The organism is Thermogutta terrifontis, from assembly GCF_002277955.1.
GTDB lineage: Bacteria > Planctomycetota > Planctomycetia > Pirellulales > Thermoguttaceae > Thermogutta > Thermogutta terrifontis.
The window spans coordinates 4,210,021-4,325,363 of record NZ_CP018477.1; the positions used below are offsets into that span (position 1 = coordinate 4,210,021).

The 115,343-nt window shown below is 57.4% G+C and carries 90 protein-coding genes, 1 tRNA gene and 1 riboswitch (2 of these 92 only partly in view); of the genes, 44 read left to right on the forward strand and 47 right to left on the reverse strand.

Annotated elements, in window-relative coordinates; all coding sequences use genetic code 11:
- The 3 genes from THTE_RS15510 to THTE_RS15520 all read right to left on the reverse strand — a co-directional run.
- A protein-coding gene (locus tag THTE_RS15510) for a DUF1501 domain-containing protein (RefSeq protein ID WP_095416289.1) crosses the window boundary here: on the reverse strand, positions 1-221 show its start. 1,144 nt of this gene lie to the left of the window's left edge; 221 of the gene's 1,365 nt are visible here — the first part of the coding sequence; it begins with the start codon at positions 219-221; the stop codon falls past the left edge of the window.
- Positions 222-273: 52 nt separating this feature from the next.
- Positions 274-2,007, reverse strand: coding sequence for a DUF1553 domain-containing protein (locus THTE_RS15515; RefSeq protein ID WP_095416290.1), 1,734 nt, complete (start codon positions 2,005-2,007; stop codon positions 274-276).
- Positions 2,008-2,425: 418 nt separating this feature from the next.
- Positions 2,426-4,414, reverse strand: coding sequence for an SHD1 domain-containing protein (locus tag THTE_RS15520; protein ID WP_157732157.1), 1,989 nt, complete (start codon positions 4,412-4,414; stop codon positions 2,426-2,428).
- Positions 4,415-5,292: 878 nt separating this feature from the next.
- Between THTE_RS15520 and tmk the strand changes: the two genes are divergently transcribed.
- Both tmk and THTE_RS15535 read left to right on the forward strand, forming a co-directional pair.
- Complete coding sequence (tmk, locus tag THTE_RS15530; protein WP_095416293.1) at positions 5,293-5,916, forward strand: dTMP kinase; 624 nt, start codon at positions 5,293-5,295, stop codon at positions 5,914-5,916.
- Between the two features lie 77 nt (positions 5,917-5,993).
- On the forward strand, positions 5,994-7,061 hold the full coding sequence (locus tag THTE_RS15535) for a DNA polymerase III subunit (RefSeq protein WP_095416294.1): 1,068 nt from the start codon (positions 5,994-5,996) through the stop codon (positions 7,059-7,061).
- 16 nt (positions 7,062-7,077) lie between these two features.
- On the opposite strand, the gene THTE_RS15540 is transcribed toward THTE_RS15535, so the two are convergent.
- Complete coding sequence (locus THTE_RS15540) at positions 7,078-7,575, reverse strand: hypothetical protein (protein WP_095416295.1); 498 nt, start codon at positions 7,573-7,575, stop codon at positions 7,078-7,080.
- 412 nt (positions 7,576-7,987) lie between these two features.
- Positions 7,988-9,835 (reverse strand): hypothetical protein, encoded by a 1,848-nt coding sequence (locus THTE_RS15550; protein WP_095416297.1) that lies wholly within the window; start codon positions 9,833-9,835, stop codon positions 7,988-7,990.
- A 400-nt stretch (positions 9,836-10,235) separates the two neighbouring features.
- On the opposite strand from THTE_RS15550, the gene THTE_RS15555 reads away from it, so the two are divergent.
- The gene (locus tag THTE_RS15555) at positions 10,236-11,825 is read left to right on the forward strand and encodes a CAP domain-containing protein (protein WP_157732158.1); all 1,590 of its coding nucleotides are present in this window, start codon (positions 10,236-10,238) and stop codon (positions 11,823-11,825) included.
- Between the two features lie 35 nt (positions 11,826-11,860).
- Here the strand turns inward: THTE_RS15555 and THTE_RS15560 are convergent, their stop codons facing one another.
- Positions 11,861-13,000, reverse strand: a complete 1,140-nt coding sequence (locus tag THTE_RS15560) for a hypothetical protein (RefSeq protein WP_157732159.1) — start codon at positions 12,998-13,000, stop codon at positions 11,861-11,863.
- A 1,135-nt stretch (positions 13,001-14,135) separates the two neighbouring features.
- Between THTE_RS15560 and THTE_RS15575 the strand changes: the two genes are divergently transcribed.
- The 5 genes from THTE_RS15575 (at position 14,136) to THTE_RS15595 (ending at position 22,103) form a co-directional block, all read left to right on the forward strand.
- On the forward strand, positions 14,136-15,842 hold the full coding sequence (locus THTE_RS15575; protein ID WP_095416302.1) for a sigma-70 family RNA polymerase sigma factor: 1,707 nt from the start codon (positions 14,136-14,138) through the stop codon (positions 15,840-15,842).
- 521 nt (positions 15,843-16,363) lie between these two features.
- On the forward strand, positions 16,364-17,575 hold the full coding sequence (locus THTE_RS15580) for a trans-sulfuration enzyme family protein (RefSeq protein WP_095416303.1): 1,212 nt from the start codon (positions 16,364-16,366) through the stop codon (positions 17,573-17,575).
- Between the two features lie 138 nt (positions 17,576-17,713).
- Positions 17,714-18,862 (forward strand): trans-sulfuration enzyme family protein, encoded by a 1,149-nt coding sequence (locus THTE_RS15585; RefSeq protein WP_095416304.1) that lies wholly within the window; start codon positions 17,714-17,716, stop codon positions 18,860-18,862.
- A 199-nt stretch (positions 18,863-19,061) separates the two neighbouring features.
- Positions 19,062-20,336, forward strand: coding sequence for a DUF6666 family protein (locus THTE_RS15590; RefSeq protein WP_095416305.1), 1,275 nt, complete (start codon positions 19,062-19,064; stop codon positions 20,334-20,336).
- Positions 20,337-20,786: 450 nt separating this feature from the next.
- Positions 20,787-22,103, forward strand: coding sequence for a Gfo/Idh/MocA family protein (locus THTE_RS15595; protein ID WP_095416306.1), 1,317 nt, complete (start codon positions 20,787-20,789; stop codon positions 22,101-22,103).
- A 138-nt stretch (positions 22,104-22,241) separates the two neighbouring features.
- On the opposite strand, the gene trxA is transcribed toward THTE_RS15595, so the two are convergent.
- Positions 22,242-22,568, reverse strand: a complete 327-nt coding sequence (trxA, locus tag THTE_RS15600; RefSeq protein WP_095416307.1) for a thioredoxin — start codon at positions 22,566-22,568, stop codon at positions 22,242-22,244.
- Positions 22,569-23,006: 438 nt separating this feature from the next.
- On the opposite strand from trxA, the gene THTE_RS15605 reads away from it, so the two are divergent.
- Entirely contained in the window at positions 23,007-24,650 is a 1,644-nt protein-coding gene (locus THTE_RS15605) for an MFS transporter (protein ID WP_157732160.1), read from the forward strand.
- Positions 24,651-24,754: 104 nt separating this feature from the next.
- On the opposite strand, the gene THTE_RS15610 is transcribed toward THTE_RS15605, so the two are convergent.
- From THTE_RS15610 to groL (THTE_RS15640), 7 genes are all read right to left on the reverse strand, one after another.
- Complete coding sequence (locus THTE_RS15610; protein ID WP_095416309.1) at positions 24,755-25,768, reverse strand: hypothetical protein; 1,014 nt, start codon at positions 25,766-25,768, stop codon at positions 24,755-24,757.
- Between the two features lie 464 nt (positions 25,769-26,232).
- The gene (locus tag THTE_RS15615; protein WP_095416310.1) at positions 26,233-26,520 is read right to left on the reverse strand and encodes an FmdB family zinc ribbon protein; all 288 of its coding nucleotides are present in this window, start codon (positions 26,518-26,520) and stop codon (positions 26,233-26,235) included.
- Between the two features lie 175 nt (positions 26,521-26,695).
- Positions 26,696-27,475 (reverse strand): nucleotide exchange factor GrpE, encoded by a 780-nt coding sequence (gene grpE / locus THTE_RS15620; protein WP_095416311.1) that lies wholly within the window; start codon positions 27,473-27,475, stop codon positions 26,696-26,698.
- Positions 27,476-27,568: 93 nt separating this feature from the next.
- Complete coding sequence (gene dnaJ, locus THTE_RS15625) at positions 27,569-28,696, reverse strand: molecular chaperone DnaJ (protein ID WP_095416921.1); 1,128 nt, start codon at positions 28,694-28,696, stop codon at positions 27,569-27,571.
- Positions 28,697-28,993: 297 nt separating this feature from the next.
- Complete coding sequence (gene groL, locus THTE_RS15630) at positions 28,994-30,613, reverse strand: chaperonin GroEL (protein ID WP_095416312.1); 1,620 nt, start codon at positions 30,611-30,613, stop codon at positions 28,994-28,996.
- A 53-nt stretch (positions 30,614-30,666) separates the two neighbouring features.
- The gene (gene groES / locus THTE_RS15635; RefSeq protein WP_095416313.1) at positions 30,667-30,966 is read right to left on the reverse strand and encodes a co-chaperone GroES; all 300 of its coding nucleotides are present in this window, start codon (positions 30,964-30,966) and stop codon (positions 30,667-30,669) included.
- A gap of 291 nt (positions 30,967-31,257) precedes the next feature.
- Positions 31,258-32,886 (reverse strand): chaperonin GroEL, encoded by a 1,629-nt coding sequence (gene groL / locus THTE_RS15640; RefSeq protein WP_095416314.1) that lies wholly within the window; start codon positions 32,884-32,886, stop codon positions 31,258-31,260.
- 756 nt (positions 32,887-33,642) lie between these two features.
- Between groL (THTE_RS15640) and THTE_RS15645 the strand changes: the two genes are divergently transcribed.
- Both THTE_RS15645 and THTE_RS15650 read left to right on the forward strand, forming a co-directional pair.
- The gene (locus tag THTE_RS15645; RefSeq protein ID WP_095416315.1) at positions 33,643-34,371 is read left to right on the forward strand and encodes an N-acyl amino acid synthase FeeM domain-containing protein; all 729 of its coding nucleotides are present in this window, start codon (positions 33,643-33,645) and stop codon (positions 34,369-34,371) included.
- A gap of 444 nt (positions 34,372-34,815) precedes the next feature.
- The gene (locus THTE_RS15650) at positions 34,816-35,025 is read left to right on the forward strand and encodes a hypothetical protein (protein WP_095416316.1); all 210 of its coding nucleotides are present in this window, start codon (positions 34,816-34,818) and stop codon (positions 35,023-35,025) included.
- Positions 35,026-35,401: 376 nt separating this feature from the next.
- On the opposite strand, the gene THTE_RS15655 is transcribed toward THTE_RS15650, so the two are convergent.
- Positions 35,402-35,474 (reverse strand) — tRNA-Asn (locus tag THTE_RS15655).
- A 591-nt stretch (positions 35,475-36,065) separates the two neighbouring features.
- Here THTE_RS15655 and THTE_RS15665 point away from each other — a divergent pair.
- The gene (locus tag THTE_RS15665) at positions 36,066-36,758 is read left to right on the forward strand and encodes a lysophospholipid acyltransferase family protein (RefSeq protein WP_095416318.1); all 693 of its coding nucleotides are present in this window, start codon (positions 36,066-36,068) and stop codon (positions 36,756-36,758) included.
- 44 nt (positions 36,759-36,802) lie between these two features.
- Here THTE_RS15665 and THTE_RS15670 read toward each other — a convergent pair whose 3' ends face one another.
- Positions 36,803-39,373: a redoxin domain-containing protein gene (locus THTE_RS15670; protein WP_157732161.1), complete on the reverse strand. Its 2,571-nt coding sequence runs from the start codon at positions 39,371-39,373 to the stop codon at positions 36,803-36,805.
- 506 nt (positions 39,374-39,879) lie between these two features.
- On the opposite strand from THTE_RS15670, the gene THTE_RS15675 reads away from it, so the two are divergent.
- From THTE_RS15675 to THTE_RS15695, 5 genes are all read left to right on the forward strand, one after another.
- Positions 39,880-41,187: a lactate racemase domain-containing protein gene (locus tag THTE_RS15675; RefSeq protein WP_095416320.1), complete on the forward strand. Its 1,308-nt coding sequence runs from the start codon at positions 39,880-39,882 to the stop codon at positions 41,185-41,187.
- Positions 41,188-41,327: 140 nt separating this feature from the next.
- Entirely contained in the window at positions 41,328-42,041 is a 714-nt protein-coding gene (locus THTE_RS15680; RefSeq protein ID WP_095416321.1) for a YggS family pyridoxal phosphate-dependent enzyme, read from the forward strand.
- Positions 42,042-42,170: 129 nt separating this feature from the next.
- The gene (locus THTE_RS15685; protein WP_095416922.1) at positions 42,171-42,485 is read left to right on the forward strand and encodes a DUF167 domain-containing protein; all 315 of its coding nucleotides are present in this window, start codon (positions 42,171-42,173) and stop codon (positions 42,483-42,485) included.
- A gap of 123 nt (positions 42,486-42,608) precedes the next feature.
- Positions 42,609-43,316, forward strand: a complete 708-nt coding sequence (locus THTE_RS15690; RefSeq protein ID WP_095416322.1) for an HAD family hydrolase — start codon at positions 42,609-42,611, stop codon at positions 43,314-43,316.
- Between the two features lie 94 nt (positions 43,317-43,410).
- Positions 43,411-44,763 (forward strand): endo-1,4-beta-xylanase, encoded by a 1,353-nt coding sequence (locus tag THTE_RS15695; protein WP_095416323.1) that lies wholly within the window; start codon positions 43,411-43,413, stop codon positions 44,761-44,763.
- A 65-nt stretch (positions 44,764-44,828) separates the two neighbouring features.
- On the opposite strand, the gene THTE_RS15700 is transcribed toward THTE_RS15695, so the two are convergent.
- A complete protein-coding gene (locus THTE_RS15700; protein ID WP_157732162.1) occupies positions 44,829-45,155 on the reverse strand; it encodes an Hpt domain-containing protein in 327 nt (108 codons plus the stop codon).
- Between the two features lie 456 nt (positions 45,156-45,611).
- On the opposite strand from THTE_RS15700, the gene THTE_RS15705 reads away from it, so the two are divergent.
- Positions 45,612-46,187 carry a hypothetical protein gene (locus THTE_RS15705; RefSeq protein ID WP_095416325.1) on the forward strand — a complete coding sequence of 192 codons (576 nt, stop codon included), beginning with the start codon at positions 45,612-45,614 and terminating at the stop codon, positions 46,185-46,187.
- A 175-nt stretch (positions 46,188-46,362) separates the two neighbouring features.
- Here the strand turns inward: THTE_RS15705 and cysK are convergent, their stop codons facing one another.
- The 3 genes from cysK to THTE_RS15725 all read right to left on the reverse strand — a co-directional run bounded on the left by cysK (position 46,363) and on the right by THTE_RS15725 (position 50,373).
- On the reverse strand, positions 46,363-47,322 hold the full coding sequence (cysK, locus tag THTE_RS15710; protein ID WP_095416326.1) for a cysteine synthase A: 960 nt from the start codon (positions 47,320-47,322) through the stop codon (positions 46,363-46,365).
- Between the two features lie 244 nt (positions 47,323-47,566).
- Entirely contained in the window at positions 47,567-48,955 is a 1,389-nt protein-coding gene (locus tag THTE_RS15720; protein WP_095416328.1) for an alkaline phosphatase family protein, read from the reverse strand.
- Positions 48,956-49,629: 674 nt separating this feature from the next.
- Positions 49,630-50,373: a hypothetical protein gene (locus tag THTE_RS15725; protein ID WP_095416329.1), complete on the reverse strand. Its 744-nt coding sequence runs from the start codon at positions 50,371-50,373 to the stop codon at positions 49,630-49,632.
- Between the two features lie 605 nt (positions 50,374-50,978).
- On the opposite strand from THTE_RS15725, the gene THTE_RS18100 reads away from it, so the two are divergent.
- Both THTE_RS18100 and THTE_RS15740 read left to right on the forward strand, forming a co-directional pair.
- Positions 50,979-51,341 (forward strand): methylated-DNA--[protein]-cysteine S-methyltransferase, encoded by a 363-nt coding sequence (locus tag THTE_RS18100; protein ID WP_157732163.1) that lies wholly within the window; start codon positions 50,979-50,981, stop codon positions 51,339-51,341.
- 245 nt (positions 51,342-51,586) lie between these two features.
- A complete protein-coding gene (locus tag THTE_RS15740) occupies positions 51,587-52,000 on the forward strand; it encodes a GlcG/HbpS family heme-binding protein (protein ID WP_095416332.1) in 414 nt (137 codons plus the stop codon).
- 131 nt (positions 52,001-52,131) lie between these two features.
- Here the strand turns inward: THTE_RS15740 and purN are convergent, their stop codons facing one another.
- Positions 52,132-52,791: a phosphoribosylglycinamide formyltransferase gene (purN, locus tag THTE_RS15745; protein ID WP_095416333.1), complete on the reverse strand. Its 660-nt coding sequence runs from the start codon at positions 52,789-52,791 to the stop codon at positions 52,132-52,134.
- A 403-nt stretch (positions 52,792-53,194) separates the two neighbouring features.
- On the opposite strand from purN, the gene THTE_RS15750 reads away from it, so the two are divergent.
- From THTE_RS15750 to THTE_RS15760, 3 genes are all read left to right on the forward strand, one after another.
- Complete coding sequence (locus tag THTE_RS15750) at positions 53,195-53,743, forward strand: sigma-70 family RNA polymerase sigma factor (RefSeq protein ID WP_095416334.1); 549 nt, start codon at positions 53,195-53,197, stop codon at positions 53,741-53,743.
- Between the two features lie 39 nt (positions 53,744-53,782).
- Complete coding sequence (locus THTE_RS15755) at positions 53,783-55,489, forward strand: FecR domain-containing protein (RefSeq protein WP_157732164.1); 1,707 nt, start codon at positions 53,783-53,785, stop codon at positions 55,487-55,489.
- Between the two features lie 140 nt (positions 55,490-55,629).
- Positions 55,630-57,186 (forward strand): DUF4159 domain-containing protein, encoded by a 1,557-nt coding sequence (locus THTE_RS15760; protein WP_095416336.1) that lies wholly within the window; start codon positions 55,630-55,632, stop codon positions 57,184-57,186.
- A gap of 57 nt (positions 57,187-57,243) precedes the next feature.
- Here the strand turns inward: THTE_RS15760 and THTE_RS15765 are convergent, their stop codons facing one another.
- Positions 57,244-58,272 carry a zinc-dependent alcohol dehydrogenase gene (locus tag THTE_RS15765; protein WP_095416337.1) on the reverse strand — a complete coding sequence of 343 codons (1,029 nt, stop codon included), beginning with the start codon at positions 58,270-58,272 and terminating at the stop codon, positions 57,244-57,246.
- 950 nt (positions 58,273-59,222) lie between these two features.
- Here THTE_RS15765 and THTE_RS15775 point away from each other — a divergent pair.
- Positions 59,223-60,998, forward strand: coding sequence for a prenyltransferase/squalene oxidase repeat-containing protein (locus tag THTE_RS15775; protein WP_095416339.1), 1,776 nt, complete (start codon positions 59,223-59,225; stop codon positions 60,996-60,998).
- An 81-nt stretch (positions 60,999-61,079) separates the two neighbouring features.
- Here THTE_RS15775 and ispH read toward each other — a convergent pair whose 3' ends face one another.
- On the reverse strand, positions 61,080-62,015 hold the full coding sequence (gene ispH, locus THTE_RS15780; protein WP_095416923.1) for a 4-hydroxy-3-methylbut-2-enyl diphosphate reductase: 936 nt from the start codon (positions 62,013-62,015) through the stop codon (positions 61,080-61,082).
- A gap of 171 nt (positions 62,016-62,186) precedes the next feature.
- Between ispH and hpnC the strand changes: the two genes are divergently transcribed.
- The 3 genes from hpnC to hpnE are packed head-to-tail and all read left to right on the forward strand — an operon-like array spanning position 62,187 to position 65,614.
- Positions 62,187-63,176 carry a squalene synthase HpnC gene (gene hpnC, locus THTE_RS15785; RefSeq protein WP_095416340.1) on the forward strand — a complete coding sequence of 330 codons (990 nt, stop codon included), beginning with the start codon at positions 62,187-62,189 and terminating at the stop codon, positions 63,174-63,176.
- Positions 63,149-64,177 carry a phytoene/squalene synthase family protein gene (locus THTE_RS15790; protein WP_157732165.1) on the forward strand — a complete coding sequence of 343 codons (1,029 nt, stop codon included), beginning with the start codon at positions 63,149-63,151 and terminating at the stop codon, positions 64,175-64,177. The genes hpnC and THTE_RS15790 overlap by 28 nt, the downstream gene beginning before the upstream one ends.
- Positions 64,178-64,186: 9 nt before the next feature.
- Complete coding sequence (gene hpnE, locus THTE_RS15795; protein WP_095416342.1) at positions 64,187-65,614, forward strand: hydroxysqualene dehydroxylase HpnE; 1,428 nt, start codon at positions 64,187-64,189, stop codon at positions 65,612-65,614.
- A gap of 93 nt (positions 65,615-65,707) precedes the next feature.
- Here hpnE and THTE_RS15800 read toward each other — a convergent pair whose 3' ends face one another.
- Positions 65,708-67,330 (reverse strand): hypothetical protein, encoded by a 1,623-nt coding sequence (locus tag THTE_RS15800; protein WP_095416343.1) that lies wholly within the window; start codon positions 67,328-67,330, stop codon positions 65,708-65,710.
- An 812-nt stretch (positions 67,331-68,142) separates the two neighbouring features.
- Between THTE_RS15800 and THTE_RS15805 the strand changes: the two genes are divergently transcribed.
- Positions 68,143-69,096: a leucine-rich repeat domain-containing protein gene (locus tag THTE_RS15805; RefSeq protein WP_157732166.1), complete on the forward strand. Its 954-nt coding sequence runs from the start codon at positions 68,143-68,145 to the stop codon at positions 69,094-69,096.
- Positions 69,097-69,158: 62 nt separating this feature from the next.
- Here THTE_RS15805 and THTE_RS15810 read toward each other — a convergent pair whose 3' ends face one another.
- Together THTE_RS15810 and THTE_RS15815 are read right to left on the reverse strand one after the other, a co-directional pair.
- On the reverse strand, positions 69,159-70,715 hold the full coding sequence (locus THTE_RS15810) for an anthranilate synthase component I family protein (protein WP_237260159.1): 1,557 nt from the start codon (positions 70,713-70,715) through the stop codon (positions 69,159-69,161).
- Positions 70,712-72,175, reverse strand: a complete 1,464-nt coding sequence (locus tag THTE_RS15815; RefSeq protein ID WP_095416345.1) for a DUF6513 domain-containing protein — start codon at positions 72,173-72,175, stop codon at positions 70,712-70,714. Before THTE_RS15815 ends, THTE_RS15810 begins: the two co-directional genes overlap by 4 nt.
- A 717-nt stretch (positions 72,176-72,892) precedes the next feature.
- On the opposite strand from THTE_RS15815, the gene recR reads away from it, so the two are divergent.
- The 4 genes from recR (at position 72,893) to THTE_RS15835 (ending at position 77,420) form a co-directional block, all read left to right on the forward strand.
- Entirely contained in the window at positions 72,893-73,492 is a 600-nt protein-coding gene (recR, locus tag THTE_RS15820) for a recombination mediator RecR (protein WP_095416925.1), read from the forward strand.
- A 215-nt stretch (positions 73,493-73,707) separates the two neighbouring features.
- Complete coding sequence (rpoN, locus tag THTE_RS15825; protein ID WP_338064590.1) at positions 73,708-75,258, forward strand: RNA polymerase factor sigma-54; 1,551 nt, start codon at positions 73,708-73,710, stop codon at positions 75,256-75,258.
- Positions 75,259-75,461: 203 nt separating this feature from the next.
- Positions 75,462-76,520 (forward strand): M42 family metallopeptidase, encoded by a 1,059-nt coding sequence (locus THTE_RS15830; protein WP_095416926.1) that lies wholly within the window; start codon positions 75,462-75,464, stop codon positions 76,518-76,520.
- Between the two features lie 132 nt (positions 76,521-76,652).
- Positions 76,653-77,420, forward strand: coding sequence for a metallophosphoesterase family protein (locus THTE_RS15835; RefSeq protein WP_095416347.1), 768 nt, complete (start codon positions 76,653-76,655; stop codon positions 77,418-77,420).
- A 37-nt stretch (positions 77,421-77,457) separates the two neighbouring features.
- On the opposite strand, the gene THTE_RS15840 is transcribed toward THTE_RS15835, so the two are convergent.
- A complete protein-coding gene (locus THTE_RS15840; protein ID WP_157732167.1) occupies positions 77,458-77,835 on the reverse strand; it encodes a hypothetical protein in 378 nt (125 codons plus the stop codon).
- Positions 77,836-78,220: 385 nt separating this feature from the next.
- Here THTE_RS15840 and THTE_RS15845 point away from each other — a divergent pair, with 385 nt between their 5' ends.
- Positions 78,221-79,207, forward strand: coding sequence for a DUF1559 domain-containing protein (locus THTE_RS15845; RefSeq protein WP_095416349.1), 987 nt, complete (start codon positions 78,221-78,223; stop codon positions 79,205-79,207).
- Between the two features lie 201 nt (positions 79,208-79,408).
- On the opposite strand, the gene THTE_RS15850 is transcribed toward THTE_RS15845, so the two are convergent.
- The 7 genes from THTE_RS15850 to THTE_RS15880 form a co-directional block, all read right to left on the reverse strand.
- Positions 79,409-80,605 (reverse strand): CpaE/TadZ family protein, encoded by a 1,197-nt coding sequence (locus tag THTE_RS15850; RefSeq protein WP_095416350.1) that lies wholly within the window; start codon positions 80,603-80,605, stop codon positions 79,409-79,411.
- A 364-nt stretch (positions 80,606-80,969) separates the two neighbouring features.
- Positions 80,970-82,715: a type II and III secretion system protein family protein gene (locus THTE_RS15855; protein ID WP_095416351.1), complete on the reverse strand. Its 1,746-nt coding sequence runs from the start codon at positions 82,713-82,715 to the stop codon at positions 80,970-80,972.
- 168 nt (positions 82,716-82,883) lie between these two features.
- Positions 82,884-84,005 carry a Flp pilus assembly protein CpaB gene (cpaB, locus tag THTE_RS15860; protein WP_095416352.1) on the reverse strand — a complete coding sequence of 374 codons (1,122 nt, stop codon included), beginning with the start codon at positions 84,003-84,005 and terminating at the stop codon, positions 82,884-82,886.
- 54 nt (positions 84,006-84,059) lie between these two features.
- Complete coding sequence (locus THTE_RS15865) at positions 84,060-84,599, reverse strand: TadE family protein (RefSeq protein WP_095416353.1); 540 nt, start codon at positions 84,597-84,599, stop codon at positions 84,060-84,062.
- 16 nt (positions 84,600-84,615) lie between these two features.
- On the reverse strand, positions 84,616-85,194 hold the full coding sequence (locus tag THTE_RS15870; protein WP_095416354.1) for an A24 family peptidase: 579 nt from the start codon (positions 85,192-85,194) through the stop codon (positions 84,616-84,618).
- A gap of 522 nt (positions 85,195-85,716) precedes the next feature.
- Positions 85,717-85,905, reverse strand: a complete 189-nt coding sequence (locus tag THTE_RS15875) for a Flp family type IVb pilin (protein ID WP_095416355.1) — start codon at positions 85,903-85,905, stop codon at positions 85,717-85,719.
- A gap of 273 nt (positions 85,906-86,178) precedes the next feature.
- Positions 86,179-86,260: riboswitch (cyclic di-GMP riboswitch) on the reverse strand.
- A 307-nt stretch (positions 86,261-86,567) separates the two neighbouring features.
- Positions 86,568-87,698, reverse strand: coding sequence for a fatty acid desaturase family protein (locus tag THTE_RS15880; RefSeq protein ID WP_157732168.1), 1,131 nt, complete (start codon positions 87,696-87,698; stop codon positions 86,568-86,570).
- Between the two features lie 460 nt (positions 87,699-88,158).
- On the opposite strand from THTE_RS15880, the gene THTE_RS15885 reads away from it, so the two are divergent.
- The 3 genes from THTE_RS15885 to THTE_RS15895 all read left to right on the forward strand — a co-directional run bounded on the left by THTE_RS15885 (position 88,159) and on the right by THTE_RS15895 (position 90,986).
- Positions 88,159-89,199 (forward strand): metal ABC transporter solute-binding protein, Zn/Mn family, encoded by a 1,041-nt coding sequence (locus THTE_RS15885; RefSeq protein WP_095416357.1) that lies wholly within the window; start codon positions 88,159-88,161, stop codon positions 89,197-89,199.
- Between the two features lie 66 nt (positions 89,200-89,265).
- Positions 89,266-90,144 carry a metal ABC transporter ATP-binding protein gene (locus THTE_RS15890; protein WP_157732169.1) on the forward strand — a complete coding sequence of 293 codons (879 nt, stop codon included), beginning with the start codon at positions 89,266-89,268 and terminating at the stop codon, positions 90,142-90,144.
- Positions 90,141-90,986: a metal ABC transporter permease gene (locus tag THTE_RS15895; protein WP_095416359.1), complete on the forward strand. Its 846-nt coding sequence runs from the start codon at positions 90,141-90,143 to the stop codon at positions 90,984-90,986. Before THTE_RS15890 ends, THTE_RS15895 begins: the two co-directional genes overlap by 4 nt.
- Positions 90,987-91,022: 36 nt before the next feature.
- Here THTE_RS15895 and THTE_RS15900 read toward each other — a convergent pair whose 3' ends face one another.
- The 7 genes from THTE_RS15900 to THTE_RS15935 form a co-directional block, all read right to left on the reverse strand.
- Entirely contained in the window at positions 91,023-92,252 is a 1,230-nt protein-coding gene (locus THTE_RS15900) for a serine hydrolase domain-containing protein (RefSeq protein ID WP_095416360.1), read from the reverse strand.
- A gap of 227 nt (positions 92,253-92,479) precedes the next feature.
- Entirely contained in the window at positions 92,480-93,028 is a 549-nt protein-coding gene (rplI, locus tag THTE_RS15905) for a 50S ribosomal protein L9 (RefSeq protein WP_095416361.1), read from the reverse strand.
- 162 nt (positions 93,029-93,190) lie between these two features.
- A complete protein-coding gene (locus THTE_RS15910) occupies positions 93,191-93,640 on the reverse strand; it encodes a single-stranded DNA-binding protein (protein WP_095416362.1) in 450 nt (149 codons plus the stop codon).
- Positions 93,641-93,735: 95 nt separating this feature from the next.
- Positions 93,736-94,173, reverse strand: a complete 438-nt coding sequence (gene rpsF / locus THTE_RS15915) for a 30S ribosomal protein S6 (RefSeq protein ID WP_157732170.1) — start codon at positions 94,171-94,173, stop codon at positions 93,736-93,738.
- A 92-nt stretch (positions 94,174-94,265) separates the two neighbouring features.
- The gene (pth, locus tag THTE_RS15920) at positions 94,266-94,838 is read right to left on the reverse strand and encodes an aminoacyl-tRNA hydrolase (RefSeq protein WP_095416364.1); all 573 of its coding nucleotides are present in this window, start codon (positions 94,836-94,838) and stop codon (positions 94,266-94,268) included.
- Positions 94,839-94,942: 104 nt separating this feature from the next.
- The gene (locus tag THTE_RS15925; RefSeq protein WP_095416365.1) at positions 94,943-95,581 is read right to left on the reverse strand and encodes a 50S ribosomal protein L25; all 639 of its coding nucleotides are present in this window, start codon (positions 95,579-95,581) and stop codon (positions 94,943-94,945) included.
- A gap of 465 nt (positions 95,582-96,046) precedes the next feature.
- Positions 96,047-97,006 carry a ribose-phosphate diphosphokinase gene (locus THTE_RS15935; RefSeq protein ID WP_241389408.1) on the reverse strand — a complete coding sequence of 320 codons (960 nt, stop codon included), beginning with the start codon at positions 97,004-97,006 and terminating at the stop codon, positions 96,047-96,049.
- Between the two features lie 463 nt (positions 97,007-97,469).
- On the opposite strand from THTE_RS15935, the gene THTE_RS15940 reads away from it, so the two are divergent.
- From THTE_RS15940 to THTE_RS15970, 7 genes are all read left to right on the forward strand, one after another.
- The gene (locus THTE_RS15940; RefSeq protein WP_095416367.1) at positions 97,470-98,822 is read left to right on the forward strand and encodes a leucine-rich repeat domain-containing protein; all 1,353 of its coding nucleotides are present in this window, start codon (positions 97,470-97,472) and stop codon (positions 98,820-98,822) included.
- Between the two features lie 191 nt (positions 98,823-99,013).
- On the forward strand, positions 99,014-100,099 hold the full coding sequence (locus tag THTE_RS15945) for a DUF1559 domain-containing protein (protein WP_095416928.1): 1,086 nt from the start codon (positions 99,014-99,016) through the stop codon (positions 100,097-100,099).
- 176 nt (positions 100,100-100,275) lie between these two features.
- A complete protein-coding gene (locus THTE_RS15950; protein ID WP_095416368.1) occupies positions 100,276-100,638 on the forward strand; it encodes a hypothetical protein in 363 nt (120 codons plus the stop codon).
- Positions 100,639-100,903: 265 nt separating this feature from the next.
- Positions 100,904-102,328 carry a tetratricopeptide repeat protein gene (locus THTE_RS15955; protein ID WP_095416369.1) on the forward strand — a complete coding sequence of 475 codons (1,425 nt, stop codon included), beginning with the start codon at positions 100,904-100,906 and terminating at the stop codon, positions 102,326-102,328.
- Positions 102,325-104,073, forward strand: a complete 1,749-nt coding sequence (locus THTE_RS15960; protein ID WP_207651729.1) for a CRTAC1 family protein — start codon at positions 102,325-102,327, stop codon at positions 104,071-104,073. The genes THTE_RS15955 and THTE_RS15960 overlap by 4 nt, the downstream gene beginning before the upstream one ends.
- A gap of 17 nt (positions 104,074-104,090) precedes the next feature.
- Entirely contained in the window at positions 104,091-105,848 is a 1,758-nt protein-coding gene (locus tag THTE_RS15965; protein WP_095416370.1) for a CRTAC1 family protein, read from the forward strand.
- A gap of 223 nt (positions 105,849-106,071) precedes the next feature.
- Positions 106,072-106,983: a tetratricopeptide repeat protein gene (locus THTE_RS15970; RefSeq protein ID WP_168175875.1), complete on the forward strand. Its 912-nt coding sequence runs from the start codon at positions 106,072-106,074 to the stop codon at positions 106,981-106,983.
- Between the two features lie 183 nt (positions 106,984-107,166).
- Here THTE_RS15970 and THTE_RS18320 read toward each other — a convergent pair whose 3' ends face one another.
- Positions 107,167-107,352, reverse strand: coding sequence for a hypothetical protein (locus THTE_RS18320; RefSeq protein ID WP_207651730.1), 186 nt, complete (start codon positions 107,350-107,352; stop codon positions 107,167-107,169).
- Between THTE_RS18320 and THTE_RS15975 the strand changes: the two genes are divergently transcribed.
- A complete protein-coding gene (locus tag THTE_RS15975; RefSeq protein WP_207651731.1) occupies positions 107,351-108,892 on the forward strand; it encodes a CRTAC1 family protein in 1,542 nt (513 codons plus the stop codon). The two genes, THTE_RS18320 and THTE_RS15975, sit on opposite strands and share 2 nt — an antisense overlap.
- A gap of 105 nt (positions 108,893-108,997) precedes the next feature.
- Here THTE_RS15975 and THTE_RS15980 read toward each other — a convergent pair whose 3' ends face one another.
- The 5 genes from THTE_RS15980 to THTE_RS16005 all read right to left on the reverse strand — a co-directional run.
- The gene (locus THTE_RS15980; RefSeq protein WP_095416373.1) at positions 108,998-109,417 is read right to left on the reverse strand and encodes a DUF3467 domain-containing protein; all 420 of its coding nucleotides are present in this window, start codon (positions 109,415-109,417) and stop codon (positions 108,998-109,000) included.
- 301 nt (positions 109,418-109,718) lie between these two features.
- Complete coding sequence (locus tag THTE_RS15990; protein WP_095416375.1) at positions 109,719-111,449, reverse strand: HD family phosphohydrolase; 1,731 nt, start codon at positions 111,447-111,449, stop codon at positions 109,719-109,721.
- A gap of 78 nt (positions 111,450-111,527) precedes the next feature.
- Positions 111,528-112,556: a PhoH family protein gene (locus THTE_RS15995; RefSeq protein ID WP_095416376.1), complete on the reverse strand. Its 1,029-nt coding sequence runs from the start codon at positions 112,554-112,556 to the stop codon at positions 111,528-111,530.
- A 387-nt stretch (positions 112,557-112,943) separates the two neighbouring features.
- The gene (locus tag THTE_RS16000) at positions 112,944-113,285 is read right to left on the reverse strand and encodes a zinc ribbon domain-containing protein (protein ID WP_095416377.1); all 342 of its coding nucleotides are present in this window, start codon (positions 113,283-113,285) and stop codon (positions 112,944-112,946) included.
- Positions 113,286-113,952: 667 nt separating this feature from the next.
- On the reverse strand, positions 113,953-115,343 hold the 3' portion of the coding sequence (locus THTE_RS16005) for a hypothetical protein (protein ID WP_095416378.1). Its footprint extends 145 nt past the window's final position; only the last 1,391 of its 1,536 coding nucleotides appear in the window; the start codon falls outside the window, past its right edge; the stop codon is at positions 113,953-113,955.

Genomic DNA, 115,343 nt, shown 5'->3' on the forward strand with positions numbered 1-115,343 from the left:
TCCCATGTGTCGTTATGGGACATTCCACCCCAGAGGAAAATCTGGATGATGGACTTCGCCTTGGGCTCGATCTTGGGTGCGGTCGGTGATGCGGCCTCCAGAGCACCGATGGATTTTGCCAGGGTGCTGCCCAGAAGCATTCCACCTGCACCGTACACCCCATGTCGGAGGACCTCCCGGCGAGACACACGCGTTTCTGTGAGACGTTCATCCTTCACCATGGTCGGGCCTCCCTCTCATGCATCACACTTTTTGTACAGGTGATTTCCATGCTCAATGCCGATACAAAAACTCCGGTGAATTGATAAGGGCCCATGCCACGTCAACCATCGCCTCTGTACGGGCCCGCGATTTTTCAATGTACTCCCTGCAGGCTTGCAGTTCCTCAGGAGACGGACTGCGGGAGAGGATGGTGAGATAAAGTTCCTCCACAATCTCGGGTATCGGACGACCTGAGCGGAAAAGCGCTGTGAGCTTCGGCCCGCTTACCAGTTTACTGTAAATCGCGCTGGAATTGAGCATGTGCAGCCATTGGGAGGGCGTGGGCTTGTTGGATCGCTCATTGAATGCGCCTGTGGCGCGGGCCGATCGTCCGAAGAGGGTGAGGAAGGGACTGATGATGCTCCCATCTGCCAGCGACACTGCAGAGACATCGCGCGGCATGTAAGTGAACGGCTCGGGGATGGCACTCGTATACAAATCGCTTGTTCCGGTGATGTCGTTGATGGCGTCGATCAGCACTTCGGCTTCCAGCCGCCGCGGGAGATAGCTCGCGAAATTGGCCATGGCTTCCGGGGACGAATTACGGGGAATGGAGGAGAACTGGTACGTCTGGGATGTGAGAATGATCCGATAGAGATGCCGCAGATTGTAACCGCTCTGGATCATTTCCTTTTCCAGGTAGGCGAGGAGTTCCGGATTGCTCGGCGGGTTGTCGTCGCGGATGTCGTCCGGTTCGTGGATGATGCCCCGCCCCATAATCCACGCCCAGACGCGATTGACGATGCATTTGGTAAACCACGGATTTTCCGGCCTGATGAGCCAATCGGCGAGAACTTCCCGGGGATCCTTGTCAGGAGGAATTGTCACTTTTGTGCCATCGGGAAAGACACCCACCAGGGGTTCAGACGAAATGGGAGGGGGAACGGGCGATATGACCTCATCCGCTGGTTTGGGACGTACTGTGCCGGGTGTGTCACGTCCCGGGACGAAGTTGCTGGGCACCAGTCGCAACCCCCACGGATCCCAGAACACCACTTCCTCTTTCCATTCGCTCGTGGGTTTGTAAGCGATCTGGGAGAAAAACACCGCCAAGCCGTCCAGACGCTCTTTGGGCCAGTGATCCGTTCGCACACCCATGAATGTGAGAGCCACCACCGAGGCGATTCCCGTGGGGCTCCTGTCCTGCACAGCGCGATAGAAGTTGACCGCGCCCACGCGGAAGTTACTTCCACTCGCCGTCAGCATTTCCCGGACGAACTGGTCATATGGCTTATTGGCTGCCAGCGACGCCCAGACAAATCGATGGAAGGCTCTCGCCCCGTTGGGCCACAAGTTGACGGGAATTTCCGCCTTAATCCGCAGGGTGTCAGCCCATTTCATGGCCCAGTAATCCACGAACTCACGGCGCTCCATGAGACGATCCACGAGTCGCGTTCGCTTGTCCGGGGACTGGTCGGCGAGAAACTCCCGGACCTCGGCGGAAGTGGGCAATTTCCCAAGCATGTCCAGATAGACGCGACGTACGAATACGGCGTCCGAACACAGGACTGGCTTGATCCCAAGCTGCTCCAGCTTGGCGAAAACAATGCGATCCAACTCTCCTGCGGGTTGGGGTGGCGTGGGACTCTCAAAGATGTTCGTTGCTTCTTCCCCCCGCACGAATCCCTGGCAGACAAGGAGCGCACATAATAAAACACCGAGTACGGTAAAGTTCCTCATGAGCGGGCACCTTTCCGCGAGAGAGTGCAATCGCTGCACAATCGCCGACAGAAAACGAAGTTGCATGGATGATCTCGGTTTGGCGGGAGTGTTACGAAACTTGCGAAGCTACGCCCACCAGTGGTTAGCCGCAGGCCAATCCGCTCGCTGCGCGCTGGCAGTCGCTTTCAAGTTCTAATCGGGGACAATTGTGGTCTGGGGGAGAATCGCCGGGGATGCTCTGAAGCTCTATCAAACCATTGATCCGTTGAGTAGGTTAACCGCGGTTTGTCAATATGTCAACTATCGCACCAACAAAATTATTACTGTCTATTCTGATAGACATTAATGTGCAAATAAATTGTCACTGCCAACTCGCAGTCACCGAATGAATCGCGTCTCAAGTTCTGGCTGGCCGAGTGCCTGCCTGCAAAACACGATTGTGCTGACCGCATGCCATGGGCATGAAGCATTGCCCGCTCCGCGACTCTGCAAGCCGGAAAGATCAGTTAGTTATTGGAAGAGGGCCGCGGCCCAGAGCGACGGTACCTCTCACAGGAACGTCCGGCAGGTATTGCGGCAGTGCCACCAACTTGAACCACTCATAATTGGGTTTGGACGTTAATTCCTTGAGTTTCTGTCCCACGTTCTCGCCCGGTCGTAAAAACAGAATGAAGGGAACGCCCCCCGCGGATGTTTCCCAAAGCACCTGCGTGCCGACCACAATTTTTAGCGATAATATGTATTCCTTCACCTTGTAGTCGCCGGAGTGGATGTATGACACCGTGCGTTCTTTGGGACCGGTGACTGCCGCAACAATCGCGACCCGGGCGTCAGGCTCGATGTTGCAATCCATGCTCCGCAGCCGCTCGGTGAGAATTTCTCGAACCTTTTCTCGACCGTCTTCAGGAACAGCCGAAACGTCAATTTTTACAGGGATGCCTCTTCGGAAGGCGAAGGTTTCCGGGTTATGGAGAGCCCGATCGATCGCCTGAAACGCCGCGGCATGAGGCACGTGCGTCAGCACGAGAGCCCTCACCCCAGTCTCGCTCCCTGCTCGGGGGTCCACCGCTGCACAAACGAGATCGCCCACTGTCGCCGTGGGCCCAAGATCGTCATATTCCCAGACTAGAAGTTGCGACCTCCAGTGAAACAGATAGCGATTTCCGATCAAAACAAAATCGTCGTGAGGAAAGACGAGGGTGTCCTTTTGAACGGCGAGGCCGGTGGGCAGTGAAAAGCTCGCTTCGAGCTTGCCCGTCGCTACATCCCAAACGTGGATAGACGATCGATTTGCCAGAGACGCCAGTTGCCGCCCCGAAGGACTAAACGCGAGCACAGGGAAATTTAGCTGTTGCGGAGCCTGTTGCACCGCGATCACTTGCCGTCTTTTCAAATCCAGGATGCCGACTTCGTTCCGGGTGGCAAACGCCAGCCATTGACGATGCGGACTGAGCGCGGGAACATGTCCGAATCCCGTGGGGAGACTTGCCTCAGGCTGCATCGTTTCCAGGTTCCAGATGGCGATGAGTCCATCGCCGCTGCACGTGACCAGCGTCCGCTCATCGGGGAAATCAGCCCATTTCACATCCCGTCCAACACCCTTTTTCGTGTCATACGGAACCCATGTCGCGAGCGTGGTGAGCGAAACCGGAGAGTCGAGTTTTCCCTCCTCGCTTCCCGAAGCGGGAATGAGGCTGTGAATAAACAACGTGTCCTGGTTTCCAAAGCCGAACTCGTCCCGGCGGAACAGAAAATAGCGGCGGGAAGAAGTGCCCTCGCAGTAAATTGCCAGCGGGGTCTGCGCGGGTCCAGAACGTGAGGCTACCGCCGTCCGCCCCGACGTGAGATCGCAAATGACAATCCGTTCCGATGTTCTGGGCATCCCTGGCCGACGATTCGTCAATTTGACAACCGCCCATTTCGCCTGGGGATGAACGACCATCGCGCTGATTTCATCGAAGAAGTCCGTTTTGGGTGGCAGTGCGATGGTTTTGGGCTGGGGGCTGGGCAGCGCGACTTCCGGGACCATGACTTGCCAGCCCACTCCCGGATTAACCGAAATCGGTTTGACGGCTGTCCAGTTGACGGCCACCGGCCCACCATGGGCGAGAAAATATGGTTGGAAAGATTCTTTGCCGGATGGTGCCTTTGGCAGTGGCGACTTCGGTTCGGGTGGGGCTGGTGGCTCTTCTGACGGCCGGGCGACTTCCGGTTGCTTTGCCGAATCCTCCCGTAATGGCTTAAATGGGTTCTCGGCCATCAGGCTATCCAAATAGGAGCGGTCCTGGGGACTCAGTTTTTCGATCTCCACGGCCACTTTCGTGCCATCCTTCTGCTCCAGGATAGCGAGATTGCCGTCCACCGTGATGAGTCGTGCCTGGATAGTGAAACGGCCGGTCACGTCGGACCAGCGGCGGAATTCCTCGCCGCTTGCCCAGGCCATGCTTACAAGGAAAAGCGTCACCGCCGGAATGAACTTGCGAAGAGTCATGAGCCACCTCCCTTTTTCGGACTGAAGAAAAGCACCCGGAGTCTTGTCATCGCGAGTGACAATGACTCCTCCAAAAACGGCGCATGCATTGTACCCGATAAAGCCGCCCCCCTCAAATGATAGGTTCAACGGACGCCGTGGCAGGCGTCCCGCCAATGGACACGGATTCCGCGCCGTCGGGATCATTAGAGGGGATCGAGGGTTGGTTGCATTGCAGGACCCGGTCCCAACCGGGCCATGGCACTTCGGACGGAGGTGCTTGTCAGGTGTGCATTCGGAGGGACCCGCTTGTCGGGTCCGATAAACGCCCATCGATAATCCAATCTTTTTTCGCGGGCACGACGAGCGTGCCCCTCCGACCTTTCGGAATCCGCATTCGGAGGGACCTGCTTGTCAGGTCCGCCAAACTTGTCCCGGAACTACGACAGGTGTTCAATAGTAGGGGCAATTCATGAATTGCCCCTACAACGCCGGAGGGACCTGCCCGTCACGCTTACCTGTCAAGGTTGGACGATCGATTGTCTTTTCGTGGGCACGACAAGCGTGCCCCTCCGACCTTTCGGAATCCGCATTCGGAGGGACCTGCTTGTCAGGTCCGCATATCAACGTTCGATTATCCACTCGCCTTCAATGGGCACGACAAGCGTGCCCCTCCGCAGTTCAACGAACGCCGTGGCAGGCGTCCCGCCAATGCCCACGCGCCCCACGCCGGTGCTTTCGGGGATTCGGTCGTGCCCAGTGTTTCCAGAACCTCCAGTCCCTGGTAGGCTTGAAAGTTCAGGCCATCATTTCCGCGTGCGGCTTGCTGATCAGTCGGGCGAGCCATTCCTGCATTTGCTGTGGCCAAGGACCGGTACATTGAGTTGGTGTCTTCTAAGATGTTCATTGCAATTGAAGGTGGAGACGGAACCGGAAAAACGACGCAGGTCGAGTTGCTCTGCCGATGGTTGGAGGAGCAGGGCCACGTCGTGACGCGCTGTCGCGATCCCGGGGGCACCGTACTGGGAGAATCCATCCGTTCGATTCTCCTTCATCGCGATGACATCCCCATGTGCCTCGAAGCGGAGACACTCCTTTACATGGCTGCCCGGGCGCAACTTGTTCGCGAGACCATTCGACCGGCTTTGGCGGCCGGAAAAATTGTGGTTTCCGACCGGTACCTGCTTTCCAATATCGCTTACCAGGGGTACGGTGGTGGCCTTCCCGTGGAAGAAGTTCGGAAGATCGGTCTCTTTGCCACCGGCGGATTGTTACCGGACCTGACGGTTGTGCTCGATATGCCTGTCGAGGAAGCATTAGCCAGGATCGATCGCACGCTCGATCGTCTGGAATCGCGCGGACGGGAGTTTCTGGAGAGAGTCCGCGACGGGTTTCTGCAGGAGGCCGTGCGTGCTGCGGACCGAATAGCCGTAGTCCGGGCGGACCGACCTGTGGAAGAAGTTCATGCAGCCATTCGGCGGATTGTCGAGTCGATGCTGGTTTCCCGGAGATCCGCGACGTAGTTCGATGGAGCACGGCGAGGGCAGAGCTTTCTCATCCCAAGGCAAAGGTGTGGTTTGGGGATACACAGGGCAAGGCCATGAGTTGGCAGGGAATTGAAGGACACGACGCGATTGCGGAGCGGTTTCGGCGGGCGTTTGTCCGCGGTCGGATTGGCGGAACCTATCTCTTTGTGGGCCCGCCGGGGATCGGGAAACGGACCTTTGCCCATAAACTGGCCCAGGTGCTGCTTTGCGAAAAGCCATCCAAAGAGGCCTTTGCTCCGTGCAATGCATGCTCAGCCTGCGTGCAGGTGATTTCGGGCACGCATCCCGATCTTCTGCTCATCAGCAAGCCGCCAGATAGATCTTTCATTCCGCTGGAAATGCTCATCGGTGACCGGTCCGAGCGGGGGACAGAGCGCGCTGGCTTGGTGGGGCATCTCGCTTTGACGCCATTTTCCGGTCGTTACCGGGTTGCCATCATCGACGACGCAGACTACTTAAATCTCGAAGGGGCTAACGCCCTCCTCAAGACGCTGGAAGAACCGCCCGCAACGGCGGTGCTCATTCTTATCAGCAACTCTCCGGCAAAGCAACTCCCTACAATCCGGTCCCGCAGCCAAATGATACGCTTCCGGCCCCTTCCCGAAGAAATCGCCGCCCGATTGTTGATCGAACAGGGCATCGTGGACAATCCTGATTGGGCGCGGGAACTCATTCGACTTGCCGACGGAAGTCTTGCCCGGGCTGCTGAGCTTGCCTCGCAGGAGCTGTGGGAGCTTGCCGCAAAATGGAGAAAGGCCCTGTCCACACGGCGCTTTGATGTGACCGCCTGGAGCGATGAAGTGCGGGGTTATCTGGAGTCCGCCGGGAAAGAGGCGGCCGTGCGACGCCGGGCGCTCCAGCAGTTGATTGGGCTGACTCTGGAGTTTTTCCGTCAGGCCCTGCGCGCGGTGGTATCCCACAGTGTGAAAACCGCGGCAACCTCTGTCGGCGAAGAGGTGATCGCCCTCCTCCAAAGTACCCCACCTCTCACCGAGGACGTGCTCCATGAATGTCTCGAATCCTGTCTGGCGGCCTACCAGGACGTCGAGCGGAACATTAATCAGGCCTTGCTTATTGACGACTGGCTGCTTCAGCTTTGGCAGCTTTTGAATGCAGCCTGATGGATTGCAGCCACGTTTATAGTCCGAAACCCACATAGCCGCCCTTGGAGGCCGTTTCGGCCTCCAGCTTTTGGAGACGCTCCACGGTCTTGGCCAGATCACCTGCCGCGATGTAGCGATCGAACTCGGCCATCACGGCGTGCCTCACCGTCTCCGAGAACCATCGAATGATCGGCTCAGTCGCCCAGTCGCATGTATCCCCTCGCAGTTCCACGTCCAGGTCGCAGGCAACGGTTTTCCTGTCTTCCGGGTCGGTGATGGCGCAGCCTTCGAAACTGAATTCAAGCAGCCCCCGGTTGGGGTCATTGGTAAGGTGAAAGCGGCAGTGGGCATTGAACAGGTAATACGTATTGTGGCGTCCGTGCTTACGGATGGCTTTTTGGACCCGTTCCCATAAAGCGAGAAACTTCGGCGATGCGTCCAGAGGTGGATCGTTTCTCGTGACGGTCCGCAGGGGAACGCAATCGAAACTGATTTCCACCCAGGTCTTACCTTGAGCAGCCGCGTCGCTCATCAGCAGACTCCCGTTTCTTGATTTCCCGTTGGCTGTGCTGTTTCCACCAAAAAGCGACGATGTTTCAGTACACCCTCGTCCCGGCGGCAGGCGAACCCTGAGGCATCCGGGCCAGTGACTCGCTGCGCAAACTGCGACCGCCCGGATTCACCACACCGGTCACACGGCCGGATGAGGCCTTCCATTTATCATACAGCCAAAAGAAAGATACACCTGGCGAAAAAGACAGAAAATAGCGCCTGGCGGACGCGGTGTGGCGCATTTCACTCCCAAATCATCGCGGGGGGCAGTCATCGATTGACGAATCGATCGGCTTTTCCAGTCGGGAGCACCAACCAGCAAGCCACGCCGTCGCAGGGTTGCGATTGACCTCGTGGGAGGCGCTCTGGCGGCCGCAGTTTTCGAACACGGTTCACCGGACGCGGTCGAGCACCGCTTTCAGCCATCCCCCGGTGCTTTCCAAATGCGTGACGACGAGCGGCCCGGCCTTGGCCCATTGGCCCTCCAATTTGATCGGTTCGATCGTGATTGTTTCCCGGAAGATTTTTTCGAATCGTCGTTCCAGCAAACTGCGAATGGTCTGTTGCCGGACCGACAGGCGATCCCGCTCCGGGTCAAAATTCGGTGGCAAAACACTCAGCGGTCCTTCACGGACAAGGCGAATCTCGGGGCCTTTGTCTTCGGTGCTGGATTCAATGCGATACGTGGCGCGGACGTCCATGCCGGGGTAGGATCGGTCGCCGCGCCAGTAAGTCTCGCCGCGGAATTCCACCACCAGTCGTCCGTCAGAGAACGTCACCGCGATCGGACGGCGAGCGGCAAAGCGTACGGTCCAGGGTTCTTCTCCTTCGTCTCGCTTGAGTTCCTCGGGGACTCGTCCCAGCAGATCCTGGGCAAGCTGCTGAAGGCGTTCTTCCTTGAGAATCATTCCGCCCAGAAAACCTTCCAGCAGATTGTTAAACCACGTGTGGTGAACCTGGAGTCGTATGGCTCCCTCTTCCGTCATCTCAGGGGGCGTCCCGGCAGCCCCCAAGCCGCCATGCCCGAGCTGAAGAACCGTCATACTCAACTCGTCGTCGGACGTGCTCAAATGCCATTGCGGGAAAAGGCCACGGTCGAGAAGGGGTTGCCGAACACGGTTCTGGTAGCGCTCGGCCGCTTTTTCCAACTGAGGGTTGGCCTCCTTGTCGACACGGCGTTCCACACGGCGTTCTGCTTTCCGAGCGGCTTCCCATTCGGCAGCACTTTTCTGCTTGAATGTCCGCCGCCAGGCAATGCGTTCCACACACGCGCTGTTGCATGTTACGTCCACGTCCTGGATGTCACTGTGGGTTGTGGCGGAGCAGGTTGCAGGTTCGAAGGACACACCGTCCGGCGTAAACGACACCAGCTTGCGAGCGGTGAAAGGGGTCTCCGATCGTGAATAAATGCGTGCCGGTCCGTTGAATCCGACGGTGTCCGAATGAATGGTTCCCTGAACCACGATCGACAGCAGGGCCCGATCGACAGAAGGCACGAGCTCCAACGAGCGCTGTCCGACAATGTGCCCTTTGCCACGGACGTCGGTTCCCAGAATAATCTCGCGAACGTCTTCTGTGACATCGACCGGTTCGGCGAATGCGGAAGCGAGAAAATCCTCTCTCACTCGGACAAAGACATTCGGTTGGGTGAAAGCTTCCCGAACAGCCGCACGCAGCCGCGGAGCCTGCCCAGCCAATTCCAACCAGTCCAGCATGTCCTGAACGGTGGATGCCAGGCGTGGATCTTGTGACTGTTGATACTCGGCAAGCGCTTTCTGAAGGTTGTCCAACACGGTTCGGTAGCGGATTTCGATACTCGCATCGCCAAAAGCTCGAGACAGGGCCACGTAGCGCTGGAGTGCCCGGCGAACGTCCGCAAAACAGGTCAATTGCAATCCCTCATGACCGGCAGACAGTCGCGAATATACTTCTTCGAGTACTCTCAGATCGGGGGAATCTTTTCCAAGCTCCGATTTGAGAGCAGTCCACTGGAGGTATTTTTTCCAGCCTTCCACCTCGGGGCCGGCCCTTTCAAAGCGAGCCTCCAGGCGTGAGACGGCTGCCAGCAAATCCTGTCGGGCTGTTTTGACATCTTCTTCCGTGATCGGCCGAAATTGCTTGGCCGCTTCCGCACAAAGAGCGGTCCAATCGGGAACCTGGGCTATCGAGGAGCCAGTCCGTCCTAACACGGCCCCCAGAATCAGCAATACCACAGTCCAGGCAATTTTTTTTCGTCTCACCGTCAGAAACTCCTCGTGGAATAGTGTGGGTTATCTACCGGATCACCAACAAGCCGCCCAGTCACGTGCCCTAGCCAGTGTGATCTCCAGGGAAATGAAGAGCGGCTATCAAAACATGTCTCAAAATGCGCGACGCGGCCCATCAACCGAAGGCCGACGAGGCTCACACGTTACTCTCCCAGTGCCCCCAGGTTCGCTCTTGTTTTATCTTCGCTGACCGAAAAAGTCAACTTGTGTTGGCTATTCTTCGCTTTCCGGTGATTGGTTGCAATTTGATGATTTTGTGTGTTTAATCTAGTGTTTCATGTTTAACAACTGGAGTTGATGCGCAGAGTGGGACGAATAGGTCACCAGGGACGGTTGTAGGACGCTTTTGGTAACCAGCAGCGGAGTCCCTGTTATGCCAACCGCGTTGTGTGTGCGCAGCCGAAGAATGCTTTTCGCCCCCATGAACGTCTTCGCCCCTGTGGCTTTCGTTTTGGGGCTGGGTGTCCTGATGTTAGCCCAAACCGGGGTCAGGAGGGAACAACCCGGTCCGTCTCCGGAAAATTCCGCCTCCTCGCATCGATCGTCTCCTTCCGGGCAGGACCACAACCTTCCTCCTAATTCGTTGCAAAAGAGTGACGGCTCCGCGCAAGAGGCACAACATGCAATAAATACATCGGAAGAGACAGTCCATACTCGCTACGCTCTGGCATACCCCCTAGCAAGGGATCACCGCAAGTTGCTGCTTGTTTTCTTCGCGGAGCGAAGTTCCTCGGAAACGGCTGTTAAGACGCTCTCGGAATTGCGGGCGCCATTCCGTACGGCATGCGAAGCGGTGATCGTGCAGCCGGACGAAAAGATTCGCACCGCCAGCGGCGAAATACTCCTCCGCAACGATCCAGCCTTCGCTGAGCTTGGCAATCATCCGGGGTTGGCGATTATCAGCTTCCTGAAAAGTCCTAAGGAAAACGAAGATTTTGGGAAAGTGGTGGCCACCTTTGCATGCGATGAGCAGGACGGTTTTAGTCCTGCGCGGCGGCAAGCCATTGTGGAGGCTCTCGCCTCTTTAATCGGTTCTGGCCCAGCGTCCACGCCGAAGCCCATGCAGGGGACTGCCGATGCCCCAGCGGGAAGCGGTCCACAATCGGCCTCTCAATCACCTCGTCCTGGGAACTCCGACGTAGCCCTGGCGACCCATTTGGCTCCCATCCAGGAAGCTGACATGTGGCTTTCCAGCTACGCGCAGGGGGTGGCTCAGGCTCGCCGCGAAAAAAAGATGCTCCTTGTTTATCTGTATCCGGAGAAAAACGTTTCGTTGCGCGAGAAGTTCGAGGGCACGGCACTTCGCGATTCCCGTGTGCTCCAGGAGCTCGTGCATTATGTGCGCGTTCGCTTGCCGGAATCAGTTACCGTGGATCGCGACGGGAAGACGGTTCGCCTGCTCGATGCCCCATCGCTGTCCGAAATGGAAGGCCAGCCAGGGCTGTTCATCGTGGACTATGCTTCCGAAGGGGAAAAATATTACGGCGAAGTGGTCAGCGTGTTTCCGTTCCTCGACGGACGACCCTATACTGCCGACGAGATGCTGGCCATTTTGACGCTCCCACCGGGCACACTCACGCAGCGGACGATGGTCTATGCGGTGCGGGTCCACCCGGAGCGCCCGCGCAGCATTTTAGGACGCCCTGACCCCTACCTCTTTTCCGAAGCAGAACAACATTCCCAGTATCAGGCGAGAATCCGCCTCCAGGGGCACCATTTTTGGGAGTCACGTTTTGCCCGCATTATCAGGGCCATGCGTGGACAAAACACAGCTAGCGAGGTGTGCGCGGAGAGTTGGCCCGGCCAGGGATTGCTCCGAGCGGCCCTGGAATGTGTCCGGTGTTGGCGGTTGTCTCCAGGTCACTGGCGCGCGGTTTCCTCCCGTGCAGACGCCTACGGATATGACATTAAACGGGGAAGTAACGGTGTCTGGTATGCCACCGGAATTTTTGTCAATCGGTGACCAGAAAGGCTGATATTCCTTGCAGAGAGCAGCAACTATCTGGACATGGCCGAGGAACTCCCGGTGGCGGTTGCCGCTGTGGGTTCCAGGAAATGGAAACCCTCCATGAACTTGCGGTCGGCTTCCTCGAAAAGCGGCCATGACAGGTCGTCCACGGTAAACACCGCGGCATAATAGCCGCCCCGAGGCGACCCCAGGAGGTAGTATATCCAGTGAATTTTGAGGTCATCTGTGCGACCCAGAGCATGAATTCGCAGCAGGCGATGTCCGGTTGGACTTTCCATCTCATCTGCGCCCAGAAATTGCCCGAAACTGTTGCCCAGCGTCTGACGCACGTTGTTCTGAAAGGCTGCTAAAGTCAATTGGGCAGTGCCCTGAAAATCGCTGCGTGCTAGATTACATTGCCCCAATAGCCCGCGTTGATCGACCAAACGAAACACCACCATGTCGGGAGCGTCTGTGACGACGTACCATCTTCGATCGTGGACAATTTGAAACCCGCCGCTACTGGACCGGAAGACAAGGCGTGTTTGCTCCTCGGGGGGTGGAAAAGTCAGCGTCGGTATTTTGCCTGGCGTTAAAAGCTGTGGCTCCGGGCGCCGCTGGCGCGTCAACTGAAGCCGGACCGTTCCCTGAAACGGGCTGTCCACATAGCCCGCCGTACGATTGTCACGAAGCGCGAGGGCCAGCGCGGTCACGCGGCGATCCATCAGCGACCATTGAAACCGCATGGCCACCTGCATTTGACTTGTAGCCCCCATAACCCGGCCCTGCACTTTTCCAGAGACCTCGGCTTCGGCAAACCCCTGTGTGATCTGGGTGATGCGCCCCTGAAGTGTGTTCTCGGTGATGGATTCGAGCCCCAGCAGGCCGGGGAGTGCCTCGTCGGGAATCTCCCATGAAAAACCCATGCTAACCAGCTGTGCCGGGAGTAACTGATCCAGGAGGATACTGTTGGCGATTACGTCCAGAAGGTCCAGCTCATCGCGCGTCAACGGGTTCTCCGGCGAAAAGATCGTGAACTGCCCCTCCGCCATGAAGAATGCGAGCCGCGTAACTTCCGGCCGGAGCTGAACCTGGAATGACTTATCCCCGACCTGGAATTGTGCCGCAGCGGTTCGGTATGCGCGGAGCCCCTGGATGGGGGTTGTCCGTCCATTCCCTGATTGCAGCACCTGCTCTTCATATGCGAGGTGCCCGTCCATCTTTATGGCAGTGGAACGTCCTCCGCTCTGGCCGGGGAATTGGCCCTCGGCGGATATGCGGAGCTCAATCCAATCGACTTTGTCTGACGCTACCGGCGACACCACAGTAGGCGCGGCTGGGGCTGGTTGTGCCTGTACCCTAGATGGGGGAGTCACCATGGGTGGCGGAGCGACCGTTGGTCGGGTTGCGGGACTTCCGGGCGAAGTTGGGGGTCGAATCTCTTGCGGGAGCGCCGGTGTACGCTGGCCCGAGCTTTTCGTGCTCGGAAGGTCTTGAATTCTGGGCGGAAGGGGAGGGGTTCGGACGGCAGAGGGGCGTTGCGCACTTGGGGACTGACCTTCGTTCTGGCCTAAAACGGGTGAAACAAACAGTCCTCCACAGGCAACAAAGGTACTGGCCAGCAACCAGACGCGAAGGCCCGATCGGAGTGGGCTTCCGGTGAGTTTTGTAAAGATGGACATTCCGGCCATCCTTGGAGTTAACGGCAGACTCTTTCGCCCTGTGAAGTTGGGCATATCGGTTCGCGGGTAATTGGCAGGGCAAAACTGTAACCGGTCGCACGTCACGGCGTCAATATCAAGGACAAGAAGTTTCTGTGTGGCGTTACTCGGCCGGGTAGGGCCTGCCGTGAAGGATTCTCTGCACAGTTTTGGCGCAAGTTGTTCGATTTGTTCGATTTTGCAAAGGAACCGGTCCACATACTGCTTCCGCATGATGGGCCATTATTCAGCAATTTGCGGGCTGGCGTTTTTTGCGTTTTCGGTCACTGATTGGAACGATTCTTGCACCAAATGGGGCTTTCGGCGTGCCTGCCGACAAACTTGGCAGAACCGACAGAAAGGGACTAATCGATACCACCTGAAAGAATGGTCCGACCTGAATTACCGACAAGATTTTTGTCGATTTTGAAATTTTGCGAAGACTCAGTTGCAAAAAATTGCAGGTATGGTACACTGGCCTCTTGAGGCGGAGGCCAATAAGTGCTGGCAAATTTAACAAATAGTTCTCGAACCTTTCTGTCGGGCAATGCGTCGATTAACTGGCAGCGGACGGCTAGCAGGTTCTCAACGACCGGCTGGTCTTCGCGCAACAAGGGGTGTTGCCATGAGCGAGGTCGCAAAAGTCAGTACCGATTATCGTATCCCGGCCATGAAGGAGCTTTGCCTCCAGGTGGTCCGGTTTACACCCCGAGCCAAAAAGATTGAGCAGATGGCACGGGCGGAAGCCCTTTTGAGCGAAATCAAGCCCGACAAGTTTTATCCTTATAGCACCATTTGTTACAAAATCACCCGTTTTCGGCCAGACAAAAATATCGGCGAGTTTCTCGGCGAAGATCTGCGTCACGACCTGATTCTGTTCATCGAGGATGTCGCCGAATCCGTGCCGCTTAAGCCCGAAGAAGTGAATGAGAAATACTACACCCTCCAGGAGTTGGCGGAGAAATTCAATGTCTCCACGAAGACGATTACCAGGTGGCGGCGAGCGGGCCTCGTCAGTCGCCGGTTCCTGGTGGACGGGCGGGTTCGACTGGGCTTTCTGGAAAGCACCGTCGATCGCTTTGCCAAAGAGGAGGAAAAGCGAATCAAACGGGCGTCCCAGTTCAGCCAACTTAGTCCTCAGGAACGCGATGCCATCATCGAGCGGGCAAGGCGACTGGCCCAGGCCGGTGCTTGTCGTCCGGAAGTGACACGGCGGTTAGCCCTTCGCACAGGAAGAAGCATGGAAACCATTCGATACATATTGCAACAATTCGATCAGGCCAATCCCGAAATGGCGATCTTCCCGGAAACGCGGGGGCCGCTCAGCGAAGAAACCAAGGAGCGGATCTACCGCGATTACCGGGCGGGGGAGTCTCTGGATGTGATCGCCAAGCGGTACTGTCTCACCCGCGCCCGCGTTACGCGGATCATCGACGAAATGCGGGCCAAGCGGATTATGGAGTTGCCGCTGGATTACATTCCCAACGAAATGTTCGAGAAGGTGACTCCCGAGCAGGAGAAGGAGATTCTCGGACCTCCTCCGCCTGCGGAGCGCCCGCAGCGCGCGGCAAAGCTACCGCAGGGATTGCCGCCCTATCTTGCCAGTCTGTACGAGGTCCCGCTCCTCACGCAGGAGCAGGAAGTTCATCTCTTCCGGAAGATGAACTACCTCAAGTACAAAGCGTCCAAGCTCCGCGAACAATTGCGCCAAGAGATGGACGCCAGAAAGCGTCCCAACCGGGCCCTCATGGACGAGATCGAACGACTCTATGAGGAGTCGGTTAAGACCAAGAACGAGATCATATCGGCAAACCTCCGCCTGGTGGTGTCGATTGCCAAGCGACACGTGGGACCGGCTGAAAACTTCTTCGAGCTGGTCAGCGATGGCAATATGTCGCTCATTCGGGCGGTGGAGAAATTCGACTACTCCCGCGGCAATAAATTCAGCACCTACGCGAGCTGGGCAATCATGAAGAATTTCGCCCGAACCATCCCGGACGAACACCGTTATCGGGAGCGGTTCCGGACCAGCCAGAACGAACTCTTCACTCTGACCCAGGACGAGCGGTCGGACCAGGTGGAGCAGGAGGCCAACCAACTCCAGCGGGAAATTCAAATCCAGAATATTCTCCAGCGGTTGGACGAGCGCGAGCGGCAGATCATCATCCGACGGTTCGGCCTCGATCGGCAACAGGAACCGCTGACCCTCAAGGAGGTGGGGGCTGAGTTGGGCGTAACGAAGGAACGTGTTCGGCAGCTTGAAGCCCGGGCGATTAGCAAGCTCCGCAAGCTGGCAGAGGAAGAGAAGATCGATCTCTCCGATCTCGAATAATGCCACGCGGATAATCCCCCAAGGAGAGATCCTCGGGGGGCTCTTTCGTCACCGGATGGGGACGTCTTTTGCCGTTGCTCCGGACCGAGACCAGGCAGGACGGGCAAGCCACGGCCGCGTTTTCTAACTTTGGATGAACCCTGCCGTTTTATTCGGCCCTTTTCCGTAGGGGCAATTCATGAATTGTCGCTGCACCGCGTGGAGGCTCGCCCAGATCCTCACAAAATGAGGGTGGGCGAGACTTCTGCGGAACTTGCCGATAGCACTCGGTGGGAGTAAAATGGCATCTCATGGGATTTGCGGCCGCTTGCAGCCATATCTGCTAAAGTGCCATCGTCGTCCCTGGGTCGGCCGGTGGGCGGCGATTAAAACTGAAAACAGCTTGCCGCGACGGCCCGGTTGTGCGTCGCGGTTTTTATTTAGGCACGAAAGTAGAGAGCAGCGAGCTGGTTCGGAGGAAGACCTGACTACGTCTTCCGTCATTCATTCCAAAGTTCCTCATTGAAAGAAACGGTGTCACTATGTCGAACAAGCCGACTGCTCAGCCTGAGACCAATCGCCCTCAAGGTTTCTCCACCCTCTGTGTGCACGGTGGTGAAGATCGCATCAAACCCTGCTATTCCATTACTGATCCAATTTTCTGTACGGCCACGTATACCTTTGAGAATACCCAGGCCGTCATCGAGTACGTTACCAAGAAGCTACCACGGGAAGAATACGGCCGATATGGCAATCCTACAGAGAAAGTGCTGGAAAGGAAGCTCGCCGCTCTCGAGGGTGGTGAAAGCTGTGTGACCTTCGCCACGGGGATGGCTGCCGTCGCGTGTTATTTGATGGCCAAAGTCCGCCCCGGCGATGAAATCGTGATGTTCGATGAGTGCTATCATCGCACGCGGGAATTCTGTACCAAGGTGCTTGGCCAGTTCGGCGTGGTCACGCACCAGATTCCCGCCTGTGATTATGAAAAGATGGAGGCCGCCATCAACAAGCGGACCAGGCTCCTTATCAGTGAATCACCGACCAATCCGCATTTGAGTGTCGTGGATCTCGAGCGCTTCGCAGCGCTGGGCAAAAAATACGGGGTGGAAACCCTCATCGATGCGACACTCGCCACACCCTACAACGTGCGACCGCTGGAATATGGGGTCGATTGCGTCCTGCATTCTTGTACGAAGTATTTAGGGGGGCACAACGACTTACTCGCAGGTGCCATTATCGGCCGGGAAGAGTTGCTTGAACCCGTCCGCAAGTTGCGGGGTGTGATGGGCATGGGAAATTCGCCACACGCCATCTATCTGTTGCTTCGCGGGCTGAAGACCTTCGAACTTCGCATGGAACGGCATAATCAGAACGGCCTGGCCCTGGCCCGATTTCTCGAAAAGCATCCGCGGGTGGAAAAAGTTTATTATCCCGGTCTGGAAAGCCATCGCGATTACGAGGTGGCCCGCCGCACCATGCGAGGATTCGGCGGACTGGTCACGTTTTTGGTGAAAGATGCCGATGCCCAAACCACCGCCCGCGTGGTGGATGCGGTGCGGATTCCTCGCATCGGTCCAAGCCTCGGGGGCGTGGAGTCGCTCATCGAGCAGCCCATGTACATGAGTTATCACGACTTCACTCCTGAACAGCGATTGGCGGTCGGTATTCCGGACAACATGATCCGGGTGTCCTGCGGGATTGAAAATACCGAGGACCTGATCGCCGATTTTGCTCAGGCGCTGGAAAAGATCTGATGCCGTGGCGACGATCCCGGGCCAGTCGAACAACTGGGTCCGTTTCGTTCTTGGTTGACGACGAAAGCACCGGCTCTGAATCCCCAGTACGGGGTTGTCCTACTGCTGGTGAAAGCGTCACACACGGGGGCCGTTTCGATGAAGTTTCGCACCAGGGCCATCCATCTCGGGTTTGATCCTGATCCTCAAACCGGAGCGGTCGTTCCACCCATCCATCTGGCAACGACGTTTGCTCAGCCGGCAGCGGGAGAGTGGCGCGAATTCGATTACTCCCGCAGCGGAAACCCCACTCGGAAGGCCTTCGAAAACGCGATAGCGGCCCTCGAGTCCGGCGTGGGTGGGCTGGCGTTTGCTTCTGGAATGGCCGCCATTCACTGCGTCACTCAGCTTCTGCAGGCGGGTGATCACATCGTCACGGGCCAGGATATTTATGGTGGGACGTTCCGGCTTTTTCACAAGATCATCAACCGGGCTGGGATCTCGGTGACGATGGTTCCCACGAACGACCTGGACGCGGTGGAAAAGGCCTTTCAGCCGAACACCAGACTGCTGTGGTTGGAAAGCCCCGGCAACCCACTTCTGACGATCACCGATATTGTCGCCTGTGCAGAGATCGCCCATCGGCACGGAGTATTGGTGGGGGTGGATAGCACGTTTGCAACGCCGGCCTTAACTCGTCCCCTCGAACTGGGTGCGGACATCGTCATGCACTCAGCGACGAAGTACCTGGGCGGACACAGTGACGTGCTGGGGGGTGTCCTCGTGGTGCGGGATCCGGAGCTTTACCAACGGCTTTACTTCATCCAGAATGCCACAGGCGCGGTGATGGGGCCCTGGGAGTCATATCTCTGTCACCGCGGGTTGCGAACTCTGGAACTGAGAATCCGCGAACAGTGCCGGTCGGCCATGGCTATCGCTCAGTTTCTGGCAGGGCATCCGGCCGTCAGGCGAGTGTACTACCCGGGCCTGCCGGATCACCCGGGCCACGAAATTGCAGCTCGACAGATGTCGGGCTACTTCGGCGCGATGGTGAGTTTTGAGGTACACGGGGATATCGGGACGGCGAGGAAAGTTGTCAATTCTACCCGTCTTTTCCATCTTGCCGTCAGCTTGGGAGCAGTCGAGTCGCTTATCGAACAGCCTGCGTTGATGTCTCATGCGAGTTACGATCCCGAGGCTCGTCGGGCCCACGGTATCAGCGACACGCTCATTCGCCTTTCCATTGGGTTGGAAGATCCCGAGGACCTGATCGCCGATCTTCAGCAGGCGTTAGCCCAGGTGGCATGACCGCGGAAGCTCCAAGCCTCACGCGGCAACCTAACTTTTCAGTCAGGCATGGTTCCTCGCTGGCAAAATTTGTCGGTTGCGCAAGCTTTTCCGAAAGATTCGACTCTTCCGAATCCGATAACTTTATCGACGGACGGGCGCTGAGTTTGCCCTTTCCGCCCTTCGCGTTATCACTGCTGCCGAGAACAGGAGTTGCCTTATGTCCCGGCGAACGATTTTCGCTTGGTCCTGCGTCATCGCGTCGGCTTTGTCTGCCCTCGGTTGGGCTTGCCACGGGGAGGCCGCTGAAACGGAATATGTTGAACGGGCAACGGGTTCTCCCGTGGCGTATTGGAGCTCCCAGGTTGTACGACGGCAACCTCCAACAATTGAGCAGGTGGCACGCAGTCCAGCCCGAACCGCTTCCCGAACACGCCCTGTTATGAGAACATCATCGCCGGACGACATCACCTACCAGACAGTGATGACAACCCAGGAGACTGATGAGGAATCCACGGCTGAGGTCATTCCACCGGGTCAGCCGGTCGTCACAAGCGGAACGGTGGACGAAGAAGGCATGGAAACTGGCATTATGGAGGACAATGGTGTCGTCTATGAGCCGGGAGGATTCATCCAGCCGGATGTGTACTATGGCGGTGGTTTGCTCTTCGGGCCGTGGATCCAGCATCTCAGCGTGTTCGCCGGCGCTCACGGTTTTAAAGGTCCGGCGGACCTCGGGCGGAATGGGAATTTTGGACTTCACGAAGGACTCAACTATTCCGCTCCTATCGGCGGTCCATGGAACATCGGATACCAGGTCGGAGTGCAGGTTGTGCACAGCGACTTTGCCGGGCACGAGGCGCTCACGTGGTACGGGGATAATCTCGTTTCCCGGGGCAGTCGGGCCCAGATGTTCCTCACCGCCGGGTTGTTCCATCGACCTGACTGCGGTCGATGGCAGTGGAGCGTCCTCTTCGACTGGATGCACGATGACTTCTGGGTAGATTCGGACTTACTCCAGATTCGCCATGAGATCTCGTTTTTCCTCGATGACGCTCGGGAAATTGGCTACATGGGCATGTACGGCGTCAAGGACGACATGCTCCTTCTGCCGAACGATCCCCAAAATCCCGATCGGCGGCAGTACCTCGACCTTTCCGTCCTCGATCGCTACGTGGTGTTCTATCGGCGCCACTTCTGCCAGGGTGGCGAGGGCCGATTCTGGGCCGGGGTCTCCGGCTACGGGGATGGCCTGATTGGGGCGGACATAACTCTGCCGCTCGATGGCAGTTGGGCATTCGAGGCCAGTTTCGCCTATCTGGCTCCCAACACCGGGCGGGGCGTGGATGGCCAGTTTGATGAAAACTGGAGCCTGTCCATGGGCCTGATCTGGTACCCGGGACGGCACGTCAGCGAGGCCCTCAACGATCTGTTCCGCTCGGTTCAGGGCGTGGCAGACAACACGAGCATGATGTTCCATGGTCGAGTCCGCTGAGTACGTTCAGCGAAACACACGCGATCAGATACCCTGCGTGTGTCCCCAGCACGCGCAGGGCTTCTTTTTTTATTCCTTAACGAAAGACATCCTCCATGGTTGCGAAGCGGACCTGACAAGCAGGTCCCTCCAAAAGCGGACCTGACAAGCAGGTCCCTCCGAAAGGTCGGAGGGGCACGCTTGTCGTGCCCGAGAAAGCGCAACGCGGGGCTCAACATTACAAAGCGGACGTGACAAGCTCATCCCGCCGAAAGTGGACCTGACAAGCAGGTCCCTCCGGGTTGACGCAAACCCGTGTGGCCCTCCGCCTTTTCATCGCCAGTGGAAAACTGGCGATGTGTCAGGCTGCGTCACTTCTTGACATAGCGAATTCAGTTGATTGCAATGAGGCGAGCATGAAAACCACTGTCAGATACAGTACGGTGTCTTTTTTCCAGAAAGGCCAGACCTATGTCGCAGAAAACTCACCGACGTGATTTCCTGAAATGGGGTGCCTTGGGCACATCCATCCTGGGAATCCCCCAATTCCTGCCAGCGACCGCGCTGGGATTGGAAAAGGCCGTTCCGCCCAGTGAAAAAATCACCCTGGGCGTGATCGGGATCGGTCCGCGGGCGACCTACGACCTCAATGCCATTCTCAAATTGCCAGACGTCAAATGCCTGGCCATCGCCGATGTGCAGGCACGTCGCCGGGAGGCGGGAAAGCGTCTGGTGGACGAATTCTACGGGAACCAGGACTGTGCTGTGTATCGCGATTTTAGGGAACTACTGGGGCGTCCCGATATTGACACCGTTCTTATCGCGACCGGAGACCGCTGGCACGCGCCTGCCTCAATCATGGCGGCGGAAGCGGGCAAAGACGTTTACAGTGAGAAACCATGTGGCATCACAATTGCCAAGTGCCAACAACTCGCGGAAACCTTTCAACGCACCAAGCGTATTTTTCAGGCGGGAACCCAGCGTCGCAGTGTGCCCAATTTTCAGTATGCCGTCGCACTGGCGCAAAGCGGGAAGCTTGGGAAAATTCATACCGTCTATGCGTCGGTGTATGAGCCGCAGCTCGAAAACGGTTGGCTGCCGCGAGAACAGACGCCACCTCGCGACGTGGTGGACTGGAACCTGTGGTTGGGACCTGCCCCGTGGCGCCCCTACAACCATACCTATGTGGACGGCGGCTGGCGGGGCTATTTTGATTTTGACTCCGGTGCGCGACTCCTGGATTGGGGAGCCCATACCGTTGATCTGTGCCAGTGGGCCCTGAAGGCCGACAATACAGTGCCCGTGCGTTATGTTCCCGAGAAAGACCGGATCGTATGCCACTACGCCGACGGAGTGAAGCTGATTCTGGATTTTTTGAAAACCCCGTTTGGCGATCGTTCTCCAAAATTCATTACCCGGTTGGGAACCTGTCCAGTTCGCTTTGTGGGCGACGAGGGTTGGGTAGAAACCGGTGATGAGGGGGGCATTGAGGTTCAGCCAGAGTCACTCAAGAAGGAACTTCCCGAAGCAGTCACTCGCGTCAAGGGTCTGGATGTTTCAGCCCACGCTCGCAACTTCTTCGACTGCGTTCGCTCGCGTGAAAAAACGGTCACCAATGAAATGATCATGCGGCGGTCGCACGTGGCCTGTCATGCGGCAGCCATCGCATGGATCCTCAACCGCGAGCTTCGCTTCGATCCAGAAAAAGAACGGTTTCCGGACGACGAGGAAGCCAATCTCCTTTGTGCACGTCCGGAAAGAAATCCCTGGTCGGAGACGGGTGTCTGATACCGCCATACCGACCCGGCGAGTGGTGGATTCTCGCGAGTTTTTAAAAAGCGGTAGGGAGTTACTCATCGGCCTCCCTACCGCTTGCGTCATTTGTATGAAGCTTTACGGGCGGGTATGAGCGGGCTATTGCAGGCGTCACGAAGCGGCCTGGACGAGGGCATCCTTGAGCCGATCCTTGGATTGAACACCGGTGAACTTCTGCACCACTTGGCCGCCCTTGAAGATCATCAGGGCGGGAATGGCGGTCACGTGATACCGCACAGCCAGGTTCTGGTTTTCATCCACGTTGACCTTGCACACTTTTGCCTGACCGGCCAATTCTGTGGCCAGTTGCTCGACAGTCGGTGCAATCATCCGACACGGGCCGCACCAGGGAGCCCAAAAGTCGACGAGCACTGGCACATTGGCCTGCAGAACTTCTTTATCGAAATTGGTTTCGTTGACTTCAATCGCTTGACCCATCGCACACAATCCCCGTCGGTTCTCGTACGTTGACACGAATATCAATTTTGCTACACCAGTGTGCAATCCTGGAAAATGTGACCAAAAGGCTTATTGCCGATTATACGGAAATAGTTTCTGTCGTCAATTGCGTAAATATTTGACCTTCACTCAGTGTGCCCGCAGATTGGATCGCAGAGAGTTTTCTCGGGCACGACACGTTGTCGCGGGCACGACAGGCGTGCCCCTCCTTTTTTTGCGGAGGGACCTGCTTGTCAGGTCCGTTTGGCTTTGTCCTCGGGACGCCTCATGGGTTTTGCAAAAGTGGGGATGACTCAGTGCCTCCCCTGGTTGCACAACCACAGAGTTGCCGATTAGAATTTCCCTCGACTCATAAGCTTGTCCCGTTAAAAAACACGGCTGTGGCACCGGTTCCCTATGCATGCGAGGGTTGCGCCGATGTTGAATGAAAAACTGCTTCTGCGGATTCGACTGTGCATTCTGATGTTCTTCCAGTTTTTCGTGTGGGCCTGCTGGATGGTGCCCATCGGCACGTTCGGCCCTTCGGTGCGGGGATTCACGGGATCGGAGATGGGGTGGGTGTTTTCCACCACGGCGATCGCCGCCATCGTGTCACCCCTTTTTGTGGGCTTTGTGGCGGACCGCCTCTTTGACACCGAAAAGATCCTCGCGGTGCTGCATCTTATTGGCGGAATTTGCCTCATTCTGACGGGCGTGCAAACCAGTTTCTGGCTGTTTTTCATCTTTCTACTTGTAAACACGCTCGCCTTCATGCCCACGCTGGCGCTGGCGAATTCACTCACGTTTCGTAACCTGGACGATCCAGCCACTTTTCCCCGAATTGCCATGTTCGGGACAATCGGGTGGATCATCTCCGGCTGGATTGTGGGGCTGTTCATCGGCGAGCGGAGCCCTGCTTTCTTTTATCTCGGCGGGGCTGTGGAAATCCTTCTGGCCGCGTATGTCCTGACCCTTCCCCATACTCCGCCCCAGGCCAAGGAGGCGGGAATCGCGGATCTGCTTGGTCTGGGCGCCGTCAAACTTCTAAAGGATCCGGAATTCCTCCTGTTTACTCTGTGCGCGTTTTTGATCGGCATTCCGGCTGTGTATTACTTCGTCAGCGCCAACCTCTACCTGACGCAGATCGGGGCGCCGGCGCCCACCGCCTTGATGACCATGGGCCAGGTCTGCGAAATCGTAGCGATGGCCATCATGCCGATCTTTATCGCCCAGTTGGGCCTGAACAAAGTACTGGCCCTGGGAATGGCCGTCTGGGCCCTGCGCTACCTTCTGTTTGCCTCCGAGGTGTATCCGCTGGTCCTCTTGGGAATCCTCGTCCATGGTTTTTGCTACGTCTTTGTGTATGTCGGTTCCTATATCTTCGTTGATACCAAGGCTCCGCGGGAATTGCGTGCCAGTGGGCAAAGCTTCATTGCTTTCCTCATGCTGGGAGTGGCCTGGCTCATCGGGGCCAACCTCGCCGGCCGAACGAACGACGCCTATCCCGCTAAAGTGAGCACCTTGATGACCGCGCGGATCATTCCTGAGGGCGTCACGCTTCCCTCCTGGAACGAACTGGCGCAGGATTTTGACCAAAACAAAGACGGAATTATCACGTCGGATGAGATCCAACAGGCTCTCAACAATGTTCCGCAAGGGCAAAAACAGGAAGATCGGCGAAAGCAGTTCGAGGCACTCAAGGCCGTGATGCCCCTTGTGCCCGCTTCCTCCTTCGGTCATGTTCAGGCTGCCGTGGCAGGGAAGTCGGTCTACATAACGAAGGGAGACTACCTGGCGGTGAATCGTCTGGGATGGCGGGATATCTGGCTCTGGCCAGCCATTATGGCTTTGGTGGTCTTCGCGCTGTTTACGCTGGGAATGCCAAGGAAGAAAGAATCCGGCGCGGAAACCACCGGTGGAGAGACTTCCCCGCCTCCGGCGGCCCCGGCCGAAACAGCGGCGTCTACGCCCGAGTCGGAACCTGCCACGAGCGGAGAGGCAGCGGCCTCTCAGTCTGAGCCTACACCGGAAACACCATCCGAGGGCGCCTCAACGCCGAGCGATTCCGGCACGTCCGGCTAGGCAAGCGCTGCTACACGGGCTCCAGCGACGGTGCGCGAGTGTCCCTGTCGACCGCGTCGGTGGCTAACTCGCGGAGGAGATGCCCTGTCCAGGTGAGGGGATTTTTACGCGCACCAGGGGCGCTCGCGTTTCCCAAGCTTGCGATACGAGTCGAGGAAGATGGCCACGTCTTCCGCAATTTGAAAATCGAACATCCCGACGATGAGAAAGTCCGCACCATTGCGGAGGGCGTACGGAAATCCCTGCCGGGGATGAATGGCCCCTGCTGCGAGTACCTTGAAGGCAAACCACGGCTTGGAGACCGTCTTCATAAACTCGATTGTCTCTTCGGGATTGAGACACCACATATTGTCGTTAAAGGCAAACGGCTCGTTCCGCCGCGGTTTGTGCCAGCAGAAATCTTCTCGCAGTTCTTTGGGAGTCGCGGACCAGTACTGGTCGCTGTGGAGCGTCTTGACGTAAAAGTCCGCGCCGATCCCGTTTTTCTCGCACTCCATGGTGACGGTCAGGGAATGGCTTCCGATGCCGGCAGGAACCCCGGCCTCCTTGATGCATTCCACCGTGTTGGCCAGCACATCTAATCGGCCGGCCATGACAGGAGGTTCGCTGCGGCCGCCATGCGTGTAGAGCATCGTTGCCCCGCGGCTGAGAACCTCTTCGATCTCCCGACGAACCGCGTCTTTGTTGGCATCGGGGGTGATACAGACAATTGCCTGAAGTTTTCCCCCGCGTTCCCGGTTGTACTTTTCCACAAGCGGCAGGCAGGTGGGGTTGCACTGGATCGTGTTGATTCCGTGGGCCTCGGCCAGGGCGAGTGTCTCGAACACTTTCTCTTCGGTGTTGTATGCTTTCAAAAGCCGCGAAATATAGACGAGGTCCCGACTGTGAGCGAAGCCCCCGATAAGATTGCCGCCGATAACCAGTCGGCTTATCGAGATGTCGCGCACTTTGCCATGGGGCATCTGAAGGGCGATCTCGCTGGCTGTTGTCTTTTCTTCAGATGGCGCACCTTGCTGGGCAGCCAGAAGGATTTGCTCTTCACGGCTGACAGCCGCACCCATGGCAGCAACAAATGCTGCCGTACTCAAAAAGCACCGCCGGGAGGTTTGGTGACGCATACTTCGCGATCTCCTGTTCCCCTACATCGGCCACACCCAGTGAGGGAACATCCCCCTCCAATGTGGAGCTGCCCTCTATTTTAAACGTTGCTTGGCCGTTATCGAAGAGGACACAAGCGACGGGCGGTTGTGCCCGTGAGAATCGCAGCGCCGCCCGTTGGATTTTGCTTTCTTCCGACCGGCAACCTCCTGCCGGTGCGAGTAGTCTTGCAATCGGTGCAATGTCGAACTCCGGTGTTGGAATACGGATCGTTTTGGTCCGTCGTTCATCCTACGGAATGAGATTGAAACCACCGAGGAAACGCGTGTATGCCCAGTTTTCAAATTGCGGGGAGTCGTGAAACCCGAAGAACATCAACAATCCGGGCGCAACAAAAACCGCCGCTTCTTGTGCGGCGGTCTGGTGCGCGATGCGAGCTCCCCGTTGTCCGCCGGAACCTCTTCAGTGGCGGGAGTAAATTCCCTCACTCTCCACTCTTTGTACTTCCTTTGCCTGAAGAGGATTTACTGGACCCTGACTCCGAAGAACCGTTGCCGTTATCGCGGGAAGCCGCCTTTTTGTACGATTCACTTCTGTAATCGGTGCAGTAGAAACCCGATCCTTTGAAGAGGATTGCACCCCCGGGTCCGATCACTCGGCGAAGCTTATTCTTGCCGCATGCGGGGCATTTCCGCAGCGGTTCGGCGGTGATCGATTGAAACTCTTCAAAGGTGTGCTCACACGCGTCACACACGTATTCGTAGGTTGGCATCGTCAACTCCTTCCCCACCACAAGACCAACGTTCCAAACTGTGTGCTTTTACAGCAACCCGTATACGCCTGAAAATGCTGGTACTGGATTTTTTATCTTCCTTCGGCCAAGCCGGCCTGAGACGCGGACGAACCAATAGCTGCTATCCGACGGTCGAGGGCCACCGCGAATGAGATCACGCAGGCGGGTGATTGTTCGACGGCTCCTCAGCACTACCCGGCTCTACCGGCTCGCTGGCCCCTTCTCCTCCAGAGCCGGGAAGGGCCATTGAAACAACCACCTGGCTTGGCCGGACCACGCGGTCATGGAGCACGAAACCCTCCTGGGCAACATAGAGGACGGTATTGGGCGGCACATCTCCCGTGGCTTGCCTGGAGATGGCATGGTGGAGGTTGGGATCAAAGGGTTGGTGAAGCGCCTCGATCTTTCGGCACTGGTGCTTGGCCAGCACGTCCTCCCATTGCTTGAGGATCATGCGAATACCCTGCAGGAGCTGGCCGACGTCATGGTTTTGCTCTGCTGATTGCGCGGCACGCTGGAGGTTATCATACACCGGCAGCAGATCGCGGATAAGTTCAATGGCCGCGTACTTGCGTTCCTCCGCAAGTTGCCGCGCGATCCGTTTCTGATAGTTCTCCAGCTCCGCCTGCCAGCGCATCGCGCGGTTGCGGAAGTCCTCTACCTCCTGTTTCAGCGCTGCGATCTGTTTTTCATACTCTTCCGCCGTCAGCACGGTTTCCTCGGCCGTGACCTGTTCCTGATCGGCGGCCGAACCATTCGCGCTCATATCGGACTGCTTGTCCGCGGAATTACTCATGTTTTCCCTCTGAATCACCTCTGATTGATTTTCGTTTTCTGGCGACGGCCCTTCCGCTTCAGCGGTGTTTTGCGTGACTGTCTGGGCCGCATGAACCTCTTGACGTTCTCGCTCTTCCTGTGTGCGACTGGTGGTCATGGCGGTAACTCCTCTGCGGTGTCGGATATCCGAGGGCCAATCTGACACCCAAAGGCTCACCTGATGACCGAGGATGCAATTGCCGTGCCAGCGCTACGAGCGGCCGCCGAGGTATTCCTTTATTTTTGCAAAAAAGCTTTTTCTCTCCGGTAAGACCTCGGTGTGTTCCAATTCCGCCAACTCGCGGATGAGGCGTTCGTACTGGGGGCTGATTTTCTTCGGTACCTCGATATACACCTCCACAATGAGATCCCCACGACGTCTGGACCGGGTGGGCAGTCCCCGTCCAGAGAGCACAAATACAGCCCCGCTTTGGGTCCCTGGTGGAATGGTCAGCGTGTCATGCCCTTCCAGAGTGGGAATCTCAACGGTAGCTCCGAGCACGGCCTGGCTGTAACTGATGGGAACCCGGCAAACAAGGTTTGCCCCTTCACGCCGGAAGATGGGATGTTCCTTGATCCTCACCACACAGTAGCAATCACCCCGGGGACCGCCGGTGAGGCTGATTTCCCCTTCGCCCGCCAGTCTCAACCGCGTGTTTTCATCGACCCCGGGCGGAATACGAACTTCCCGGGTGACAGTCTCCCGGACCACCCCCCGTCCGCGGCATTCTGGGCAGGGATCGCGAATCGTCTGACCGGCGCCCTGACACGCCGGGCAGTCTGTCTGTATGGTGATGAAACCAGCCGACTGACTTACCCGCCCGCGACCTCCGCAATACCGACAGACTTCTGGTCGGGTTCCCGGCCGAGCACCTGAACCCTGACATCGCGAGCAGACGGCGTGCCGCTCGATGGAGACTGTCTTTGTCGCCCCATGGGCTACTTCCCACAGATCGAGCGTCACCTCACACAGAATGTCCTCCCCTTTGCGAACCGCGCGACGACGCCCAAAGCCTCCGAAAATGTCTCCGAATAGATCGTCGCCGAAAAAGCTGCTGAACAGATCGAAAATTTCGCTGACATCGTGAAATTCTCGCGGCTGGTAGGCCCCGGACAAACCCGCATGCCCATACCGATCATAGATCGCCCGCTTTTCCGGATTGCTGAGCACCTCGAAGGCCTCCGAGGCCTCTTTGAATTTTTCCACGGCGTCAGGGTCGCCGGGATTTCGGTCGGGGTGGTATTTCAGGGCGAGCTTCCGGTAGGCATCGGCAATTTCCTTGTCCGTAGCGTTCCGCGAGACACCAAGGATCTCGTAATAATCGCGTTTTTCCGACATCGTGGCCATGGCTCAGGCTGATCAGCGGGAACACAAAGAGACGATCCCCCGATTCCGCGCCACTTCGTGATTACGTCAACGTGTTCCCCAACGGTCAGACGTACCCGGGGATGTCCTAACTCGCGCTATTATATCACAGGATTGCTGCACTCCCTGTGGATGCTCACACCGTCGAGGAGATGCCTCGCGATTTCGGTGAACATGCTCATAACAGGGAACATGGGCCACCCCCATACCGGAGGTGGCCCAATTCCACATTTTCGCTTTCGGACCCTCAGGCCGGGCAACGTCGCTTCATCAGCGAACCACGCCTTCCACCGGCACCTCTTCCTCTTCGTCCTTGGGCACGTCCGTCACAAGGACTTCCGTCATGAGCATCAATCCTGCGATACTCGCGGCGTTCTCCAGGGCGCAACGAACGACCTTGGTGGGGTCGATAATCCCGGCCTTGAACATGTCCACGTACTTCTTGGACATGGCATCGAAACCGACATTGGTGTCCTTTTCCAGGACCTCCTGGACCACCACCGAGCCGTCCAGACCGGCGTTCTCGGCGATTTGCTCAAGTGGCTTGGAAAGTGCCCGATAGACGATGTCCACGCCGATCTTTTCGTCACCGCGAGCGTTGGCCCGTGCTTTTTCCACTGCTTCACGGCAGCGGAGGAGCGCCACACCCCCACCCGGCACGATACCTTCCTCGGCGGCCGCCCGCACCGCGTGGAGTGCGTCTTCCACCCGGGCCTTGGTCTGCTTCATTTCGGCCTCCGTGGCACCACCGACCTGAATGACCGCGACGCCACCAGACAGCTTGGCCAGCCGCTCCTGGTATTTCTCGCGATCATAGTCGCTGTCGGTGGTTTCGATGAGGTGCCGGAGTTGATCGCACCGGGCCTTGATGTCGGCAGGCTTGCCCGCACCTTCCACGATGGTCGTCTTTTCACGATCCACGGTGATCTTTTTGGCCCGGCCCAGATGCGTCAGCTCGACATTTTCGAGCTTCATGCCGAGGTCCTCACTGATCAGCGTGCCACCGGTGAGGATGGCGATGTCACCCAGCATCGCCTTGCGCCGATCACCGAAGCCCGGCGCCTTCACCGCGCACACCTGGAGGACGCCACGGAGCTTGTTGACCACCAGAGCGGTGAGTGCTTCGCCCTCCACGTCCTCGGCAATGATCAACAGCGGCTTGCCGGTGTGAGCGACTTTTTCCAGAAGCGGGATCAATTCCCGAAGATTGCTGATTTTCTTCTCGTGGATGAGGATGTACGCATCCTCGAAATAGCAGTCCATCTCGGGTACTCGGTTAATGAAGTACGGCGAGATGTACCCTTTATCGAACTGCATGCCTTCCACGATTTTGTAGGTCGTCTCGGCGGTCTTGCCTTCCTCAACAGTGATCACGCCGTCTTTACCGACCTTTTCCATCGCTTCGGCAAGCAGTTCGCCGATCTTGCGATCGTTATTTGCGCTGATCGCGCCGACATTGGCCAGGTCGTTTTTGCTCTCGACTTTCTTGGCAATCGTCATCAGGTGAGAAACGGCGGCCTCCACGGCGCGCTCAATTCCCCGACGGATGGCCGTCGGATTGCTCCCGGCAATGACGTTTCGCAGGCCCTCTTTGTAAATCGCTCGGGCCAGCACAGTCGCGGTCGTGGTTCCGTCGCCGGCCACATCCGACGTCTTGGACGCGACCTCCCTAACGAGTTTCGCGCCCATGTTTTCGAAACGATCTTCCAGCTCGACTTCTTTTGCCACGGTGACACCGTCTTTGGTCACCTGCGGCCCACCGTAGGACTTCGAAAGGATGACATTATGGCCGGCAGGACCAAGAGTCACCGCAACCAGATCAGCGAGTTTATCGACGCCGCGCAGGAGTTTCGCGCGGGCCTGATCCTGAAACAACAGTTGCTTTGCCACGTCTGGGGCTCCTTATATCTGCAGGACCTCCCGATTGATATTCCCAACCGAAATCACTTCACGATCTTCGCCAGCACGTCGGATTCACGGAGTATTTTGATTTCTTTGCCTTCGATCTCGATGTCCGTCCCTGCGTATTTTCCGAAGATCACTTCATCACCGACAGAGACAGACATCTCCGTGCGTTTGCCGTTGTCGAGCAGACGGCCTGGCCCTACCGCCAGCACCCGTCCGCGTTGCGGTTTCTCCTTCGCCGTATCCGGCAGGACGATACCGCCCGGGGTCGTCTCTTCCGCTTCCAGAGGCTCCACAACAATCCGATCATCCAATGGCCGCAACTTGATTTCGCTCATCGTCGCTCACCCTTTTTCCTGAAAACAACCTGACTCCGTTTGTTCCTGATTTCAACCGTACCCAAGAATCATTTACCGGTTCGTTGTGCAAACACCTTGGAAAGACAGGGGGACTGCTCACCCATCCTCTGTTCCGACTGTCTTTCCGATCCGACCCCTGCAACAGGGCCGTGGAGAAGTTCGGCGACAATCGCCGAAGGTCTTTCTTCTCGACACCGGGCCGCGATTTCTTCCGCGACCCGAGACGCCGGTAATATGTCAATCCGAACGGCCGCTCGGCCGCCGGGTTGCTCAGTAGTCAAAGTCCTCGTCGTGATGACCCGGCTTCTTGTCCGTTTCCTTCTTGGGAATCTCGGTAACGAGGCAAGAGGTGGTTAGGAGGAGACTCGCCACGCTGGCGGCGTTCTGAATCGCCACCCGAACCACCTTTGCCGGGTCAATGATACCCGCCTCGAACATGTCACAATACTGATCTTTTTCGGCGTCATAGCCTTCGTTTTTCTTCATCTTGCGAACCTGCGCCACCACCACCGCGCCGTCCTGGCCGGCATTTTCGGCAATGGTTCGCAGGGGCACCTCCAGGGCGGCTTCGACGATCTTCACGCCGAGGGCCTCATCCCCGGTGAGTTCGAGTTTTTCCAGGGCCTTCGCCGCCCTCAGGAGTGCCACACCGCCACCCGGCACGATTCCCTCTTCCAGGGCCGCCTGGGTTGCGGCCTTGGCATCTTCGATGAGGTATTTCCGCTCTTTCATCTCGGTTTCGGTGGCAGCGCCGACAAAGATCTGGGCCACGCCACCGGACAGTTTTGCTAATCGCTCCTGGAGTTTTTCGCGGTCGTAATCGCTGGTCGTCGTTTGCAGTTCTTTCTTGATCTGCTCACACCGACCTTCGATTTCCTCCTTGCTTCCCGCCCCACCGATGATGGTAGTGTCATCCGCCGTGACGATGACTTTCTTGGCCTGCCCGAGATCGCTCAGCTTGACCGACTCAAGATTGATCCCGAGGTCTTTAAAGATGGCCTTTCCACCGGTGAGAATCGCGATATCTCCGAGCATCGCCTTGCGGCGCTCACCATAGGCGGGGGCCTTCACGGCACACACGCTGAGAATACCGCGGAGCTTGTTGACGACGAGCGTCGCCAGAGCCTCTCCTTCCACATCTTCGGCGATGATGAGCAGCGGCCGATTCGTCTTGGCCACTGCTTCGAGAAGCGGCACCAGCGATCGCGCATTGGAAATCTTGTCCTCATGAACCAGGATGTAGCACTTCTCCAGTTCGCAGGTCTGCTCTTCCTGATTGGTCACGAAGTGCGGGGAGAGGAAACCGCGGTCAAACTGCATCCCCTCGATGAATTCCACCGTGGTCTCGGCCTGTTTTCCTTCCTCCACCGTGATGGCGCCGTTCTTGCCGACTTTCATGAAAGCGTCGGCCAACACAGCGCCGATGGAGGGATCGTTGTTGGCCGCGATGGTCGCAATCTGGGCGATTTCTTTGCGATTCTTTTCGTCCACAGGCTGCGCCATCTTCTTAATGGCCTCAACCACGGCATCCACGGCCTTGTGAATCCCCCGGCTGAGTGCCATGGGGTCCGCACCGGCCGCGATCATTTTCAGACCTTCCTTGAAGATGGCTTCAGCCAGAACCGTCGCCGTGGTCGTTCCATCACCCGCGACATCATTGGTTTTTGACGCTGCCTCGCGAACTAATCGGCAGGCCAGGTTCTCATTGGGGTCTTCCAGGTCGATGTCCTCTGCCACGGTCACGCCGTCCTTGGTCACCTTGGGTGACCCCCATCCTTTGTCCAGGATGGCATTGCGACCCCTTGGACCAAGGGTGGCCTTAACGGCCATCGCCAATTTGGTAACACCTGCCGCTAACGCCTGTCGTGCCGACTGCTCGAAAACAAGGTTTTTCGCCACTGGAAGATCCTCCTTTGCTCTCAGAATGCCACTTGTTTCCCGGACATGCCCGTTCGATCGGGGCGGTTCGTCGTACCACGCAAAACAAATGAGAGGGAGAACTCGCTCCCCTGTGCTTGCCGACGTTGGAGCGGGCCCAATTCAACCCGCCACGGATACTCGTTGTTTCCCCCTCCTTATTGGGGAACATCTCCCGCCGCAATAGCAAATTGTCCCGCCCCGCAATGGAGCGCGATGTGAAAACTGTCGCCGTTCGTGCGGTGCAAGCTGTGTGCCAAGACCCGTCTATTAGCGCAAGTAATGAATTGAGCGCAAATTAGGGACGCAACTCCAACCTGGGCGATCGCCCGTCTTGGCACAGCCTTTCCAAATTGGGTGCCAAATTGGCAGTTCGGGCCATTCTGCCGGCTCATCCTGTTTGAGGGGTGCTCGCCGTCGTTCTGTCAAAAGGACGGTCCCATCTCCTCGGCGGTAGCGAATCTGTCAATTTAACCCGAAGAGGAGTCGCCACTTTTTGGTTTGACACCATCGCCCCATGACCTAGGCTTCTCATAGAGCCCCTTGGAAAGACGGTTGCGTGCCAGGTCCCAGAGCCTCGATCACTCTTGACTGCGAGGAGTGGGAGAGGTTGCAGGTCGCTGATCCTGCTGAGTCGAACGCACAACCGAATTGACGGCGGCTATTCATAGGAAACTCGTCTGGCCATCTTTTCCGAACCCCGGAGAGTCGGCACCGCTGGACTGATGGTGAGCTGCTATGGTCACATACCGTCCTGCATCGACCATTGAAGACTGGATTGCGGCCCTGCGACTGGTCTATCACACCTACGTTCGCGCAGGATTGATCGCCCCGAATAAGTACATGCTCCGGGTAACTCCCTATCACCTGCTGCCCACCACCGACTTGTTTATTGCCTGCGAGGGACCGCGCGTCATTTTAACGATGTCCCTCGTGCGGGATGGAATCCTGGGAATCCCCGCGGAGGCGGTGTATCCTGAGGCGATTGGTGCACACCGCAAGGAACGCCGTGTTTTTGGGGAGGTGACATGCCTGGCCGGTGAGGAGATCGGCAACACCGGACTTTCGCACTTCATTGAGCTTGTTCGGTTACTCGCCCAATACGCCCGATTTACGGAACACCTCGACGAAGTCTTCATTGCCGTCCATCCCCGGCACGCGCTCTTCTACGAAAAGTTCTTGGGATTTGAACAGGTGGGCGACGTGAGAGAGTACCCCAGCGTGCAAAACCGGCCTGCCGTCCTTCTCTGTTTGGACGCCACCACCTTGCAGCAGCGTCATCCGCGAGCCTACCAGATTCTTTTTGGTTCACCGCTATCAAAAGAACAGCTCTGGCCCGCGCGCCTTCCCGTCGAACACCGGCGCCTCCTGGAACCGTTCGTAGACAAAAGATTCGTCCCGGCGCCGCTGGCGGCCCATGCGGAATGGCAGACGAACGCAATCCCGCTGGCACAGACATCTCAATAAGCGCGAAGACCAAAGGGGCTCCGTGCCTTTGAGGTGAAGGTCGGCATTACGTGTCTCCCGCCCTAACCCATCGCCAGTTTTCGTATCCTGTAGGGGCCATTCATGGATTGCCCTTATCAACCAGAAACCGGACTGTGCCCACGGTGCGCGATTGGTGAACTGGAAGATCCAATGCGGGAATAGACACCGGACAAGCAGCTTGCACCGGCAGAGGCTCCAGAAGGGCACGCTTGTCGTGCCCGCTGAAAGGCAAGGCATGGTCTAACGTTGAAATATGGACGTGAGAAGCACGTCCCTCCGGAGCAGTCCCCTTCCGCGCGCGAAACCCCTTGCACATAGGACGTTACAAGGATTGGGGGCAATTCACGAATTGCCGCAACAACACAGCCAGCGTTTTGCCTCTCACGGATCCTTGCAAAAACTGGGGCTGCGTCAGGTCGGTTTATGGTCGGACCCCCAACGGCGCGGGGCGCTGAGACCGGAGCCCGGCTGCACGCAGTCCCCGAATGGCCGGTAAAAATCGTGGCTGTGGAGGCTTTGTCCGGAGGACGTGGTCGGGAAGCGTTCTACTCCACCGTTGTCGAGGCAAAGGCGGAAGATGTGCTGACATCGATGCTACTCCATGTGCTGGAGTGTGGAAGTGACCTTTCATGACAGCAAGCAGCACCTGGGATTGGAAGAACCCCCAAGAATGGAGCGAGCAGGCTCGAAGCCTTGGCCGCGATATGGCATGCAATCCATGCCAACGCGATGACAGAACTTGCGATAATTTACCCCAGAGGGTTGTAGGCGACTGGTGCGGGAGCAGCCCCACCGTAGCAGAGGGCCACTACATATCTCTGGATACACTCTATCACGAGGCCGCCGGGCCTGAAGCAAACACCACACAGCAGCCCACTACCAAGGTAGCTGCGGCAGGCGAAGTAAATAGATGGCACGGCCAAGAAATTTGCCTATCCCACAAGGTGGACGCAACATGGAGTAGATAGGTAGCTAATAGCACGAGGTGGCACAACGTGCTCCCCCTAAGCTCCCCGGCCAGGGCTCGAACCTGGGACCTGGCGGTTAACAGCCGCCCGCTCTACCTGCTGAGCTACCGGGGAATCTACCTGCCCAGCTACGAGGGAACTACTCGGCTTTAGAAAGGCAGTTCAAATCTACCCAGGCGGATAGCCGTTGCCCCTTCGGCCTCGGGGTCTCGGAGCCTATCCAAAAACCAAGCACCACCTGGAGATCCACATCAATTTCGAGGTTTTTGGATAGAACCTCAGCTCCCACCGTGGCCCAAGCGCTCCCAACACGCCCCGAACGCCGTTCCACCTGGCTCCCCTGTTTGCCATCCACCGGATATTTTATCCTAATGTCCCTTCCACCCTTGATCAAGGCCGGGACTATCAAGATTGGAGGTTGGAGGTTTAGATTGGGTCCGAAGCGGAGCCAGGGAATCTCTCGATGAATCTACAATTCAGCCGAGTTGCGGTTGGTCGATTCGCTTAGCGTCACGCCGAGGGGCCTGCTTAAGAGAATGGCGGCGTTCACGAACGTCGGGGTCTTGCTTCCTCGTTAACAGAAAAAAATACAACTACAGTTGGCAATAGAACCACCCGGTGGTTCTACGTGGGACGGAATGGCGACAGCAAGCAGCCCGCGATCCCTGCCACGGAAAGCTTTCAATAACCGTTCACCAAAAAGATATGAAAGCTCAGGAGCGTCGCAACCACCATGCGATCAACCCTTACTGGTATGAGTTCAGCCGAGTCTTCGTCCGGCTTTGGGCGGCGCTCATGTTCCGAATCCGGTACTTTGGTGTCGAGAATGTCCCTCGCGAAGGTTCCCTCCTCGTCGTATCGAATCACCAGAGCCATCTCGATCCGCCTCTCATCGGGGCGGGTATTCCGCGGACGATGCACTACCTGGCCAGGAAGTCGCTCTTCCGCTTTCCTGGCTTTGCGCAGCTTATACGTTCCTATGGTGCGATCGCTCTTGATTTGAGCAATCCCCTGAGCGGTCTCAAAGAAGCCCTGGCCTGTCTGCAAAGCGGGGAAGCGGTCCTCATCTTCCCGGAAGGAACCCGATCACCCGACGGCGAGCTTCATCCCTTTCACAAAGGATTTCGGATGCTGGCGGTACGGTCTCAGGCGAGGATTCTTCCCACCGCTATTGAGGGTGCCTTCGCTGCCTGGCCGAAATGGAAAAAACTCCCCCGACCTGGGCGGGTCGCCGTGCGTTATGGCATGCCGTTGACCGCGGACGAGTATCTCCATCTGGACGAAGACGCGTTTCTGAGGCTCGTCGAAGATCGAGTTCGGGAATGCCTCTGGGAGCTGCGGAATACAGCGTTCCCCGCCGGCATACCCCGGCCAAGAGAGCAGAACGTGTTCTCCTGAGGTAGCGCCGCTCTGGAAAGGGCGGCTGTCCGCAGCGCCGACAGTCACGGGCCACCCTGCGCGACCGACCAGGCGATGACCTGCCGCGGTGTCGCCACTACAAGCACAGGGACTCCCTCATGCTGAGCAACGGCCACGCCTGTGATCAGTTCGCCCCCGTTAAAACGGTCCACAAGCTGGCCAGCCTTATCCAGAATGTGGAGTGAACCATCCGCACCGACGAGAATCCATTGCTCCGTGTTTCCAGGGACCACACGGCCATGCACGATTTGTTCCACTGGATACTGCACCATCCCCTTGGGGAGGGTGTACTTCCAGAGTTCGTCGCCGGCCAGGTTGAAGCCGAAGGCCTCCGTCTGGGCGAAGTCCTTGGGATCCAGCCCGCAGAGTTCGGCGGTTCCGTCCCCATCGAGGTCAGCGGCAGCCAGCCAGGCGATTGTTCGTCCGGGCACGATGATTTCTCCCAGCCGCTGGCCATCGTGGCTGATTTGCACTGCACTTCCACGGGATGTGTTTGTCACCAGGAAACTCGGCGGTTGGCCCTGCGCTCCCGGCAGAACCCCGATGCGAAACGCGACCGCCGCTGTTCGGTTGCTCCATAACCGCTTTCCGTCCAGCGAGATCGCCTGGACACCGACAACCCCCAGGAATCCGATCACGGCTTCGAGATTTCCATCCGCATTGAGGTCAACGAGACGGACGTCCGCCATCCCTTCGTGGGGAGGCGTGCCCTCGCCGGGGTATCGGCCCAGTAGCTCGAATTGGTCATTGTAGATTGATAGTTGCTGAGAACCGAAGGACCAGCCCACGAAATACCGTTTTCCGGTGTTGTCCACTCCGCTTCGGAGGAAGTCGATTTTGTCCGGCGGCAGCGGTTTGAGGGGCCAACGGGATTTCACAGTGCCATCCCAACCGATCTCTGCCGCGGTATTGCCCTCCTCGACACAGATGACGCGATCGTTCCCCGCCGAGTCGGGAACAACGAGAAGATTGCCAGGCGCTTTAATGAGGGTGCACTTGAACAGGTCCACCAGCTTCAAGTGCTGCGGAGTGCTGGCAGGTGCCGGCTCGACAGTACTTGCGGCGGTGATCTCATCCAGGGCAAAGGTAAATAGGCCATGCTGTGAGGCCTCGTCCACAAGTCTGGCCAGCTCTTTTTTCATTTTTTCGAATCCTGCTTGCTCCTCCTCCACAAGGTTGACACCGCTGAGGAGCTTTTCCAGGGTTCCGCTCAGGCGGTCCACGAGGTCGATCGTCATGCCCAGATGATACGTTTGGACGACTCCTTCGGCATTGAGGATCACCAGGCAGGGCACGGTGACTTTATTCTGTCGAAAAGTCGCCCCAAAGATTTTTTCCGAATCGTTGCGTGGATCGCGGAGAAGAGGCAGGGTGACCTGCCAGGATTGGAGCAGCTTGAGTAGCTCCTCATTTTTGACCGCCGGGCTATCGAGGGCATCCACCACGTGGTCCACGCTCACGGCGTAGAACGCCACTCGACCCGAAAACTGCTGAGCAACTGCCTGAATCGCCTGGAGAACCGCCTGTGACCCGGGGTGGTTCCTGGACCAGAACTCCAGCACCACCGGTTTGCCCGCCAAGCTTGCTAGCGTAACTTTCTGACCATTGGTGTCTTCAAATTCAAAGTCCGCCGGCCGGGTCCCCAGGTAGTCATACCCGTAGGGATGGAGCTCGGCGGTGATCCGAGCGTCCGACGGTACGGAAAACACGAAGGCTTCCGGATTGATCGGCTTATTGACCACTGGGTCGATGAATTCTTCGTAGATCGCCAGATTCTGAAATCGCCCTCCATCGAAGCTCTGCCGCAGTCCTTCTGCGGGCAGGTCAACCCGGACGAGCAAGCGTGTGTCTCTGTCAATCCACAGGATGACATCCCCATCTTTGCGATGAATGCGCACCCGATCACACGTGAATGTGCCCGTGGTTCCAGGTGGAATAACCTCCTGCTTTTCACTGCGATAAAGCAAGGTTTTCAGGGGATCTTCTGCCACCAGCAAGACCAGAGGTGGGGGGAGCAAGCTATAAAGCTGACCGGGCCCCTGCATAAGGGCGTTCGCCAGTATGGTATCGGTGAATAAGGTCTTCAGATCGAACTTCTCGGGGGCCGGCACTTTGAGCACCTGACCGGGCAAAAACGCCACGTACCCCCAGAAATCTTTACCATCGCAAATGATCACTCCATCGCCTGCGATGAGCCGAAGTTTGTTGGGTCTTTCGAAGGCCGTCAGATAATTGACGCGGCTTTCCACCGGTTGACCGTTGTACGTCCCGCGAATGACGATGCGCCCCTGGTCGCCGTAACTGCTCGCGGATTGATAAACCTTCACCATTGCCTCAAGGATTTCCCTCGCTGATTGGGTGGACGGGGGAATCGCCTCCGGCTTAGCTGCGGGTTGCCCTACCTGTGGAGCGCCGCCGGAATCAGTCCCCGTTCGTGAGCCGGCCGGACTCGTGGGAACTGGTGGCTGCTGAGAGAGATTTTTGGCGGTCTGCGAGGAAGAATCCGCGGCTCGGGCGACTTCTTGTTCAGCCTCGGGTTTCGCCTTCTGTGCAGAGCACCCCGCCAAAACTGCCAGGCTCACAATCAGTAACAACAATCCGTTTCCAACCATCTTCCGGCGACCCGGCCATGCGGTTTTTGGGCCATTCGTTATCGCCGATCTCGTGAATTTAATTGCCACCGGATCACACGCTTTACGAGTAACTGTGACGGGGGCATCGAAGGGACGACGTTGACGAAAGTTGGCTGGATTGAGCATCACACCATCCTCGGTTTCCGTGTCGACCTTCCTTACACCGACTTACTTCACCCTGCGGCCGTTTTAATTTCTCAGAAAGAGGGTTAAGCTGCGACAATCTTCATGGCGCGTTCTCGTCGGAGAACCACTCAGCCTAGCCAGATCCCCGAACTTCGGAACAACGCCAGCCCGGGCGATCACGTGGCCCGATCTCGGCGCTGCGGGCCGGCGGATCACGATGGGGGTTTCCGGAAACTCTCTCATCTTAGCAAATCCCGTGAGGTTGCGGCACGGGATTGCGCGATGGCTGAAAAGAAGTGAAAATAGATAAACGAGTTCCCGTTGGATGACAGGAGGACCTTATGGCCTACCGGGTGCATTTCGGTGCAGAGCAATACGTCGAACTCCCGGAACTTCCCAGTATCTGGCAGGCAGAGCCCCCCGGGGCAACCGCCCAGCAGGTGCCGGACCTGGAGGCGGCCATCCGCGACGCATTGGAAGGTCCCCTGGGGCTTCCCGCGCTTTCAGAATGCCTAACGGGCGACGACACCGTTGTACTTGCCGTTCGCCGGGGCACTCCCTGCAGTGACGCGATCATCAGCACGGTGGTTCAAGCGGTCCTCGACCGTCTGACTCCATCCCAGCCGGTTACCATTCTCCGCACGGAGGCCGACGCAGCAGCCCAACGGGGCGATCCGCGCCACCTGCTAAGTCCTGAACATGCCCGCCGGGTGATTATCAAAACTCACCAGGCGCACAAGGCCGAGGATCTGGCCTATTTGGCCCGCCTCGAGGATGGCCGGGTGCTCCGGCTCAATCGGGTCCTCGTGGAAGCCGATGTCGTCATACCGATCGGCTGGACACAATCCCGCGGCACCTGGAATCGTTACAGCGCGTTTGGGGCGATTTTCCCCGCCTTTGCCGACCATTCCGCCCAACAAAGACACTGGCGGGAAGTTGTGGAACGAGTCCGCTACCGAAAGCTCAAACGGATGGGAAAGATCCGAGCCTCACCCATCCGAGCGGCAGGGAGCCTCAGTCGCGAAGCCGACTGGCTCTTGGGGACACAATTCGCATTGGAAGCAGTCCCAGGACCGCTTGGCAAGGTCCTGCGAGTTATGGCGGGCGACGTCCAACGTGTGGCAAAAGAATCCCGGGAGGAGTTCCTTCGACAGTGGGGCCTTCCCGTGCAACGCCAAAGTGATGTGGTCATTGCGGGAGTGGACCACAACCCCGCTCACTCCGCGTGGGAAAACCTGGCGCAGGCGGCCTGGGCAGCAGCTCGGCTGGTCAACCCACGCGGGCAGATTATTCTCCTGGCGGATTGGGAGACACCGGGCGGAAGTTCGCCAGCCGTTGGGCTTTCCCCGAGCGAGGTAGCCACCCGGGGAAGCTGGACCGACGTGCTTCAGGAACTCGGTGACCCTGTGGTTCCATTCTGGCTGCTATCGCGGGTTCGGCGCCGTGCCAGTCTGTGCGTCTGGTCGCCGCGGCCGGTTTCTCAATCACTCTGGCGAGAATGGATTGACTGGCTGGGCATTGAAACATCCAACCGAGTGGAAGTACTCGAGCGGTGGGTGCGGTCAGCCAGATCGGTTACCCTGCTTTCTCATGCCACCCTGGTCTGTCCGCAGCGAATGTCTCCCCCACCGCGGGCTCCGGACCGGTGAGCGTGACATGACCGTCACTACACGCGGATAAAACGTTTTTTGAGAGGGCAGCCAACGTGGACGTCCAAAAAGCGTGTGGAAAGCCCCCACCGGCGAAGAGTGATCAAGGAATCTCATAAGCTTCCGAAAAGGACAAGTGGATGGATACGACCAGCCTGCTGCGAAAGAATCTGGAAAGCATCCAGGAGAGAATCCGCGCCGCGGCGGAACGAGTGGGACGGTCCCCCGACGAGGTCCGCCTCGTTGCGGTCACCAAATATGTGGACGTGCCCGTGGTTCGCCAACTGGTGGAACTGGGACAGCGGTCGTTGGGAGAAAGCCGTCCCCAGCAACTGTGGCAGCGCCACGCATTATTAGCCGATCTCCCCATCCAGTGGCACCTGGTGGGCCCTCTGCAACGGAACAAGGTCCGCAAGACGCTCCCATGTGTTGAATGGATTCACTCCGTGGACTCGCTGTCCCTTTTGGCGGACATCAACCGGATCGCTGGAGAATTGGGATTACGGCCGAAGCTTCTATTGGAGGTCAACATCTCGCGGCACCCTTCCAAACATGGCTTTGCTCCAGAGATGATGGAAGAGATCATTTCGCAACTTGGAAACTTCCCCAACGTGACGATTTGTGGGCTGATGGCAATGGCGGGCGTAGAAGGGGATTTAGAGGGGGCCCGACGTGATTTCCGCGCCCTTCGCCAGTTGCGTGATCGGCTTTCCCCGTTAGCACCACCCCAGATTTCCCTGACAGAACTTTCTATGGGGATGAGCGGCGACTTCGAAATCGCCATTGAAGAAGGAGCGACCATGGTAAGGATCGGTTGCGCTCTTTTCAAAGGTATCCTTGAGGAAGATTCATGAGTGGTCACCGTGGCACGGCGGGTTTTACGCCGACTCGTGCCTCGACCGGCCGGTGTGACTGTGTCTCCAAAACTATCTTCAATGGATCCATTCAAGGATTGCATCACCAGTGAACCGGGAATCTCTCGTATGAATCCACCCGCGGATCATTCTGAAGGCTGTGTGCTGGAACTTAAAGTACATGCGGGAGCTCGCCGTAACGAGGTGCGATGGGAGTCGGACGAGCGTGTGAAAGTGTGGGTCACACAGGCTCCGGAAAAAGGCAAGGCCAACCAGGCAGTGCTGGAAATCCTGGCGAAAAGCCTGGGGGTTCGGCCCTCCCAACTGGAAATCGTGTCGGGCCAAACTTCCCCCCACAAACGCATTCTTGTACGCGGATTAAACGCGCGGGAAGTTGCCCAACGATTGAAAGCCGGGGCACACACGGATCCTAAAACGGGGTGAATTTCGGTGGTTGGAGAGTTACGGCCCAAAATCTGCGAGGAGAAGTCTGTTTCAGATCGCACGAACACACGGCAAAATAGTCGTTTGACCAATTTGGCCAACAGAAAAAAAGGGTTAACAGTAATGGTGGAACAGATCGGGATACGCGAGGCAGTGGACCTGCAACCAGCCCCCGGCGCGGTTGTGTTCGATATGGATGGGCTGATGTTCAACACCGAGGACATCTACTTTGCCGTGGGGACGGAACTCCTTCGTCGCCGTGGCCACGTTTTTACCCGCGAACTCAGTGACGCCATGATGGGGCGTCCGCCCCAGGCAAGCTTCGAAATCATGATCCGCTGGCACAATCTTTCTGACGACTGGCAGACACTGGCTAGGGAGTCGGAGGACCTATTTATTGAGATGATCAAAGGACGAATCCAACCGATGCCAGGTCTGCTGGATCTGCTGGATGCGCTCGAGAGAGCGGGAATTCCCAAGGCCATTGCCACCAGCAGCAGCCGTCGAACACTTCAGGCCGTCCTGGGGACCTTTGAACTCGAACCCCGATTTCATTTCACCCTGACGGCGGAAGACGTTGAACGCGGCAAGCCCGATCCCGAGATTTACCTCAAGGCAGCCGCCCGATTCGGGTTGGAACCGGAAAGGGTGGTCGTGCTGGAAGACAGCGAGGCCGGTTGTCGAGCAGCGGCCGCGGCCGGTACAATAGCCATCGCCGTTCCTGGGCCCCACAGCGCACGGCACGATTTTTCGTCGGCCTACTTGATCGTTTCCAGTCTGGCCGATCCCAAACTGTACCAACTCCTACGGCTCCCGGGACCGGTGCCGTGAGGACATGCCTTTGCCCAGAGGAGTTGATTTCCCACCATTGCCGTCAAGAAAGTCTTGGCCGTGAGATGCATCCAGGAGTAGGGAGAACACACGCATGAGCCGCACACTGACATTACACATCGCAGTGGCGCTTATCGCCGCAGTCATTACAAATTTGCCCCGAGGGCTGAGAGCGGCGGAGGAGAGCGACGAGCTGTGGCAAACGGCCGAGGAACGGATCGAAAAATACCGAAAAGGCGATATTGAAATGGTGGTCATTCTCGACGGCCAACCCGTCCCGGACGCGGAAGTAACCATCGAACAGACGCGGCATGCCTTTCTTTTTGGCTGCAATATTTTCAACTGGGGCAGGATCGAAGACCCCAAGCTGGAAGAGGCCTACCGTCAGCGTTTTGCCGAGATTTTCAACTATGCCACCGTGGGTTTTTACTGGCCGTCGTATGAATGGCGGCAGGGTGAACCATCACATGAATATGCACGACGGGTCGCTGAATGGTGTCGTGAGCATGGCATCGTGGTAAAAGGCCATCCGCTGGCATGGAACTTTGCCGATCCGGCGTGGCTGCCCGACGATCCCAAGGAGATTCTTCGCCTTCAGCTTGCACGCATCGAGGATTGCGTATCCCGATTTGCCGGCCTCATCGACCGCTGGGACGTCGTCAACGAAGCCACGGAGTTCGACCGAACGTCGTTCCAGCAGCGGGCTCCCAAAATGACAAGGATGTGGCAGGAAGTGGGACAGGTTGAATTCACAAAACTCTGTTTTGACCGAGCTCGAAAGGCCAACCCCGATGCCACGCTGATCATTAATGATTACGTCACCAGCCCAAAATACGAACGGCTGCTGGAACAACTGGTGGACAATCAAAACCACCCGATCTTTGATGTGATCGGGATTCAAAGCCACATGCATGGGGGCACCTGGTCCAACAGACAGATCTGGGAAGTTTGCGAGCGATTCTCCCGATTCAAGGCGCCTCTCCATTTCACCGAAACCACCATTCTCTCCGGTCAACGGGGGTGGGAACGTCCCCGTCCGTGGGTCACCACTCCCGAAGGGGAGGAATATCAAGCCCGAGAAGTTGTCCGATTTTACACCATGCTATTCTCACATCCAGCGGTTCAGGCGATCACGTGGTGGGATTTTTCCGATTATCGCGCGTGGCAGGGGGCCCCGGCGGGACTCCTCCGACGAGATATGTCCCCCAAGCCCGCCTACACGGAGCTCTACAAACTCATCAAGCAGAAATGGTGGACCAAAGAAACAGCAAAGACGGATGAGGCGGGACGCATCAAGTTCCGCGGATTTGCCGGAGAGTACAAAGTTCAAGTGAGCAAAGAGGGGGTCGCGGCACGGGAAATGAACGTCCGTGTCGAAGCTGGCTCCACCACCTCAATTCGGGTTGAACTGCAACCGCGGCAAACAGCCTATAACACCCTTCGGTGAGCCAGCTAACGCCGCTGCGGTGTCGGATTGCTCATCAAATCGGGGCCGTGCCTCTCGATGGTTGGTTACTGCTCCGGGCACACCCGGGCAGCGTGGCACAATTGAATGAGCCGATCGAGGTTTTGCCGAACTTCTTCGTAGGGTGCTTCGTTTCGGATCGCGAGTTCCACCGTTGCGGCTGCTTCCGTGATCACCGGAAAGCCGTAACTTCCGGCAGCGCCTTTGAGCTGGTGGACCGCCCGGCGCAGCTCCTCGAAATTTCCGGCGGTGAAAAGCTCTTCGTAAACGGCCGTTCGAAAGGGCATCTCCTGCACAAACATTTCAATGAGGTCCCGTAAGTCCGGGTCGGTACCCAACTCGGAATAGATCTCTCTGTATTCTGTCGCTGTCATTGGTCGCCTATCCGCCATCGGAACCCATCCCCTCAACACAAGTGCTTTTTAAAGACTTCTGAAATCCCCTTCCTTTACCTTTTTGGACATACTGCCTTCCCTTTACATGCAATCTAGCTTACGGCAGACGCTGAAATCGGAAGATTGCGAAAATTTCTCAGGACTGCCGTTCCGGAGTCTGCCTTAAAACCAGATCCAAAGCCCCCAGCTCGGTAGTCGAAAGACGAGACGTGAGAAGCATTCAGGCCCCCACTGACCGAGAAATCGCCAAGCTCGTTACAGGCTGTACTGCCGCTAATTTTTGAGCCTGATCGACCTAGAAGAAAGAGTAAGCGAGGGCAAATGAATAAAATGCCGCATCTGGCGAGACGATACAAAATGATAGCCACACGCGAATTGGATAACGTGAACGGTGTTGGGTGTTTCCGTAACTCGTATCAGAGGAGATTGTTTCCCATGAAGCGTGTCACACTTTACAGTGCCGCGGTCCTCGGTGCCCTCACCATTGGGCTGGCCTTGAGCTCCGCTCAGGCCTCGACTCTCTTCGGCGGTGGTGCATGCGCCCCAGCATGTGAGAAACCGGCCTGCGAAGCCGCTTGCGAACCGGCCTGTGCCCCGGTTTGTCGGCCGGGTCTGCTCGCCCGTATTCGCGCACATCACCTGGCCAAGCAAGCCTGCTGCGAGGCATGCGCTCCTGCTTGCGAGAAACCCGCCTGTGAACCCTGCAAACCGGCCTGCGAGCCACCGGCCTGCGAACCCGCTTGTGAACCCTGCTGCCGTCCTGGCCTGCTCGCCCGCATTCGGGCCCATCACCAGGCGAAGCGTGCCTGCCGCGAGGCCTGCGCCCCCGCTTGTGAGAAACCCGCTTGCGAGCCCTGCAAACCGGCATGCGAAAAACCGGCATGCGAAGCGGCCTGCGCCCCTGTGTGCAAGCCTGTTCGGGTTCACCATCACCGTGTTCGTCGCGTGATCTGCAACCCGTGCGCTCCGGCTTGCGAAAAGCCCGCTTGCGAGCAACCCTGCGGCTGCTGATCACATAAAACCGGACGATCGGGACCAAATCCACTGACGTGCTACCCGAGACGCCAGTAACTCTCCCGGGCGACCATTCAAGAGGTCGCCCGGGCTTTTTTGAGCGCCAACTGCCGGGTTCCGGTTAAACCGGACCCAATCGCGATTACGAAGACTCGGAGCGATGAACAATTCATCATTCGGGAAACAATCGCGTGGAGAGATAGCGCTCGCCCAGGTCCGGGAGGACCACGACGATCAATTTTCCGGCGTTTTCTGGCCGCTTGGCCACCTGAAGAGCCGCCCAAGCAGCCGCCCCAGAACTGATGCCGCACATGAAGCCCTCCATTCGCGCCAGAGCCCGGGAGGTTTCCATTGCGGCTTCATCTTCCACGCAAATGACTTCGTCGATCACGGACAGATTGAGCACGTCGGGAATGAACCCCGCCCCGATCCCCTGGATGCCGTGCTTGCCCGGCTTGATTGGTTGACCGGATAGCTTTTGCGTGATGACGGGGCTGTTGGCAGGTTCTACAGCGATGACCTTGACACCTGGTTTACGGGCCTTGAGGACCTCCCCGACGCCGGTGATAGTTCCGCCCGTGCCGACCCCCGCCACAAAAATGTCCACTTGCCCGCCCGTGTCCCGCCAGATCTCCTCCGCCGTAGTCCGCCGGTGAATTTCCGGGTTGGCGGGATTCTTGAACTGCTGTGGCATGTAAAAGTTCGGGTTTTCCTTGACTAACTCCTCTGCCTTTCTCACCGCTCCCGGCATTCCCTCCGCAGCGGGCGTCAGAATCAACTCAACACCGAAGGCTTTCAGCAACCGCCTCCGCTCGAGGCTCATACTTTCTGGCATCGTGACGGCCAGCTTGTAACCGCGAGCGGCGCAGACGTAAGCGAGACCGATGCCTGTGTTGCCGCTGGTAGGCTCGATAATTACGGTGTCCTCTTTGATGAGCCCCTGCTTTTCCGCCGCTTCGATCATGGCCCAGGCGATACGGTCCTTGACACTCCAAAGAGGATTCATGTTTTCCAGTTTGGCCGCCACAGTGGCACCGCACCCCGCCGTAATCCTCCGCAGACGGACCAAGGGCGTGTTCCCGATGCATTGCGTGATCTCATCAAACACTTTTCCAGATGCTGCGGCGTTCATGGAAAATCCCCTCGAAACGTCGGAAAAACAGTTTTCAGAAACGGTCCAGCCATCCGGCACCTTCGTATTTCAAACATTTATGATAATCATAGTGGTGTTTTGCTTCGCATTCAAGCCCGAATTGAAGGTTCACAAAGACACTCGGAGCGCATTATTCTCCTCACTCCAGCGCCGGTATGCCGATAACGACGGGACCGGCCCTAGCCTCCAGTGGGGATGACGCTGCCAAAGTGCCGAATTTCGTTTATGGCCTGACTAGCGGCTTGCCGTCAACGTTCGGCAGATCGATACCCAGAATGGCTGCGATGGTTGGTGCAATATCAACGATTTGCACCTTGCCCAAATCTGTCCCGGGGTTAATACCCGGCCCCCAAACGACGCACATGGCCAGCATATCGGGCTGGTCGGGCAAATACCCGTGAGTTCCCCCGACACTCGGCCTGGAGACCACCAGGTCATTGCCCGTTGCTGTCTCTGAAAAGGCGTAGCCCGACTCCGCGGCCAGCCAGAGATCTGGACATCTGGGTTCGTTTTCAGGCAACGCCTGACCCACTTTCTCGATTTGCTCCGGGCCAATAACGGCTTGAATACCTTCCACCTGCTGGAATTCCTTTTCCAGTTGCGCGATCAAGGCTGATCGATTAGCCTCATCGAGGATGTAGACACCGGCTCCCCCGCCCTGCGACATGCACCAGGCTTTTCCTGGGCCAAACTTTCCATCTTTTTCTTCCAAGAGGTTCAGCTTTCTCAAAAGAACATTCGGCTGAATGAGCTTCTGGTACGGGAAGAATCCGTGATCCGAGCAGACAATCAGATACGTACTTCGGGCATGGGGCGAGGCGGCAATTGCGTCCACGATGTCGCGAATGCGGTCATCCGCGTAACTGGCACACCAGTACGCATCATCCGAGCGCGGCCCGGACCGATGTTGCACGTGATCCGGTTCCACCAGGTGAATCATCACCAAGTTAGGCTGATGTTCCAGCAGAAGTTGGCGCGTCATTCTTGTGTAGAGCCAATCGCGTGGCACACCGCCGCCACTTTCTCGACACCACCGACCGTGACTGTCCACCGGGAGCCCCATTTTGCGGAGCTCTGCAATCCAGCTCGGTGTGCCAAACTGGGTCCAAGCATCGTCGCCCGGCATGTCCGGAGCGCTGTAGTGCAGCGTGCGGGCGTTTCTCGTCACCGGCCAGAGGACTCCTGCTGTGACCAGCCCGGCCTTGTAGGCAGCATCGTAAATCGTTGGCACCCGAAAAGCCTGTTCCTTGTCATACACCGGGTCGCAGAGCAGAGTCACCTTCTGGCGCGTTTGCCGATCGAGAAAATCGTTGGCGATCACTCCGTGTTTTCCCGGCCAAACCCCTGTCGAAAGCGTTGCGTGGGCAGCCCACGTGACCGATGGGAAGACTGTTACCATTCCCCGAGCACTCGCCCCCTCCTTCGCCAGACGCCGGATGGTGGGCATGTCCGCCCGCGGGTCGTCAAGATAGAAATGTGCCAAACCATCCACGCTGACCAGGACGACCGTTCGGTCCTTCCGAGGCTCGGCAGCCCTGGTAGTGATGAACCCACCCGCCGCTGTAACGGCAACAATCGCCAGCAAACACGCCTGGAAAGTGCGACGTTTCATTCCGCAAACCTCCGCTTACCGGACCACCCGACTGCATAACTCCCGTCGGCCGCGCATTCTATGGCCAAGCTTTTTCCAAAACAAGTCGCTCGACAGGAATGCCGGGCTCCTCAACACGACAATCAGCCATCAAATTTGACCCATCGCCACTTTTAAAAACCTTGCCAAGCCACGGTCACAATATACCGTTGGGGGCAATTCCTGATCACAGTGTGCCGTACAGGCAACCCATGATCAGAGAACGCTGTAGGGACAATTCATGAATTGCCCCTGCCGGTTCAGGAGAAAGCACAAAATGGATGATCCAGATATTAGAAATTGCCCTGACAAATGGTTGTCCCGGAGCAGTCGCTCGGCAGGATACGTTTGTCCTGCCCGCGAAATCCCGAGGCATGGCCTAATGTTGGAAAGCGGACGTGACAAGCACGTCCCTCCGGCTTGAATCCGGCTCCCATGCGAATCCAAGTGTCTTCATCGCGAGAACAGTGGGGATAAGACAGACATCAAAAAGTGTAGGCACTGGTCGCTCCGTTGCGAGCGAAGTCCTCACAGAAGCCGGGCGAGCCTGTCGGCAAACCGCAACTCCCAACCTGATCGAGCCCATCACTCAGCCGCGACGTCAAATGCGAAAATTCTCGTCACCGGGAGGCTCATCGAGCGTCCCACGAGCCTGGTCACCGGAGCGTGATCGCCTTGGCGAGTGGCTGGAGGATCGATTCGATGACGTATTGGTCGATCACCGCCCTGCCCGTCTTGGCCAGCAGATCCAGCGTTTGGACAAAGCCATTCTGCCCGGCCAAACATCCATAATAGCGGCATGTCACATAAACGCTGACCTGTTCTTCCGGGTACTCTTGGGTCCGTACGTGGTAGTCATTGGTCCGTGTTTCCACACTGATGCGGCACTGGAGGCGGCAATCGCGATCGAATGCCAGGGTGATGGAAGGCTCATAATGGACCACCTGGGCCGAGGGAATTTCCAGAGAGCGCTCAAATGCCAGGGGAACACCCAGTGCATCGGCAACCAACTGGTTATGATTTCCCTGATACGTAAAATCAAAGCCAAACAGGAGATCGATGGCCTCGCAGTCCAGAGGGCTGAGCGACAGATGATATGGTGCTACTTCCAGAATGAGGCGATGGAACTGGAGGGCGGTCTCCACTGACTCGGGGTTCACATGTCCCGCACTGAGACGCCTGGGCTCCAGCGTCAGCCATCGGTACGAGCTCTCCACCTTATCTTCTTCCAGGACGATCTCCGATCGATCCCGGGCATAAAAGTTTTTCATCCCCGGAAAGGAGCGTTGAATTCGCTCGAAGAAATGAATGAGGGTCTCCCGATGGGATGGGAGCGTCAGCGCCGTGTTGAGGGTTAAATTGATGTAATGATCATCACAGAGATGATGATAGGTTTCCATAGCGACCGGGTGCTGTTCCTACCAAGGGTTCGTGAGCACTTCCTCAATCCCGCGCTCCCCGCAAGAGGCACCGGCTTAAAAAGCGCGAGTATAAAACCTGGCCGACAGGCTTGTCAAAGCCCCATGATCGGGGTAGTTTGCACCGATATTTTACGGGGAAAACCTCCGGGTCTTTGCCCTATCACCTGTTTATTGTAAGCTGTTTGGCCGGGTTTCCAAACTGCTAAAACAGGCCGGCCAGATGACTTTCCTATCGAGTCGAGATGCAAACTGAGTGCCAATTCATCTGCTGTAGAGGTTTCCCGGGCTGGTTCGGGTTCGCGCTGAATGGTGAACATGTGATTTGCGGCACTCTCGGCGCTGCCACGACCACCGAATTATTGGAGGATCTCTCCAGCAAAACCGCGGAGCTGTGCGTTCCGGTCAGTCCCGCCGATTGTGCCGCACTGGCGACCTTTCTGGCCGGGCTGCACGCGCGGGCGGTGCCTCGAGAATCACCCACTTGCCCCGCGCCAAGGTTATACGTTGTTAATCCCTGCCGTCGGCCCTCATGCGCAGCCGAGTTGAGCGATCTCTCTTCCAACCGATGGACACTGATCCACCAAATGACAACACTCCTTGCGGAGTACCTGGCCGGGCATCCGGTGGACTTTTCTGATGTTCCTGTGGATCTGTCGCGCTGCTCGCCTTTCACCCGCCGCGTCCTGGAGGCGTGTCGGTCGATTCCCTACGGGGAAACACGAAGCTACAAACAGCTTGCCGAGTGCGTTGGTGAACCTCGGGCCAGTCGGGCTGTCGGCCAGGCCCTTGCCCGCAATCCCGTCCCCCTTATCATTCCATGCCATCGGGTGATCTCCACGTCGGGGAAACTTTGCGGTTTTACCGCCCGCGGGGGCACAGCAATAAAAGCTCGGTTGTTGGCATGGGAGGCCCGGCACAGGCGCGACACCCAGGATCTCCGTCCTTGAACAACTGGATTCAAGGCAGGTTGGAAGGAAAAGTCTTGACGGGGTGATAAAATACCGCGAACAGGCGATGCCACCCCGGGTTGGGAAATTGCTTTGACAACCGCGCCAGAAGTCTCTCCGCGACGACGTTCGACGAGACCATCAAATCGCGCGGCGGAATCTGGCCAACTGTGCGGAAAATCTGAGTATTTTGCGACTGTCTAACGAGTTGAAAACGGTTTTGGTTTAAGCCGACGGAGTTGCCCATGAACGACATCACTCTCAGCGTGGCCCAAAAGGCACTTGAGGCCGCCATCAAGAAGGCCGAGGAGCTTGGCACGAAGATGGACATCGCCATTGTGGATGCGGGTGCCAATTTGAAGGCCTTCGTGCGGATGGACGGTGCGTGGCTCGGATCGATTGATATCGCCATCCGAAAGGCTCGAACGGCCAGATTTTTCGACATGGAAACCGGCGAGATTGGAAAACTTTCACAGCCTGGCGGTCCCCTGTACCATATTGAACACTCCAATGGCGGGTTGATTACGTTTCCGGGCGGTATCCCGATTCGCAATTCGCAGGGAGAAGTCATCGGCGGAATTGGTGTCTCGGGCAGCACCGTGGAGAATGACCACGCCGTCGCTCTGGCAGGAGTGGAAGCCATCCGCTCGCTGATCTGACGCGGAAAATGAAGCGACGCTCAGGTCAGCGCGACCGGGCGCCGGTCAGAAAACAGGCATGTGAACGGCCATCGGCCAGAACTGCCAACGCGGTTGGCGTTTGGTCACTGGCCGTCCCGATCTAGAAACTGTCAGGCTGGGGCGGGCTGCTCCGGTCTAGCCGGCAAAATGCGCACTCGTCGCCCCACTACCTGGATACGATCCTCAGCCAGGAGTTGGAGCGCCTCGATGAGGGCCTCGGTCTCCAGTTTGAGCACGCGGGCCTCAAGCTTTTCCACCGTGTCATCGGGTTCCACGGGGGTCCACTTCTGGATAATGACCGGGCCGTTGTTGTACTCCTGATCGAGAAAGAAGACCGTGCACCCGGTCACCTTGACCCCATGTTCGAGCACCGCCTCGTGAACCCGGCGGCCAAAGTACCCCTGCCCGCAAAAAGCTGGGGCTAAAGCTGGATGGGTGCCGATAACACGGTTTTGAAATTCGGGAGTGATCGTGAGGCGGATGGCAAACCCCGCCATGATGATGTACTCGGCACCCACTTCCTTGCAACGCTGATAAATCGCAGCACTGTATGCATCGGAGCTGTCATAGTCTTTTCTTTCAATGACCTCCGCCGGAATGCCCATGAATTCCGCGTACTGAAGCCCACTGGCGTTGGGAGTGCTGGCAATCACCAGGCGGACGTCGATTGGCACCCGGCCTTCATCGACGGCCTTGAGGAGATCGCGGAGTGTTCTTCCAGTACCGGAAATCAGCACAGCAACAGGCAAGATGCGGACGTCACCGGCCATACTCAGTTCCTCGTGAGGGCTCAAACATCCAAAAAAGAGTTATCCGCGGTGTCCCTTCAGCCGCTCCATTGTATCAAAAGCGGGACGGCTGATCGGGCTGCACCGGCCTTATGGCATCCAGGAGACATATTGCGGCAAGGCTTTGGTGCTACCAATGTACTTGTGTGGTCTTTCCAAAAGGGGCATGTCCTGTTTCGGTCGCAATACGGGAATAAGAACTATGGCGGGCAGGGACCGTGAAAAGCTGACTGGACAGGGAACTCGCTGTGAGTGGGTTGTTGGAGTGCCACGAAAGAAACTGGGCTATAGCTATACTGGTGGAGCGAAACCCATTTTGTCATGCTGGTTGTACCGGGAGTGAGAAAAATTTGCCTGCAGGTTGACACCGCGGAAAGGTTGAGCGTTGCCATCGCGGACGCAAGGCCAAAACGAGGATAGAAATGAGGTTTTTGTCCGGCTTCTGGCGGGGATTCAGCGCAGGTTATTCCTTTATGTGATGGTACTTGTGGCTGACCCCCAGGAGGCCGAGGAGATCGTCCAGGACGTCAGCGTCGTTTTGTGGCAGCGATTCGAGGATTTCCGTCCGGAAGAAGATTTTTTCCGGTGGGCGTGTGGGATTGCCCGCCATGAAGTCCTGAAGCACCGGCAGCGCTCGGCCCGAGCGGCAAGGCCTTTTTCGCCGGAGTTTTTGGAGCAGATTGCCAACCACGCGGTCAGTGTGGTGGAGACCGCCGACGAAAGGCGTGAAGCCCTGCGGGAGTGCCTGCACGAACTTCAACCGCATCATCGCGAATTGTTGAACCAGAGGTACTTTCAGCAGATGAGTACCGAGCAGATCGCTCAACTCCGTGGGAAGTCGGTCGAGGCGATTCGCCGCATGCTGCATCGCATTCGCATGGCCGTGTTGAAATGTATCCAGCAGAAACTACGCACGGCGGAAGAAGCCGCATGAGAAGAGCGTGATGAGGTTCGGAACCGACCAGAAATGCCCATGAACTCCGAAGAACGCGCCGCCCTCTGCCAGCTCGTGGATGCCCTCGTCGAAGGGCGGGGTACGGAGGAAGACGTCCGCCGCCTCGAGGAACTGGTGCGCACTCCCGAGGGCAGAGAGCTCTACATCGAGTACGTGCTGCTCCTCGGGGAACTCCACTGGGGCACAGGCGGGCTGCTCGATGTCCCCGATCCGCGGATGCGCGCCGAGTTTTCTGCGATCACCGCCGACGCCTGCGAAAAAGAATGTTCCGCCGATCGGGTAAAAGTAACCCGACGGCTGCTTGCGTGGGGGCTTGTCGGGATGGCCACCGCCCTGAGCCTTTGTGTCGTTCTGCTCTGGCGCTGGCATGCCTTCCGCCAGCCGGAAACGACTCCCCAACAGGGCTCGCAGGTCGCCACCTGCGTGGGCATCTTCGAAGCAGATTTTGAGACCCCCGGTTACACGGTGGGCAGTCCGCTCAAGTCCGGCGATGTTGTCCGCCTCCGGTCGGGCCTGGCAGCTTGGCGAGATCGCCATGGCACGACCTGGACTCTCGAAGGGCCTGCCACCCTCCAGATTGACGAAGCACAAGGCGTAACCCTCGGTGCTGGAAGAATAGTGGTCCAGCTCGCGCCGGGCTGTCATGATTTTCTGGTGAAAACACCCCATGCCAGAGTTGTGGATCGCGGCACGAGCTTCGCCGTGGAAGTAACATCGAAGGCGACCTGCGTTCACGTGCTGGCGGGGAAGGTGGCCTTGCAACTCCCCCGGCCGGATGGCGAAGCTGGTCGGGAGATCCGAAAAGGAGAGGCGGCGAGGGTCGGGCCTGACGGCCGAGTGGTCACCATTCCCTGGCGCGGCGACCGTTTTTGGACACAGATTCCGAAGAAGGGGTCTGTGACCGCCTGGCGTTATCTGGCCCTGCACGATCCACACATCTGGCTATTGGCCGACTTTGAGCAGGAAACCGCTGCCCTGTACGACCGCACCAGTGGGCGCACTTGTGCCGTTTTACCCGTCAGGATGCGTGGTACGTTTTCGGACGTCTCCGCGCAATGGGCAGTCGGATATGGGGGGCAATCGCAGGCCGCGCGAGCCATGAGGGCCACTCGGGATGGTAATTCCGGTGGGCTGGGATGGCAGAGCGAGGAGCCGGTCATTTTTCCGACTCGTTTCACCGCGGAGATCATTTTCCGGTTTGATGGCTGGCCAGATGAATCGCCAGAGGCCGTAGGAAGTCTCCTCGCCACACGCCAGGACGCAGACCGGTGCGGGTTTCTGCTTGCGGCGGTGCCATCGGAAACCGGGCACCCAAGCGAGGCCACTTTAGTGCACCTGCTTTCGGCTACCGAAAACTGGGCCCAGACCCGCGGCCGCCTGATTGCGGGGCACTGGTATTTGGGCGCTGTAATCGTTCGCATAGATCGAGATCAAAATAAATCGCACATCAGCACCTACCTTCAGGATTTGACAGCTCACGGCAAACTGGAAAAAGTTTTCGACGGATGGGTATCCGGCACCGTGCCGTCCGGGCCGCTGGGAATTGGCAAGGGGTTTGATGCCCGGCTGGCCCACGCGTACCCATTTCCCGGCGCGATTGATGAAGTCTGTTTCTACAATGAAGAAATGAAGGAGGAATCAATCCAACGTCGTGCGGACTTCCTTATTTCCCATGCAACACCTGCGGGAGCGATCCCGCTGCCCAACCAAACGCCGGAGGAATGAAGCGCCGAGGATTGCTCACATGGAGGAAATACACCACTTGGACAAACCGAGGCTGAAAAGCGGGTTGTCCAGTGGACAATCGGGGTCGGAACAGAGAGTCGTTGTGTCGTAGCGTTAGTGACAACACGCGAGGTGCCATTATGAACCGCCGATTGCGAACACATTCCCGCCGGGAGTTTCTCCAGGTGACCGGTCTGAGCTGGGTTATCGGGCAGGCGGGCGGAGTGGCCGTGCCAGCCCTCGTGTTCGGAGAAGAGAATTCAGGCCCGATCGACTGCGGTCCACCCCCCAAAGCGGCACCGCAACACCGCACCGGGGGTGAATCATTCCCGCCGCTCCCGCTCCCCGTCACACCTTTGCGGCGGACTGAGAAAAAACGGCCGCCAAGTCCGCCCGCTCTGATCGGAAAAATGGCCCTTGGAAGTGTCCGATGGATCACCCGAGATGGCAAGCGGGTGATGTACCGAGACTGGATGACAGACCCCGCTGACGTCAATACGCTCCTTGAATGGACGAATGAAAAACTGGGAATTCATTATCGCGCGGTCGAAACAGACTTCGCCCATTTCTCTTTCGACCCTCGCGAGCTGCCCGCGCTCTTATTCGCCGGTCACAACAGCTTCCAGTTGACGGACGATGTCCGCGCAAAGCTCGCCCGATATGTCATGGATGGCGGGACCATCATTGGCGACGCGTGTTGCGGGTGGAACGATTTCGCGGAATCGTTCCGTCGTGAGATGGAGCTGATCTTCCCCGGCCGGCCTTTGCGGAAAATGCTTCCCGAAGAGCCGGTGTTTTCTTCCTATTACAAACTGGGCAACTTCACCTACCAGAAGGCGGATGGCTCTCGGTACGACGACGCTCCGTGCCTGGAGTCGATTGACTTCGGCTGCCGTTCTGGGGTTATCTTTTCGCCGGCCGATATGACATGCGGCTGGGACGGTCACGACCATCCTCGCGGCCTGCGACTCGTCATCGACCTGGCACGGCAGGTAGGGGCCAATTTGATCACCTACATCTTGGGAAGTTACCAACTGGCACGATTCCTGAGCACCACCAAGGTGTACTACGAAGCCGAGGCCCCGACACGGGACGATTTCGTCTTCGCGCAGATCATGCACGAGGGCGACTGGGATCCCGACCCGTCGGCCGTCCACAACCTGCTCAAGTACGCTCGCGACAATTCCACCCTGGAGGTCAAATTCAAGCGGCAGAACATCCGCCTTACCGATCCTCAGGCAGCCAATTATCCGCTTCTTTACATGACAGGACACCGGGAATTCGTCTGGAACAACGACGAAGTCGCTTTTCTCCAACGGTATTTGAAGGCTGGAGGCCTGCTTTTGGCCGACGCCTGCTGCGGACGGATGTCGTTCGATATGGGATTTCGGCGGGAAATTGCGAAAGTCTTCCCGGACGCCAAGCTCGAAAAAATCCCTCTCGATCACCCAATTTATCACAACCTGTTCGACATCCAGGAGGTGGAATACACACCGCGCGTTCGGGAGGACTTCGGCAATATCAATACGCCGGAGTTGGAAGGCATCAGCATCGATGGCCGACTGGCCGTCATTTACAGCCGATTTGACCTGGGGAATGGTTGGGAACAATTCCCCCACCCGTATTCCTATGGCCTCAAAGACGATTCAGCGCTAAAAATTGGCACGAACGTGATTGTGTACGCCATCACGCACTGATGCGCTGGGCGTGACGGCGGACCACTGAATAGGCATTCTAGCCGGGGACGGCCAGGTTCACGGTCGAAGAATCACTTTGAGCAGGGGCTGTTTTCTCTGGTAGAGCTGGTCGAACCAGTAAGGGCCCTCTTCCAGGGGCGCGACTGCACTGATGAGGGGGTCCACTGTTACAACTCCCCGGGCCAATAAATCCAGGCAACGGGGATAATCTCCCTGTGATGCACAGGATCCCAGCAGCGTCAGTTCGCGGGTAACCACTGCTTGTAGGAGAAGTGTAGTCTGAGGGGCCAGATTGCCAACAAGAACCACCCGGCCGCCTTTTTCCACATTTTCCACTGCTGATCGGACGGTCTCGTCGATGCCCACCGCGTCGAAAACGAGCGTGATCCTTTTGCCTCCCGTCCCTTTGGAGAGTTCTTCCCGCCAGGATTCATGCGGGGAAAAAACGGCAGTGGCTCCCGCCCGACGCACAAGCTCCTGGCGAAACGGATCCGGTTCCAGGACCACAATGTCACTGGCTCCGGCAACCTTGACCAGTTGTACGATCAGCGAACCGATCATTCCGCCACCAATCACGAGGACCGTCTCGCCAAGCCGAAGATCCCCGCGATCCACAGCGTGCAGGGCCACGGAAAGCGGTTCGATCAAGGCGGCCTGTTCGAAAGAAACACTGTCTGGGAGACGATAGGCGATGTGTTCCGGAACGACCACATATTCGGCGAACGCCCCGTCCCGTCGGTACTCAGCACAAGACACTCCCAGAACACGGCGGTTGTCGCAGAGATTAACCCGCCCCTGTCGGCAAAACTCACAGCGACCGCAATAAATTGTGGAGTCGAAAGTCACCCGATCACCTGGGCGAAATTGCGTCACACCCTCACCGGTCTTTGCCACAACCCCCGAGGCTTCGTGACCCATGATGATCGGCGGTCGCCTGCGTCCCGTGCTGCCGTCGAACCCGTGGACATCGCTCCCACAAATGCCACAGGCCTTAACTCTCACGAGAATCTCTCCCGCCCCAGGTTCAGGCACTGGAACATCCTGGATTTCCAATTGCTTGTAAGCGGTTAGCACGAGCGCTTTCACTTGGAGGCTTCCTTCAGGTCAAGGACTTGATTGCTGCAATACCTCGGTTCTTCAACCGCTTTTGTTTTTTAGACCCCCAAAGCCGCAGGCTGTTCCCGTCGGCGATCTTGGGTCCGAAACTTGATGCTGAGGAATCCGATTCACTGTGTCAAGCGGCGGCAAGGCTGGGTCATCCCCACATTTCTGCTGCTAAAAAGCGGCACTGACCTGGAGAACGTCTTGGGCGGCGTCGGGCACGACAAGCGTGCCCCTCCGGAATTTCGGAGGCACCTTCGGGAGGGACCTGCCTGTCAGGTCCGTTTTTGCCATTCGGAGGCGCGTGCTTTTCACGTCTTTATAACACGAGGAGTCCATATTCGGAGGGACCTGCTCGTCAGGTCCGCCGTGCAACGTTCGATGATCCATCCCTATCATCGGGCACGACAAGCGTGCCCCTCCGTGTGCGACGGATGCCGTGGAAGGCGTCCCTCCAATAGATGCCACTTGCACTCCGACCAATCGCGCTACCAAAGTCCGAATCCTGAGAAGCGCTCGAATGTCCATAACCACTGGCGGGCCCGGTTCTACCCGTGCCACGCGCTGGTAGGGGCAATTCATGAATTACCCCTATCGAGATCTGATCCACTCCCACGTCTCAGCCACTTGCAGAAACCCGCGGCTCTGCTGTTCCGACTTCTGCAAGCAAGTGGTATTTCCCGTCCCGCCTCATGTCCTCTTATCCGCGGGATGCGGACACATCGCGAAGGGCTTCTTCCAGCCACGCCCGTGCTGGTACCATGATCGCAGCGCAAGTTAAAATGAAGAGGGGAGCTTACGGCCAGAGATCGCCATTCAGGTCGCGTATGGCGAGCCTGTGGGCGGGAGAGTGTTCGGGTCGGTACCTCGGCGGGTAAGGTCGTAAGCTTGTGCGCATCATCCGGAGCAGAGATTTCTGAGGCGAGAGGTCAAGCATGACCGACAAGTTGCCTTTGCCCGATGAACAGCAGCCACCGCAAGGATCACCACCGGCGGGGCAGGGTTCTGGAACACCACCGCCACTGCCTGCGGAGAGTACCCCCTCGGCGGGAAACGTTCGTGAAGGAACAAAGAATATCTCAGCAGGGAAGGTGGTTCGTCCTTCCCAGGGGAACGCCGTCCGACCGCGAAGTGAGCCCACCCAGAAAGGCACCACTCAGGGATCCGCCACAGCAGTTGCGGCGGCTGCAAGAGGCGCTCAGGCTGAGAGTAGTGAGGAAGAGAAAAAAGGGCGGAGCCTGCTGTGGGAGATCCTCCACTGGATGCCGAGTTGGTTCGTGAGCATGGTCGTGCATGCTGTGGCCTTGCTGGTCATGGCCATGATCACGATCCCCGGCCCTCGTGAAACCACCGCCCAAACGCTGGTGGTTGCTCCCGGTCAGAACGAACAACTGGAAGAGGTGGAAGAGCTTCTCGATGAGCCTCCGCAGGACATCAACCTGGCCACCGATCTGTCCCCGGTGGAAGTAGCCAGTAACGTGGACAGTTCCCAGGACGTCTCACCGTTCAACGATGAAACGGCAGCCATGGCCTCAGTGGAGCTCAGCCCCATCGGCGTGGAACATGCCCCGCAAACGGACCTGCTGTCCAACCTGGGTGCCTTGAGCGGCGACGCCTTTTCAGGTCGTGGGGCTGGCAAGGAACGCCTCGCACGGTTGGGTGGTGCTACCGAGGGCAGCGAGCGCGCTGTCGCTCTGGCCCTCCAGTGGCTGGCCAATCATCAACTCCCGGATGGTGGCTGGAGCTTTGACCACACCAAAGCTGGCGGGTGCAATGGCCAGTGCCGTAACCCGGGCAATCTTCCGGAAGCCAGAGCGGCGGCCACCGCCCTTGCCCTTCTGCCATTCCTCGGTTCTGGACAAACCCACCGAGAAGGAAAATACGCCAAAAACGTGCGCGCGGGGCTTTACTTCCTGATCACCAACCGAATGAAAATTTCCCCCGAGGGTGGCAGTTTCCTGGAAAACGGCGGCAACATGTACTCCCAGGGGCTAGCTTCCATCGTGTTGTGCGAGGCCTATGGAATGACCCATGATAAGGTCCTGGCGGCTCCCGCCCAGCAGGCGCTCAATTTCATTTGTAACGCACAAGACCCCGTGGGAGGTGGCTGGCGGTATCAACCTCGGCAAAAAGGGGACACATCGGTTGTCGGCTGGCAGTTGATGGCTCTCAAAAGCGGCGCCATGGCGTATCTGCAGGTCCCCAAGGTGACCATTCAGAAGGCCCAGGTCTTTCTCGATTCGGTGCAATCCGATGGCGGAGCCGCTTACGGATATCTGGATCCAGGGGAAGGTCCCGCCACCACGGCCATCGGTCTTTTGTGCCGGATGTATCTCGGCTGGGACAAGGACAATCCCGCGCTGGTCAAGGGAATTCAACGACTGAGCAAATGGGGACCATCCACCAGCAAGAGCGGGCCGAGCCGAAACAACTTTTATTACAACTATTATGCGACTCAGGTTATGCGTCACTGGGAGGGAGAAGAGTGGAAGCAATGGAACGCCGTGATGCGCGATTACCTTGTGCAAACGCAGGCTCAAAAGGGTCATGAAGCGGGAAGCTGGTTTTTTGAGGACAGCAGCGATCACGGAAAAGAACGGGGTGGGCGTCTTTACTTCACGGCAATGGCCACGATGATCCTCGAGGTGTATTACCGCTACATGCCCCTCTATCGCAAGCAGACGACGGCCGAGGCATTCCCGCTTGACTGAGGTCGAATCCGTGTGGTCGTCAAGCCCGGAACAGGCACGACAGGTGTGCGTGGCTGGAGTCTTGTTTCTCGCCGAGGTTGCCTAATGGGAAGGCACCAGGCGCAATTCGGCGGGCAGGGGAAAGTGGACGTGCTCTTCCCGCAAAAAGACCTCTTCCACGGTGGCCCCGAATTTCTCCTGTAATAGTCGGATGCACTCCTGAACGAGATGTTCGGGGGCGCTGGCACCCGCTGTGAGTCCCACCGTTTCTTTTCCTGCAAACCAAGCCAGATCAATCTCCTGCGGACCATCAACAAGATAGGCGGGAATCCCAGTGGAGGCAGCAATTTCTGCCAAGCGACGGCTGTTGGAACTGTTCTGGCTGCCGACTACGAGAAAAACATCACATTGAGGGGCGATGGCGAGAACCGCTTCCTGCCGGTTCTGAGTCGCATAGCAGATGTCGTCCTTGGCCGGTCCCACGAGTTTGGGAAATCGTTCCCGCAGCCGAGCCACAATCTGCGCTGCGTCCAGAATGGAAAGGGTCGTTTGGGTTGTATAGGCAACTTTGTCGGGATCCGGCACTTCCACGGTCTCGGCCTCCGCCACTGATTGAATGAGGCGAATGGCGTGGGGGGCCTCACCCAGGGTACCGATCACTTCGTCATGGCCGGCATGCCCAATCAAAAAAATGGTGTAGCCCTGGTCCGCAAACCGCCGGACTTCCCGATGGACCTTTGTCACCAGTGGACACGTCGCGTCGATCGTCCGGAGTTGCCGCTGCCTGGCCTTTTCCCGCACCTCGGGCGACACCCCGTGGGCAGAAAACACAAGCACGCTGCCCGGTGGTACCTCGTCAATATCATTGACGAAAATCACCCCGCGATTGGAAAATGTTTGCACCACATGTTGATTGTGAACGATCTCGTGAAACACGTAGAGCGGCGTGCCAAACCACTGGAGCGCCGTTTCTACGGTCTCAATCGCCATGTTTACCCCCGCACAAAACCCGCGAGGAAAGGCCAAAAGGATTCGCATCGTTTTCACCTGTTTCTCGGAGGCTTCCACAAGCAATACTCAACTTGCGAAGATGCTTCCCATATACTGGAAAATGGCTCGCGCAGGCGGTGCGATCGCGTGCCTCCAGGGTATTCTCACGCGATTTTGCTTTTTCCCAACCGGTGGCGGTCAATGCAGGGAAGTCTGTTCATGACATCGCAACAGCCCAGTTCTACCGCGCCCTCACTGCCGCCAGGTCAGGCCACGGCAGAGCGGGCCCGTTTTCTCCGCGACTTCCACCAATATGGTCCGTTTGCCCAGTATGAGCCACCGTCGCTCCGGTACAGCCAGAGATACTGCCGCCGTCTGACCCGCCAGCATTATGAGAATTTTACCGTGGTGAGCTGGTTTGTGCCCCGCGGTTTACGTCAGCATTTTTGTAATATTTACGCCTGGTGCCGATGGGCAGATGATCTGGCGGACGAAATCTTCTCGCAAAAGGACAGCCTGATGCTTCTCGACTGGTGGCAGCGGGAACTGATGTCCTGTTACCGGGGCCATCCCCGCCATCCTGTGGCCGTTGCTCTTCAGGATACTGTGACCACTTTTCAGATTCCCCCAGAACCGTTTTTGGATTTACTGGTTGCCTTCCGGCAGGATCAGGAAATCCGTCGCTACGAGACATTCGAAGAGCTTCTGAAATACTGTCGCTACTCGGCCAATCCGGTGGGACGGTTGGTGCTGTACCTCGCTCGGTGTCACACGCCGGAGCGTGTCACGCTGTCTGATTTCGTGTGCACGGGACTGCAACTTGCCAACTTCTGGCAAGATGTGGGAGAAGACTGGCATCGCGGTCGGATGTACATTCCCCTAGCGGAATGCCGCCGCGTTGGTTACACCGAGGAAATGTGGCAACGGCGGGAATTCAACCCGGCGTTCCGGACCCTCATGAGAGGACTTGTGGAAGAGGCCGCCGTATTCCTCCGCCGCGGTGGGCAGCTCGTGGAACTGATGCCCCGGCAGTGGCGCGTGCCTGTTCTGCTCTTCGTCCGGGGCGGTCTCAAGATTCTCCAGGCGATTGCCGCAATCGACTACAATGTATGGCAAACTCGACCAACGCTCAGCCGATGGACAAAACTCACTCTCATGATGCAAAGCTGGTGGGATGTGCTGTGGCACAAAACCGGGATGAACAAATAGATTCTCTCTGTACTGATGACGCGATTTATCGCGCAATCATTACCGACACCTATCCGGTTTGTCACGCGATATGTCAGAGGGCACGATCCAGTTTCCTGCCCGCCATCCGCCTGCTGGGCCGTGAGCAAGCCCACGCCATGGAAATCATCTACGCTTATTGCCGCTTCACGGACGACCTCGCAGATGAACTCCCGGCCGCTGAGGCCAGGCGTTATCTTCAATCGTGGAAGTCGATGATCGATCATCGGCTTGGATCTTCGTTTCTTCCCGCTCCGGCTTCCGAGCTCAGCGTTTTGTCCGAGGCTGCGACCGTGCCGAAAGACGCGCTCGTTCTGGCTTCCGGCGTGGCAGCCGTCGTCAAGCACTACGGCATTCCACCCCGGTACGTTCTGGAAGTCATCGAAGGAGTGGAGCAAGACATCGACTTTCGCCCGCCTAAGAGTTTCGCCGAACTGGAACAGTACTGCGCCCGGGTTGCTTCAGCGGTGGGGGTGGCCTGTCTCTACATCTGGGGTTTTAAAGGCCGGGAGGTTCCTTCCCAAGCCCACGACTGTGGAGTGGCCTTCCAGTTGACCAACATCCTGCGGGACCTGCGTGAGGATGCGGAACGAGGACGGATCTACATTCCGGCTGACGAACTGAACTCCTTTGGATGTAATGGGGACGATATTCTCAAAGGAGTGATGACGCCGGCCTGGAGTGATCTTCTCGACTTTCAGTTCAAAAGGACGGAATGTTTCTACCAGAGTGCGTCGGAGTTGTTCCAGTTTCTCAGCGATCGGGGGCGAAAAGTTTTCGGTTTGATGTTCTCCACCTACTACGCGCTTTTTCAAAAGCTCCGTCGCAATAAGCATCGCCTTTTCCGGCAGAAACTGAAGCTGCCACGCTGGCACAAAATTTGGCTGCTGGCCCGCTGGAGTTTGGCACCGCCCCGCTCTCTTCCCATCGTTGACGGGGCAACAAATTCTCGTCCTCCGGCCATCTCACCATCAACGGGGTGAAGCCGCGTCATGGACCGAAGAGCGGAGCAGGAGAGACTGCGTATTGCCATCGTCGGTGGGGGTCTTGCCGGCCTGGCCACAGCATGGTTTCTTCGGAACACTGGGTGCGAAATTACTCTTTTTGAAGCCCGGCGTGTCCTGGGAGGCCGTGTCAGATCCATCACCGACCCCGAGATGGGCCAGACGATCGACACCTGTCAGCACGTCGCGTTGGGTTGCTGCACGGAGTTCCTCCGCTTTTGCCGGCAGATGAATGCGCTCGACCTATTTGTCAGACACCGCACCCTCTTCTTTACAGATGCCGGCGGCACGATTTGTCGCTTCCGGGCTGCCCCTGGATTACCCGCTCCCTTCCATTTGCTGCCCACCCTCTTGCGGTTCAAGCTGGTTTCGCCCACTGAACGGCTGGCGCTCCTTCGCGCGGCCTGGACTCTCTGGAGAGGCGAAAGTAATCCTGCTCACTCGTCAGACAGTGAGCTGACCGAGTCGTTTTTGCGGCGGATGGGTCAATCAGAACTGCTCCTGCGGATGTTCTGGGGGCCTCTACTCGTCAGCGCGACCAGCGAAACCCTGGATCGGATTCCGCTCCCTCTTGCGCGAATGATCATTCGCGAGGTCTTCATAAAAAACCGGCATGGGCACGAATTGTGGATCCCGCGTGTACCTCTCGGCGTGTTGTGTGATGTCCATTTTCGGGGCCGTCTCGAAACCGCAGGGGTGCGTATCCTTTCGGGACGGTCTGTCCGCGGAATTTCACGATCTCATAATGGCTGGTGCCTTCATTTTGGAGATGGTCGGACAGAAAATTTTACTGCCGTGGTGCTGGCCGTCCCCTGGTGGGTTGCGACTCGGCTTCTGCCGGCGGAAATCGTAACCAAGATTCTTCCCGGGTGGCCGGCGTCTCGCTCTCGAACATCTCCGGAGGCCTGTGCGATCACCGGTGTGCATTTGTGGTTCGATCGGCCGGGCTTTTCTCTCCCGCACGCGGTGTTGCCCTATGCGCTTTCACAATGGGTGTTTCGACCTCCTTTCGCCGACATGTCTCAAGGCCAATCGGTTGCCTCGGTTGGCGATTCCGCCTCGGCAAAATCGCCCTGGTACTGCCACGTTGTGATCAGCGCGTCGCATCGGCTGGCCCCCGGCTCGCCGGAAGAGTGTCGCGAGCAAGTCGTTAGGGAGTTGCAGAGCACCTTCTCTGCCCTTCGATCCGCGAGACTGCTGGCCGGCCGCGCGATCACAGAGCCAGCGGCCGTGCTCTCTCCAGGTCGAGAGTGGGATCACCGCCGACCGCCGCAAGATACCGGCATCCCGGGGCTTGTTTTGGCGGGTGATTGGACGGCGACGGGCTGGCCCGGCACCATGGAGAGCGCGGTTCGCAGTGCCCAATTGGCCAGCGCGGTCCTCTCCAAGTTTATGCAGTCCCTGTCAAGCCGGTAATAAGCGAGAAATACTCGGCTCCGGAGAAAGCCGTGATCCCCGCCCGAGGCGGTGCGTCCAGGCGTCCTAATTGTGGTTGCCGATTCCGGCCTGTCAGTGGTAGTTGGGGGGAACGGCTCCGTAGGACCAGGGGGTGGTGACGGGGGTCACCCGTGGTGGTTCCGGCACTGGCCCCGGCGTCAACTGGTGCGCCAGCTCCAACAGTGTGTCCCGGATTTGGTTACCGGCTTTAAAATCTAGATTGCTGTAGGCTGTAAGCCGGGTTTCATAGCCGCCACCATGCGGCCCGAAGGCCTCTTCCGTGGGCACATAGCCCACACAGCCGTTGGCCAGTTCGACCGGCATGGTGTATGGGAATTTAGAACCTGCTTTTAATTCCAGGCCATACTGGCAGAAGTATTCGGCAGGATTGGCCAGTATTACAAGCGGACCGATCTGGATGGCCTGCAACTCCACGGTGGCTTCTGGCTCAACCTTCAGTTTGGCGTCAAGCAGCACCGTCTGCACGGCGAAAATCCACTCGGTGGCCCCAACTTCCTTGGGGTCTTTTTTCGTCAGGCCCAGGCATTCCTCCACGCGTTTGGGGTCGGGCCGACGCCGGGGAATGGTGAGTGTGGTGCTGCGATAGTCTATAGGGGCGAGATTGCCCCGCGGAATCAAAAGCAACGTTTTCACTGCTTCGGCGCCCACCCGGCCGCCCACTCGCTGAGCCCATTCCTCACCCGTGGGGTTTTGAAAAGGGCTGAGATTGTCTACCTGCGTGACATCCCCGGAGCACCCCTGAAGAAAGACAACCACCACGTCGGGCCCATAAAAGCCACGAATCACCTTTTCCATGTAATAAATCCAGTTGGCCGATATGCCGCCGGGATTCGTCGTCGCATGGCAGGTGTAGTGGACCACGCAACCTTCCAACTTTCCGTCGGGCGACCACGCCCCCAGAACGAGAACCTCCGGATCAGTTGGCCCCGCCACTTCCACAATATCGGGATTGAGCTGGCCGGGATGTGTGAACGTCAAGCCGTTTTTCATCCGGAATCGGCGGTTGAAAGCAACTTTGTCCTCGATACCTCGACCGACACCGCAAACGAGCGGATGCCTCTTTTCCCACGCCTCGCAAATCGCATCGACCGTGGCCTTTTCCATCTTCTCCAAGTAACGGCTGTCCGCCGTGGACGCCACCTCATAGGCCAGATGTTTGACCCAGTCGTCTGCATGGTCGTACTCGCCCGGCAACACCATACCACTGGGTCCACCGGAATGTGTATGCGACGCGGCCAGCAGAATCGCTTCCGGTTTGAGGGCACATCGCCGGGCAACTTCGTCACGAATCCGCTTGACGCTTGGCTCGCGGATGATCAGTACATCGAGCCCCACCAGGGCCACAGCCTTCTGCCCGTCGTCGAACACCGCCGCTCGCGCTTTACAGGGATCGTGAAACGTCCGGTGATAAACTTTGCCATACCCCCCGGGTTGCTCCATGCCAAGTTCTGGACTGATGTCGCGCTCCGCAAAGCCCACTTTCAAAACAGGCTGAGCAGTTTCCGCCCAGAGCAGTGACTTCTCGCTCCAGCCGGCGAGCACCCCAAGGATTATCCCGCCCACGACAATGATAAGGATTCCACGGAAACTTAAACTGCGGAAGGCCGGAGAGGGCCTCCATCCGTGAAGGACACGCCCACTCGCTGGTCGGCTACCTGGTCGCTGGTGTGTCATGCTTCCACCTCCTCTGGCTGGGATCACTTTGAAACTGGCGAGTGCGGAGACATTCCAGGTGAGTTTTGCCTCCCCATTTGATAACCGACGAGCGCTGCCCCGGCAAGTGTAGCCCAGGCTGGCCCATCCTCAGTTTTTGCAAAGATTTTGCACAAGGGTCAACGCGCAGCGTGCTGTAAGGGCAATTCATGAATTTGCCCCTACCGTTTGAGCGAACAGTCAGAGCCCGGTCGATGAATTGGATTATCCAAACGTTGCAATGTGCACCCGACAAGCCATCTCTGCGAACAACTCTTCACAGGGGCACTCCTGTCACGCCCGACGAGAGGGCTCGATGATCAAACGGACCTGACAAGCACGTCCCTCGGAAGTGGATCCCGTGGAAAAAGGTCCCTCCGATGGGTGTTTCGGAGGGGCACGCTCGTCGTGCCCGATGATGCGAAATGGAGCATCCAACGTTAAACGGCGGACCTGACAGGCAAGTCCCTGCGGAGTTTCTTCGGAGGGGCACGCTTGTTGTACCCGGGGAACTCAATCTCGCTTCCAGGCGAAACCATGTGAGCGTCCGCGTCCCCATCGCCAGTGGAAAAGGGGCAATTTGTCGCGACAAGACCGGATAGGAAATATTCACGCTGCTGGTGTAGAATCGTGGAAGGAGCTTCGATATATCTTGCAAAAAAAAACTTCTCAGGGGAGGTCGTGGAGAAATGACGTTTAAGGACACTTGTTTTCGGAGAATAGCTTTTGCTGTCCTTAATCGGGGTCGCATGGTCGCCATTCCCACAGGACACATCGTTTGTTGGAGCGTTCTTGTGGGCAGCCTCCTTCTGACTTTGGGTTGTACTCCGCGACAGGAAGTCTCTCCCTCCAACACTTCCTTTGAGCACCGCGACGCCGCCGCAGTACCCGGCCCACCCCTGGAAAAAGGAGCACCCGCCGGGGCATCTTCTCCAACGGGCCATTCGCCCCGCGCCGCCTCCCGTGACTCCCTCCGTGATGTTGACGCCCAGACTCTGACCGCAGCCCTCCGAGCGGCAAACCCCGGCTTCACGGGCGAGGCCGTTGTGGAAAACCAGGATGGCGTGATTGTTGTCGCCATCAATGCGCCCGAGGTTCGCGACATCTCACCGCTAGCCGGTCTGCGAATTCACAAGCTGGACCTCTATCAGTGTTCGGTCAGTGATCTCACGCCCCTGTCGGGACTGCCTCTGGAAGCGCTGGCGCTGGACCGAACAAAGGTCACCGATTTGAGGCCGCTCAGCGGCATGCCGCTCCAGTACCTCTCGCTCAGCGAGACCGATGTGAGCGATCTGACTCCGCTGGCAGGATGTCCATTGAAACAGCTCAACCTTGTCCGCACGAAAGTGTCCGACCTTTCTCCTCTGGTCCGGTGTCCCCTGGAGACGCTCTGGCTTAATGAAACGCCGGTGAAAGACCTTTTCCCGCTTCGCCATGTACCGCTTGTCAGTCTCACCATCGCGGGCACCCCTGTGGAAGATCTGTCGCCGCTGAAAGGCATGCCCCTCAGACGGCTGCATATCGCGCGGTCGCAGGTCACGGATCTGACCCCTCTTCGCTGGTTGCGTCTGGAACGCCTGGTTTTCACGCCATCGCGAATCAAAACGGGTCTGGACATCGTGCGAAATATGCCCACGCTGCGAGAGATCGGAACCGCATTCGGGGAATCAGACTGGGGAATCGAAGACCGTCTGATGCCGCCCGACGAATTCTGGGCACTCTACGACGCCGGAAAGATTACGGAGTGACCGTATCTCTGGCAACCTTGTGCCTAAATTTCCGGCAGTAAAGAATGGGCAATCGACCAGGACTACTTTTGTTTCTCACAGGAGGCCAATTCCAGCGCCTGAAGGAGACGTCTCGCTTTGTGCCAGGTTTCCCGGTATTCGGCATAAGGATCGGATCGTGCCACGATCCCCCCGCCCACCGAAAAGATACACCAGTCCCGCCAGCAGAGGATTGTCCGAATGAGAATATTGAGGTCCGCCGAGCCGTCCAACCCAATATAGCCGAGGCTGCCACAGTAGGGACCGCGGACATGTGGTTCGAGTTCTGCGATGATTTCCATCGCCCGAGGCTTGGGAGCGCCAGTCACGGAGCCACCTGGAAAGCAAGCGGCCAGCAGGTCAAAAGCATCGTTCTGCGGTTTCAGGTCTCCCTCGATGACCGAGACAAGATGAAAGACGCCGGCGTAGCGTTCCAAGCGGCACAGGCTTGTCACGTGGACACTTTCCGGCAGACAAACGCGGGACAAATCATTCCGCAGCAAGTCAGTGATCATAATGTTCTCCGCCCGATCTTTCGCCGAGGCCAGCAATTCCGCGGCGATCGCGGCATCCGTGTCTGGAACTCCTGTTCGGGCACGTGTCCCTTTGATGGGTCTCGTTTCCACATGGCCTTTTGTCACGCGGAGGAACCTCTCGGGCGAGGCACTGAGAAGCTGGGCGTGCCCGAAATCAAAGTAGGCAGCGAAAGGGGCTGGGTTAACCTGGCGAAGGTGGCGGTACAGGATCAACGGGTCTGCTGGCTTCGGTGTTGCCAGACGCTGGGCAAGATTGACCTGAAAAACATCTCCCGCCCAGATGTAGTCCACGGCTTTTCGCACTGCGTTCAAGTATTCCTCGGCCGAAAAATTACTCGTCAGCGGCAGTTCAAAGGGGACGTCATTGATTGCCACGGGGAGCTGCTTTTGCAGTGTCTGGTCAGTTTCCGTGGGACAATTGGCCAATCCCTGCCCGGAGAAATGCCCATCCTTGTGAGAGGAATGCACCCAGCCGTGAAGCCTCTCCTGTGCTAGGCCAATTGATGAACTCTCTATCTCACCGAGTTTCTCTGCCTCAGAGAGCAGTTTCTGGAAGAAGTCGAGACGTGCTCGCGCCCGCTCTTTACGGTCCTCGCCCGGCTCACAGGGAATGCCCTGAGAGATAAGCCAGGCTCGCTGATGCCAGTGATCAGCGGCCAGGACAACGTCGTAAAGGCCCACGGCCCACAGCGGCCAGCCGCAGTCATCGGTTTGTGCCGGTGCCACATCCTCGAACGCGCGGTTGAGTTCGTAACTCCAAAAGCCGGCCAAACCGCCCTGAAACGGTGGCAGATCCTCCCGTGCCGGCTGACGGAACTCGCGCGCATGGCCGGCGAGTTTGCGGAACGCCACCGCTGCTTGCTCTCCCGTCGCAGTGGAGGGAAGGAGGAAGAATTCCTGGGGATCGGCCATCAAAAACGAGTACCGCGCAAGTGAACGGTCATCGGCAGCCCCCCGCGGTGAATCGAGAAAAAGGACGTAGGGCAGACGGGAAAACGCGGCAAGCAGACGGTCCCAATTGGGCCACGAAACTTCCACTACAAGGGGAAAATCAAGCGAGGTCACGAGTGAGCTGTCTTTCCCGTTTCCGAACACCCTTTAACAGACCGACGCCGGGCCAGTCGCCGAATTCGCCTCTCCCGCGGAGAAGGCTCTGCCACTGTATGAAGCCCCCAGTGCAGGGCTTCATCCTGCCAGTAATTCTTTCCGAGTTGACGGGCAATAGCGGCCTTGCACAGTTCGTATCCGAGATAAAAAGCGGTATCCGGATCCAATGGGCGTCCGGCATCCTTCGCGGCGTCGGTGATCGCTTCAAACAGTTCGTAGGGATCGGAGGACTGCAACTCCCGGCCGAAAGCCCATGCACACAGTTGGTTCGCCTTCACAAACAACCGGGGGGACGGATCCCGAATCTGCTCCCGCAACTGCTGCCAGTACTCCTCATTTCCATTGTTAATGTGGTGATCACGAAGCATGGCCAGGGAAGAGTCCAGACTCCGCAGCGACACGTGATACCGCTGGGCACAGTGGACCATCCTTCGGATCACGTCACACTCGCGCACCGAGGTCCGGGCGGTGTTGACCTCCTGGGTTGTCAGGATCCATCTGGCGCCGATCTCCTGGGCAAATCCCAGCAAGAGGAGCAGAAGCGGTCCCGCATCCGCGGCCGAGTGGAAGAGGACCGAACACAGATCAAGAGCCAACGGAATGTCCGGCCAGATATGGCGGGCCTCCACACTCCGCAGCATACTCTGGGTGAATCCCAAACCGACCGGAACCAACGACTGTTTGAGAATCGTCGGCCTGCGAATCTTTCTCAATGACTCCAGCGTTTCTTCCACACCCTCCCAGGTACCCGGCAGATAGGGCTCAATCACAAGATTCGTCTGCTCGGGCAAGTCTTCAGGCACTTCCAGCAACGGCTCAACAAAATCTGCACCCGCCGCAAGTGCTGCCTGCCATGTGGAGAGCTCGAGAGTCCTTACCCAAACCTTATGCCCATGTGAATGCAAAGCCTTGATGATCTTGGCAAACTGCGGTCGAGGCTCTCGATCCTCATGCCACAGGCCAATGACGTCAGCTCCATCGGCCACCAACCGATCTGCCAGATCGAGCAAAGTGGGAAGGGGAACGTCGGCGGCATCCTTGACCACGGCCACAATCCGCAGCGAGTACTCATCCTGCGGTAAGCACGGCCGATGACGCCTCCGAAAATATTCAGGAAGGTCGTGCAGGTCGTTCGGACCGCGTTCCACGGGGATTCTTAACTTGGCTTCCAGTTCGTGAGGGTCGCCCGAACATCGCCCCGGCAGCAGCACCCGGGTCGCTTCGGGAGGTACCTTCAACCGTTCCGCAATCCAGGGCACGCTCATCAGCCCGGCAATGCTGATGGGCATCACAGCCACCGAGTACTGAAAGTCATAACTGCTGGCCAGATCGGGCAGCATACGCCGCAGCAACGGTTCCGCGAGACGTCCGGTGACGAACAGAAAATGTTCCGAAAAACCACGGTCTGCGGAATCCATGGCGTCCCTCCGGAGGTATTCTTCTCTTCAACGCACCAGCCGTCACATGCGCCGGGAGGCTTCTTCCGCGGCCGGTGTACCGCCGCTCGGAGAGCGGTCGTCTCTTGTTGCGATGGTAGCGCCGGCCCCTGCCACAAAAGGGCGCGGTGCCTGGAATCGTCAACACCCGACAGCCAGCCTGCCCGACAGAGGTGACTCTTGTCGGGGGAGTTGGCAGGTCACGCAAATCTTACCGGGTCGATCATCTTATTCTACTCGCAGGCCGCCTCTTCCTGCCACCACAGTTTTATCGAAAGCGATGGCCGTTGTGACAGGGCCGTCTGCACGCGGCGGACAAAATGAGGCGACAAGCGTGCCACTGCGAATGCCCCGAAGCGCCCCTCCCGTCACGTCCGCATTTTAGCGGTAGATTATCCGGTCGTTTTGGGGCCTTTCAGGGGCAAAACGCTTGCCAGGTCGGTTGTTACCTTTTCTCCGCTTATCCCGAGCAATGGCATTTGTCCATTCTCTTTATAGCCCACCACGTAGGTCACATGACGGGCTTGAGTGCCCCGTTACCGCGGTTTAATCCGGTGGCACAAAAAGGTAGAATTCTTTAGCCTGACCGCGGTGGCGCCGGGCGGGTCATCAGGGGTTCGAGAGGAAGTAACCTGAAACGGCATTGGAAACGTGCTGACTCAGCCGACACACCCGGTACAGGCGGAAGAGGAGGTTCCGGTGGCAGAGTTGACAGAATCGGTCACTCGGTTGATCGAACATTTGACGCGACTTCCCGGGATTGGTCGGAAGTCCGCGGAGCGGATCGCTTACCACCTCCTGCGGGTAAGCAAGGACGAGGCCCTGGCCCTTGCGGAGGCAATTCGGAACGTTAAAGAAAACGTCCGCTACTGTACGGTGTGTTACAACCTGGCAGAGGGGGAACTCTGCCGGATCTGCCAGGATCCCACCAGGGATCGTGGACTGCTTTGTGTCGTGGAGCAACCTCAGGATTTGATGGCAATCGAGCAAACAGGGGCTTACCGGGGCCTGTATCACGTATTACTGGGGCGGATTTCACCGTTGGACGGCATCGGCCCGGAACAACTGACGATTGATGCCTTGGTCCAACGGGTGCGACAGGGGCAAATTCGGGAAGTCATCATGGCGACCAACCCGACTGTGGAGGGAGACGGCACCGCTCTGTATATCTCCAACCAACTGGCAGATACGGGAGTTACCATCACGCGACTGGCACGAGGAATCACCCCGGGAAGCGTGATCCAGTTCGCCAATCGCGAGATCTTGACCGATGCCTTAGTGGGACGCCAGAAATTGTGACTTTCAGCACCCTAGCCACCATGGGATATCGAAGACGTCGGAATGCCTGGTTTGGTCATCGATATGGACAGTTCGTCCGTATCGGGCAATTGGCGGAGGCACGCGGTGTCGCGCTGCCAAACGGGCAAGCTCTTGATTTGGATGCCTTCTCACGATTAAAGGGACGCTTTCCCCAAGATTGCGCTTTTCAGAAAGATGAGGCCTGAGCTATGAGAATGTCGCTTGGCCATCACTTAAGACAGGTCCAAAAACAAGTTCAAAAGCAGATACTCTCGCCACGGATGATCCAGTCCATGGAGATTTTGCAACTTCCACTCCATGACCTGGAGCAGCGCGTGGCGCAGGAACTTGCGGAAAACCCCGCCCTGGAAATCGAAGAATCGCAGGAACAGGAACTCGAGGAAGAGCCCCGGCTGGAAGAAGAGGAAGAACGCACGGATACCGCTCGCTCCGACTTGGAGCGCGAGTTCGTCGTGAGTGAGGAGAATTCCGCGGAAGAGTTTAGCCGGCTCGTCGAAATGGAGAGGGAGATTCCGGAGTATTTCGAGGAGGAGATGAGCCGCCCTTCTCGGGATCGGATCGAGGAGTACTCCGAGCGCTATCACGACATGATGGCAAATCTTCCCGACCACAACCCCACGCTCCAGGATCACCTCCTCGATCAACTGGCCTGGTATGATCTCGATCCTCAAACCCGCGAACTTGCTGAGAAAATCATTTCCAACCTGGATGAAAACGGTTACCTGCAAACGAGTCTCCAGGACCTGTTGGGACCAAATGCTACTGAGGAGGATATCCAACGGGCTGAAAAGGCCCTCAAAATCGTGCAGGAACTCGATCCGCCGGGTGTGGGTGCCCGCGATCTTAAGGAATGTTTATTGCTGCAACTGGATCCGGACAGTCCAGATTACAATGACCTCAAGCTGCTCATTTCAGAGTACCTGGAAGATATCGAGCACAACCGGCTTCCGCAAATCGCCAAGAAAACGCGCTGGTCACTGGAGCACATCCACGAACTGTTGGAAGCCCTTCGCAAGCTGAATCCCAAACCGGGGCTGCAGTTCCGAAGTGAGACAGTCTTGCCCGTGACTCCCGATGTCTATGTCGAAGAGACTGAAGATGGGCGATTCATCGCGAGGGTGGAAGGGGGCGATCTGCCCCGACTTCAAATCAACCGGGGCCTGCTGCAAAGTCTCGAGCGGCAGAATCTGTCCAAGGAAGAGAGGGAGTATATCAAGAACAAGATCGAGCGGGCCAAATGGATCATCGACGGGATTGAGCAGCGCAAGCGAACACTGCAGCGGGTCGCTCAGGCGATCATCGATCATCAGGAAAAATTCCTGCGGGAAGGTCCCGAACACATCGAGCCGCTCAAAATGCAACAAATCGCCGACAAGCTCGGTATCCACGTGACAACGGTCAGTCGGGCGGTCGATGACAAATGGATTCAAACCCCTCAGGGGCTTTTCCCCCTGCGCCGATTTTTCTGCGGAGGAAAGGTCAACCCAGAGGGTGAAGAAGTGGCCTGGGACGTGGTTCGGCTGAAAGTCAAGGAGTTGATTGACCGCGAAGATAAGGCCAACCCCCTCAGCGATGAAGAAATCGTCAGGGAGCTCGCCAAACAGGGCATCCACGTCAAACGCCGAACGGTGACCAAATATCGTGAAGAAATGGGAATTCCGAGTTCCCGGGAGCGGCGGGACTGGGTCTCGTTCGAGCAGAAGAAGAAAGCCCGCCAGCAGGGATCGGGAAAGCAGGGCCAGTGATTGCCGATCCGCACGGGTGGCTTTGTGCGAGGTACGCCCCGCCGGGTACAGCCGTCGTCCTATGTTGCCATGGAGCCCAGCGAAGTTAGTATAATACGTCATTCTTGGGATCCATTCGGCCGGCCCTGCCGGAGCGGCGAAAGGGGCCGGCTCTGAGTTCGATCGAACAAAGTTCTCTCCGCACAAGGGAAAAGGAGCTCTGGATGGATAGTGATGCTCGAGAATTTCTGACACGCTTGCTGGAGACTCCCAGTCCGTCTGGATATGAGCGCCCTGTTCAGGACGTGATTCGGGAATACACGAAGCGTTTTGCAGATGAAGTTAAAACAGATTTTCACGGCAACGTGATCGCAGTGCGGAATCCCGCGGCCCCGTTTCGCGTGATGCTGGCGGGACACTGCGATCAGATCGGGCTGATCGTCCAGTACATTGATGATGATGGATTCATTTATTTCCAGTCCATTGGCGGTTGGGATGTGAGCGTTCTCATCGGTCAGCGGGTGACCATTTGGTCAGACAGCGGGCCGATTCCCGGCGTCATCGGCCGTAAGCCAATCCATCTCCTCTCGGAGGAGGAGCGAAAGGCCGTGCCCAAAATGAAGGACCTGTGGATCGACATTGGCGCGGCGTCCAAGTCGGAAGCAACGCAAAAAGTTCGGATCGGAGATCCCATCACGATCGAGCTGGCCTCTCGCGAACTGTGGAACAACCGTCTTATTTCCTCCGGCCTGGATGACAAGTCAGGAGCCTGGGTCGTGATCGAGGCCCTGCGACGCATCGACGGAAACAAACTTCAGTCGGCCTGCTATTCTGTGGCAACGGTGCAGGAAGAGCTGGGGCTTCGCGGAGCGCGGACAAGCGCGTTTGGGATCGATCCCCATGTTGGTGTGGCCGTGGACGTGACCTTCGCCACGGATTGCCCAAGCATGGAAAAGAAGGAGGAAGGAGAAATCAAACTCGGGAAAGGGCCGGTGATCTATCGCGGTCCCAACATGAATCCGCGTGTGGTGGAGCGACTGATTCAGGTGGCCGAGGCAAACAACATCCCCTACCAACTGGCGGCAGCGGGAAAAGCGACGGGAACGGACGCCAACGCCATCCAGGTCAACCGTGCTGGAGTGGCTACCGGATTAATCAGCGTCCCCAACCGATATATGCACAGTCCTGTGGAAATGATATCCCTGGACGACCTGGACGCCGCCGCAACACTCCTGGCCCGGTTTGTGGAATCAATTTCCCCTCAGGACGATTTCGTCCCCTGAGTGCAAAAAATAAACACAAGTGGTGATCCGCTGGAGAGTCAGGAACGGTCTCCCCCATCATGACGGAGACAGAATAACGGTCCGAAGCCGCGGAGAATGAAAGCCAGTATCGTTTGACTTGAGGCCAGACCGGTGGCACCCGTAAAACGTGCAATCATCAGCGATATCCACAGCAATCTAGAGGCCCTTCAGGCAGTCCTCGAAGACATCAAGCAGCAGGGCGTGGAGGAGATTTACTGTCTGGGCGACATCGTGGGTTATGGACCCAATCCCCGGGAATGCATCGATCTGGTCATGAAGCACTGCAAGGTGTGCCTGCTGGGTAACCACGATCAGGGTGCGCTGTTTGATCCCGAGGGATTCAACGTGGGGGCGGAGAGGGCGATTTTCTGGACCCGGCAGCAGCTCGAGGAGCATGGCGGGAACCCAGTGGAGGCACATCGGCGGTGGGATTATCTCGGTGAACGGCCGCGGATTCACCGGGAAGGCCCCATCGTCTATGTTCACGGCTCGGTGAGAAACCCGCTCAATGAGTACGTTTTTCCGGAAGATATTTACACCCCGGCGAAATTACAAAAGCTCTTCGCCCTTATTGAGAAGTGTTCCTTCCAGGGACATACTCATACACCCGGGGTATTCACCGACAGCATTGAATTCTTTTCCCCGCAGGAACTGGAAAACGGCGAATTCGACCTGGATTCGGTGGAAAAGGCCATGATCAATGTGGGATCGGTCGGCCAGCCGCGGGACGGTGACCCCCGCGCATGCTATGTCATTCAGGAGGGGAATCGCGTTCGTTTTCGCCGCGTTCCGTACGACGTGGAAAAAACAATAGAGAAGATCTACGCTGTTCCAGACCTCGATAACTTCTTGGGAGACCGGCTTCGCGACGGCCGGTAACCGTTTGACAGAGCGCGGCGCGAGTAAAGTGGTCATTTCACCGGTCGAAAAATACGCGTTGCCGCGCTGGTGTATCAGCAAATAAAATGGGATTGCGCACGCGGCGAGGAGTCTCCCTGCTGTTCATCCCGGCTCGTTCAGTCCCCAACAGGGAATGAAAATCAAAGGCTGGCGAAATCCGTTTGTGCTTCTGATCGCTGGATGGTACACCATCACGGCGGTAGGAAGCCTGTTTTTGCACCGCCTCTCCGGAATCGAGGCGACGCTCGGGGCATATTCCGCCGGCCATCTGCCTTGCACTCGCGATTGCACCCTGGATTCGGCTGCCGGGTTCAGCCGGGCGGATCTTCCTGCGGACGATTGCCAAAAGAACTTCGAGCCTGGTTTGCAATCGTCCGGCAAGCAAACTGTTCACGACGCGAATTCCTGCCATATTTGTCAGTTCCAGATCCAGCCTCGAGCTCCCGTCGCCACGTTCGCGGTTATTTTGCCACTTGTATTGAATTGGTGGAGCCCACTCGTCAATTTCACCGAGGTCGTGGCTCGCCCTGCATCCCCGTGGCACAGCCGCGCTCCACCTGTTCCCAACCTCGTCTGATAAACTCTGGATTCCATCTGCCGGGAGTACCCATCGGGGTGAGTCGCTCCCCGGTCGTCCCAGCCCACCACATCACGTGAGAACCTGGAAGCACTGCTCCAAGAAAAGAGCACGTCGTGGCGGAGTCACCACATCATCTCGTGTCCTCAGGTCATCGCATTATCCGAGGAAAACCTTTCCAAGAAAGAACAGGAGAGCGATCATGAACGTGGTTCCTAAGGATAACCCAAAACATGGACTTTGCGTGGCTTTCGGTCTTGTGCAGAAGCGGCCGAGACGCCGGGCCTTCACGCTGGTGGAACTGCTGGTGGTTATCGCGATCATCGGGCTGCTGATTGGGCTATTATTGCCGGCCGTGCAGGCGGCACGAGAGGCGGCCCGGCGAGCGGAATGTTCGAACAACCTCAAGCAAATCGGCTTGGCCATCCACATGTACCACGACACCCACCGCACATTACCGGCGGGCTGGGCGGCCTACACACCCGATGGACGGCAGCCGATGGTCAATGGCTCGCCGGGCTGGGCCTGGGCGGCCGTGATCCTTCCTTATCTGGAACAAATGGGGCTCTATCAAGGTGGCATTCACTTAGAGGCCCCCATTTATGATCCGATCAACGAGGCGGCCATCAAAACGTTTATCAGCGTGTATCGCTGCCCGTCTGATATTAACAGCAACGAAAAAGTGTTTGAAGCCCACAAGCTCCACGAAGGTCACGAGCACGGCGAAGAACACGAAGGCGAAGAATACGATGAACTGCTGATTGCGCGTTCCAACTACGTGGCGTGCTTCGGGACGACGGACATCCACGTGTGCGACCATTTGCTGCCCGGCACGCGGTGCGAGGGCAACGGGACTTTCTTTCACAACAGTTTTTTAACACTGGCCTCTATCACGGACGGAACCAGCCAAACCTTTTTGGTGGGTGAGCGTACCGTGGCACTGGGCTACGCCACATGGTGCGGTGTCCTGCCGGGTGATGCCTGTGCACCGGCCGGGGTTCTTGCTTCTGCCGAATATCCACCGAACTTGAAACAGGCGCATGCCCACAATTTCAGCAGCCAGCATCCCCAGGGGGCGAACTTTCTTCTGGGCGACGGCTCGGTGAGGATGATCAGTCAGACCATCGACCTGAATGTTTTCCACGCCCTGGCCACACCTGCCGGTGGAGAAACACCGGGACCCTTCTGACGCACCTTTCGCGGAGTGCCCAAGCTGTACACTCGGCGAGTGGCTGGCCCCATTAACGGTCCGCGGGGATGGCTGAAAGATCACCCCGCGGTTTGTATTGCTTCACCCGTGACACTATTTTGTGCTGCCTCACCAGGCGCACAAACCGTCCCCGCAAGGTCTCCGGGATAGGCTTTTTACGTAACGGATGAGACTGATGGCTCAGGTTTTGGCGAAGAGTTTGAACAAACCTGCACGGCCCGGTTTCTTACTCGTTTCCTTGGCCTGCTCGCCGCAGAGGGCCTCTGCCAGTCCCACGATAGCGGTTGTCACGGCGGAGCGCGGTGCACATTCCAGGAGCGGCACGCCGTTATTGCGGGCTTCACTGCACGCGCGATAATCGTTGGGAATCTGCCAGAAGATCTCGCGACCAATGATCTCCTGGGCCTTCTTGAGATTGATCTGCCCGCTGTCCATTCCCAGCCGATTGACGACGATTTTGACCTTCTCGGCCATGCCCGGCATGTTACTGAAGGACATCATCAATCGCACCACGTTGCGGAGGCAGGGCAGGTCAAGCTGCGTGACCAGCAGCACGTGCTGGGCCATCTCCAGGGCCATCATGTCAACCGGGGTAAACGCCTTGGAGAGATCCAGCACAAGATGCGTGAAACTGGCCTTCAGCAAGCCGATAACCCGCTGGAGATCTTCCGCGCTGATCAGAGAGACATCCTCGAGTTGCACGGGACGGGGGAGCAGAAACAATCCTGAAGCGTGCTTGGTCAGGGACCGTTTGAGAAGCGAAAAGTCGAGCCGGGTGACGTTCTGCGCGACATCGACGATCGTGTAATCAGGAATTGCGTCCAGGAGCACATCGGCATCACCCAAACAGAGATCCAGGTCGGCCAGAACCACCGTGTTCTTGTCGTTGCGGGCCAAAGCACAACCCAAATTGACGGCAATTGTGGAAACCCCTACGCCCCCTGTCACCCCCGCCACGGCAATGACCGTGGATCCCCGCGCCTTGGAGTCTCCCTGACCGAACCGCCGTTCCTGAATCCGGTTGATGGCTGCCAGCAGATCGTCGATGCGGACAGGCTGAAGGAGGAATTCCTTGGCCCCCGCACGCATCGCCTGAAGAATCACCGTGCCATCGTGGGTGGAACTGACAACGAAAATGGCGCAGTCCGGCAATTGCTGGCTAACTCGCGACACCAGCTCCAGCGCCCGCTCTCGATCATGATCGATGGCGACGATCCCAATATCGGGCTGAGTCTGCGCCACCACATCACTGAAAAACTCGTAACGTGAGCACTCCGCCTCCAGCCAAATCATGTCAAGCCCCAACAGGAGCCTCTTGAGTTCGTCCCGCCCCGTATCGTTGGGGTCCACGATGGCCACTCGCAGAACGTTACTCATAAGCCAGCCAGCACCTTTGCTCGAAGGAAGTTAATCAAAACGGTTGCGGAATTTGATCCTCAACCTCCCGATGACGCTGCGAGGCAAGCCCTCGGATCGTCCGCCCTATCCGGAGCTCTGCTGCTAATGCCAAAAACAGAGCTGACAGGGTGGAAGGAGGCTGCTTCGCCAGTCACTCTTCGGCACACTCTCCCCCCACCATTAAATATGGGTCACTTTTTGATAAGATGCGAAAAAATTGGGTGCGAGGAACGAGCAAAAGCCGATGGTGTGATCGGCCGTTGGCATCCACACCGGCGATAACTTGGGCCGTGTCGATTCTGGTGTGAAACCTGTTGAATCCGGGCTCTTCCGGGTGGATGGATCAGTTGTCGTATCCGATGTCACCCTTAAATCCCGGCAAGCTGCCCGGGGAAGCCGGTTTGCTCTGCGCACCCGCGGTTTGCGCAACCGGACGTGTTCTGGACGTGGTGGGCGTCACCACTCCCTGCTTGCCGAAACTGACAGGGGCACCTGTCGGTGCTGAGGACTGGGCGCCTGAGGACACCGGGGGCAGCGGGGCGGGAGGGGCGAGTTCAGGGGCGGCTGGTGCCGCAGGCCCAGCAGGTGTCGGCTGAGGAAGTGGTGTCGGTTGATTGTCCCGCAAAATCGTCGCCTGTCCAGCCTGTTTAATGTCTTCGATTTGAGCCGAACCGCTGTTTTCCGGTGGGCAACACCGCGGGACTTCGATGTAGCCCTTCATGTAAAGTTCCCAATCGCTAGGACTGGCGGTTTGGGTACCCGGTCCACATGGGGGTACCTCCTCCGGATTCATCGCATCGACAAGTTCAGGGGTCACAAGGATGAGGAGTTCGATGTCGTTGTTCTGCTCGGCCACCCGCCTGAATGCCGCGCCGATGTAGGGAACATCCGAAAGAAACGGCACACCGCGACGCTGGGCTTCGACACGGGTCTCCACCAATCCCGCAATGGCGAGGGTTTGTCCCGCTTGCATTTCCACACCGGTATCTACTTCTCGGACCCGAAGCCCCGGCACTGTCGTCGAATTGATGACCACACTTCGAGAAGTATCGATCTCACTGACCCGCGGACGCACTTCCAGCCGGATCCGGCCATTACCCAAGACAATTGGGACAAAATCCACCTGGGTGCCATACTTCTTGTATTCGATGGAGACCGTGCCCAGGCTCTGCGGGACGATGATGGGAAATTCCCCGCCGACCTGGAAGAAGGCCGGCCGACCGCTCACCGTCACAAGGGTTGGTTCGGCGAGAACCTTCATGAGATTGTCCTGGCGGAGGGCCTCGAGTACGCCGAAAAACGCGTCGTTCCCGTCAAGCACACTGAAGAAAAACGTTTCGCCGCCGGACGTGAAGGCACTCGCCGCGGTACCACTCCCAGCATTCCCCGGGGCCACTCCCGTGAGCAGGCCGCTGACGCTGGACCGAATGACGTTCTGCCCGGAAATCTGGCTCCAGTCGAAACCGAGTGAGCGGAGTTTGGTCCGGGAGACTTCCATGACCTTCACGTGGAGAAGCACTTCATGGACGCCGCCCAGCGTTAGATTGTTGATCACCCGGGGATAGTACTCCTCGGCAATCTGGACGATGCGGCTGACGTGCTCCTGCTGGTCCACGTAGCCGGAAAGGAGGACGCCGCTGGCAATCGGAGTGACTTTGATCGAGCAGTTGGGAAACTGCGCCTTCAGGAGCATCTCCAGCTCCCGGGCGTCCCCGAACACAATCACATCCACAGTATAGATGTTGCCCTGATCGTCCCATAAATTGACCTGGGTTACGCCAGGCTTTTTGGCAAATATCTGAATCTGATTGGGGGAAAGGGCGGTGAGGTCCAGGATTTCAGGGTTGTTCACCTGGGCCTGCGGAATCCGCCTGTCCAACGTGAGAATCCGGCTCGTATTGACGGTCAGTTCCTGGCGCTGTGAGGGACCGGTGACGCGGCAAACAACGCCATTTCCGGTGCTTTGGCCGGATGGGACAGGGGAACCACCCTCAAAAGAATACGTGTTACCGCCTGGGTGCAGCAGCAGAGCGAAAATCAGCGCGAGCAGCCCACTCAATTTAGCAAAGTGGGGGAGATGCCTGATCATCCGTGATCACCCTATCGTAATGAGGTTTTGGCACTCCAATAACAACAGCGTCGCGATTGGAATCTCTCCGCATCCATGCATTGAGTCCAACCGGCGCAACACTCCCTAGTCCTTATCGGCAAAAGTCGAGCAACTGGTAAATTTGATTCAATTCTGCGGTCCAAGACGTCACTGATCGCTGCCCCGCTCTGGAACTGGGCTATCCGTTGGAGGATGCAAGTCCCCATCTTGAGGTGGGGCGCTTTCTGAGGTTGGCGGTGCGGCCGTCGGAGCGGGCTCACCGGCGGGTAAGGCAGAACCTCCGTTGTTCGCGGCCCGCCAGATCGTTCCCATCGCGTCCGGCCAAACGTGGTCCGTATCAGCCTCCAGCACCACGTCATTCACCTGAGAACCGAGGAGGAGTCGCATAGCCCAGGTTTGGCCACCTGAGCCCCTGGTGGAGACGGGAGTGGCACGGGCAGAATTGGTCTGGTTGCTCAGGAACTGGGCGAAAGCGTCCTCTTTTCCAGGGGGTTCACTTCCCGGGACGATCTCTTTTTCCGGATCCCCTCCTTGGGTGGGAAGTCCCAGCAACTCCATGGGATCAACCCCCTTGGTTTCCACCGGATCATTGTCCCCCAGACCCCGCATGACCAGACGAATCTGGCCAAGTTCCGTCGCCGCAGTCAAAATTTCTGCTTGCTCCGGAGTCACCAGGAGGGAAACCGTCTTGGCCTGAATCGATTTTTGATTCTTCTCGTCACCGGTCAAGGCGTATTTGTCATCAACGGCAAAAACTCTAACGTTCTGCAAAATTGTTCTGGTGTAATCCTTGGGGATGCCCTTGGAAGGCATGGCGGGGAAATGCACGACCACATCCACGCGGTCGCTGGGCCGTAACATGCTAGCACTACCGCTAACCGGGTCCACCTTCACCGAAACCACACGGTAACCTTTGGGAATCCATGGGGCAGCGCCCGCATCGACGGCCCCTTTCTCGAGCAACTGGGCGTCCAGAATGGGAGAACCCTTGTAGATTTTGGTTTTGGTGCGTCGTCCCTCGACGTCCTCCACCTTAAACAGCGCACCCTCTGGAATTTTGCTCTTTGGCCAGTCTTCCAGTTTAATTTGGGTAATCTTTACAGGATCCCCCATGGGAATATCTTCGGCCGCCACCACAATCGCTTTCATTTCGACAACGGGTGCTGGGGTAGCTCGATCCCGTGTGGCCAGCACCTGCTGTACTCCAACCGCAGCCACCAACCCGCAACCAAGTGCCAGTGCCAGAAAGAAGATCGACCTTGTGCGCATACGACAGAATCTCGCCTTTTCTGGAGGATCGACAAAACAATCATTGGGGCGTGTTCACTGCACGGCTTCCCGCCGCATGGTTGTTGTGGCGCGCAGCTCCACCCCCCCTAAAAACATTGGCGAGGGAAGCCAACTCACTTGACGAAAAGGCACAGTAACCGTAACAGTCACCGGCTCCCCGTAACCCGCAGAATCGATCGGATCCGGCGTAACCGTTACAGTTGCCGAGCGAATTCCTCCGCTGGCCAGGTAATTTTCCACCACGCTGATGACTTCTGCCGTGGTGGCCCCTTGAATGATCGCCCGACGAGCACCCTCCCGCGACGCGTTGGTGATCACCTGCTGGACCATCACCATGCGGCCAAACTCGATGAGGCCCAGCACCAGCAGGAAGAAAATAGGAGCCACAACGGCAAACTCCACCACCGCTACCCCAGCAGGACGCCCGCAGTCGCCGCATTTTTTGCGCCGGCCTGGCTCTCCATCACGCTGGGCGGTCCGTGGCTTGGTTCGACACTTCCTCGCGAAAAGACGCTCGAAGATTTCTCGGTCAGGAAGCACCGCATGGAAAGAGAAGACGTTCCTGGCTCGCATAGATCCACCTCACCATTCAAACGGGGAAAAGCATACCGTTGACAAGAAAATACGCAATCGTGCCGATGGCGATTGGTATCCCATAGGGCAGAAGAAGCATTCGCGGTTTCCGCTCGGCTGCCAGCTCGGCCAACCGTTCAGGGTGCCGAACCACGAGAATCTCATAGAGAATAGCAAAAAACTGCCGCGTGTGTTTCCAGGCGGCTCCCCGTGCAATCACCATGGCGACTGCGATCACGGCACCCACAATGACGGTGATCACGAACGCCCAGAGCGTGTGTGTCATGCCGATCCAGGCCCCCACTCCCGCCAGGAGTTTCACATCGCCCGCCCCCATTCCTCCGATAGCGTAGGCCGGGAGCAGCAGCCCCAACCCCACTGCGGTACCTAAGAGGCTCGACCACACGCCGGGCCAGCCAAACCAGAGTCCACTCATCACCCAGCCGCTGATAATCAAGGGAAATGTAAGCCAGTTGGGAACCTTGAGCTTGGTCCCGTCAATCCAGGCGGCCCAAACCAACACCACGCTGACAAACCAGCAGATTCCCCAAACGGTCCAGGGATGGTTTGATGCTTGGAGTACGCGTTCCAGCATTTGATCACACTCCGTCAAAAGTGCCCTACGGTGCTCTTGATGGTGTCTTCATTGCAACGTTTTTTAATAAGACGATCCGCCCATAAAAACTTGGCGCGGTCGCCTCTCGACATTGATCATTCGCTTCGCACTTCATGGGATCCCACAGAACAATTCGCGTGCGCCTCCTTGGGGAAACCTCCATCGGCACACAGTTCCCCTGCCGGGTCATCACATCCGGACTGTCAGCAGGTATTGGAGGACGGCCGCCAGAAGCGTCAGCCACAGGACGAACAGCGAAAAGGCCTCGCTCGCCAGTTCGGGAGGAATAGCTGGATTCATGGTCGAATCTCCTCAGTCGGGATTGACATCGTTTAAACTCGATCTTTTGGGGTGAATACATGATCCGTGCGTGATCTCTCTATGAAAAAGTGTAGGTCAAAAAAACACCCCTCGGAGCGATTTTTGACTCCGAGGGGCGATGTCATCCCGCTCTACGGCCCGACTCTCCGGACCAGAGCCCGCCGGCCATGTCAGCAGACATCAGTTGCCGGTTGTGCTCTGGATGGAGTCGGTCACGCTTTGGAAGGTGTCACGCGCGGCGGTACCCAGAGATGAGATCGCCGTGAGACAGACGATCACGATCAGGGCCAGCATCACCGCGTACTCCACAGCGGTCGGGCCATCTTCCGAGACGAGGAAACGGTGCAACTTCTGAGCAAGCGACTTCATACAGTTCCTCCAAGACAAGCGGGACATGTGATCAGCCTTGATCCTCTTTCAAGACCGATCCAGGAAAAGGGGGATCGACGGTACACGCCACGCTCCCGTGACGCCGGCCTGTCCCGTACCGTCTGCATCCCGACAACACCCAAAACCGATGCCTCTTCCCCGTAGGCCGCGATGCCCGTCCGCCGTATCGGCAGACGCGCCTCGCCGTCCCCGGCACGTCCCGGTTGTCGGCAGGCAGAAGCCTGAAGGTCAGCCTTCAGACCGCATCATCCCTTCGGCAGCCCGGCGACCGGATGCGACCACCCGGCCCGTAGCTTTGCGCCCCGGCCTTACGACCGGTTTGCCTTTATCGAGGATGAGGCGACAGGCCGTTGGCGACAGGGCTCTCGGGGACCACCCACCGAGTTGCCAACCCTGTCTGGCGACGACCCTTCGGCCGTCCTCTCGGCAGCCCATCGAGTCCAGCGTCTTCTCGCTCACTCTCAAAGGCCGCCTCTGTAATGAAAAATAGGTCATGTATTCGGCTTGTCAAACGAAAAACTTTAGATCGCCACCAAGAAACAGAGGCCTCGATTGTAACTATGGACGACCTGTTCTTTCCACATTAACGCTGGAAGGGATTACACCGCGCCGCAACACGGCTCGGCAATCTCGTTTTTAGCTTAAGCGAGAGTGGAAGCAGCTTGCTCGGCAGGATTGGCCCTCAGGTTTTGAGACGCCTTTCCCGCCTCTCTCCAGAGTTCTCTCAACTGGGCGAGGAGAGATCGACGAATCGTCTGCCGATAGGGCGAATCGCTGGGGAGTTCCGCCATCAACCGCCGGTGGGCCTTGCCGAGATTGTGGTAGGGCATCGAGGGAAACAAATGGTGCACGGCGTGGTAGCGGAGTCCCACAGGTGCCCATAATTCGGCAATCCACCAGCGATAGGGGTAATTCAGGGAGTCAAGGACCTGCTCGGAAAATTCCACCGGATGCGGCTCGAAGGCGTACCGGTGCGCTCCAAGCGTCCGCAGGGCGTTGATGAGCACGACAAGCACGGCTGTGGCATACGCCTGGATGAGGAACGGGATCGGCCACCGTCCCAGGAAAATCGGCGGCACAAGGAACACCCCCCACACCCAGAGAAAGCATAGCGCTTCCTGCACTCTGATCCAAAACAATTCGCGAGGCGTGGGTTCCGGCCGGATATACTTCGGGTCAATCACCATGGAAGACGCATGGGCATGGACCCAGGCCCGAAAACGAGAACTGGTCCATGCCAGCGGGCTCAGGATAGCAAAACGAACCACGACAAGCGGCGGAATGATAAAGCTGGTCAAAAGATACTTGACGATTTCCCAACGCGGTCGCCGGGCAAAGGGTAGATACTCTCCATCGCGATCGGTGGCATACGTGGTCTTGCGATGGTGGTCATGGTGCGTCTGGTACACAAACGAAGGGAGGAGAAACGGGGTTCCACACAGTATGTTCCATACGACCTTGAACGCAGTCATCACCCCCCGGGGAAAATGCACAATTTCGTGAATGAACAACGCCGCACGATAGTATGCCAGGGCCGATACCACAAAACACACCGCCTGCTGCGGCGAAAACAGCGGAGTCCGACGTACGAGCGCAAAGCACACCGAGCCCACCACAAAAGACACAAGAAAGTCCACCCAGTAAATAAGGGGGTTACGGGCAAACAAATCATGAACAATACGCTTGGCCTCTACGGGTGAAAATGCAGAGGGCGAGGATTCGACGACCTCAGCCCCAAACTCTTCGCGGTTGAGCGTTTTTCCAGATGACATCGCGTTCGACCCGCTGTATCGTGAGACCCTGAACTTCGACAAAGCCTTTCCACGCAATTTGGCTCGCTTGATCTTTTCCGAGTGGCGAAACTCGTTTTCGGTTACATTTGCCACTGCCGTTGAAAAATTATTATAATTCTGCCACACAAAATAGTGGTGTATTTTTCCCATTCTTCTTGCCGTTATGCTCATTTTGTGCTCAGGTTAAATCTGCGTTCGCCTGGGGGCTGAAAAACAGGCAACGCGGGCTCGGCGAACGCTGTTCTTTACTGCTCGACGAATACCGCACCTCGAACGACGGTAAATGGGATTTCGGTTGCCCAAAAGCCGGCCCACCATCGTAACCCCACCGTGCGGTTGCCAGGCTAGGCAAACCGGCCAATAATGCAGATCGGGCTACCCCACACGAACCTGCTTTCCCGGCAAGGCTTCCCGTGTCCACGCTCCGGAGGATATTCGCGTGTCTCGCAATCTGACTTCGATTTTGTCTGGAATATTGATCCTCGCGCCCCTTGTTGGTTGGGGATGCCGGGTTGACGATCGGGAAAAGAACGACGGTCCGATGACAGTGGCTGTCACAGTTCCCCCCCAAAAATGGTTGGTAAGTCAAATCGGGGGGGAAAAAGTCTCGTGCGTCGTGCTGATCCCGGCCAATCAGGACCCGCACACGTTCACAGGCACCGACGCCGACGCTGCCCGGCTGGCACGCTGTCGGGTGTTTTTTTCCATTGGGCTTCCCGTGGAAAACAGCCCCTGGTGCCGCGCCATCTCCCAGCAGAGCGGTCTTCGCGTTGTCTCCCTCGCCGATGCTGCCCATTTCCACAGAAACTCTGCACCACCCGTACAGAAGGTCGCAGGGGAAACCGAATCGCATTTGGACGAAGCCGCCACGCGTTCCGACGCCGGCACCGAGGACGCATCCGATCACACTTCGGAGGGTACCAAATCCCCCGAAAATGAGCGGCACCAGAGGGACGAACATGACCATGAAGTTTTTCTTCACACCTGGCTCAGCCCAAGACGCCTCGTAGCCATGGGGGAAATTGTGGCGCAAACCCTGGAAGAGCTCGACCCATCCAACGGGGCGTTATACCGAAACAACTGGAAGCGATTACGGTCGCAATTGCTTCAATTGGACGAGGAGTTGCGGGAAAAACTTGCCCCGCTGAAGGGGCAGGAGTTCTTTGTGTTTCATCCCGCGTGGGAGTGCTTTGCCGCGGATTATGGGCTGGTTCAGGTAGCGCTGGAATCGCACGGAAAAGAACCGTCGGACCGCGAGATCACCGAACTCCAGCGTCGGGCCCAGCGGGCGCGAATCAAAGTGATGCTCGTCCAACCGCAGATTTCCTCTCGCGCAGCGCGCGCTGTTGCAGAAGCGGCGGGGCTGCGACTTGTAACCGTCAATCCTCTGGCCGAGGACGTCCCCCGCGAACTGCGGCACGTTGCTGAAACCCTCGTGTCGGCGTATCGTGAAAGAATAAAGAGCAGTAACGCGGAATAGTGAGCAAGCGTTTCCCGCAGTCGGCAACTCTCTGCCGGCATGCTTTCTCCGAAAACGGGTGAACCGATGGCCGCTGTTGCCCCCCTGACAAAAACATCCCCTGATCCGTCGTTTGCCACACCGAACGTGGTAGGGCGGCTGGAGCATGTGACGTTTTCCTATCGTTCGCCCACGGGTGGTCTGTTGGAGCCGGTTCTTCAAGATATCTCGCTGGAGATCTATCAAGACGACTTTTTGGGAATCATCGGCCCGAACGGTGGGGGAAAAACGACGCTGCTGAAAATTATTTTGGGGCTTTTGGAACCGCAACAGGGAACGGTGACCGTCTTCGGCAAACCGCCACGCGAGGTCCGACACCTCATCGGCTACGTACCCCAGCACGCCAAAGTGGATACCTCTGTTTCCGCATGCGTACTGGATATTGTGCTCGCCGGTCGGATTTGCCATTCGCGGTGGGGTTTTCTTTATGGTCGGACGGACCGCGAAAAGGCCTTGGCTGCGCTTCGATTAACGGGGACGGCCGATCTGGCCCACCGGCGACTTGCCACGCTTTCGGGAGGGCAGCGCCAGCGCGTTTTAATAGCGCGGGCCCTCGCCGCTGAACCCAAATTGCTGCTTTTGGATGAACCCACGGCAGGAGTTGATCCCTACGTCGAACAGAATTTGACGGACCTGCTCCATGCCCTGAACGAACAGCTCCCCATCGTCATTGTCAGCCATGACATCGGCTTCGTTTCCACGCATCTCAAGCGGGTCGCGTGCCTCAATCGGCGACTCACCGTGCACTCGGCCGCAGAGGTGACGCGATCGACCATGGCCGCCTTTTACGGAGAGCACGTGCACCTCGTCCACCACGCTCCCTGCTGTCCGTTGAACGATCCTGGATGCGATCACGGTTGTGTTCCGGTTCCATCCGCAACAGGTCGAAAGATGGAGGAGCCATGACGGAATTCTTTCACGACCTTTCCGTCAACCCATTTCTGATCAATGGACTGGTGGCGGGCGTTTTGGCAGGACTGGCCTGCGGTATCATTGGGCCGTATGTGATCACAAAGAGAATCGTTTTTCTCGCCGGGGCTATCGCTCACATTGCAGTGGGGGGAGTCGGCATCGCGCTTTTTCTGAAATACAGTGGCGGTTCCTATTTCAGTGGTCTGGAACCGGTTCACGGTGCCACCGCCATTGCCCTTTTGGCCGCTATCATCATTGGCGTCATTAACGAAAAGCGGGCGGAACATGCAGACACTCTCATTGGCGCGCTCTGGGCGGTAAGTATGGCTCTGGGAATCCTGCTCATCAAGTACACGCCCGGATATCAGGGCGAGTTGATGAGCTATTTGTTCGGCAACCTGGCCTATGTGACACGGTCCCAACTCGCCTGGATGGCGATTCTGGATTTGGTGATCCTCGCGACCGTGCTCCTTTTTCACAAGCAATTCATGGCGGTGTGTCTGGATCAGCAGCTTGCGACCCTGCAACGCGTACCCGTACTCGCCATCAACTTGCTGCTACTCTGTTTGGTCGCGCTCACCGTCATCTGTTTGACTCAGGTGGTGGGCCTGATACTGGTGATTGCTCTTTTGAGTCTGCCTGCTGCTACAGTTGCCCGCTTTGTCATCGGCATGCCCGCGCTGCTGGCCGGTGCCACGCTCCTGGGGATACTGATCACCACAGTTCCCCGCATTGCGGTGTACGGGACAGCGGTCAGCCCCGAATCCGCCATTGTTCTGGCGGCCGGCGGGGTCTACCTGGTGAGCCTTCTCATGACGCGGCGCGTCCCCGAATGAGCCAAAGTCGCTCACTCCCCTCTCGCGCGGACAACGTCATTCTGCCAGGGCTGCCACCGCCAGTTCCTGGAATGCCTCGCGCACAGGTGAGGCATCGGAGTTGGGAAAATTGGTCCTCTGAACGAGCAGGATAAAGATCATTTTGCGCTGCGGGTCGATCCAGCCCTGTGTTCCAAAGGCCCCGCCGTGGCCGAATGTCCCCGGCGAAAGCATCCTTGTTACTCCCTGCGGTTCGCGAACGACGCACCACCCGAGCCCCCATCCGTTGCCGGGAGTAAACCCGGTGACAAGATCCCCGGTGTGCACGCGTGTCATGACGGCCACCGCCTCGGAAGAGAGGATGCGTGTGCCCTCCAGTTCACCGCCGTTGAGCACCATCTGGTAAAACCGGGCAAGATCGGCGGCCGTGGAATAGAGTCCCCCGGAAGGATTGGGGGCCCGCATACCGGCATCCTCAATCAGCCAGATGGCCCCGCCGCCCGGCACAAGATTCCCCTCGGGAGTTCTCTGGTAGGCGCGGGCCAACCGTGATCGCTGCTCTGCCGTGGGCACAAAGGTGGTATCCTTCATTCGCAAAGGCTGAAATATCTCACGACGGAGAAATTCCTCGTAGGACTGACCCGTCACGACCTCGATAATGCGTCCGCAGACCGTCAGTCCGGGAGAATAGGCCCACCGTTCGCCCGGCTCGAAAGTTAAACCATCTCGCGCCAGCTTGGCCACTGTTTCTGCCAAAGTGGCCTCCGTCCGCTGTGACCCCGTCAGGCCTGACGTGTGAGTCAAAAGATGTCGTACGAGAAGTGGTTTCTCCGGTGGTCTGCCATTGACTTTGACGTCTGCGAATTCGGGCAGGTACTTGGCCACGGGATCATCCAAACCCACTTTTCCACGATCCACGAGGATCATGAGTCCTGTCGCCGTGATGGGCTTGGTCATTGAGGCGATTTGGAAGAGAGAGTCTTTTTGCATGGGAGTTTTGGCATCGAGATCCGCCCACCCTACCGCTTCCCAGTGAACAATCTTTCCCCCTCTCGCCAGGAGCGTCACAGCCCCCGCAATTTCTTTGTCGGCCACAAACTGTTCCATCCGGGACCGGATTTTCGAAAGAACGTCACCTCTCAGACCAACATCTTCCGGCTTTGCCTGCGGAAGCGGCCAGTGCGTGCTGGTTTCCTCGGCAACGGCGGCCGAAAGCACCAGCGACAGGAAGCAAGTGACCACCAACGTCATCCAGCGACAGCGGCATCCAGTAAGGGCAGCTTTCATCGCGACTTCTCCTCCTAAGGTGTCCAGTTCAGCGCCCGTTAGCCAACACGAAAAGCGGCTTCCAAGAATAGCTCCATTGTGGCCGTCGCGACAAGCGGTGTCAAAACCCCACCAACCTACCGTTACGCCGGGGCGGCCAGACAGAAAGAGCGCGTACCGAGAAGAGCGCAAAAAAAATCCCCTAGCAGGGGATCAAAACTCTAACTCCGCGAGGTCGCGCAAATCGTTTACTTTTTGCCACCCGGCTGCGTATCACCCACCGTGGGAACCACCCACACTTTGAGATCCGCCTCGATATCATGTCCGAGGTGGATCCGCACCGTGTACAAGCCGAGTTCCTTGAGAGGCCCCTGCAAACGAACCTGATCCGGCGATACGTTGACGTTCTGGGCCTTTAACGCCTTGGAAATCTCGTTGGGACCGACCGACCCGTAAAGATGCCCTTCCTCGTTGGCGTTGGCTTCGATCGAAATGCTCATCTGAGAGATATTTTCCGCCAGTTGCCGGAGGCTCGAGATCCGAGCCCGTTCGATCTCCAGCAATCGGGCCTTGTGTTTTTCCACCATCCGTTTGTGGTGGTCCGTCGCGATGGTGGCGAGTCCCTGAGGAATGAGATAATTGACGGCATAGCCGCGTTTGACTTCCACAACGTCCCCCGCCTTGCCGAGGTGCTCCACATTTTGCACGAGTAAAAGCTGAACACCTCCGTGAGGACCTCGCGGTAATCCACGAACCCCATGCTGCCGGGATTTCTTCTTACCTTTCAGCTGGTTCATAAGCCAACCTCAAACCAAGTGTTTTTCCGCGTCCTGTAAAAGGACTGGTCTGTTGTTCTGTTTCTTCGCTTCTCGAACCAACCACTCCGACGCTCGCCACACGGATGCCGCGGTTGCGTGCTTCACGGAAAGGCCATCAAGCCGCCCAATACCAGCTCGGCATCAGAAAGGCACATCGTCCTCTGGCGGGAAATCCTCGACCGGGGCAACGTCCGGTGTTGGAGTTCCACTTCCCGCCCCCGCAGCCGAGGCCCTCCCTCCGGCGTTGATGTTGTTTCCTGCCCCGCGGCCACCCAGCATTTGCATCCGCTCCGCCACGACACGCAACTTGGAACGTTTTTCCCCTTCCTTTTCCCACGTGTCGAGGCGTAAACGTCCCTCGATCAACACCGGTGAGCCTTTCGTGAGATACTCCCCCGCGACTTCTGCGGTCCGGCCCCAAAGTGTCACGTCGACGTAAACGACCTCCTCGACCCACTCCCCCGTCGAACTCTTCCGACGTTCGTTGACGGCGATTCCGATATCACACACCGCCGTTCCACTGGGGGTGTAACGAACCTCGGGATCCCTCGTCAAATTTCCCACCAAAATGACCCGATTGAAACTCGCCATACTTTCCACCTCCCACCCGCGAGGTCCCCCGAGCCGCGGATTATTTGCCAGCACGTGCTAGAAGCTGCACGCTGGAGGGAGGAAGCTCGCCGCTTTCATTCGTCCACGACGTCGGCGTCTTCCATTTCCTCCACGTCCGCCTCGTCGTCGATCTCTTCATCCACCCCCAGATCCGCCTCGGACACGGTGCGAACGGCCACCTGCCCGCCTCGCGCGTGCTCGACGAGGACGTCGATAATCCGCGGATCAATTTTGATGTGCATAAACCGCAGGATATCCGGCGCAAGTTGCAGGCGGCGGCGGATCTCCTCCATTTTTGTGCTTTCACACTTGAAGTAAATCAGCCAATATGTGCCCCGCCGCTGCTTTTTGATCGGGTACGCCAGTCGGCGTTCCTCCCAAATACGGCTCACCAGAATTTCCGCGCCGTATTCCGTCAAAACGTCGGTAATCTGCCGGACCACACCGTCGGGGTCACGAGCAAACTTGTTGGAATCCAGAATGTAAAGACCTTCGTAAAAATTCTGCGCCAAATGACCACTCCTTCCACTCAATGGCACCTACTACGGAGCGCTCAATATATTCTTGACCCGCACCACTCCACGGACAGCGTCACTGACCACCGTCAGCGATCGCCCGCATTATAGCGGTTCATACATGCCTGTATGCCTTGATGCACCCAGAGTTCCACACCGTCGGCCGCCCGACGATACGCCTCCCGCATGACCGCCTCTTCCTCCGGCATAAATCGGGAGAGCACAAACCGAACCGCATCCTGACCCGGCGGCGGTGCCCCGATTCCGATTCGCAACCTCGGAACGGCCTCCGTCCCAAGGACCCGAATCACATCCGCCAATCCCTTGTGCCCCCCCGCGGAACCTCGCGCCCGAAACCGCAGCCTGCCGAGCGGCAGGTTCATATCATCGCAAATCACCAAAATATCCTCGGGCGAAAGCTTGTAAAAATCTTTCACCGCCCCGACACTCTGGCCACTGCGATTCATGTACGTCGTCGGGCTGAGCAGGAGGACCCTCGTCCCATCTATCGTAACGTCCAACGTCTCGCCCGAAAACCGACGCCTCACTTGCTGCCCCTCTGCGAAACGGCGGGCAAGCTCCCGAAGCACTTCATAACCGACGTTGTGGCGGGTACCCTCATATTCGCGGCCAGGATTCCCCAAGCCCACAACGACTTTCATGGGTGGCAGTTCCGTCGAGGTTTGTCTCCAGGAGCTCCACCACGAGCGCAACCATTCCCCAAGTCGGAACACGCCACCGCAACTCCCGGAGTCCTACGCTTACACTAATCCTTCTCCTCCTCTTCCTCGGCAGCCTTCTTACGCCCGATGACCTCCGGCTCAGCGGGACCCGGCGCCGGTGCAGCTTCCTCAACTTCCTCCTCACCCGCCGGAGCATGGCACACGACGACAACCTCGTCGGGATCTGCAAGGGCCTTTGCCCCCTCCGGCAACGTGACATCTTTAACGGTTATTGAACCACCGAGCTCAAGTTGAGTAATCAGCACCACGAGCTTCTCCGGGATCTTGTCCACTTCACATTCAATCGCCAGGCTGTGGAGATGCTGGGCCAAACGACCACCTGCCTTCACGCCCGGCGAATCACCGCGCAACTCGATGGGCACCTCGGTGCGAATCCTCTCATGGGCGCTCACCCGCGTCAAATCCACGTGAAGGATCTCCTTCCCCCACGTATCCCACTGCAATTCCTTGATGTACGCCTGTTCACGGACGGCCCCCGTCAACTGAATGAGCCGCGTGCCGTGCCGAACGGCGGCCGCCAGCGCATCCCGTGGGACGCTCAAACACACATTTTCTTGCTTATGTCCGTAAAGGATGGCGGGCACTTTTCCCGAAGCACGGAGCCGCTTGTTGCTCCTCTTCCCGCCCGGTGATCGCAATTCAACAGGTATCTGCTCGATCATGGATCTCCCCTACCGACGGTTTCTTCTCATTCGCCACACCCCCGCCTGTGATAACACCGAACTCCCTGGCCTTGCCAGGTTTCATGGAAAGTTCTTGCGTGAAAACATCCTCAGCGCGGATCACACTCCTTCCCGATTCCGGGAAGCTGCCGCCGACAGATCATCGCCAGGACGGGTTGGGGTCAGCCGGAAAATCTTTATTTTTGGCGTTTTCTGGAAAATTGCAAGGGCACCCGTCCGACACAACCCCATTTTTCCTCCGCCCAGGGGATGCGGACCTCCGCGTGGACTCGCGTCGGACTGAGATTCAACCCAGAGGGACCTGAGGGCAGGGGCAATTCATGAATTGCCCCCAACAACAGGTTGCACCCATCCCATCTCAGCGTTTTTGCAAAACTGGGGGTGAATCAACACCAGGTAGCGCGCCCCACAGGAGTTTAGCCGCATAACTGGTCACCGTGCATCTTAGCGGTACGTGCGGAAAAGTTTGCTGACGGATTCGTGCCGATGGATGCGTTTGACGGCCTCGCCCAAAAGTTCGGATACCGTGAGCACCCTTACGTTAGGCGGCCGACGGCTCGCATCCAGTGGAATTGTGTCCGTCACCACAATCTCTTCTGCCGGTGCCGCGGAAAGCCGTTCCACCGCTGGGCCGCAAAACACAGGATGTGTCGCTGCCAGATAAACCTTCGCCGCCCCGGCCTCTTTCACCATGTGGGCTGCTCCCGAAATCGACCCCCCGGTACTGATCATGTCGTCGAAAATCAGGGCCACCTTGCCCTTGACCGACTCGCCAATCAAATGCGCCTGGGAAGTCGTCGTACCACTGCTACGCCGTTTATCTACAATAGCCAGCTTGCCCCCGAAAACCGGGAGGTGAATGAGAGTCCTTTTGATAGCCCCCTCATCTGGGCTAACGACTACTATGTCCTCCAAAGGGATTCCAAGGCTGAGAAAATAGGAGTCCAGCACAGGAGCCGCATAAAGGTGATCCACGGGAATATCAAAAAAGCCCTGAAGCTGCGGGGCGTGGAGATCCATTGTCAGAACCCTGTCCGCCCCTGCCCGCGTTATCAAATTCGCCACTAGTTTGGCTGTAATCGGTACGCGTCCTTCATCTTTTCTGTCTTGCCTAGCATACCCAAAATATGGAATGACGGCCGTGATTCGCTCCGCACTTGCCCGCTTGAAACTGTCGATCATGATAAGCAATTCCATTAAGTTTTCGTTCACTGGCGGGCAGGTCGGCTGGACGATAAAAATATCGCGACCGCGGACGTCCTCCTCAATCTTGCAGGAAATCTCGCCATCCGGGAATCGACCGAGCGAGATCCTTCCCAATGGCAAGCCCACATAGTCGGCCACCTTTTGGGCCAGCTCCGGATTGGCCCGACCGCTGAAAATCTTCATTTCGTGGATGGACATAGTCGCTGAACCCTCGTTTTTTACCGGCTCACTTTGGTTCCGCGGCAATGCGTCACAAATTTTTCGTTGGCCTGAGGCGGCCAAAACCGGTCTTCCGAAGAATCCATCTTCGCGAAACTCTGGCTCACGTTCCAGCGGGACTGGAGGCCATCAAAACCTCCACAAAAAAGCAATCTGATTGCGCTATCCTTGACAGTCAAAATTTCTGCTTTATCCTATGATTTCTGCGGCCGAAAATCTGGACTCTTCGCGGGGCCTGGTTTGTGGAATGCCCGCGCTGAGCCCGAGCACTGCATATTGGCAAGGTAAGTTCCAAATACGTCGGGGTGATGTACTTTCCGGGAAGAATTGGTCAGCAAATGGGCGTGAGCCCAGGGCCGTTCACTGAGCAGCAAGCGATTTCTCCAAAAGGCCGGGCTTGCGAAGTGTCTGGTCTTGGCTGTTAGAGTAGAGCGTTTACCATATGCCCAAATTGATCCTGGTCTGGCTTACGAGCATTCTCGCGCTTGTTCTATCGGCGGATGGCTTCGCAACTCACGAGGCCCCACAAACGCCGGGAGGTTCGACCACCGCCGCTCGGCCGAGCGATGGAGGTTCCTCGGCTCAAGCGGAGAATCGCGGGATTGCTCGCCCCGAGACAATCGAGGGTCAAAAGCTCACGGCATCGGAGATACTCAAGCGATTGGTCCCTGAAGAGCAGGCCATCGCACAGAGACTTTTCAGCTTGGGAGCCGCTCTGGGCACCGATGTCAGCGGACCGGCTGCCCACATCGTCTCCGTCAATCTGGCAGGCAGATCGATCACCCAAGCAGACCTGGAGCCTATTGGTCGCTTGCGGGAGTTGCGCTCTCTGGTGCTCGATGGCACGCCGATCACTGACGTTGGTCTCGTCTACATCGCTCCCCTGCTCAAGTTGGAACAGATCTACCTGAATGGGACACAGATTACTGGCGCCGGACTGGCGATCCTCGCAGAACTTCCCAACTTGCGCGTGATCGAAGCGGCGGGTACCCGGATCACGGATCGCGGGATCACTTTTTTGGTAGGCCTGCAGCATTTGGAAAGTCTTGCCCTTGGGGGAACGCTGGTGACCGACCAGGCCATGCCCGAGATAGGAAAAATCGCCACTCTCCGCTTTCTCGATCTCCGATTCACACGAATTGGAACCCCCGGTTTGCGGGGCCTTGCGACGCTGCGTCTGCAATATCTCAACCTGATGGGCACCCGGGTGGATGACGAAGGGTTGGGCGTGCTCGCCACCATGGATTCCTTGCGGGAACTGTATCTGCCGCCAGCGATCACCGATCAGGGATTGAAACAACTCTTGGCCCTTAAAGACCTCGAATACCTCGGCCTTGCCGGAACGCGAATCACCGATGAAGGCACTCGGTTTCTCGCAGGTTTTGCCAACCTAAAAGGGCTCAATCTATCCGGTACACAGATTTCCGATGAGGGATTAAAGCCACTTATGGCACTCAAAAACCTCCAGTTTGTGGACCTGTCACGGACGCTGATCACCGATAAGGCCGCGCAGGCAGTCGGCTCGTGGGAGAAGCTTGTGTACCTCAATGTGGATGATACCAAGGTCGGCGACAATTTCATCTCCCAGATTTGTCAGCGATTGCCATTGGAATCGCTGGCCTTGGCACGGACGTTGGTCACCGATGCCGCCGCCGAAGCCTTGGCCAAATGCCGGACCCTGAAACTGCTGATTGCCTCCGATTCCAGGATGACCAGCGATGGCGTGGCTGCCCTGGCCAAGCAAATGCCGCAAACACAAATAGTGTACAATTTATCGCGGAGCAGCAAAAATTAAATGGACTATTTGTGACGCACCTCGGAATATGCACGCTGAACACCAAAAACCCAAGCACAAAAAAGCGCAAATCCGTTGTATCTTCAAGGTGGCCGTGTTAAATTTGGTTAGGTCGGAATTTTTCTCGTAAGGGGCGGACTGGTTTAGTTTTTTTCGGTCATCGTCAGTCTCAGTCAGAGGAGGTTTGACTCATGCGACACGCTGCTTTTGGCAAGATTCCGAAACGCAAAAAAGGTTTCACGCTCGTCGAGCTCCTCGTCGTGATCGCGATCATCGGCATTTTGATCGCACTCCTTCTACCTGCCGTACAAGCGGCTCGGGAAGCAGCACGCCGCAGCCAGTGTACCAATAACCTGAAGCAGTTTGCGCTGGCTGTTCATAATTACCACGACGTTTACAAAACGTTCCCGCGACAGAGCTACATCAGCTTTTTAGCCGGTTCCGGGGTGAACCTTGACCCCTGGCGAATTTGGCAAGGCTACAGCGTCCACACGATGATCTTGCCGTACATCGAACAACGGGCGATCTATGACCGAATCGACTGGCGAATTTGGGACGGTTGGTACAATCAGCCAGCACAGCTGCGCGAGGCTGTAATTCAAACATTCTTGTGCCCGTCTGATATGAAGGCCCCGCAAACAGGGTGGCTCCATGGACCGGGTTGCAACTACGCGGTGAATTCCGGCCCCTGGTTGATCTGGTGGGACTATAGCCAGATGTGCCCCGGTACCTTCCGCCCGAACCTCGAAACCACGATCGCGGAGGTCATCGACGGAACCTCCAACACAATCATGGCGTCGGAGGTCCTCAAAGGCGATGACAATGGCGCCCAGTACCTGCCAGGTGAACCCGTCAGAAACGTAATCCCGAGCTGGTACAATCACGGCGACCCGAACACCTATCTTGCCCCGACACTGCGGAATCAGCCGGTCCAGCCCTACATCGACAACCTGAACGCCTGGGGTATCCAGTGTCAGGCGAACATCGGTGACCACCTCAGCAACAATGGATGGAACTGGATGGGTGCCAACTACACCCAAACAGTGTTCAACACCATCGTGCCGCCGAACTGGCAGTATCCGACATGCATCGCGGAAGGCCCTCCGGGTATGGCATCCGACCGGGATGGCGCTTATCCTGCTCGGAGTTACCATCCGGGCGGTTGCAACCACGCCATGGTTGACGGGTCGGTGCGGTTCATTTCCAATACGGTCGATCTGCCGACCTACTGGGCGCTGGGCAGCCGGGCCGGTCGCGAGTCGGTCCAGGCCCCATGATAGCGGTTTTCTTCCGCACTCCGTGAATCGCGGTCTATGACTGCGCCGAGTCGCAGGCCACACGGTGGCCGGTGAGCATGGTAAGTCAGCAAGTGTGCGGCTGAGGCACAGTCACCTGTGCCTCAGCCCGATTTGGGTTGATACAGGTTTCAAACAGCCGCAGGGAGGAGACCACGATGCTTCAGCGGACGACCTACGCGATCTTGGTAATGGCGGTTACGGTGTTGGTCATTGGGTGTTCGCAGGCAAAATCAGTTAAGCCGCCCGAACGCAACCCCAAGGAAGAGTTGATCAAGATCCTGCAACCGATTGCCGAGGGCAAGTTGCAGCAGGCGGGCAGCGCAATGGGAGAAGTGATGAACCTGATTGAACAGCTCAAAAAGACCGATCCGGCTTTGGGCAACGAGCTAGAAGGCGACGGCAAAAAGATTATGAGCACCCAGGATATCAATACAGTCAAGGCCACCGCCCAGGCGATGCTCCAGAAGCTGGGCGCAGGGAGCAGCGGCGGGGCAGCTCCGTCTCAACCCTCTCCGTAAGGATTCGGCAACGCTGACTGATGTATTTCGGTAGTGATAGCCACGTCGCCCAACTCTCTTCGCGGCGTGGCATTTTTGTTAGACAGCCTCGGATGGCACGGAGATAATGCTCCACCAAAAGAGAAGTTTTCATTCCGGTCGTTAGCCAAAAAACGGAAGTCAAATAAAGTGAACCTATCAGCGAGGGTGGGAATACAACGTAAAGGTCGGCTCCGCTATCCTGGCCGGCCGCAGAAGTTTCTTCAGACGACATGTTCCGCCGAGGATGATGAGGCTCACTGACGAAAATTTGCCAGGCCGTTCCGACGCCGAAAGCTTGTCGGAATCGCCGGCCGCACCGGAAAAGCCAGTTCGAAGGCGCTCATTATGGGTTCGCAAGCGTTTTTGGGCTGGCTGCGCCGGTCTCCTGCTGATCGGCGTTCTCTTCCGCTTGGTGTGGGATTGGACCCATCCGCCCAGCCCCCTGCTTCAGGTTGCAGCAGATGCCGCACCGGAAGTGGCCGAATTGCTTCGCGAGGCCAATCAGCTGGCCCAGGACACTGTCGCCATCTTCCCTGACGACCCGTATGCATGGGATGTGATGGGCCAGCTCCTCGGCCGGTTTGGAAAAACCGAAGAAGCAGCGCAATGCTGGGAAAAGGCACTGAAGCTGGATCCGAAGTTTGCGGTCGGGTATCAGTCCCTCGGCAATCTCGCGCTGGAGCGTGGGGAGCTGAAAAAGGCCGCTGAATATTACCGCAGGGCTTGGGAGCTCGAGCGTGACTCGTCGGTTTACCCCGTCCAACTGGCGGAAGTCCTCATCCAGGATGGTCGGCTCGAGGAAGCCCGGCAGGTGCTTACCGAGTGCCTCCGTCGGCACCCGCGTTCTCTTCCGGCTCGGGCACTACTCGGTCAGATTCTCGTCCCTTTAAAGGACTACTCCGCCGCGTGCGAGCATCTCATGTACGTGATCACTGCCAACCCGGAATACACCAATGCGTATTATCCTCTATCGACCGCGCTCAGCCGCCTGGGACAGACGGAAGAAGCGCGGAAGTACCTGGCACGATTCCAAGAGTTGAAACGTCGTGACGAACAGCGACACCGAATGGATTTGAAAAAGGAGACACAGCTTCCTGCCGTCCGTGCTGCAGTGGCGCGGGCCTATTTGCTCGTTGCAAAAATCTATATCGCACGGGGTGATATTAGCACGGGAGAACGGCTCTTGAATCGCGGCCAGGAGCTGAATCCCGACGAAAAGGAAATCCCGCCGCTTCTGGCGTGGCTTCAGTTCAAAACTGGGCGTGAAAACGAGGCGACATCGATTCTCCGCGATTACCGCCAGAAACACGGCAACTCGCTGGAAGCTCAAATGGCCGCGGGCAAAGTTTTTGCCGAATTCAAAAAATTTGAAGAGGCGGAAGCTGCGTATCGTCGGGCGATTGAGCTGACTCCCCTGGAGGCCGGGGGATACGCGGCGCTGGCTTCGCTGTACATCACGGCCGGCCGGCGTCCCTTCGACGCGCACGTTTTGGCCCTGCGGGCCGTGGCCCGCGAACCAGCACCCCAGTTCTTCTTCATCCTGGCCCTCGCCGCGCAGCGGGATGGAGATACCCCGGCAGCACTCGCCGCTGCTCAAGAAGCCGCCCGCTTGGATCCGTCCAACGACCAGTATCAGAGGTTGCTCGAAAGTCTCCGCCGGACGCCGTGAGAACAACGATTCCTCAATCCATCCCGCTGGTAAGTCTGTTCTTGCGATTTGTGCTCATCGGCGCCCTGGCGGCCATGCTGGGATTCGTCGGGTGCCGCCGGGAAACCACGCCTTCTGAATCCCGCATTCCTCTCATGCGCGACGTCACGAAGGAGACTGGCATCACCTTTGTTCACACCGATGGAAGCAGCGGTCGCCGTTACATTATGGAAACGGTGACGTGTGGACTGGCCCTCTTTGATTACAACAACGACGGCCTTCTGGATATCTACTTTGTCAACGGAGCGCCGCTACCGGGTGCGCCAGCTCGCAATCCGCCCCCTCGTAACGAGTTGTGGCGCAACGATGGCAACTGGCACTTCACCAACGTGACCGACCAGGCTGGTGTGGGCGATACAGGCTTTGGCATGGGGGTCACGGTGGGCGATTATGACAATGATGGCTGGCCGGATATATTCGTGAATAACTATGGCCCAAATAAACTTTACCATAATAATGGCGATGGAACGTTTACTGATGTCACTGACCAGGCCGGCGTGGGCGGTGGAAATCGCATGGGTGCTGGGGCTGCCTTCCTGGACTATGACAACGATGGAGACCTCGACCTCTATGTGGCCAATTACGTGAAATTCACCGAACAGAGCCATCGCGTCCACTACGTCAAGGGCTACCCGATGTATGCCGGGCCACGCGATTTTCCGCCCGAGCCAGATCAGCTCTACCGCAACAACGGGGACGGAACATTCACCGATGTCAGTATGGAAACGGGCATCGGAACGCACGCCGGCTCAGGAATGGGAATCGTGTGTTCCGACTACGACAATGATGGTGACACCGATGTGTTTGTCCTCAATGATGTGGCGGGCAATTTTCTCTTCCGCAACGATGGGCAGGGACACTTCGAAGAGGTTGGTTTGGAAACCGGCTTTGCCTACAACGGCAGCGGGGATGAACTTGGGAGCATGGGCATCGACTGCGGTGACTACGATAACGACGGCTGGCTTGATTTCTTCATGACTTCGTACCAGGCAGAGCTGCCCGTCCTCTATCGGAATCTGGGCAATGGAACTTTGGAAGACGTCACCGTTGTGACTGGGGCCGGGCAGGGATGCCTCCCCTACGTGAACTGGGGAACTGGTTTAATCGACTTTAATAACGATGGCTGGAAAGACTTATTTATCGCCTGCGGTCATCTTCAAGACAATATTGACCTTTACGACGACTCCACAGCCTATGCAGTTCGGAATATTCTCCTTCTCAATCGCGGAAATGGCACATTCGAGGATGTCAGTCGTCGCTGCGGCGATGGTCTCGATCCCGTCTTTAGTAGCCGCGGCGCGGTATTTGGAGATCTCGACAATGATGGCGACATCGACATTGTCGTCTTAAACTCTCGGGAAAAACCAACAATTATTCGCAACGACCAGCGCAGCGGAAATCACTGGGTCCAGATCACGTTGCGCGGCGTGCAGTCAAATCGCGATGCTGTTGGTGCAAAAATCAGGATCGTCGCAGGGGGGCTCACTCAGGTGGACGAGGTCCACAGCGGGCGAGGTTATCAAAGCTACTGGGGGCCGCGGCTCCACTTCGGTTTGGGCCGGGCAGCAGTAATTGACCGGATTGAAATCCACTGGCCTTCTGGAAAGACACAGGTCTTTGAGCATCTCCCGGTAGATCGGTTCATCACCTTCACGGAAGGCGAAAGTACTTTTTTAAGCAAGAGCGTCGATGAGATGCCGCACTGATATACAGAAGTTCATCTATGTTATCGCGACAATATCTCAATAACCGCCTGATTTATCTCACGCTGGTCGCCGGGGCGGTGGTATTGTGCCTAACGAGTTGCCGTCGTGGCGTCGATTCCTCAGCCACGAGCCGCTCGGCCAGCAGCAGTATCGTCCTGAAAGATGTGTCCAAAAGCTCTGGCATTACATTCCGACACACCGATGGCAGCAGTGGCGAGCACTATATTATCGAGCCCATGAGTGCCGGCCTTGCACTTTTTGACTACGATAATGATGGCTTTATTGACATTTATTTTCTGAATGGTGCTCCACTTCCCGGTTACAAGGGACCGCCTAATCCGCGAAACGCGCTGTACAGGAATAACGGAGACTGGACATTCACCGACGTGACCGACCGGGCGCGTGTGGGCGACACAGGATACGGACTTGGCGTGACGGTGGGGGATTTCGACAATGATGGCGATCCCGACCTCTATGTGAACAATTATGGACCTAATGTTTTTTATCGCAATAATGGCGATGGAACATTTACCGACATCACGTCACAGACCGGAACCGCCGGGCCGGCCGATTACGTCGGGGCCGGGGCACTTTTTCTGGATGTCGATCGCGACGGTTTTCTCGATCTCTATGTGGGGAATTATCTGCGGTTCGATCCAAGTATGAATGTCGTGCGGATGATCGACGGTATGCGATCTTATCCGTCACCGCGAGACTATTTACCCATTCCTGATTCTCTCTATCGCAACAATGGCGACGGAACGTTTACCGATATCAGCGAGGCTTCCGGAATCGCTTCCGTGAAAGGGACTGCCATGGGGATGGTGGCGGCCGATGTGGATAATGATGGCGACACCGATATCTTCGTCCTCAACGACGTCGCAGAGAACTTCTTGTTTATCAATGATGGCACCGGTCATTTCACTGAATCCGCGATCGAGCGTGGGGTCGCCTACAACGCATACGGGGAAGAAAATGCCAGTATGGGCGTGGACTGCGGCGACGTGGATCGTGATGGGTGGTTGGATTTTTACATGACCGCCTACGAAGACGAGTTGGCGGTCCTATACCGGAATCTCGGTGGCGGCTACTTTGAAGACGTTACCCAGCTTACAGGTGCAGGCGAAGGCACGTACGCTCATGTCAACTGGGGCGTTGGCCTGGTGGATCTCGATAATGATGGTGACCTGGATATCTTTATTGCCAACGGGCACACGGAAGATAATATCGAGGCCCGAAGCTCGGCCACCGCGTGGCGGGTCCGCAATCTCGTTTTGATGAACGACGGTAAGGGACATTTTCGAAACATTACAGACGAATGCGGCGACGGGCTCGCGCCCGTCGAGGCCAGTCGCGGAGCGGCTTTCGCCGACCTTGACAACGATGGAGATATCGACATTGTGGTTCTCAATTCTCGCAGCGCTCCCACCATCATTGAAAACCGAACGAATAACGGAAATCACTGGATTCAGATTATTCTCGAGGGAACCAAGACAAATCGCGATGGCGTTGGCAGTCAGGTCACGCTTACTGCAGGGGATTTAAAACTCGTCCAGGAAAAGCTGGGGGGACGCGGCTATCAATCGTACTGGGGTTCAAGGCTCCATTTTGGTTTAGGCCAGCACAATCACATTGACCAAATCGAAGTTCGGTGGTTAAGTGGCACTACAGATACACTAAGGAACGTTCCGGTCGATTGTTTTATTAAAATCAAAGAAGGAACTCAGCGTTTCGAAGTCCTACGGTTACCACGGGCAAAAGGCTCTCCAAAATAGGCTTCTCGATCAGCACCGATCGAAGCCATGTGAGGGAGGCCACACAGAGATGATCCTGCGCAGACGCGTTCCGGCTTGGGTGGTCGTGTTGGCAGGGGTTAGCGGCGTAGCTGGACTTGTTGCGTTATTTCTCTGGAGGCCATTATTCCAAAAACAACCTCATCACTCACCACATACTCGTCCAACAACAGGCATTATCGCTCCCGAATTCGTTAATAAACCCGTGCCGCAGACGACTCAGCAGATCACGGAGGAAATGGATCTGGTTGCCCATTGGCTGGAAATCGCGTTCCCGGACCGCGTGGAAATGCTGGAACTTGCCGCCCGGCTGAGGTTTCACCGGGGGGATCTCGATAAGGCAGAACAATTGTGGCGCCGCGCGATCAGCATTGATCCCACCTATCCTTTTGCCCATCATGGGGTGGCAATCGTCCGGGCTCTACGCGGCGACTATGAAGCGGCCATTAGCGAATATCGCGAGACGCTTCGCCTCAGCCCAAGGGCAGTGGAACCACTTCTGGAGCTGGGCGATGTACTCATTAAGTCCGGAAAAATTGATGAGGCCATCGATCTACTCGAGAACGATTTCCCATCCACGGTGGAATCTGTCTGGCGATACACCATGCTCGGAGAGTGTTATCTGCGTAAGGATGATTTGACCAAGGCGCGACTCATGTACGAATTGGCTCTTTCTCGTAACCCCAACGACTCGTCCGCCCTATATGGTTTATCGCTTGCCCTGGTTCGGCAGGGCTACCAGTCCGAAGCCGACAAACTGGCCCAGCGGCTCAAACAGCTGCGTGAGTCTGAGCGTGAAAGCGAGCGGGAGAAGCGGCGGCGCTTTGACGAGCGAGAAGATCTCGCTCGAAAGCTGGCTGAAGCTTACAGTGGCGCGGCGCGATTTCTTTTATCGCGCAATGCAGTTGATCAGTCAAAAGCATTTGCGCAACGGGCAATTCAACTTCAACCCGACCAACCTGTAGCTCGGCAGCTTCTGGCCGAAATTCGGCTCAAAGAACTGGCGTCCCTCGCGCCGGTCACGCAACATGTTTCTCCGGGCGGTGGAGACCACCCCACAAACACACAATCACAGGGCGAAATGCCTTCGGACGACTCCTCAAATAAAAAACCGTGACAGCTTGAGCACATAGCGGCCGAAGAGCTTTATGACCACGGGCTGGTGTATTTTAACGATGGCATGCGTGCGATCAGTGGCTTGCAGGCCATTGAAGGTGGGCTTTGCTTTTCTGATGACATCAATCCTTTTCCTTGAAATTCTCCTGGTGCCGGGATGCCATCCAGCCGACCAGGCCGAGCCTCACAGCAGCAAAATCACAGGTTCCAACGCGCAGCCTACTTCAGCCTGCGCCGACCAGGAGATCGAGAACCCTTCGACAAAGTCTGCCCCTTTGTCCTTCTGTTTTCGCGACGTCACGGATTCCTGCGGGATTCGGTTCATCCATACAGATGGCAGCAGCGGCCGACGGTATGTGATTGAGCCCATGTCGGCTGGCCTCCTCCTGTTCGACTATGACAATGATGGTTGGATTGATATTTATTTCCTGAATGGTGCTTCGCTTCCAGGCTACACCGGGCCACCTTCTCCCCGAAACCATTTGTACCGAAATCTGGGCGAATGGCGATTCGTGGACACCACCGAGGAAGCTGGGGTCGGAGACACAGGCTACGGGCTCGGAGTTGCTGCGGCCGATTACGACAACGACGGTGACGAGGATATCTACATCAACAACTTCGGGCCGAATGTGTTTTACAGAAATAACGGCGATGGAACCTTTACCAATGTTACCCAACAGACGGGAACGGCCAACGGCGAGAAAATGGGGGCCGGTGTGTGCTTTTTGGATATCGACCGGGACGGATGGGTAGATTTATATGTTGGCAATTATATTCACTTTAATTTTGACCTGCATATTTCAAGGACCATTAACGGCGTTCCTTCTTACCCCGGACCGCTCGACTATACGGCGATTCCCGATACTCTCTATCATAATCAGAGAGACGGTACTTTCGCGGATATTTCAGAAGCCTCGGGCATCGCCCAACTGGCCGGAACAACCATGGGAATGGTTGCCGGGGATTTCGATAACGATGGGGATGACGACATCTTCATCTGCAATGACGTGCGAGAAAACTTTCTTCTTATTAATGATGGGTCAGGCCACTTCGACGAAGCTGCTATCTTGCGTGGCGTTGCCTACGATGCCAGCGGTTCCCCTCAGGCAAGCATGGGAGCGGACTGCGCCGACTTGAACCGCGATGGCTGGCTGGACCTCTTCATGACGTCCTACCAGAACGAGACGGTCACGTTCTACCGCAACCTTGGCAAAGCATTGTTTGAGGACGCAACCGCCGTCACTGGAGCAGGCGCGGGAAGCTATCCATACGTGACCTGGGGTGTTGTCCTTGCCGACTTCGACAACGACGGTGATAAGGACGTGTTTATCGCGTGTGGTCATCTGGATGATAACGTGGAACTTCGCGACCGCAGCACATCGTACCGCGCGAAAAACATTGTTCTGATGAACCAAGGCGACGGCCAGTTCGTCAACGTCAGCGCCCAAAGTGGCGACGGACTCCAGGTTGCCAAGAGCAGCCGCGGAGCGGCCGGGGACGACCTCGACAATGACGGACGTATCGATATCGTCGTCCTCAATTCCCGGGAAGCACCCACGATCCTGCGCAACGAAACACCGACTCCCTACAACTGGATGGAACTCATCCTGGAAGGTCGCACAAGCAATCGGAGTGCAATTGGCGCCAGAGTCAAAGTGGTGGCTGGCAACCTTGTCCAGTATGACGAGGTCCACAGCGGACGCGGATATCAGAGTGACTGGGGCCGACGACTCCATTTCGGCCTCCGGGAGCACAGGGAAGCTCAGCTCATCGAAGTCACCTGGCCGAGCGGACGCATCGATCGCTGGTCGCATGTCCCGGCCAACCGAATAATCAAATTGGTCGAAGGGGAAGCCACCTGGTTCCCGGTGCAGCCTGTAAGACCGAACACTATTTCCCCAAGAAAATAATCGCGCCACGTGATCTGCATGAGCTCACGTGGCGCCTTGCACCCACGGAGTTGCTTTTAAGTTAATTCATTCAATCCGAACGCTTGCCAGCTGCGCCGGATTTCCTCATTGATTCGGGCGAGGCGCAACGGCCGGCATCGCCCGAACACGCTTCTGGATGTCCGTTTCGAGGACACCGAAGGTGGCTTCGTGCCGCTGGATGGTAAGCTGGAGGGCGTGCAGCATCCGCTTGGCGGTGTAAAAATTCATAACAATCCGTTGGCTCACCACGATCGGCTGGGAAGGAATCCCGATCGGCTGCGGATTCAAACCGAAGTCAATGATGACCTCTTCCGGCGTTCCAGTCACACGACAGAAATTCGCGTAACTGGCCGTCACCTTGCTGTCATCGATCTGCAGAGTGACCCGAGGTGGAGCCGCCTGCTGGGGCTGCGGCTGCTGCGATTCGACGGCAGTTTGTGATGCCTTGTTTTCCGGATCGGTAGCACCTGTCTCCGGGGGTTGAGGAAGATCGAAGTCTGACACGGCCAATCCCTTTCCTGAAAAATTAGGTCCGCTTAACTCTCCGTCGCGCCACCGCGTGGCACGACCCCACGATGTCAACCGGCGGTCAAAGCAACCACCGTTTCCATGTCATGAATCGCTGCTTTCTAATGGAATATAGCACACATTTTGTAAGGTCATATTCCATGCCGGATGGGGCGCCGATTTCCCATCGGCCGCGAGCGTTTCACCCTGCCAATCCCACACAACCGTTAGGGTCCAGGGAATCGCCAGGAAAGGTGCTGCACGGGATCCAGGCCGATTCCCGTTGGAGGGCACGGTCTCAGCCATTCTCCGATGGAGAACCTGTTTGACCGCCTGCCGGTGAGACGGCAGCATTCGAGGTGTCGCCACCGCCACTGTTCTTGGGGCTGTTGTTGCCGTTTGCCCGCGCGGTCGCCTGCTGCCGATGTGGGGCGGTCACCGATTCCGAGCGACGTTCCGTCTCCTTTCGGTCTTCCGTGCGTCGCTCTGGATACTTAATCCGCCCATGGTACATCGCTACGAGTGACTTGATGAGGCTGTCTTCAATGGTGCGGAGCTCTCGTAGCGTCAGATTGGTATCGTCAAACTGCCCCTCATGGAGTTTCTTCTCGGCGATGTCTCGCACCACCGCCTCAATGCGTGATGGGGCGGGATCCTTCAGGCTGCGGACGGCACTTTCCACAGCATCAGCCAGCATGAGAACAGCTGCCTCTTTGGTTTGTGGTCGCGGCCCCGGGTAGCGGAAGTTGTTTTCATCCACCTTGGGTGCCTCCGGCTGACTCTCCTGCTTTCCCCGGGCGCGTTCGTAGAAATACTCCACAAGCGTTGTTCCGTGATGCTGTTCGATAAAATCGATGATCAACTCAGGAAGATGATGCTGGCGGGCAAGGTCCGCCCCGTCTTTCACATGGGCGATGATGACCAGGCTGCTCATGGTTGGTTCAAGGGTCTCGTGCTTGCTGGGGGCATCGGCCTGGTTTTCGATGAAATATCCCGGCTTGAGCATCTTCCCGATGTCGTGGAAATACGCTCCCACCCGGACAAGCAATCCGCGGGCACCGATCGACTCGGCGGCTGCCTCCGCCAGTGCTCCTACATTGATCGAGTGGTTGTATGTGCTGGGGGCCCGGCGTGCCAGCTCGCGCAAAAGCGGGTGTGACAGATCGCTTAGCTCCAGAAGCGACATATCGGTGAGCACCCCGAAGAAGCGTTCCACGAAGGGGAGCAACCCCTCCATAAGGAACCCGCTGACCACGCAGGCGAGGGCCAGGCGGCCTAACTCGGCCAACAGCACGGCATCGACCGGCACCCGATTCAGCAGGGCCACCAGCAACCGAACAGCAACCCCCACCACAGCCGCCCCCATGCTAACGTAAAGCAGTTTGGTCCGCGTGCGAATGGAATCGAGCTGAAGGATTGCCCAGGCGACAACAGCGCCCCATAACAAGACGGCCCCCACTTCCATTCCTGTACCAAGTACGACCGCCACGATCATGACCCCAGCGAAGAGGAGGGCCAGCTCGCGGTGATAGGCCACGGCAAGCGTCTGCCCAAATATGATCATGGGGATCAGCTCAGCGTAAGGGACCTCTCTGGCAAGCCATTGGGCCAGCGTCACAGTCACAACCAAAAGAACCAGCACGCTGGTGAGGGAATGCAGTTTCACCAGCACACGGCGTTCCCGGAAGAAAAGATAGAGGGCAACGACTCCCAAAAGGCCGGCCATCAAAAGCCAGACGGCGATAAATTGCTCCACAGCGTGGAACCAGGCGACTCGCCCGGGGGGAAGCCCTTCCTCCGATTCCGCCGCCTCGGACTCGGATCCCCGAAGAAGGTGCCAATGCAGAGTGCCGGCCGGCAGACCGTAGCGTGCATCGATTGCCAAGTTGCCCGGCCGCTCTGGTTGGGGGGGCAGCATCCCATGGATGCTCACAGTCAATAGGGTCACCGCCACGAGGCCAAGAACCGCTCGTAACCCCACTTCTGTGCGGCGGAGACGGTTCCAGGCCAGCTCCCATTTAGTGGGCACCTGGACCAGGCCGGCCAGGCGTTCCGCACGTTTCCGTTTTGGTGCACCAAAATTTAGAAGGCCGATTGCACGCCTCCCTTACGCATCAGGTACCTGTTCGCTCGTGGGCTCGGAAATCTCTGAGCATTCCGCTCCCCTATGTTCCGGACCGGCTTCAGAATTCCGGCCCCGCCTCGGTGATCGCCCTTCGTAGGCATCGACAATAGCCTGAACGAGGGGATGCCGGACAATGTCTGCCCTGGTCAATTCAACCTGTGCAATTCCCGGAATGTGGCGAAGTCTCGTCCATGCATCCACCAGCCCGCTTTTTGTGTGGGGAGGAAGATCGATCTGCGTCGTGTCTCCCGACACAACGATCTTGGATTGATGCCCCATCCGGGTGAGGAACATCTTCATCTGGGCAACGGTGGTGTTTTGGGCTTCGTCAAGGATCATGAATGCCTCGTTGAGTGTGCGACCGCGCATGTAGGCGAGGGGCAGCACTTCGATGCGTTCCTCCTCGGCGTAACGAGCGGCCACGTCGTACCCGACCATGTCCCGGAGCGCATCCATGAGCGGTCGCAGGTACGGCGAAATCTTCGCCTGAAGATCGCCCGGCAAATATCCCAGGCTCTCCCCAGCCTCCACGGCAGGTCGAGTAAGCACAACCTTGCGAATCCGCTGCTCGCGGAGGGCCGCCACGGCCATCGCAACCGCCAGGTAAGTCTTGCCTGTCCCCGCCGGACCGATGCAGAAGACAATATCGTGCTTCTGAATGGCCGACACATATCGGGCCTGACCAGGCGTGCGCGGATAAACGCGCCGTCCTCCGAACACCTCAATGGGCGGGACATCTTCCTGAATCGGGCCTGCTTGTACCTCCAGTAACAGACGGCGAACTTCCTCAGGCGCTACCGACCCGTTGCGGCGGACGAGCGATTGCAGTCGCTCCAAAATTTCAGTGGCCTGGAGCACCGCGGCGTCTTCCCCGCTGACATAGATCTTATTGTTGTTGGCCGTTACCCGGACTCCCAGCACCTCCCGAATCATCCGAGCGTGCTGATCGCAAGGTCCTAGAACGCCGGCCAGCGTCTCCCAGTTGACAATCGAGATGGACCGCTCACTCATCGATCGAAGGGCAACACCTCCCTTAACCGTTCTTGAGGATTTGATGTTTTCAACTTCCTTTCAGCCCGGCTTTTCCGCAATACCGGCACAAACTATTTTGCATGTGTCAACGCTGAACAACGGAAGATCGAATCGTTTCCGCAACATCCCGGCCCAAGACCATTTCCCGAGCATTACTATACTCAATCTTATACTCTGCCGCACGCCAAGTATCTCCCTACTTGATGGGGGTCTGGTATAGCCATTACGCGAGACCATGCCCAAATGTCTACTGGACCAAAAATCCCTGAGGCCCGGCCGAGCAGGATAGTTCCTGGCGAAACTACAGAGCCTCTTCTGGCGAGGAAATCGCATCCAGTTCGATCTGATAAGCTGCGGAGACGAGACTTAAACGGTCAAATCCTTAAAGCCCAGGTAGGTGTGACAGTAAGGACAAATTCGCGTGGCGGCGATGATTTCGCGATGGCACTTTTCGCAAATCTTCTTCGGTAACCGCGCAGGCGCTGGTGGGGATGGCCCCTCGGGGCCGGACTCGGCAACAGGGTTTTCCGGACGAGGGGGTGGAGCCTCTCCCAAGAGCTTCAAGATTTCATCTTCACTGAGACTCTGTTTCTTCTCAGGAACCTTGACCTTGGCTCCACAAACAGGACAGGCGCCTGTTCGGCCGCTGTATTCTTCGCGGACCTTCAATCGATGTCCGTGAGGACAATAGACTTCAATAAAGGCCATACCTGCGGACCTCTCGCTGAGTCGCTCGAGGATAAACAAAGCCTCCTCACGACACCTTGGCCTCCTTTCTGCCGGTTTCACCCCCTTTCGTCCAACTTCACCCACATTTTGCGACTGGCGTTCCGCCGAAATCGGGACCTTGACCGATGCCGTCACCGCGTTTAGCTCAACGCATGACGGAATCCAAACCGTGCTCTGAGTCCTCCTAGTATCACATGGTCCGACCGCGATCCAGCGCAGCAGGCCCACGCCTGAACCAAGCTCCGCTCATCACGACTACCTCACCGCTCGGTGCGCAGTCGCAACCACCAGACTCATCGACCGCGATGCTCGTCCCCCAGATAATTAACCCCTCCGGCAACCGTTCGGCCCGTCACAACTATGCGGAACTGCCTATTTCCCAAAACACGCAAATAAGTTATTCAACCCAGATTCACTATCTTACGGCACTTTATTGAGGGGGCACTAGCGCAATGGCCGAAATCTGAGCGCCCCATACTATGTTACCCACGATTCCGCTAGTGTCAAATGCTATACAAAAAGATTTGCGGACGGTTCCATGTTGTGCGGAAACCCCAAAAACTGGCCTGTGGACCCCGCTCGCCGAAAATGTTTGCGACCTCAGCCAAGAGATGTGCGTCGGTCCAGACAGCGTCGTCAGAAATTGTTACTGTCCAAGATCAGACTTTGACTCCCGTGTCGTTTCTTCGATCCGCATCATCGGAAGGTTGGGCAGAGATCTCATGTACGCCGCGTATTGCTCGTCCAGTTGCGAGAATCGTACACCGGTTAATTGGGAAAGGCTGCTCGGGTTATCACGGCCCAGGTACACGGTTGCCAAGAAGTTGACCAGGGCATCCCGGTAACGGCCCCCATCAAAATGCATGAAAAATTGCGTTAATCCCGCCGCCTGACTGTAAAGGGCGCCAATCCGCGAGTCGGTTTGGAATTCCTCCATTCCTAAACTGCAAAACTTTTCCAGGGGAATATAAAAACGATCCTGGAGGAACCGCACGCGGGCGGCCAGCAGCCGTGGTGTATCAATTCCTCCGAGCACAAAGAAATCCCCTTCCTGGCGGAGGGTCTCCAAATACATGGCTGCCCCCTCGATCACCCAGTAATTGCACCGGAACCCGGGATTTGGCACCGATCGGCCGACTTCCTGGAACAACTGGTGCGTCGCTTCGTGGTAGGCAGTGGACGCATCGAAACCCGGTCCCGCAAAAAAATAGCAGCACCGCGTCGCACCGTCGTACAGTCCGACACTGAGCTCGACCTGCGGATAGCGACTTTTCAGCGCTGCGTTGTACTCCTCGCGATTGCGGAAAAGGACAATGCGGTGCTGCACCGGATTGGTCACCGGAGGCCGATTACGAAGATCGAAGAGCGCACGGATCTGGGCGTCGGTCGTGTAAAACCGAATGAAGAGACGACTCCACACTTCATTGAGCCGCTCGAATTGCTCGGCCAGCCGAACTCCCTCTTCCAGGCTGTGATTCGTCAAAACCCGATAATGCTCAGTTTCCACGACCCAGCCGTTTTGAAGACTGCTTCTGAGCCTGCGTTCCTCTTCTGCCGAGATCCAGCGATTTTGATAGAACCGTTCCCCCTGTTCATAACGGGCAACATAACCTTTGGGCAACCAGCCGAAACGTTCATGCCACACATCTCCTGCTCGCAATCGGCGGACTTCATAGGCTGTGCGCCAGTATCCAGAATAGGCCTGAAAACCGAAAAGCCGACGCAGCCCTTCGTGATCGGGATTCTCGTGAAGGGCCGCCAGGGCCAGGTCCAGAGCAAGGGCAGCTCGTCCCTGCCGGATGGCACCGCGGGCCAGTGCGAACAGGGCGTCGGCCTGCTCTTTTCTCAGGGCTGCCCAGCGTCTGTACCAATCTTGACGGACCGGCGACTCTCCCTCCGGAGGTTCCAGCGTCCCCATCTTGCGCGGCAGGATGGGCACCAGAAGGCGGTCTTCCAGGACCGGGTGAAGCCAGCGACGGGTTCGTTCGGCCTCTTCCGTCAGCCCCTGGCTTTCGCACCACCGCGCCAGAGACTCCA

Excerpts from the sequence above, each read along its gene's own strand:
- THTE_RS15515 (WP_095416290.1), bottom strand. The coding sequence starts at position 2,007 with ATGCAACTTCGTTTTCTGTCGGCGATTGTGCAGCGATTGCACTCTCTC.
- THTE_RS15520 (WP_157732157.1), bottom strand. The coding sequence starts at position 4,414 with ATGACTCTTCGCAAGTTCATTCCGGCGGTGACGCTTTTCCTTGTAAGC.
- tmk (WP_095416293.1), top strand. The coding sequence starts at position 5,293 with ATGTTCATTGCAATTGAAGGTGGAGACGGAACCGGAAAAACGACGCAG.
- THTE_RS15535 (WP_095416294.1), top strand. The coding sequence starts at position 5,994 with ATGAGTTGGCAGGGAATTGAAGGACACGACGCGATTGCGGAGCGGTTT.
- THTE_RS15540 (WP_095416295.1), bottom strand. The coding sequence starts at position 7,575 with ATGAGCGACGCGGCTGCTCAAGGTAAGACCTGGGTGGAAATCAGTTTC.
- THTE_RS15555 (WP_157732158.1), top strand. The coding sequence starts at position 10,236 with ATGCCAACCGCGTTGTGTGTGCGCAGCCGAAGAATGCTTTTCGCCCCC.
- THTE_RS15575 (WP_095416302.1), top strand. The coding sequence starts at position 14,136 with ATGAGCGAGGTCGCAAAAGTCAGTACCGATTATCGTATCCCGGCCATG.
- THTE_RS15580 (WP_095416303.1), top strand. The coding sequence starts at position 16,364 with ATGTCGAACAAGCCGACTGCTCAGCCTGAGACCAATCGCCCTCAAGGT.
- THTE_RS15585 (WP_095416304.1), top strand. The coding sequence starts at position 17,714 with ATGAAGTTTCGCACCAGGGCCATCCATCTCGGGTTTGATCCTGATCCT.
- THTE_RS15590 (WP_095416305.1), top strand. The coding sequence starts at position 19,062 with ATGTCCCGGCGAACGATTTTCGCTTGGTCCTGCGTCATCGCGTCGGCT.
- THTE_RS15595 (WP_095416306.1), top strand. The coding sequence starts at position 20,787 with ATGTCGCAGAAAACTCACCGACGTGATTTCCTGAAATGGGGTGCCTTG.
- trxA (WP_095416307.1), bottom strand. The coding sequence starts at position 22,568 with ATGGGTCAAGCGATTGAAGTCAACGAAACCAATTTCGATAAAGAAGTT.
- THTE_RS15605 (WP_157732160.1), top strand. The coding sequence starts at position 23,007 with ATGTTGAATGAAAAACTGCTTCTGCGGATTCGACTGTGCATTCTGATG.
- THTE_RS15610 (WP_095416309.1), bottom strand. The coding sequence starts at position 25,768 with ATGCGTCACCAAACCTCCCGGCGGTGCTTTTTGAGTACGGCAGCATTT.
- THTE_RS15615 (WP_095416310.1), bottom strand. The coding sequence starts at position 26,520 with ATGCCAACCTACGAATACGTGTGTGACGCGTGTGAGCACACCTTTGAA.
- grpE (WP_095416311.1), bottom strand. The coding sequence starts at position 27,475 with ATGACCACCAGTCGCACACAGGAAGAGCGAGAACGTCAAGAGGTTCAT.
- dnaJ (WP_095416921.1), bottom strand. The coding sequence starts at position 28,696 with ATGTCGGAAAAACGCGATTATTACGAGATCCTTGGTGTCTCGCGGAAC.
- groES (WP_095416313.1), bottom strand. The coding sequence starts at position 30,966 with ATGAGCGAAATCAAGTTGCGGCCATTGGATGATCGGATTGTTGTGGAG.
- THTE_RS15645 (WP_095416315.1), top strand. The coding sequence starts at position 33,643 with ATGGTCACATACCGTCCTGCATCGACCATTGAAGACTGGATTGCGGCC.
- THTE_RS15650 (WP_095416316.1), top strand. The coding sequence starts at position 34,816 with ATGGTCGGACCCCCAACGGCGCGGGGCGCTGAGACCGGAGCCCGGCTG.
- THTE_RS15665 (WP_095416318.1), top strand. The coding sequence starts at position 36,066 with ATGAAAGCTCAGGAGCGTCGCAACCACCATGCGATCAACCCTTACTGG.
- THTE_RS15675 (WP_095416320.1), top strand. The coding sequence starts at position 39,880 with ATGGCCTACCGGGTGCATTTCGGTGCAGAGCAATACGTCGAACTCCCG.
- THTE_RS15680 (WP_095416321.1), top strand. The coding sequence starts at position 41,328 with ATGGATACGACCAGCCTGCTGCGAAAGAATCTGGAAAGCATCCAGGAG.
- THTE_RS15685 (WP_095416922.1), top strand. The coding sequence starts at position 42,171 with ATGAATCCACCCGCGGATCATTCTGAAGGCTGTGTGCTGGAACTTAAA.
- THTE_RS15690 (WP_095416322.1), top strand. The coding sequence starts at position 42,609 with ATGGTGGAACAGATCGGGATACGCGAGGCAGTGGACCTGCAACCAGCC.
- THTE_RS15695 (WP_095416323.1), top strand. The coding sequence starts at position 43,411 with ATGAGCCGCACACTGACATTACACATCGCAGTGGCGCTTATCGCCGCA.
- THTE_RS15700 (WP_157732162.1), bottom strand. The coding sequence starts at position 45,155 with ATGACAGCGACAGAATACAGAGAGATCTATTCCGAGTTGGGTACCGAC.
- THTE_RS15705 (WP_095416325.1), top strand. The coding sequence starts at position 45,612 with ATGAAGCGTGTCACACTTTACAGTGCCGCGGTCCTCGGTGCCCTCACC.
- cysK (WP_095416326.1), bottom strand. The coding sequence starts at position 47,322 with ATGAACGCCGCAGCATCTGGAAAAGTGTTTGATGAGATCACGCAATGC.
- THTE_RS15720 (WP_095416328.1), bottom strand. The coding sequence starts at position 48,955 with ATGAAACGTCGCACTTTCCAGGCGTGTTTGCTGGCGATTGTTGCCGTT.
- THTE_RS15725 (WP_095416329.1), bottom strand. The coding sequence starts at position 50,373 with ATGGAAACCTATCATCATCTCTGTGATGATCATTACATCAATTTAACC.
- THTE_RS18100 (WP_157732163.1), top strand. The coding sequence starts at position 50,979 with ATGACAACACTCCTTGCGGAGTACCTGGCCGGGCATCCGGTGGACTTT.
- THTE_RS15740 (WP_095416332.1), top strand. The coding sequence starts at position 51,587 with ATGAACGACATCACTCTCAGCGTGGCCCAAAAGGCACTTGAGGCCGCC.
- purN (WP_095416333.1), bottom strand. The coding sequence starts at position 52,791 with ATGGCCGGTGACGTCCGCATCTTGCCTGTTGCTGTGCTGATTTCCGGT.
- THTE_RS15755 (WP_157732164.1), top strand. The coding sequence starts at position 53,783 with ATGAACTCCGAAGAACGCGCCGCCCTCTGCCAGCTCGTGGATGCCCTC.
- THTE_RS15760 (WP_095416336.1), top strand. The coding sequence starts at position 55,630 with ATGAACCGCCGATTGCGAACACATTCCCGCCGGGAGTTTCTCCAGGTG.
- THTE_RS15775 (WP_095416339.1), top strand. The coding sequence starts at position 59,223 with ATGACCGACAAGTTGCCTTTGCCCGATGAACAGCAGCCACCGCAAGGA.
- ispH (WP_095416923.1), bottom strand. The coding sequence starts at position 62,015 with ATGCGAATCCTTTTGGCCTTTCCTCGCGGGTTTTGTGCGGGGGTAAAC.
- hpnC (WP_095416340.1), top strand. The coding sequence starts at position 62,187 with ATGACATCGCAACAGCCCAGTTCTACCGCGCCCTCACTGCCGCCAGGT.
- hpnE (WP_095416342.1), top strand. The coding sequence starts at position 64,187 with ATGGACCGAAGAGCGGAGCAGGAGAGACTGCGTATTGCCATCGTCGGT.
- THTE_RS15800 (WP_095416343.1), bottom strand. The coding sequence starts at position 67,330 with ATGACACACCAGCGACCAGGTAGCCGACCAGCGAGTGGGCGTGTCCTT.
- THTE_RS15815 (WP_095416345.1), bottom strand. The coding sequence starts at position 72,175 with ATGGATTCCGCAGACCGTGGTTTTTCGGAACATTTTCTGTTCGTCACC.
- rpoN (WP_338064590.1), top strand. The coding sequence starts at position 73,708 with ATGTCGCTTGGCCATCACTTAAGACAGGTCCAAAAACAAGTTCAAAAG.
- THTE_RS15830 (WP_095416926.1), top strand. The coding sequence starts at position 75,462 with ATGGATAGTGATGCTCGAGAATTTCTGACACGCTTGCTGGAGACTCCC.
- THTE_RS15845 (WP_095416349.1), top strand. The coding sequence starts at position 78,221 with ATGAACGTGGTTCCTAAGGATAACCCAAAACATGGACTTTGCGTGGCT.
- THTE_RS15850 (WP_095416350.1), bottom strand. The coding sequence starts at position 80,605 with ATGAGTAACGTTCTGCGAGTGGCCATCGTGGACCCCAACGATACGGGG.
- THTE_RS15855 (WP_095416351.1), bottom strand. The coding sequence starts at position 82,715 with ATGATCAGGCATCTCCCCCACTTTGCTAAATTGAGTGGGCTGCTCGCG.
- cpaB (WP_095416352.1), bottom strand. The coding sequence starts at position 84,005 with ATGCGCACAAGGTCGATCTTCTTTCTGGCACTGGCACTTGGTTGCGGG.
- THTE_RS15865 (WP_095416353.1), bottom strand. The coding sequence starts at position 84,599 with ATGCGAGCCAGGAACGTCTTCTCTTTCCATGCGGTGCTTCCTGACCGA.
- THTE_RS15870 (WP_095416354.1), bottom strand. The coding sequence starts at position 85,194 with ATGCTGGAACGCGTACTCCAAGCATCAAACCATCCCTGGACCGTTTGG.
- THTE_RS15875 (WP_095416355.1), bottom strand. The coding sequence starts at position 85,905 with ATGAAGTCGCTTGCTCAGAAGTTGCACCGTTTCCTCGTCTCGGAAGAT.
- THTE_RS15880 (WP_157732168.1), bottom strand. The coding sequence starts at position 87,698 with ATGTCATCTGGAAAAACGCTCAACCGCGAAGAGTTTGGGGCTGAGGTC.
- THTE_RS15890 (WP_157732169.1), top strand. The coding sequence starts at position 89,266 with ATGGCCGCTGTTGCCCCCCTGACAAAAACATCCCCTGATCCGTCGTTT.
- THTE_RS15895 (WP_095416359.1), top strand. The coding sequence starts at position 90,141 with ATGACGGAATTCTTTCACGACCTTTCCGTCAACCCATTTCTGATCAAT.
- THTE_RS15900 (WP_095416360.1), bottom strand. The coding sequence starts at position 92,252 with ATGAAAGCTGCCCTTACTGGATGCCGCTGTCGCTGGATGACGTTGGTG.
- rplI (WP_095416361.1), bottom strand. The coding sequence starts at position 93,028 with ATGAACCAGCTGAAAGGTAAGAAGAAATCCCGGCAGCATGGGGTTCGT.
- THTE_RS15910 (WP_095416362.1), bottom strand. The coding sequence starts at position 93,640 with ATGGCGAGTTTCAATCGGGTCATTTTGGTGGGAAATTTGACGAGGGAT.
- pth (WP_095416364.1), bottom strand. The coding sequence starts at position 94,838 with ATGAAAGTCGTTGTGGGCTTGGGGAATCCTGGCCGCGAATATGAGGGT.
- THTE_RS15925 (WP_095416365.1), bottom strand. The coding sequence starts at position 95,581 with ATGATCGAGCAGATACCTGTTGAATTGCGATCACCGGGCGGGAAGAGG.
- THTE_RS15935 (WP_241389408.1), bottom strand. The coding sequence starts at position 97,006 with ATGTCCATCCACGAAATGAAGATTTTCAGCGGTCGGGCCAATCCGGAG.
- THTE_RS15940 (WP_095416367.1), top strand. The coding sequence starts at position 97,470 with ATGCCCAAATTGATCCTGGTCTGGCTTACGAGCATTCTCGCGCTTGTT.
- THTE_RS15945 (WP_095416928.1), top strand. The coding sequence starts at position 99,014 with ATGCGACACGCTGCTTTTGGCAAGATTCCGAAACGCAAAAAAGGTTTC.
- THTE_RS15950 (WP_095416368.1), top strand. The coding sequence starts at position 100,276 with ATGCTTCAGCGGACGACCTACGCGATCTTGGTAATGGCGGTTACGGTG.
- THTE_RS15955 (WP_095416369.1), top strand. The coding sequence starts at position 100,904 with ATGATGAGGCTCACTGACGAAAATTTGCCAGGCCGTTCCGACGCCGAA.
- THTE_RS15965 (WP_095416370.1), top strand. The coding sequence starts at position 104,091 with ATGTTATCGCGACAATATCTCAATAACCGCCTGATTTATCTCACGCTG.
- THTE_RS15975 (WP_207651731.1), top strand. The coding sequence starts at position 107,351 with ATGTCGGCTGGCCTCCTCCTGTTCGACTATGACAATGATGGTTGGATT.
- THTE_RS18320 (WP_207651730.1), bottom strand. The coding sequence starts at position 107,352 with ATGGGCTCAATCACATACCGTCGGCCGCTGCTGCCATCTGTATGGATG.
- THTE_RS15995 (WP_095416376.1), bottom strand. The coding sequence starts at position 112,556 with ATGAGTGAGCGGTCCATCTCGATTGTCAACTGGGAGACGCTGGCCGGC.
- THTE_RS16000 (WP_095416377.1), bottom strand. The coding sequence starts at position 113,285 with ATGGCCTTTATTGAAGTCTATTGTCCTCACGGACATCGATTGAAGGTC.